Source organism: Mycobacterium rhizamassiliense (assembly GCF_900157375.1).
Taxonomy (GTDB): Bacteria; Actinomycetota; Actinomycetes; order Mycobacteriales; family Mycobacteriaceae; genus Mycobacterium; species Mycobacterium rhizamassiliense.
This window is the reverse complement of sequence record NZ_LT721901.1, coordinates 4,857,473-4,972,815: the sequence shown is the minus strand read 5'-3', so window position 1 is coordinate 4,972,815 and position 115,343 is coordinate 4,857,473. Positions and strand designations below refer to the sequence as shown.

65 protein-coding genes, 1 tRNA gene and 3 pseudogenes (2 of these 69 running past the window's edge) are annotated in these 115,343 nt (G+C 68.4%); 37 read left to right on the top strand and 32 right to left on the bottom strand.

From position 1 onward, the window contains the following. From MRAB57_RS23745 to MRAB57_RS23715, 7 genes are all read left to right on the top strand, one after another. Window positions 1-595 carry the 3' portion of a pseudouridine synthase gene (locus MRAB57_RS23745; RefSeq protein WP_077089509.1) on the top strand. 149 nt of this gene lie to the left of the window's left edge, so only the last 595 of its 744 coding nucleotides appear in the window; its start codon lies off the left edge, out of view; the stop codon is at window positions 593-595. Further along, window positions 592-1,311 (top strand): (d)CMP kinase, encoded by a 720-nt coding sequence (cmk, locus tag MRAB57_RS23740; protein ID WP_245835996.1) that lies wholly within the window; start codon window positions 592-594, stop codon window positions 1,309-1,311. Before MRAB57_RS23745 ends, cmk begins: the two co-directional genes overlap by 4 nt. Further along, window positions 1,308-2,708 (top strand): ribosome biogenesis GTPase Der, encoded by a 1,401-nt coding sequence (gene der, locus MRAB57_RS23735; protein ID WP_077089508.1) that lies wholly within the window; start codon window positions 1,308-1,310, stop codon window positions 2,706-2,708. Before cmk ends, der begins: the two co-directional genes overlap by 4 nt. 208 nt (window positions 2,709-2,916) lie before the next feature. Beyond that, window positions 2,917-3,681 carry an SDR family NAD(P)-dependent oxidoreductase gene (locus tag MRAB57_RS23730; protein WP_245835995.1) on the top strand — a complete coding sequence of 255 codons (765 nt, stop codon included), beginning with the start codon at window positions 2,917-2,919 and terminating at the stop codon, window positions 3,679-3,681. Window positions 3,682-3,697: 16 nt separating this feature from the next. After that, window positions 3,698-4,525, top strand: coding sequence for a cyclase family protein (locus MRAB57_RS23725; RefSeq protein ID WP_077089507.1), 828 nt, complete (start codon window positions 3,698-3,700; stop codon window positions 4,523-4,525). Next, complete coding sequence (locus tag MRAB57_RS23720; RefSeq protein ID WP_077089506.1) at window positions 4,525-5,298, top strand: IclR family transcriptional regulator; 774 nt, start codon at window positions 4,525-4,527, stop codon at window positions 5,296-5,298. Before MRAB57_RS23725 ends, MRAB57_RS23720 begins: the two co-directional genes overlap by 1 nt. An 87-nt stretch (window positions 5,299-5,385) precedes the next feature. After that, a tRNA-Pro gene (locus tag MRAB57_RS23715) sits at window positions 5,386-5,459 on the top strand. Window positions 5,460-5,916: 457 nt separating this feature from the next. Here the strand turns inward: MRAB57_RS23715 and MRAB57_RS29455 are convergent. Next, a complete protein-coding gene (locus MRAB57_RS29455) occupies window positions 5,917-6,051 on the bottom strand; it encodes a hypothetical protein (RefSeq protein WP_281254390.1) in 135 nt (44 codons plus the stop codon). 244 nt (window positions 6,052-6,295) lie between these two features. Between MRAB57_RS29455 and MRAB57_RS23710 the strand changes: the two genes are divergently transcribed. Continuing rightward, window positions 6,296-7,540, top strand: coding sequence for a glycosyltransferase (locus tag MRAB57_RS23710; protein WP_077089504.1), 1,245 nt, complete (start codon window positions 6,296-6,298; stop codon window positions 7,538-7,540). A 6-nt stretch (window positions 7,541-7,546) separates the two neighbouring features. Here MRAB57_RS23710 and MRAB57_RS23705 read toward each other — a convergent pair whose 3' ends face one another. Then, entirely contained in the window at window positions 7,547-8,326 is a 780-nt protein-coding gene (locus MRAB57_RS23705) for a GAP family protein (protein ID WP_077090810.1), read from the bottom strand. Between the two features lie 497 nt (window positions 8,327-8,823). Here MRAB57_RS23705 and MRAB57_RS23700 point away from each other — a divergent pair, with 497 nt between their 5' ends. From MRAB57_RS23700 to MRAB57_RS23670, 7 genes are all read left to right on the top strand, one after another. Continuing rightward, entirely contained in the window at window positions 8,824-9,033 is a 210-nt protein-coding gene (locus MRAB57_RS23700) for an MbtH family protein (protein WP_077089503.1), read from the top strand. Between the two features lie 62 nt (window positions 9,034-9,095). Continuing rightward, the gene (locus MRAB57_RS23695) at window positions 9,096-40,286 is read left to right on the top strand and encodes a non-ribosomal peptide synthetase (protein WP_077089502.1); all 31,191 of its coding nucleotides are present in this window, start codon (window positions 9,096-9,098) and stop codon (window positions 40,284-40,286) included. A 78-nt stretch (window positions 40,287-40,364) separates the two neighbouring features. Continuing rightward, the gene (locus MRAB57_RS23690) at window positions 40,365-40,838 is read left to right on the top strand and encodes a VOC family protein (RefSeq protein WP_077089501.1); all 474 of its coding nucleotides are present in this window, start codon (window positions 40,365-40,367) and stop codon (window positions 40,836-40,838) included. A gap of 38 nt (window positions 40,839-40,876) precedes the next feature. Beyond that, the gene (locus MRAB57_RS23685; RefSeq protein ID WP_245835994.1) at window positions 40,877-41,224 is read left to right on the top strand and encodes a hypothetical protein; all 348 of its coding nucleotides are present in this window, start codon (window positions 40,877-40,879) and stop codon (window positions 41,222-41,224) included. A 46-nt stretch (window positions 41,225-41,270) separates the two neighbouring features. After that, window positions 41,271-42,011 carry an SDR family NAD(P)-dependent oxidoreductase gene (locus tag MRAB57_RS23680; RefSeq protein WP_077089499.1) on the top strand — a complete coding sequence of 247 codons (741 nt, stop codon included), beginning with the start codon at window positions 41,271-41,273 and terminating at the stop codon, window positions 42,009-42,011. A gap of 72 nt (window positions 42,012-42,083) precedes the next feature. Then, window positions 42,084-44,651 carry a SpoIIE family protein phosphatase gene (locus MRAB57_RS23675; protein WP_077089498.1) on the top strand — a complete coding sequence of 856 codons (2,568 nt, stop codon included), beginning with the start codon at window positions 42,084-42,086 and terminating at the stop codon, window positions 44,649-44,651. After that, window positions 44,651-44,971 carry an STAS domain-containing protein gene (locus MRAB57_RS23670; RefSeq protein WP_077090809.1) on the top strand — a complete coding sequence of 107 codons (321 nt, stop codon included), beginning with the start codon at window positions 44,651-44,653 and terminating at the stop codon, window positions 44,969-44,971. The genes MRAB57_RS23675 and MRAB57_RS23670 overlap by 1 nt, the downstream gene beginning before the upstream one ends. Window positions 44,972-45,016: 45 nt before the next feature. Here the strand turns inward: MRAB57_RS23670 and MRAB57_RS23665 are convergent, their stop codons facing one another. After that, window positions 45,017-45,379 (bottom strand): UBP-type zinc finger domain-containing protein, encoded by a 363-nt coding sequence (locus tag MRAB57_RS23665; RefSeq protein ID WP_077089497.1) that lies wholly within the window; start codon window positions 45,377-45,379, stop codon window positions 45,017-45,019. A 64-nt stretch (window positions 45,380-45,443) separates the two neighbouring features. Next, window positions 45,444-47,060: an MFS transporter gene (locus tag MRAB57_RS23660; RefSeq protein WP_245835993.1), complete on the bottom strand. Its 1,617-nt coding sequence runs from the start codon at window positions 47,058-47,060 to the stop codon at window positions 45,444-45,446. Window positions 47,061-47,192: 132 nt separating this feature from the next. Between MRAB57_RS23660 and MRAB57_RS23655 the strand changes: the two genes are divergently transcribed. From MRAB57_RS23655 to MRAB57_RS23645, 3 genes are all read left to right on the top strand, one after another. Continuing rightward, window positions 47,193-48,146, top strand: a complete 954-nt coding sequence (locus MRAB57_RS23655) for a GGDEF domain-containing protein (protein ID WP_077089496.1) — start codon at window positions 47,193-47,195, stop codon at window positions 48,144-48,146. A gap of 200 nt (window positions 48,147-48,346) precedes the next feature. Then, a complete protein-coding gene (locus MRAB57_RS23650) occupies window positions 48,347-49,285 on the top strand; it encodes a methionyl-tRNA formyltransferase (protein ID WP_077089495.1) in 939 nt (312 codons plus the stop codon). Window positions 49,286-49,370: 85 nt separating this feature from the next. Further along, entirely contained in the window at window positions 49,371-67,724 is an 18,354-nt protein-coding gene (locus tag MRAB57_RS23645) for a non-ribosomal peptide synthetase (protein ID WP_077089494.1), read from the top strand. Between the two features lie 13 nt (window positions 67,725-67,737). Here the strand turns inward: MRAB57_RS23645 and MRAB57_RS23640 are convergent, their stop codons facing one another. The 3 genes from MRAB57_RS23640 to MRAB57_RS23630 all read right to left on the bottom strand — a co-directional run bounded on the left by MRAB57_RS23640 (window position 67,738) and on the right by MRAB57_RS23630 (window position 70,840). Then, window positions 67,738-68,751 carry a GGDEF domain-containing protein gene (locus tag MRAB57_RS23640; protein ID WP_083743511.1) on the bottom strand — a complete coding sequence of 338 codons (1,014 nt, stop codon included), beginning with the start codon at window positions 68,749-68,751 and terminating at the stop codon, window positions 67,738-67,740. 251 nt (window positions 68,752-69,002) lie between these two features. Further along, window positions 69,003-69,695, bottom strand: coding sequence for a VldE C-terminal domain-containing protein (locus MRAB57_RS23635; RefSeq protein WP_077090806.1), 693 nt, complete (start codon window positions 69,693-69,695; stop codon window positions 69,003-69,005). Between the two features lie 125 nt (window positions 69,696-69,820). Further along, entirely contained in the window at window positions 69,821-70,840 is a 1,020-nt protein-coding gene (locus tag MRAB57_RS23630; RefSeq protein ID WP_077090805.1) for a TIGR03617 family F420-dependent LLM class oxidoreductase, read from the bottom strand. Between the two features lie 80 nt (window positions 70,841-70,920). Here MRAB57_RS23630 and MRAB57_RS23625 point away from each other — a divergent pair, with 80 nt between their 5' ends. The 3 genes and pseudogenes from MRAB57_RS23625 (at window position 70,921) to MRAB57_RS23615 (ending at window position 74,341) form a co-directional block, all read left to right on the top strand. Next, complete coding sequence (locus MRAB57_RS23625) at window positions 70,921-71,862, top strand: TIGR03619 family F420-dependent LLM class oxidoreductase (RefSeq protein WP_077089493.1); 942 nt, start codon at window positions 70,921-70,923, stop codon at window positions 71,860-71,862. A 55-nt stretch (window positions 71,863-71,917) separates the two neighbouring features. Then, window positions 71,918-72,678, top strand: a pseudogene (locus MRAB57_RS23620) (class I SAM-dependent methyltransferase). 175 nt (window positions 72,679-72,853) lie between these two features. After that, entirely contained in the window at window positions 72,854-74,341 is a 1,488-nt protein-coding gene (locus MRAB57_RS23615) for an MFS transporter (RefSeq protein ID WP_077089492.1), read from the top strand. Here MRAB57_RS23615 and MRAB57_RS29540 read toward each other — a convergent pair. Together MRAB57_RS29540 and MRAB57_RS23605 are read right to left on the bottom strand one after the other, a co-directional pair. Then, window positions 74,331-74,426 (bottom strand): annotated as a pseudogene (locus MRAB57_RS29540) (3-alpha-hydroxysteroid dehydrogenase); the annotation flags it as partial. The gene MRAB57_RS23615 and the pseudogene MRAB57_RS29540 sit on opposite strands and share 11 nt — an antisense overlap. A gap of 12 nt (window positions 74,427-74,438) precedes the next feature. Further along, window positions 74,439-75,107 carry a C39 family peptidase gene (locus MRAB57_RS23605; RefSeq protein ID WP_077089491.1) on the bottom strand — a complete coding sequence of 223 codons (669 nt, stop codon included), beginning with the start codon at window positions 75,105-75,107 and terminating at the stop codon, window positions 74,439-74,441. A gap of 258 nt (window positions 75,108-75,365) precedes the next feature. Here MRAB57_RS23605 and MRAB57_RS23600 point away from each other — a divergent pair, with 258 nt between their 5' ends. Further along, window positions 75,366-76,505 carry a hypothetical protein gene (locus MRAB57_RS23600; protein ID WP_157900657.1) on the top strand — a complete coding sequence of 380 codons (1,140 nt, stop codon included), beginning with the start codon at window positions 75,366-75,368 and terminating at the stop codon, window positions 76,503-76,505. Here the strand turns inward: MRAB57_RS23600 and MRAB57_RS23595 are convergent, their stop codons facing one another. From MRAB57_RS23595 to MRAB57_RS23585, 3 genes are all read right to left on the bottom strand, one after another. Then, window positions 76,506-78,035 (bottom strand): serine/threonine-protein kinase, encoded by a 1,530-nt coding sequence (locus MRAB57_RS23595; protein ID WP_077089489.1) that lies wholly within the window; start codon window positions 78,033-78,035, stop codon window positions 76,506-76,508. Window positions 78,036-78,141: 106 nt separating this feature from the next. After that, window positions 78,142-81,372 (bottom strand): MFS transporter, encoded by a 3,231-nt coding sequence (locus tag MRAB57_RS23590; protein ID WP_083743510.1) that lies wholly within the window; start codon window positions 81,370-81,372, stop codon window positions 78,142-78,144. A 31-nt stretch (window positions 81,373-81,403) separates the two neighbouring features. Further along, the gene (locus tag MRAB57_RS23585; protein WP_245835992.1) at window positions 81,404-82,483 is read right to left on the bottom strand and encodes an adenylate/guanylate cyclase domain-containing protein; all 1,080 of its coding nucleotides are present in this window, start codon (window positions 82,481-82,483) and stop codon (window positions 81,404-81,406) included. A gap of 795 nt (window positions 82,484-83,278) precedes the next feature. On the opposite strand from MRAB57_RS23585, the pseudogene MRAB57_RS23580 reads away from it, so the two are divergent. Next, a pseudogene (locus MRAB57_RS23580) lies at window positions 83,279-83,641 on the top strand (patatin-like phospholipase family protein); the annotation flags it as partial. 12 nt (window positions 83,642-83,653) lie between these two features. On the opposite strand, the gene MRAB57_RS23575 reads toward MRAB57_RS23580, so the two are convergent. After that, window positions 83,654-85,465: a serine/threonine protein kinase PknE gene (locus MRAB57_RS23575; protein ID WP_077089486.1), complete on the bottom strand. Its 1,812-nt coding sequence runs from the start codon at window positions 85,463-85,465 to the stop codon at window positions 83,654-83,656. Window positions 85,466-85,677: 212 nt separating this feature from the next. Further along, window positions 85,678-86,019, bottom strand: a complete 342-nt coding sequence (locus MRAB57_RS23570; RefSeq protein WP_077089485.1) for a hypothetical protein — start codon at window positions 86,017-86,019, stop codon at window positions 85,678-85,680. 252 nt (window positions 86,020-86,271) lie between these two features. On the opposite strand from MRAB57_RS23570, the gene MRAB57_RS23565 reads away from it, so the two are divergent. After that, a complete protein-coding gene (locus tag MRAB57_RS23565; RefSeq protein ID WP_077089484.1) occupies window positions 86,272-86,757 on the top strand; it encodes an SRPBCC family protein in 486 nt (161 codons plus the stop codon). A 12-nt stretch (window positions 86,758-86,769) separates the two neighbouring features. Here the strand turns inward: MRAB57_RS23565 and MRAB57_RS23560 are convergent, their stop codons facing one another. The 4 genes from MRAB57_RS23560 to MRAB57_RS23545 all read right to left on the bottom strand — a co-directional run bounded on the left by MRAB57_RS23560 (window position 86,770) and on the right by MRAB57_RS23545 (window position 90,249). Then, on the bottom strand, window positions 86,770-87,489 hold the full coding sequence (locus MRAB57_RS23560; RefSeq protein WP_108637988.1) for a pyrimidine reductase family protein: 720 nt from the start codon (window positions 87,487-87,489) through the stop codon (window positions 86,770-86,772). Window positions 87,490-87,531: 42 nt separating this feature from the next. Then, window positions 87,532-87,972, bottom strand: a complete 441-nt coding sequence (locus MRAB57_RS23555; protein WP_077089482.1) for a flavin reductase family protein — start codon at window positions 87,970-87,972, stop codon at window positions 87,532-87,534. 226 nt (window positions 87,973-88,198) lie between these two features. Beyond that, window positions 88,199-89,350: an FAD-dependent oxidoreductase gene (locus MRAB57_RS23550; protein ID WP_077089481.1), complete on the bottom strand. Its 1,152-nt coding sequence runs from the start codon at window positions 89,348-89,350 to the stop codon at window positions 88,199-88,201. Then, complete coding sequence (locus MRAB57_RS23545; protein ID WP_173813966.1) at window positions 89,347-90,249, bottom strand: DUF1295 domain-containing protein; 903 nt, start codon at window positions 90,247-90,249, stop codon at window positions 89,347-89,349. Before MRAB57_RS23545 ends, MRAB57_RS23550 begins: the two co-directional genes overlap by 4 nt. Before the next feature lie 191 nt (window positions 90,250-90,440). On the opposite strand from MRAB57_RS23545, the gene MRAB57_RS23540 reads away from it, so the two are divergent. From MRAB57_RS23540 to MRAB57_RS23530, 3 genes are all read left to right on the top strand, one after another. After that, window positions 90,441-91,265, top strand: a complete 825-nt coding sequence (locus MRAB57_RS23540; RefSeq protein WP_077090803.1) for a C39 family peptidase — start codon at window positions 90,441-90,443, stop codon at window positions 91,263-91,265. A gap of 149 nt (window positions 91,266-91,414) precedes the next feature. Further along, window positions 91,415-91,882: a DUF1003 domain-containing protein gene (locus MRAB57_RS23535; RefSeq protein ID WP_083743509.1), complete on the top strand. Its 468-nt coding sequence runs from the start codon at window positions 91,415-91,417 to the stop codon at window positions 91,880-91,882. Window positions 91,883-91,914: 32 nt separating this feature from the next. Further along, window positions 91,915-92,766: a hypothetical protein gene (locus tag MRAB57_RS23530; protein ID WP_173813965.1), complete on the top strand. Its 852-nt coding sequence runs from the start codon at window positions 91,915-91,917 to the stop codon at window positions 92,764-92,766. Window positions 92,767-92,777: 11 nt separating this feature from the next. Here MRAB57_RS23530 and MRAB57_RS23525 read toward each other — a convergent pair whose 3' ends face one another. After that, the gene (locus tag MRAB57_RS23525) at window positions 92,778-93,599 is read right to left on the bottom strand and encodes a mycofactocin-coupled SDR family oxidoreductase (RefSeq protein ID WP_077089480.1); all 822 of its coding nucleotides are present in this window, start codon (window positions 93,597-93,599) and stop codon (window positions 92,778-92,780) included. Between the two features lie 2 nt (window positions 93,600-93,601). Continuing rightward, window positions 93,602-94,492, bottom strand: a complete 891-nt coding sequence (locus MRAB57_RS23520) for an SDR family NAD(P)-dependent oxidoreductase (protein ID WP_077089479.1) — start codon at window positions 94,490-94,492, stop codon at window positions 93,602-93,604. A 96-nt stretch (window positions 94,493-94,588) separates the two neighbouring features. On the opposite strand from MRAB57_RS23520, the gene MRAB57_RS23515 reads away from it, so the two are divergent. The 4 genes from MRAB57_RS23515 to MRAB57_RS23500 are packed head-to-tail and all read left to right on the top strand — an operon-like array spanning window position 94,589 to window position 98,312. Beyond that, complete coding sequence (locus MRAB57_RS23515; protein WP_077089478.1) at window positions 94,589-95,032, top strand: nuclear transport factor 2 family protein; 444 nt, start codon at window positions 94,589-94,591, stop codon at window positions 95,030-95,032. A 4-nt stretch (window positions 95,033-95,036) separates the two neighbouring features. Continuing rightward, entirely contained in the window at window positions 95,037-96,242 is a 1,206-nt protein-coding gene (locus MRAB57_RS23510) for a sulfotransferase family protein (RefSeq protein ID WP_077089477.1), read from the top strand. Beyond that, the gene (locus MRAB57_RS23505; protein WP_077089476.1) at window positions 96,235-97,479 is read left to right on the top strand and encodes a DUF1214 domain-containing protein; all 1,245 of its coding nucleotides are present in this window, start codon (window positions 96,235-96,237) and stop codon (window positions 97,477-97,479) included. Before MRAB57_RS23510 ends, MRAB57_RS23505 begins: the two co-directional genes overlap by 8 nt. A gap of 2 nt (window positions 97,480-97,481) precedes the next feature. After that, a complete protein-coding gene (locus MRAB57_RS23500) occupies window positions 97,482-98,312 on the top strand; it encodes an oxidoreductase (protein WP_077089475.1) in 831 nt (276 codons plus the stop codon). A gap of 7 nt (window positions 98,313-98,319) precedes the next feature. Here the strand turns inward: MRAB57_RS23500 and MRAB57_RS23495 are convergent, their stop codons facing one another. Continuing rightward, window positions 98,320-98,769 (bottom strand): hypothetical protein, encoded by a 450-nt coding sequence (locus MRAB57_RS23495; RefSeq protein WP_245835991.1) that lies wholly within the window; start codon window positions 98,767-98,769, stop codon window positions 98,320-98,322. A 103-nt stretch (window positions 98,770-98,872) separates the two neighbouring features. Between MRAB57_RS23495 and MRAB57_RS23490 the strand changes: the two genes are divergently transcribed. Beyond that, window positions 98,873-99,568 (top strand): PadR family transcriptional regulator, encoded by a 696-nt coding sequence (locus tag MRAB57_RS23490; RefSeq protein ID WP_077089473.1) that lies wholly within the window; start codon window positions 98,873-98,875, stop codon window positions 99,566-99,568. 111 nt (window positions 99,569-99,679) lie between these two features. Then, window positions 99,680-100,954 carry an amidohydrolase family protein gene (locus MRAB57_RS23485; RefSeq protein WP_077089472.1) on the top strand — a complete coding sequence of 425 codons (1,275 nt, stop codon included), beginning with the start codon at window positions 99,680-99,682 and terminating at the stop codon, window positions 100,952-100,954. A gap of 3 nt (window positions 100,955-100,957) precedes the next feature. Here the strand turns inward: MRAB57_RS23485 and MRAB57_RS23480 are convergent, their stop codons facing one another. After that, entirely contained in the window at window positions 100,958-102,655 is a 1,698-nt protein-coding gene (locus MRAB57_RS23480; protein ID WP_173813964.1) for a 3-ketosteroid-delta-1-dehydrogenase, read from the bottom strand. Between the two features lie 101 nt (window positions 102,656-102,756). Here MRAB57_RS23480 and MRAB57_RS23475 point away from each other — a divergent pair, with 101 nt between their 5' ends. After that, window positions 102,757-103,893 carry a 3-ketosteroid-9-alpha-monooxygenase, oxygenase component gene (locus tag MRAB57_RS23475; protein WP_077089471.1) on the top strand — a complete coding sequence of 379 codons (1,137 nt, stop codon included), beginning with the start codon at window positions 102,757-102,759 and terminating at the stop codon, window positions 103,891-103,893. Then, window positions 103,893-104,246 carry a ferredoxin gene (locus MRAB57_RS23470; protein ID WP_245836119.1) on the top strand — a complete coding sequence of 118 codons (354 nt, stop codon included), beginning with the start codon at window positions 103,893-103,895 and terminating at the stop codon, window positions 104,244-104,246. Before MRAB57_RS23475 ends, MRAB57_RS23470 begins: the two co-directional genes overlap by 1 nt. Here the strand turns inward: MRAB57_RS23470 and MRAB57_RS23465 are convergent. The 9 genes from MRAB57_RS23465 to MRAB57_RS23425 form a co-directional block, all read right to left on the bottom strand. Next, window positions 104,161-104,997 carry an SDR family NAD(P)-dependent oxidoreductase gene (locus tag MRAB57_RS23465; RefSeq protein ID WP_077089470.1) on the bottom strand — a complete coding sequence of 279 codons (837 nt, stop codon included), beginning with the start codon at window positions 104,995-104,997 and terminating at the stop codon, window positions 104,161-104,163. The two genes, MRAB57_RS23470 and MRAB57_RS23465, sit on opposite strands and share 86 nt — an antisense overlap. Then, window positions 104,994-105,815: an IclR family transcriptional regulator gene (locus MRAB57_RS23460; protein ID WP_077089469.1), complete on the bottom strand. Its 822-nt coding sequence runs from the start codon at window positions 105,813-105,815 to the stop codon at window positions 104,994-104,996. The genes MRAB57_RS23465 and MRAB57_RS23460 overlap by 4 nt, the downstream gene beginning before the upstream one ends. Before the next feature lie 144 nt (window positions 105,816-105,959). After that, entirely contained in the window at window positions 105,960-107,426 is a 1,467-nt protein-coding gene (locus tag MRAB57_RS23455; protein ID WP_077089468.1) for an FAD-dependent oxidoreductase, read from the bottom strand. Continuing rightward, entirely contained in the window at window positions 107,423-108,331 is a 909-nt protein-coding gene (gene bphC, locus MRAB57_RS23450; RefSeq protein ID WP_077089467.1) for a biphenyl-2,3-diol 1,2-dioxygenase, read from the bottom strand. The genes MRAB57_RS23455 and bphC overlap by 4 nt, the downstream gene beginning before the upstream one ends. 20 nt (window positions 108,332-108,351) lie before the next feature. Continuing rightward, a complete protein-coding gene (locus MRAB57_RS23445) occupies window positions 108,352-109,536 on the bottom strand; it encodes an acyl-CoA dehydrogenase family protein (protein ID WP_077089466.1) in 1,185 nt (394 codons plus the stop codon). A gap of 24 nt (window positions 109,537-109,560) precedes the next feature. Next, entirely contained in the window at window positions 109,561-110,436 is an 876-nt protein-coding gene (locus tag MRAB57_RS23440) for an alpha/beta fold hydrolase (RefSeq protein ID WP_077089465.1), read from the bottom strand. A 75-nt stretch (window positions 110,437-110,511) separates the two neighbouring features. Next, a complete protein-coding gene (locus MRAB57_RS23435) occupies window positions 110,512-110,943 on the bottom strand; it encodes a DoxX family membrane protein (RefSeq protein ID WP_077089464.1) in 432 nt (143 codons plus the stop codon). 44 nt (window positions 110,944-110,987) lie between these two features. Beyond that, window positions 110,988-111,446, bottom strand: a complete 459-nt coding sequence (locus tag MRAB57_RS23430; RefSeq protein ID WP_077089463.1) for a nuclear transport factor 2 family protein — start codon at window positions 111,444-111,446, stop codon at window positions 110,988-110,990. Window positions 111,447-111,480: 34 nt separating this feature from the next. Further along, complete coding sequence (locus tag MRAB57_RS23425) at window positions 111,481-111,663, bottom strand: hypothetical protein (protein ID WP_077089462.1); 183 nt, start codon at window positions 111,661-111,663, stop codon at window positions 111,481-111,483. 143 nt (window positions 111,664-111,806) lie between these two features. Between MRAB57_RS23425 and MRAB57_RS23420 the strand changes: the two genes are divergently transcribed. Together MRAB57_RS23420 and MRAB57_RS23415 are read left to right on the top strand one after the other, a co-directional pair. Continuing rightward, complete coding sequence (locus MRAB57_RS23420) at window positions 111,807-112,232, top strand: PPOX class F420-dependent oxidoreductase (RefSeq protein ID WP_077089461.1); 426 nt, start codon at window positions 111,807-111,809, stop codon at window positions 112,230-112,232. 52 nt (window positions 112,233-112,284) lie between these two features. Next, complete coding sequence (locus MRAB57_RS23415) at window positions 112,285-114,528, top strand: molybdopterin-dependent oxidoreductase (RefSeq protein WP_077089460.1); 2,244 nt, start codon at window positions 112,285-112,287, stop codon at window positions 114,526-114,528. A gap of 20 nt (window positions 114,529-114,548) precedes the next feature. Here the strand turns inward: MRAB57_RS23415 and MRAB57_RS23410 are convergent, their stop codons facing one another. Beyond that, window positions 114,549-115,343, bottom strand: partial view of an SDR family NAD(P)-dependent oxidoreductase gene (locus tag MRAB57_RS23410; RefSeq protein WP_077090799.1) — the 3' portion only. It continues 51 nt past the right edge of the window; only the last 795 of its 846 coding nucleotides appear in the window; its start codon lies beyond the right edge, outside the window — the gene reads right to left on this strand; its stop codon occupies window positions 114,549-114,551.

The window sequence follows — 115,343 nt, the reverse complement described above, 5'->3', positions numbered from 1 at the left end:
TGCTTCGGTGATCCACGTCGACGGGGCCAGGGTGGTTCTCGATGACTCGCTGGTGTACCTGGCGCTGAACAAGCCGCGCGGCATGCAATCGACGATGTCCGACGACCGCGGCCGGCCGTGCATCGGCGATCTGGTCGAGCACAAGGTTCGTGGCAACAAGAACCTGTTCCACGTCGGGCGCCTGGACGCCGACACCGAGGGCCTGATCCTGCTGACCAACGACGGCGAGCTGGCACACCGGCTGATGCATCCCTCCCATGAGGTGCCCAAGACGTATCTGGCGACGGTGACCGGAAAGGTCCCGCGCGGGCTGGGCAAGATCTTGAAGGCGGGAATCGAGTTGGAGGACGGGCCCGTTCGGGCCGACGACTTCGCGGTGGTCGATGCGATTCCGGGTAAGACGTTGGTGCGCCTGACGTTGCACGAGGGCCGCAACCGCATCGTGCGACGGATGCTTGCGGCGGCCGGGTTTCCGGTCGAGGAGCTGGTGCGCACCGACATCGGCGCGGTGTCGCTGGGCAGCCAGCGGCCGGGTAGCATCCGCCCGCTGCGCCGCGACGAAATCGGCCAGCTGTACAAAGCGGTGGGCCTGTGAGTGACGGGAGTGCAACGAACCATCCGGCACCGAGCGGCGATGCGGTGGTGGCCATCGACGGCCCGGCGGGGACCGGAAAGTCCTCGGTGTCAAAGGCATTGGCGAATATCCTGCGGGTGCGCTACCTGGACACCGGGGGGATGTACCGGATGGTGACGCTGGCGGTGCTGCGCGCCGGCGTCGACCCGGCCGACGCGGAGGCCGTCGCGCAGATCGCCGCGTCGGTGCAGATGACGGTCGAGTACCACCCCGAAGGTGACCGCTATTTGCTTGCTGGAGAAGATGTTTCGGCGGAGATCCGCGGCGACGACGTCACCCGCAACGTGTCGGCGGTGTCGTCGGTTCCGGCCGTGCGCGCCCGGCTCGTCGCCCTGCAGCAGCAGATGGCCAAGGGGGCCGGCGGCGTCGTGGTCGAGGGCCGCGACATCGGCACGGTGGTGCTGCCCGACGCGCCGGTGAAGATCTTCCTGACCGCGTCGGCCGAGACCCGCGCCCGGCGCCGCAACGACCAAAACGTGGCGGCGGGCCTGGCCGGCGACTACGAGGGCGTGCTGGCCGATGTCCGGCGTCGCGACCATCTGGATTCAACGCGGGCGGTCTCGCCGCTGCGCGCGGCCGCCGACGCCGTGGTGGTCGATACCAGTGAGATGACCGAGGCGCAGGTGATCGCTCACCTGCTGGAGCTGGTCAAGCAGCGAAGTGGGGCGGTGCGGTGACGCAGGACGGTACCTGGTCTGACGAAAGTGACTGGGAAGTCATCGATTCCGAGCTTTCCGACGATGAGGAGGCGGGCCCCGCGCCGGTCGTGGCGATCGTCGGCCGGCCCAACGTCGGCAAGTCGACGTTGGTCAACCGCATCCTGGGGCGGCGCGAAGCGGTGGTGCAGGACATTCCCGGCGTCACCCGCGACCGGGTGTCCTATGACGCGCTGTGGACCGGGCGCCGGTTCATGGTGCAGGACACCGGGGGATGGGAGCCCGACGCCAAGGGCCTGCAGCAGCTGGTGGCCGAGCAGGCATCGGTCGCGATGCGCACCGCCGACGCGGTGATCCTGGTCGTCGACGCGACCGTCGGCGCCACGTCGGCCGACGAGGCGGCCGCCCGCATCCTGCTGCGCTCGGGCAAGCCAATCTTCCTGGCCGCCAACAAGGTTGACAGCGAGAAGGTCGAATCGGACGCGGCTGCCCTATGGTCGCTGGGCCTCGGCGAGCCGCAGGCGATCAGCGCGATGCACGGGCGCGGCGTGGCCGACCTGCTGGACGCGGTGCTGGCCAAGCTGCCCGAGGTTTCCGAGGCGGCGCCGTCGCCCGGCGGTCCCCGGCGGGTGGCGCTGGTCGGCAAGCCCAACGTCGGCAAGAGCTCACTGCTGAATAAGCTTGCGGGAGACGAGCGTTCGGTGGTCCACGATGTCGCCGGAACCACAGTGGATCCGGTGGACTCGCTGATCGATCTGGGCGGCAAGCTGTGGCGGTTCGTCGATACGGCTGGGTTGCGCCGCAAGGTGGGCCAGGCCAGCGGTCACGAGTTCTACGCGTCGGTGCGCACGCATTCGGCCATCGACGCCGCCGAGGTGGTGGTCGTGCTGATCGACGCGTCGCAGCCGCTGACCGAACAGGACCAGCGGGTGCTGACCATGGTCATCGAGGCCGGCCGCGCCCTGGTGCTGGCATTCAACAAGTGGGACCTGGTCGACGAGGATCGCCGCGATCTGCTGGACCGCGAGATCGACCGCGAGCTGGCGCAGCTGCCGTGGGCGCAGCGCGTCAACATCTCCGCCAAGACGGGCCGTGCGGTGCAGAAGCTGGTGCCCGCGATGGAGACGGCGCTGGCGTCCTGGGATGCGCGGATCCCGACTGGCCCGCTGAACGCCTGGGTCAAGGAGATCATCGCGGCCACGCCGCCCCCGGTGCGCGGCGGCAAGCAACCGCGCATCCTGTTCGCCACCCAGGCGGCCTCCCGCCCGCCGACGTTTGTCCTCTTTACTACCGGCTTCCTGGAGGCGGGCTACCGCCGCTTCCTGGAGCGACGGCTGCGCGAGACGTTCGGCTTCGAGGGCAGCCCGATCCGCATCAATGTCCGCATGCGGGAGAAGCGGTCCCCCAAGCGCCGCTAAGGGCGCTCGCCCAGAGGTCGCCTTTCGCTCGAGTGTGCGTTGGCCGCGTCGAGTGTGCGTTCACGGCGCCCTGCCCGCACAATCCCCACCTTGAGCGCACACCCAGCGCCGTAGCGGCACGCCCAACGTTGACAATCGCCCCACGCCGACCTTAATCTCTCGTATAACGGGCTGATCTACCCGTATCGTGAGAATTGATGGAGGCTTCGTGAGCGCGTCGCTGTTCAGCGTGCGGGACAAGTCGATCCTGATCACCGGCGCGACCGGCTCGCTGGGCAGCACCGCGGCCCGCGCGTTGGCCGAGGCGGGGGCGCGGCTGACGCTGGCCGGCGGTAACGCCGCGGGCTTGTCGGCACTGGACATTGAGGACGCCGTCGCGGTCGCCCGCCGGCCCGACACCCCGGAGGACGCCCAGGCGATGGTCGACGCGGCCGTCTCCGCGTACGGGCGACTGGACGGGGTGCTCGTCGCGTCGGGCATGAACCACGTCCAGGCGATCACCGAGATGGCCGTCGACGACTTCGATGACGTGATGCGCGCCAACGTGCGGGGCGCGTGGCTGGTCTGCCAGGCCGCCGGGCGGGTACTGCTGCGGCAGGGCGGGGGAGGCAGCGTTGTGCTGGTGTCGTCGGTGCGGGGCAGCCTCGGCCATCCCGCCGGCTACAGCGCGTACTGCCCGTCGAAGGCCGCCACCGACCTGTTGGCCAAATCGCTTGCGGCCGAATGGGGTCCGCACGCGGTCCGGGTCAACGCGCTGGCCCCGACGGTGTTCCGCTCCGAGTTGACCGAGTGGATGTACGCCGACGATGAGAAGGGCCGCGAAACCCGCGAGGCGATGTTCGCCCGAATCCCGTTGCGCCGCTTCGCCGAGCCGCGTGACTTCGTCGGCGCGCTGATCTATCTGCTGAGTGACGCGTCGAGCTTTTACACCGGCCAAGTGATGTACCTGGACGGTGGCTACACCGCATGCTGACGCGAAAGGAATCAAAGTGAGTTTCACCTGGCCCCTGGGGGATGCCGAGTCAAAGCTGGAGTTCTACGACCTGTCGCACCCGTGGGGTCACGGCGTGCCGGCCTGGCCGTACTTCGAGGACGTCAAGATCGAACGCCTGCACAGCATGTCGCGCAGCCGGGTGCTCACCCAAAAGATCACTACCGTAATGCATTCCGGCACGCACATCGACGCGCCGGCGCACGTCGTCGAGGGCACGCCGTTCCTGGACGAGATCCCGCTGAGCGCGTTCTTCGGCACCGGAGTGGTGGTGTCGATCCCGAAGAAGAAGTGGGAGGTCGTCACCGCCGAGGATCTAGAGAGCGCCACGCCCGAGATTCGGCCCGGCGACATCGTCATCGTCAACACCGGCTGGCACCACACGTATGCCGATAGCGCCGAGTACTACGCCTACTCGCCGGGCTTCTACAAGGAGGCCGGCGAATGGTTCGCGGCCAAGGGTGTCAAGGCCGTCGGGACCGACACCCAGGCGCTCGATCACCCGCTCGCCACGTCGATCGCCCCGCATGGTCCCGCCGAGCACACCGGCGGCCTATTGCCGTGGGCGGTAAAGGAATACGAGGAACTGACCGGGCACAACGTGCTCGACGACTTCCCGGAATGGGAGCCGTGCCACCGGGCGATCCTGTCGAAGGGCATCTACGGTTTCGAGAACGTCGGGGGCGACCTGGACAAGGTCACCGGCAAGCGCGTCACGTTCGCCGCCTTCCCGTGGCGCTGGGTCGGCGGCGACGGCTGCATCGTGCGGCTGGTGGCGATCGTCGACCCCACCGGCAGCTACCGCCTGGAAACCGGGGCGGCGTGATGAGCGTCGTCTCCGACGACGCTCGCGGCGGTGGCATTCAGGTGATCGCCCGCGCCGCCGAGATGCTGCGGCTGCTACAGGCGCATCCCGACGGGCTCAATCAGGCCGAGATCGGCGAGCGGCTGGGCATGCCGCGCTCGACGGTGAGCCGGATCCTCAACGCGCTTGACGACGAGGGTCTGGTGGCCTCGCGCGCGGCGCGGGGCCGCTACCGACTGGGCCCCGAGATCGCCCGCATGTCGAGCACCGTGCGCCGCGGCGTCGTGATCGACGTTCACCCGTTCATGGAGGAGCTGTCGCGCGAGCTGGAGGAGACCGTCGACCTGTCGATCCTGGACGGGGACCGCGCGACGTTCGTCGACCAGGTCGTCTCGCCGCACCGACTGCGCGCGATCAGCGCGGTGGGCGAGTCGTTCCCGCTGCATTGCTGCGCCAACGGCAAGGCGCTGCTGGCCAGCCTGTCGGAGGCCGAGCGGGCACGGGCGGTGCCCAGCCGGCTCGCCCGGCTCACCGCGAACACGATCACGACGCCGGCCGCGTTGCGCAAGGAGCTCGAGCGGGTGCGCGCCGACGGCGTCGCGTACGACCGCGAGGAGCAGACCGAGGGCATTTGTGCGGTGGGGGCGGTCTTGAAAGGTGTGGCCGAGCAGTCGGTGGCGGTCAGCGTGCCGGTGCCCGCGCAGCGGTTCTATCGCCGCGAATCCGAACTCGCCGAGGCGCTGGTGGCATGGGTGCGCAGGGTGGACGCCTGGTTCGAGACGACGGCTGAGTAGGCGACTCGCAGGTCAGCCACGCAATGGCAAAGTGACGGCCGGGCTGCGGTAGGCTTTCGAGCTGCTGCCGGTGAGCTTTCCGGCACGCGGGCTGTGGCGCAGCTTGGTAGCGCACTTGACTGGGGGTCAAGTGGTCGCAGGTTCAAATCCTGTCAGCCCGACACTTGTACCCACGGAACGCGGGAATGCCTCGCCGCCAGGGGCGGGGAACACCGGACGATGTGCTGGCTTAGCTGGCCAGGAATGACCTTCCGAGAAACTCAGAAATCCGCATTTTCAACCGAGACCCATAGCGTCCGGGCAACAATCACGGCATGGGACCCCTACTCGCCGCCCTTGCGCTCGCAGCCTCAGCTCTCGCCCCGGCCCCGGCGGCGCCGCCGCTCTCGCCATCAAGTTGCTACCCGCTGAGCAACAAGGGCAACTGCTACGAACCCGGCCAATATTGTCGCAACAGCGACCATGGAGCATCCGGGGTGGCCGGTGACGGCGAGAACATAAAGTGCGGGAACAACGACGGCTGGCGCTGGGAGCCGGCCTGATCGGAATACGGACCTTCGCTGCGCCGTTATCCAATGCAGGATGGTTAGCCCTCTGCGGGCAGCCCGACCGATCCCGTCAGTCCTTATCGTCCGGCTCGGTGAGCTCGGGGGCGTTCTCGCGAGTCGCCATCCCACCTTCGCGACCGTGATCCGCGGGGCCCGGGGGATCGTCCTTGGCCTCGTCGTCGTCGGTGTCTGAACGCTTGGTCATCGGAAACCTCCTATGTCGACGGGGACTACCCGTCGCCTGGCCAGGCGAATCGGGAGGACACCCTCCGGCGTCATGTAAGCTTCCGACCCGTACCAGCGTCGCGCGCAATCCCCTTTACTGCGGGGCCTGCTGTGTATTTAAGCGAGAACTTGCATTCCTGCGCGTGCGGCAGACCAGGTGAGTCGTGAGCCGTCGACGAATTCGATAGCTGAGGGCCACCCCACTCAACGGTGTAGGGACCTAAATGCACGTCGCTCTTTTTACGGATCTCCATCCCGCGACCTTCGGCGGAGCGCAGATATCGGTAGTCACTCAGCGCCGCGCCCTCGAGCAACTCGGGCACAAGGTCACGGTGTTCACCCCGCCGCTGGCTAACTCGACCGACGCCGACCCGAGCCTGGTCGAGCTGAAGCCGGTGCCGGTGATCGCCCGGCTCGCCCGCCTGTTGGGCCGCTACGACGACTACGTCTTCATCTGGCCGTCCAAGGCGAACCGCGCGCTGATCGACAAGGCGTTTCTCGCGGGGGAGCCCATCGACATCGTGCACACGCAGGGCGACTTGGGTGTGGCGATCGCGGGCACGGAAGCCGCACGCCGGCACGGGATTCCGGTCGTCCAGACCAAGCACACCCGCTACGACGCGTACTTCGAGCAGGCCGCCACCGCGCCGCTGCTGCTCGCGAAAGTCGTGAGCAAAATGCAAAAGCCTTATCTCGCAGAAGAATTCTCATTCGTGCCAACGGAAGAAAGCACGATCGCGCGCCTTGCCTGGCGATTCATGGTGGCGCACGCCCAAGCCGTGGACCACACGATCGTCCCGACAAATCACTTCGCGCACACGTTGGCCGAGCGCGGCGTCAACCGCCCAATGTCTATCATTTCCAATGGTATTGACGACGAGGTTATCGATCGGGCCATCACCGCCGAAATTGTCAGGTCTCCTGATAATGAGCCGCTGCGATTGATCTGGTGTGGTCGGCTTTCCTCGGAGAAGCGAATCCTGGCGGCGATTGAGGCCGTTTCACGGGTCGAGAATTGCACTCTCGACATCTGCGGTGCGGGCGTTCTGGAGGCCTCTGTCAAAACGGCCATCGAATCCGGCGGCCTCGCAACAAGGATCCGAATGCGCGGCCGGCTCGACCACGAGGAATGCCTGAAGGCCATGCGGTCCAGCGACGCGCTGCTGTTCACCTCCTACGGCTTCGACACCCAGGGCCTGGTGTTGCTGGAGGCCGCCGCGATGTCGTTGCCCACGATCTATTGCGACCCGGCGCTGGGCGAAACGGTTCCCAAAGGCAGCGGAATTCTCACCGCCGATCCGTCGCCCGCCGCGCTTGCTGCGGCCATCGAAAAGGTCGCCAAGAATCGGGACGAACTGCGTCGCATGACCGGCATCGTCACCGCTCATCGCGATATTCCGCGCCAATCCCGGCAGACCGAAAAGATCATCGAGATCTACGGCAGCCTGGTCGACCGGGTGACCGTATAGGCCGGCTCAGCCGCCCATGCCCTGGGCGAGCTGCGAGACCCCGACGACGGTGAACATCACCATCAGGATTTGCCGACGGTAGGTGCGCACCCAGTCGTGCAACAGCCGAAGCAACGCTTGGGTGCGCGCGGGTGTGGCCAGAAAACCAATAAGGATGACTTCGACGGCGGCGTACATCACGACGATGAACGCGACGGCGGCGGTGAGCTGGGTCGCCATCGAGGCCCCCGAAGCCACGATGATCGCGACCATGAAGAGCACGCCGTCCACGGGCACCGACGCGAGGCCGATCACCCACGCGACCCACAGCGATCCGTTGTCCCATGCGTCGCGGGCACGCCGGGCCAGCCGCCGCATCGTGGATTCGTCTTCGGTCGGAGCGGCCCGCGCACGCCCGAGCAGACGCTGCATCGGGAGCGCGGAATCCAGCGTCGTGGTCGACGTGGCGGCGCCCGCCGGTTCGCGCTCTCGTTGCCGCGTCAGGAAGCGCACCGCTATCACGGCGGCGATCGTCAGCCCTATTGCACCGATGCCAATTTGAATGTGGGCAAGCGTGGAATGTGTTGTCTGCGTCGGCTTGTCGTGGCGGGCGAAGTCGAACATCGGTGTGAAGTGCAACACACTCACCGGCACCAGTAGCTCCGGGACGCACACCGTCAGTCCGCCCGCCCAGTAGGCGAGCAGATTCGGCCCCGGCCGCGGCCGGGAGATCATCAGGAGGGCAAGGCCGAGGCGCATGGGGTTGAGCCCCGCAAGCAGCGCCAACCCCAAAACCGACCCCCACACGCTTGCAACGTTACCCGCGCGGTCCGCGCGCAAACGGTGTTCGGATCGGGCCTCGACGGCCATCAATGGGACCGGCCGCCAGGGCATTTCGGACTCGAGACCGGTCGCTCCCAGACCGCAGCAATCAGCGGTAGCGTCAATTCTTCGTGTGTAGTGCGACGTGTGACCAGCCTGTGGATGTCTGCACGCCGAAATCCGCTAACGCCTATATCTTTTGGTATGGATAGCGAGACACGCGTGCAACGACGGGCCGGTTGCTGTGAATCCCTTGCGAACCAACGAAACAACGCGATTTTCAGGTTTCGCGCCCGCGCCAAGGGGGTACATCGCGATCTGGTGGATCGGGGGATCGACGTCAGCGTAGATGGTCGCATCGAAAACTGTTGTGCGCGTTAATTTGACCTTCATAGGTTTCTGAGCGGCAGCTGCCGCCTGAGAGTTCGCGCCTCTTGCCCCGAGTGCCGCCGGCCCGGTGCACAGACGTAGGGGGAAATCCGATGCAGACCAACCCGTTCGATGACGACCGCGGCGATTTCTATGTCTTGGTGAATAGTGAGGCACAACACAGTCTGTGGCCCGAATTCGCCGATGTGCCGGCCGGCTGGGATGTGATTTACGGAAAAGCCGACCGCGCAGCGTGTCTCGAGTACGTAGAACGCAATTGGCCTGATATACGTTCCAAGAGTCTGCGCGAGAAATCGGCCTAGCCGAGGTATCGAAGACGTAGGCCGTCCGGGTTCGGGGACCCGGTGAAGTTCGGGGGATTTCAATGGAGATAGACGACCGAGCGCTGCCGCTCACACGCGGACAGCTCGACATCTGGCTAGCGCAGCAAACAAGCCACTCCGGTCCGGAGTGGCATCTCGGCCAATTCGTGCGGATCGAAGGTCCCGTCGATGCGGATTTGCTCGAGCGGGCGATTAAGCAGACCGTGCAAGAGGCCGAAACGCTCCGGGCCGTGTTCTTCGAAGTCGACGGCCAGGTCTTCCAAAGGGCTCTCGACGACCCCGATGTCCCGCTGGATTTCTATGACGTAACGGGTGCCGACGACCCCGTGCGCGAAGCCCGCGAAATGGCAACGGCGCTGCAAAACGAGCCGATGCCGCTCGACAGCTTTTTGATGAAGTTCGCGTTATTTCAAACCCGCCACGATGAGTATTACTGGTTCGCCTGCACCCACCACATAATTCTCGATGGTTCCGGCTGTGCTTTGGTGGGCCGTCGCATCGCGGCCATTTACTCCGCGATGGTTTCCGGCTCGCCCAGTTCGCCGGCGTTCTTCGGCTCGCTGCGCGACCTCATTGGCATCGAGTTGGAATACGAAGCGTCCAACGAATATTCGGAGGACCGCGCCTATTGGGCCGAGAACATTCCCACGGGCAGCGGACCGGACAATTTGTTGCCGCAGACCGGTAATGAGCGGGATTCGTATTGGCCGTCCGAACCGTCGGAATTTGATCCGAAGGCCGTCGACCGGATCAAGGAGCTGGCCAAGCGGCTAGGCGTGCGGCGGCCCTCGATCATCGCCGCAGCGTGCGCGCTATTGGTGTGCGGGTACTGCGAGGACGGCTCCGACGAGATCGTCCTCGACTTCCCGGTGAGCCGCCGGGTGCGGCCCGAGTCCAAGATTCTGCCCGGCATGATCACCGGGGTCGTCCCACTGGTATTCAAGTCATCGCCGACGTCATCGGTCGCAGATTTCTGCCGGCAGGTCGATACCCGAATGCGAGAGGCCCTGCGGCATCAGCGATTTCCCGTGCGCACCCTCGAGGGTGACAATGGTGCTCGCGACCCGAGGCGTGCCGCGAATCGCGTCGTGGTCAATTTCATCCTCTCCCGGCTCACCATGGATTTCGGCGGTTCGCAGGCGACGGCGACGTTCACCACCTTCGGGCCCGTCGCCCACTTCGGGCTGTTCTTCCTGGGATTCGGCAATCAGCATTTCCTTAGCACGGTGGGCGCCGGGCAGCCATTCGCGAACTTCGATGTCGCCGATTTGGCGGGTCGGGTGGAGCGGCTCCTGGAGGCGATGTCGGCCGACTCCGATCGGTCGTTGTCGTCGATGGATGTGCTCGTCGACCCCGAGCGTTCCCGGCTGGACGAGATCGGTAACCGCGCGGCCCTGACCGCCCCCGCCGGCGCGCCCGCGTCAATCCCGGAGTTGTTTGCTGAGCACGTCGCCAGCAACCCCGAAGCGGTGGCCGTGACGTGTGCTGACCGCTCGATGACCTACCGGGAACTCGACGAGGCAGCTAACCGGTTGGCGCATCGGCTGGCCGACCGCGGAGCGGGCCCGGGTTCGTCGGTGGCGCTTATGTTTTCGCGGTCCGCCGAGGCGATCACGGCGATGATGGCCGTACTCAAGACCGGGGCGGCGTATCTGCCGATCGACCCGGCGCTGCCACCGGCTCGCCTCGAGTTCATGCTGACCGACGCCGCGCCGGTCGCCGCGGTCACCACCGCCGACCTCGCCGACCTGTTCGACGGGCACGGCGTGGCGGTCATCGACTTCCACGACCCCCGCATCGAAACCCAACCCGCGACGCCGCTGCAGGCGCCGCACCCCGACGACGTCGCCTACGTGATCTACACCTCGGGCACCACCGGTGTGCCCAAAGGCGTGGCCGTCAGTCACCGCAACGTGACGCGGCTGCTGCAGCCCCTCGATGCCGGCCTGCCGGCCGCCGGGGTCTGGTCGCAGTGCCATTCGTACTCGTTCGACGTGTCGGTGTGGGAGATCTTTGGCCCGCTGCTGCGCGGCGGGCGGCTGGTGATCGCCCCCGAGTCGGTGACCCGCTCGCCCGAAGAGCTGCATGCCTTGCTGGTCAGCGAGCAGGTCAGCGTGCTGACCCAGACGCCGTCGGCGGTGGCGATGCTTTCCCCCGAGGGCCTGGAGTCGGTGTCGCTGGTGATGGCCGGCGAGGCGTGCCCGGCCGAGGTCGTCGATCGCTGGGCGCCGGGCCGGGTGATGGTCAATGCCTACGGCCCGACCGAGACCACGATGTGCGTGGCGATCAGCGCGCCGCTTACCGCGGGATCGGGCGCACCGCCCATCGGTTCGCCGGTGCCCGGGGCGGCGCTGTTCGTGCTGGATAGCTGGCTGCGTCCGGTTCCGGCCGGCGTCGTCGGTGAGCTGTATGTGGCCGGCGACGGCGTGGCCGGCGGCTACCTGGGCCGCACGGCGTTGACGGCGTCGCGATTCGTGGCCTGCCCCTTCGGCGAGCCCGGAGCCCGCATGTACCGCACCGGGGACCTGGTGGTCTGGGGTGCCGACGGGCAGCTCACGTGCCTCGGTCGCGCCGACGACCAGGTGAAGATCCGCGGCTACCGCATCGAGGTCGGCGAGGTGCGCGCCGCGCTGGCCGCACTCGACGGCGTCGAGCAGGCGGCGGTGATCGCCCGCGAGGATCGCCCCGGCGACAAGCGCCTGGTCGGCTACGTCACCGGAACGGCGGACCCGGCCGAGGCGCGCGCCGCGCTGGCCGAACGGCTGCCCGCCTACCTGGTCCCGGCGGCGGTGGTCGCGCTCGACGCGATGCCGCTGACCTCCAACGGCAAGCTCGACACCCGCGCCCTGCCCGCGCCCGAATACAACGCCGGCGAGTACCGCGCCCCGACCAGCGCGGTCGAGGAGACCCTGGCCGGCATCTACGCCGAGGTCCTCGGCCTGGGGCGAGTCGGCGTCGACGAGTCGTTCTTCGAGCTCGGCGGCGACAGCATCCTGTCGATGCAGGTGGTGGCCCGTGCGCGCGCCGCCGGCCTGCTGTGTCGCCCGCGCGACGTATTCGTCGAGCAGACCGTCGCCGGGCTGGCCCGGGTGACCACCGTCGCCGACGGCGATGCCGGCGCGGTCGACGAGGGGATAGGACCCGTGGTGGCCACCCCGATCATGCGCTGGCTGCACAGCGTGGAAGGCCCGGTCGAGCAGTTCAACCAGACCGTGCTGGTGGAGGCGCCCGCCGGAGCCGGCGAGGACGACGTCGTCGTCGTGCTGCAAGCCCTGCTGGATCGCCACGCGATGCTGCGGCTGTGCGTCAATCCCGACGCCGGTGGCGAGTGGTCGTTGACCGCACCCGAACCGGGATCGGTCGATGCCCGCGACTGCCTGCACGCGGTGGACGCGCTGACCGACGAGGTGCTGGTGCAGGCCCGGTCGCGGCTGAATCCGGCCGACGGAAAGATGTTGTCCGCCTTGTGGATTGGCTCCACCGGACAGCTGGTGATGACCATCCACCACCTGGCCGTCGACGCGGTGTCGTGGTGGATTCTGCTCGAAGACCTCAACACGGCCTGGGCCCAACACATGGGCGGGCAGCCGGTGGTCCTGCCGGCGACCGGGACGTCGTTCACCAGCTGGGCGTCGTTGCTCGCCGAGCATGCGCGCACCGCGGCGGTGGCCGAGCACGCGCAGACCTGGCAGCAGGTGGCGCAGGCCCCGTTGGCGCTGCCTGCGGTCCGCCCGGAACTGGACACCTACGCCACGGCCGACAACCTGTCGGTGTCGCTGGACACGGACGTCACCGCGATGCTGTTGGGCGAGGTGCCCGCGGCGTTCCGCGCCGGCGTGCACGAAATCCTTTTGATCGCTTTCGGTTTGGCGTGCGCGGAATTCCTGGACAGCAGGGGCACACCGATCGGCATCGACGTCGAAGGCCACGGCCGGCACGAGGAGGTCTTCGCCGACGTCGACCTGTCGCACACCGTGGGGTGGTTCACCGCCAAGCACCCGGTATCGCTCGCGCTGGGCGGGCTGTCCTGGTCGCAGGTGGTGGCCGGCGAAACGGCGCTGGGCGCGTTGATCAAGGACGCCAAGGAACAGCTTCGCGCGCTGCCGGACCCGCTGAGCTACGGCCTGCTCCGTTACCTCAACGACGACGTCGACCTCGACAGCCCGGACCCGGCGATCGGGTTCAACTACCTGGGACGGCTGGGCGCGGCGGTCCAGGCATCCGGCGACATGTGGTGGATCGGCCCCGAGGGCATGTCCATGACGGACGCCGCCGCCGCGGTGCCCATGCCGCTGGCCCACACCCTGGAACTCAACGCCGTCACCGTCGATGCCGACACCGGCCCGGAACTGCACGCCAACTGGACGTGGGCGCCCTCGGCACTGGACGAGGCGGGCGTTAATCGGTTGAGCCAGTTGTGGTTTGACGCACTGGCCGGCATCTGCGCGCACGTGCGCCGCGGCGGGGGCGGGCTGACGCCGTCCGACATCGCACCCGCCCGCCTCACTCAGCGGCAGCTCGACGCGCTGCAGCAGCGCTACCCGATCGCCGATGTGCTGCCGTTGACCCCGCTGCAGCAGGGGCTGCTCTTCCACTCCGGCGCCGCCCGCGGCGAGGAGGACATGTACGCGGTGCAGCTGGACTTCACCGTGACCGGTCCGCTCGATCCGCACCGGATGCGCGACGCGGTGCAGACCGTCATCACCCGGCATCCGCATCTGGTCGCCCGGTTCTGCGACGAGTTCGACGAGCCGGTGCAGATCATTCCGGCCGATGCGGCGGCGGAGTGGTCCTACGTCGACCTCGGTGCCGGCGACCTCGATGCCGATGAGCGGATTGCGCGGCTCTGCGCCGACGAGCGCGCGGCGGTCTGCGATTTCGCCGACCAGCCCGCCTTCCGGGCGATGTTGATCCGCACCGCGGAGAACCAACACCAGCTCGTGTTGACCAACCACCACATCGTGCTCGACGGCTGGTCGCTGCCGATCCTGCTGCGCGAGATCTTCACCGCCTACTTCGGCGAGCGGCTGCCCGCCGCCGCGTCGTATCGCACCTTCATCACCTGGCTGGCCGAACGCGACCTGGACGTCGCCCGCGCCGCCTGGGGCGAGGTGCTGGACGGCTTCGAGACCCCCACCCTGGTCGCGCCGGAGGACGGGCTGGGCCTGGGCCGGCGCGGGTTCCATTCGGTGCGGGTGCCCGAACAGACCACCCGAGCGCTGAGCGAGGTGGCGCGCGTCTGCCACACCACCGTCAGCACCGTGCTGCAGGGCGCCTATGCCCTGCTGCTGATCTCGCTGACCGGGCAGCATGACGTCGTGTTCGGCACCGCGCGGTCGCGCGCGGGCGACCTCGACGTCGACGCGGAATCGATGGTCGGGCTGCTGATCAACACCGTGCCGGTGCGGGCGCGGATCACGACCGAGACCACCACCGCGGACCTGCTGCGCCAGCTGCAGAACGACCACAACGACACCATCGAGCACCAGCACCTGGCGCTCAGCGAGATCCACCGAATCACCGGGCACGAAAGGCTTTTCGATACCGCCTTCGTCTACGAGAACTATCCGGTCGACGCCGACGCGATGGCCGTTCACGAGCTGGCGATCACCGGCGTCGTGAACCGCGAATACAACCACTATCCGCTGACGGTGGAGGCCCTGCCGGGCCGCGAGCTCGACCTGCGCGTCGAGTACGACACCGACGTGTTCGACGAAGCCGAGATCGCGAAATTGGTCGAGCGGTTGCGCCGGGTGCTGGTCGCCATGACCGCCGACCCGAAGCGGCGGCTGTCGACCGTGGATCTGCTGGATGCCGGCGAGCGGGATCTGGTGCTGTCCAAGTGGTCTGGTGCCGGTGTCGCGGGGCCGGTGGGCTACGCGCCGCAGTTGTTCGAGCCGACGGTGGAGGCCGTCCCGGATGCGGTGGCGCTGGTCGACGGCGACCGGGAGTGGACGTATCGCGAGCTCGACGAGTGGTCGACGCGACTGGCGCGGGTCCTGATCGCCGCCGGCGTGGGTCCGGAGCGTGCGGTCGCCGTGGCGATGGAGCGCTGCGCGGAGCTGGTCGTCGCGTGGTGGGCGATCACCAAGACCGGCGGGACCTACGTGCCGGTGGATCCGTCCCAGCCCGTCGAGCGCATCTCCAGCGTGCTGGACGCGGTCGACGCCGTATGTGTATTGACTTGCGGCGCCGATACTTTGGAAGCCGCGGGCGAGCGCCCGTTGCTGCGCATCGACGGCCTGGACGTCTCCGATCGGTCCGCGGAACCGATCACCAACGCCGATCGCATCGCCGAACTCGACGGGCACGACACGGCGTATGTGATCTTCACGTCGGGGTCCACCGGTGCGCCCAAAGGTGTCGCGGTGAGCCACTCCGGCATGCTCGGGATGGCGATCGCGCAACGTGAGATGTTCGGAGTCGTTGCCGACGCACGGGTTTTGATGGTCGCCGCGCCGACGTTTGACGCGTCGCTGTTCGAGGTGATCCTGGCCGCGGTGTGTAAGGCGGCGCTGGTGGTCGCACCACCGAACGTGTACGCCGCGGAGCCGCTGACCGCGTTGGCCGAGAAGCAGCGGGTCACCGTCGCGGTGCTGACCCCGACGGTGCTGTCGTCGCTGGATCACGAGCGGCTCGGCTGCCTGGAGACGGTGATCACCGTGGGGGAGGCCCTCCCACAGGAGCTGGTGGCGGCGTGGGCGCCGGGCCGGCGGTTCCTCAACGCCTACGGACCCACCGAAACCACCATCTGGGTGACCGGCACCAAGCCCCTGTCGCCCGGGCAGCCGATCCCCATCGGCACCCCGATCCACGGCGTCTGCGCCCTGGTACTGGACGCCTGGATGAAGCCGGTCCCGGTCGGGGTGGTGGGCGAGCTGTATCTGGCCGGCCACGCGCTGGCGCACGGCTACGTCGGCCGCGTCGCACTGACCGCGGAACGGTTCGTGGCCAACCCCTTTGGCGGCGGCGGGGCGCGCATGTACCGCACCGGCGACCTCGTCCGCTGGACGCGCGACGGTGCCCTCGAGTATCTGGGCCGCGCCGACAACCAGATCAAACTGCGCGGGCAGCGCATCGAACTGGGCGAGATCGAAAACACCCTGCTGGCTTGCCCTCAGGTCGTCCAGGCCGCGGCCGCGGTGCACCACGCCGCCACCGGCGGCGCGCACCTGATCGCCTACGTCACGCTGAACCACGACGAAACCCCCGACCACGACGCCGAAATCGTCGAAGAGTGGCAGAACATCTACGACGACCTCTACGGCGGCGACAACGCGCCGGAGTTCGGCATGGACTTCCGTGGGTGGAACAGCAGCTACACCAGCAAGCCAATCCCGCTCGACGAGATGGCGGAATGGCGCGCGGCCACGGTAGACCGGATCATGTCCCTGCGGCCCGGCCGGGTGCTGGAAATCGGCGCGGGCTCCGGGTTGTTGCTGTCGCAGGTCGCCCCGCGCTCCGAACACTATGTCGCCACCGACATGTCGCCGGTGGCAATCGAGAACCTGCGCACTGCGCTGGAGCGGCTGCAACTGCCGTGGCGCGATCGCGTCGAACTCTTCGCGCAGCCCGCGCACGTCACCGAAGGGCTGCGGCGCGGCTACTTCGACACCATCGTTGTGAACTCCGTCGTCCAGTACTTCCCGAATGCGGGATACCTGGCCGACCTGATCGACACCGCCATGGAACTGCTGGCCCCCGGCGGCTCGCTGTTCCTCGGCGACATCCGTAACCACAGCATGCAGGGCCCGTTCCAAACCGGAATCGCCCTGGCGCGCACCCCCGACGCCGACGGCGCCGAGATCCGGCAACGGGTTCATCACGCGACGTTGAGCGAACCCGAATTGCTCTTGGCCCCAGAGTTTTTCACCACCTGGGTAGCCGGCAACCCGGCGGCCGCCGGGGTCGACATTCAGGTCAAGCGCGGATCGGGTGACAACGAGCTCACCCGGTACCGCTACGACGTCGTCATCCACAAGTCCGAGGCGCCGGTGCGCTCGCTGGCCGACGCGCCGAGCTGGGCGTGGGCGCAATGCACCAGCCTGCGCGGGCTGCACGCCCGCCTCGACTCGCAGCGTCCGGACGTCGTCCGCGTCACCGACATCCCGCGCGCCTCGGTGGCCGGCGACGTCCGCATCGAACAAGCCTTGGCCGCAGGGGTTTCCGTGCCCGACGCGCTGGTTCAGGCCCGCGCTGTCGAGGCGGACACCGTCGTCGCCGAAGAGTTGCACCGGCTCGGTGAGACCACCGGATACCGCGTCGCCGTCACCTGGGGCACCCAGCCCGGCACGGTCGATGCCGTCTTCATCGCCCCCGAGGGCGAGCACGCCGCGCCGGTGACCGATGTCTACCGTCCGTCGCAGCAGCGCGCCTATGCCAATGACCCCCGCACCAACACCAAGATCAGCGCGGTGCGCGACCGCCTGAGCGCGTGGCTGCCCGAATACATGGTGCCGTCGCACATCACGGTGCTCGACGAATTCCCGATGACCTCGTCGGGCAAGCTCGACCGCAGGGCCCTGCCCGCACCCGAATTCCACGACGCCGACCGTTACCGCGCTCCCGCGGGTGCGGTCGAGGAGATCCTGGCCGGCATCTACGCGCAGGTGCTGGGTCTGGAGCGGGTCGGGATCGACGACTCGTTCTTCGACCTCGGTGGCGACTCGCTGCTGGCGATGCGCCTGATGTCCGCGATCAACAGCGCCCTGGACACCGACCTGTCGGTTCGCACCGTCTTCGAGGCGCCGACGGTCGCGCAGTTGGCGCCCCGCATCGGCGGCGACGCGACCCGACTCGAGCCGCTGGTGGCCGGTGAACGCCCCGCGGTGCTGCCGTTGTCGTTCGCGCAGAACCGGTTGTGGTTCATCGATCAGCTGCAGGGCCCCTCGCCGATCTACAACATCGCGGTGTCGCTGCGCCTGCGCGGCCGGCTGGACCGCGACGCGCTGGCGCTGGCACTGGCCGATGTGGTGGGCCGTCACGAAAGCCTGCGCACGGTGTTCGTCTCGTCCGAGGGCGTGCCGCAGCAGGTCGTCATCCCGGCCGAGCAGGCCGAGTTCTCCTACCGCGTCGTCGACGCCGCCCGGTGGCCGGATAGCCGGCTGGCCGCAGCCGTCGAGGCCGAGGCGGGCTACGCGTTCGACCTGCGCACCGAAAGCCCGCTCCACGCGGCGCTTTTCACGGTCGCCGACGACGAGCATGTGCTGGTGGCCGTCGTGCACCACATCGCCGCGGACGGGTCGTCGCTGACCCCGTTCGCGCGCGACCTTGGCCTGGCCTACGCCAGCCGCAGCGCGGGCGAAGAGCCCGCGTGGGCCGAATTGCCCGTGCAATACTCCGATTTCGCGCTGTGGCAGCGGACCCAACTGGGCGACGCCAACGACAGCGAGAGCCCGATCGGCACCCAGCTGGCCTACTGGGAGAAGACGCTGGCGGGCATGCCCGAGCGCCTGCAGCTTCCCGCCGACCGGCCGTACCCGCAGGTTGCCGACCACCACGGCGGCCGGGTCGCGACGGAATGGCCCGCGGAGTTGCAGCAGCAGATCGCGCGGGTGGCCCGCGCGCACAACGCGACCAGCTTCATGGTGGTTCAGGCGGCATTCGCCACGCTGCTCTCCAAGATCGGCGCGACTTCCGATGTGGCAGTGGGCTTCCCGATCGCCGGGCGCCGCGAGGCAGTGCTCGATGACCTGGTCGGCTTTTTCGTCAACACGCTGGTGCTGCGCGTCGACCTGGCCGGGGACCCGACGTTCGTCGACCTGCTGGCCCAGGTGCGCCGGCGCAGCCTGGCCGCATTCGAGCACCAGGACGTGCCCTTCGAGTTGCTGGTGGAGCGGCTCAACCCGACGCGATCCATGGCGCATCACCCGCTGATCCAGGTGCTGCTGGGCTGGGAGAACTTCGCCGCGCGCGACGACAACCCCGCCGCCGGATTGACGCTGGGCGATCTGCACGTCACAGCCTCGCCGGTCGACACGCACACCGCCCGCATGGATCTCACGTTCTCGCTCGCCGAGCGCTGGGCCGAGGACGGACAGCACGCGGGCATCGGCGTGATGGCCGAATACCGCACCGACGTTTTCGACGCCGGCAGCATCGAGGGTCTGATCGAGCGGCTGCAGCGGGTGCTGATGGCTCTCACCGCCGAACCCGAGCGGCGGTTGTCGTCGGTGGATCTGCTGCATCCCGCCGAGCACGCGCGGCTGCAGCGCTGGGGCAACGAAGCGGTGTTGACCCGGCCGGCCACTGGCGCGTCGGTGCCGGTGCTGTTCGCCGCGCAGGCCGCCCGCACCCCCGAGGCGGTCGCGCTGGTCGGCGAGGACCGGTCGCTGACGTACCGCGAACTCGACGAGGCAGCCAACCGGTTGGCGCACCTGCTGTCCGGCCACGGCGCCCGTGCGGGTTCTTCGGTGGCCGTGATGTTTTCGCGTTCGCCCGAGGCGATCGTCGCGATCCTTGCGGTGATGAAGGCCGGGGCGGCCTACCTGCCCATCGACCCGGCGCTGCCGGCGGCCCGCATCGAGTTCATGCTCGGCGACGCGGCCCCGATCGCCGCGCTTACCACCGCCGAGTTCGCCGGGCGGTTCGACGGGTTCGGCGTGCCGGTCATCGATGCGGCCGATCCCGCGGTGGACGGCCAGCCGGCGACGGCGCCCGCGGGCCCAGCGCCCGACGACCTTGCCCACATCATCTACACGTCGGGCACCACCGGTATCCCCAAAGGTGTTGCGGTAACGCAGAACAACGTCGTGCAGCTGTTCGATGCGCTGCAGATCGGCATCGAGCTGACGCCCGAGCAGGTGTGGACGCAGTTCCATTCGTATTCGTTCGATTTCTCGGTGTGGGAAATCTGGGGTGCGCTGCTGCACGGCGGGCGGCTGGTCCTGGTTTCCGACACCGTGTCGCGCTCGCCGCAAGAGTTCCACGCGCTGCTGCTCCGTGAGCAGGTCACCGTGCTCACCCAAACGCCTTCCGCGGTCGGCATGCTCCCGACGGAGGGACTGGACTCCGCGGCGCTGGTGATCGGTGCGGAGCCCTGCCCGCCGGAGCTGGTGGACCGCTGGGCCCCGGGCCGCGTGATGGTCAATGTCTACGGCCCGACCGAAACCACGATGTGGGCCTGCAAGAGCAAGCCGCTGACGGCGGGGTCCGGGTTCCCGCCGATCGGTTCCCCGGTGACGCGGGCGGCCTTCTTCGTGCTCGACGCGTCGATGCGGCCCGTGCCCGCGGGTGTGGTGGGCGAGCTGTATCTCGCCGGCGACGGTGTCGGCGTTGGGTATTGGCGCCGGGCCGACCTGACCGCGTCGCGCTTCGTGGCGTGCCCGTTCGGTGCGCCCGGCGACCGGATGTATCGCACCGGGGACCTGGTGTCCTGGGGCCCCGACGGCCAGCTGCGCTACTTCGGGCGCGCCGACGAGCAGGTCAAGATCCGCGGTTACCGAATCGAACTCGGTGAGATCCAGGCCGCCCTGGCCGAGCTGGCCGGGGTCGAGCAGGCGGTCGTCATCGCCCGGGAGGATCGCCCCGGCGACAAGCGCCTGGTGGGTTACGTCACTGGCACGGCCGACCCGGTCCAAGCGCGCGCCGCACTGGCCGAACGGCTGCCGGCGTACATGGTACCCGCCGCGGTCGTGGCGATGGATGCCCTGCCGATGACGGTGAACGGCAAGCTCGACACCCGCGCCCTGCCGGCGCCGGAGTTCCAGGACGCCGACCACTACCGCGCCCCCGTGACGGCGGTCGAGCAGACCCTTGCCGCTGTCTACGCGCAGGTGCTCGGCCTCGAGCGCGTCGGCGTCGACGACTCGTTCTTCGACCTGGGCGGCGACTCGCTGTCGACCATGCGGCTGATCGCGGCGATCAACGCCGCACTGGACGTCGAACTTCCGGTGCGCGCCGTGTTCGAGGCGCCGACGGTCGCGCAGTTGGCGCAGCGCGTCGGAGAAGGCACCGCCCGGCTGGAGCCGTTGGTCGCCGGTGAGCGGCCGGCGGTTGTCCCGCTGTCGTTCGCCCAGAACCGGTTGTGGTTCATCGACCAGTTGCAGGGGCCGTCACCGGTTTACAACATGGCCGCCGCGCTGCGACTGCGCGGGCAGCTGGACGCCGAGGCGCTCGGCGCGGCGCTGTCCGACGTCCTGGCCCGCCACGAGAGCCTGCGCACGCTGTTCCCCAGCCACGAGGGAACACCCCAGCAGGTCGTGGTGCCCGCCGCTGGAGCCGACTTCGGGTGGAACGTCGTCGATGCCCTCGGCTGGTCGGCCGACCGGCTGGATGAGGCCATCTTCGCGGCGACCCAGCACGCATTCGACCTGGCAGCCGAGATCCCGATGCGGGCAACGCTTTTCCGGACCGATGCCGAAGAGCACGTGCTGGTCCTCATCGTCCACCACATCGCCGCCGACGGGTTGTCGTTGACCCCGTTCGCCCTCGACCTGGCGGTGGCCTACAACAGCCGGCGCGCTGGGGGCGCCCCCGGCTGGGCCGAATTGCCGGTCCAGTACGCCGATTACACGCTGTGGCAGCGTGCGCAGTTCGGCGAGCTCCACGACAGCGACAGCCGCATCGCCTCGCAGCTGGCCTACTGGGAGGACGCCCTGGCCGGCGTGCCCGAGCGGCTGCAATTGCCCACCGATCGGCCTTACCCGCGGGCCGCCGATCTTCGTGGTTCCAGTGTCGAGGTGGAGTGGCCGTCGGAGCTGCAACAGCAGATCGCGGCGATCGCCCGCGAGCACAACGCGACCAGCTTCATGGTGATGCAGGCCGCCCTGGCGGTGCTGCTGTCGAAGCTCAGCGCGAGTTCCGATGTGGCGGTGGGCTTCCCGATCGCCGGGCGGCGCGATCCCGCGCTCGACGGCCTGGTCGGGTTCTTCGTCAACACCCTGGTGCTGCGCGTCGACGTGGCGGGTGATCCGAGCTTCACCGAATTGCTGGGCCGCGTGCAGGCCCGCAGCCTGGAGGCCTTCGAGCACCAGGATGTGCCGTTCGAGCTGTTGGTCGAGCGGCTCAACCCGAGCCGCTCGCTGACGCATCATCCGCTGGTGCAGGTGATGTTGGCCTGGCAGAACTTCGCCGGGCACGACGACCCGGCCGCCGGCCTGGCGCTGGACGGCCTGGAGGTTTCGTCGGTGCCGGTCGAAAGTGAGTCGGCCCGAATGGATTTGGTGTTCTCGTTGGCCGAGCGCTGGAGCGACTCCGGTGAGGCCGCAGGCATCGGCGGGCGGGTGGAATTCCGCACCGACGTGTTCGATGCCGAAAGCATCGAGACGATGATCGCGCGGCTGCACCGGGTGCTGACGGCGCTGATCGACGACCCCACCCAGTCGGTGTCGTCGGTGGATCTGCTGGACGAGGCCGAACACGCCCGCCTCGACGAGCTCGGAAACCGGGCGGTGTTGGCCGCGTCGGCGAGCCAATTCGCGTCGGTTCCGGCATTGTTCGCCGAGCAGGTCGCGCGCGCCCCGGAGGCGGTGGCCGTCACGTGCGAGGGCCTGTCGGTGACCTACCGCGAGCTGGACGAGGTCTCCAACCGGTTGGCGCATCTGTTGGCCCAGCGCGGTGCGAGGCCGGGAACGTCTGTCGCCCTGATGTTTTCGCGGTCTGCGGAGGCCGTCGCGGCGATCCTTGCGGTGCTCAAGACCGGGGCCGCGTATCTGCCGATGGACCCGTCGCTGCCGGCGAGCCGTGTCGAATTCCTGCTTGCCGATGCCGCACCGGCGGCGGTGCTCACCAGTGCGGACCTGACCGGGCGGCTAGACGGGTCCGGCGTCGTGGTCATCGATGTCGACGACCCCATCGTGCACGCGCAGCCGAGCACGGCCCTGCCCGCGCCGCACGCCGACGATGTCGCGTACCTGATCTACACCTCGGGCACCACCGGTCTGCCGAAGGGCGTTGCCGTCACGCACGGCAACGTCACCCAGCTGATGGGCTCGCTGGACGCCGGCCTGCCGGCCGCGGGGGTGTGGACGCAGAGCCACTCGCTGGCCTTCGACGTCTCGGTGTGGGAGATCTTCGGTGCGCTGCTGCGCGGCGGCCGGCTGGTCGTGGTGCCGGACTCGGTGACCCGTTCCCCGGACGACTTCCACGACCTCATTGTCAGCCAGGGCGTCACCGTCCTCACGCAGACGCCGTCCGCGGTGGGCGTGCTGTCCCGCGAGGGGCTGGAGTCGGTGGCCGTGGTGATGGCCGGCGAAGCCTGCCCGCCCGAGGTAGTGGACCAGTGGGCTCCGGGCCGGGTGATGATCAACGCCTACGGCCCGACCGAGACGACGATGTGTGTGGCGATCAGTGCGCCCCTGGTTGCGGGCGCGGGGGTGGTGCCGATCGGCTCGCCGGTGCCGGGCGCGGCGCTGTTCGTGCTCGACGCGCGGTTGCGGCCGGTGCCGGCCGGGGTGGTCGGCGAGCTGTATGTCTCCGGCGCCGGTGTGGCCGGCGGATACCTGGGCCGGACGCCGTTGACGTCATCGCGGTTCGTGGCCTGCCCGTTCGGTGAGCCCGGCGACCGGATGTATCGCACCGGGGACCTGGTGCGCTGGGGCGCCGACGGGCAGCTGCAGTGCCTGGGCCGCGCCGACGAGCAGGTCAAGATCCGCGGCTACCGCATCGAGGTCGGCGAGGTGCAGGCCGCGTTGGCCGCGCTCGACGGCGTCGAACACGCGGTCGTGATCGCCCGCGAGGATCGCCCCGGCGACAAGCGACTGGTCGGTTACGTGACCGGCACCGCGGAGGCGGCCGACGCGCGCGCCGTGCTGGCCGAGCGGCTGCCGGCCTACCTGGTCCCGGCCGCGGTGATGGTGCTCGACGCGCTGCCGCTGACGGTCAACGGCAAGCTAGACACCCGCGCCCTGCCGGCACCGGAATACAGCGTCGGCGACTACCGTGCGCCGGGCAATGCGGTGGAGGAGATCCTGGCCGGCGTCTACGCCGAGGTCCTGGGCGTCGAACGCGTCGGCATCGACGATTCCTTCTTCGACCTCGGCGGCGACAGCATCTCCGCGATGAAACTGATCGCGGCGATCAACGCCAACCTGGATGCGAACCTGTTGGTGCGCAGCGTGTTCGAGGCGCCCACGGTCGCCGAGCTCGCGACGAGGATCGACGAGGGCGACAGCTGGCTCGAGCCGGTGGTGGCCGCTGAGCGGCCGGCGGTGATCCCGCTGTCGTTCGCGCAGAGCCGCTTGTGGTTCCTGGACCAATTGCAGGGTCCCTCACCGGTTTACAACATCGCCGCGGCACTGCGGCTGGACGGGCGCCTGGATGCCGGGGCGCTGGGCGCCGCGCTGGCCGACGTGGTGATCCGCCACGAGAGCCTGCGCACCCTGATCGTCGCGCCCGAGGGCATCCCGCAACAGGTGGTGCTGCCCGTCGAACGCGTCGAGGTGGATTGGCAGGTCGTCGACGCCGCGGGTTGGCCGGCGGAACGGCTGACCGAGGCCGTCGGCGCGGCGGCGCTGCACACGTTTGACCTGTCCTCCGACATCCCGTTGCGGGCAACACTTTTCCGCGTCACCGATGACGAGCACGTGTTGGTGGCCGCCGTGCACCACATCGCCGCCGACGGCTGGTCGATCACGCCGCTGGCGCGCGACCTGGGCGTGGCGTACACCAGCCGCTGCGCCGGGCAGGCCCCGGACTGGATCGAATTGCCGGTGCAGTACGTCGATTACACGCTGTGGCAGCGCACGCAATTCGGCGAGCTCGACGACAGCGACAGCCCGATTGCCTCCCAGCTGGCCTACTGGCAGGAGGCCCTGGCCGGGATGCCCGAGCGGCTGCAGCTTCCGACCGACCGGCCCTACCCGCAGGTCGCCGACCAACGCGGCGCCAGCGTCGAGGTGGACTGGCCCGTCGAACTGCAGCACCGGATCACCTCGATGGCCCGGCAGCACGATGCGACCGGCTTCATGGTGCTGCAAGCCGCCCTGGCGGTGCTGCTCTCGAAGCTCAGCGCGAGTCCCGATGTGGCGGTGGGCTTCCCGATCGCCGGACGGCGCGACCCCGCGCTGGACGACCTGGTCGGCTTCTTCGTCAACACCCTGGTGCTGCGCGTCGACGTCGCAGGCGACCCGACCTTCGCCGACCTGCTGGCGCAGGTGCGCCAGCGCAGCCTGGCCGCCTACGAGCACCAGGACGTGCCCTTCGAGGTGCTGGTCGAGCGGCTCAACCCGACTCGGTCGCTGCAACATCACCCGCTGGTGCAGGTGATGCTGGCCTGGCAGAACCTCCCGGGCCACACCGGCGGCGGCGCCTCGCTGGCCCTGGGCGACGTTCAGGTCACCCCGATGCCGGTGGACACCCACACCGCCCGGATGGACCTGACGATCTCGCTGGCGGAACGCTGGGACGAGACCGGCGAGCCCGCCGGCATCGGCGGCACGATCGAATACCGCACCGATGTCTTTGACGCGCAGACCATTCGGACGCTCGTCGACCGGCTGCAGCGGGTGCTGATGGCCATGACGGCCGATTCGTCGCGGATGTTGTCGTCGATGGATCTGCTCGACGACACCGAGCGAGTGCGCCTCGACGAGCTCGGCAACCGGGCCGTGTTGGCTCGGCCGGCCGCCGACGCCTCGATTCCCGCGTTGTTCGCCGAGCAGGTAGCCGCGACGCCGGACGCGGTGGCGCTGGTCTGCGGCGACCGTTCGCTGACCTACGCGGAGCTCGACGCGGCGTCGAACCGGTTGGCACACTTGCTGACCGAGCGCGGCGCGAGGCCGGGAACATCTGTCGCCCTGACGTTTTCGCGGTCGGCCGAGGCGATCGTGTCGATCCTCGCGGTGCTCAAGAGTGGGGCGGCCTATCTGCCGATCGACCCGGCCCTGCCGGAAGCGCGCATCGGCTTCGTCCTCGAGGACGCCGCGCCCGTCGCGACGATCACCACCGCCGCGCTGGCCGAACGGCTCGACGGCCTGGGCGTGCCGGTCATCGACGTCGACGACCCCGCCGTCGCGGCCCAGGACAGCACCCCGCTGCCGGCACCCACCGCGGACGACATCGCGTACTTCATCTACACCTCCGGCACCACCGGTGTCCCCAAAGGCGTTGCAGTGACACACCGCAACGCCACCCAGCTACTGGCGTCGCTCGACGCCGATCTGCCGTCGCCCGGCGTGTGGTCGCAGTGGCACTCGCTGTCCTTCGACGTGTCAGTGTTCGAGATCTTCGGCGCGCTGCTGCACGGCGGCCGGCTGGTCGTGGTCTCCGAAGAGGCCGCCCGCTCGCCGGAAGACCTGCATGCGCTGCTGGTCGCCGAGCAGGTGACCGTGTTGAACCAAACACCTTCTGCCACGGGCATGTTGTCGCCCGAGGGGCTGGACGGCATGGCATTGGTCGTCGCGGGTGAGGCCTGCCCGACCGAGCTGGTGGACCGCTGGGCGGCACCGGGCCGGGTGATGATCAACGCCTATGGCCCGACTGAGGCCACGGTGTACGCGGCGATCAGTGCGCCGCTGCGGGCGGGCTCGGGCGTGGTCCCGATCGGTTCGCCCGTCCCGGGTGCGGCGCTGTTCGTGCTCGACACGCACTTGCACCCGGTGCCCGCCGGTGTGGTCGGCGAGTTGTACGTCGCTGGCGCCGGTGTGGCCGGTGGCTATTGGAAACGATCGGCGTTGACGGGCTCCCGGTTCGTCGCGTGCCCGTTCGGCGAGCCCGGCGAGCGGATGTATCGCACCGGCGACCTGGTCTGCTGGGGTGCCGACGGGCAGCTCCAATACCTGGGCCGCGCCGATCAGCAGGTCAAGCTCCGCGGCTACCGCATCGAACTCGGCGAGGTCCAGGCCGCGCTGTCGGCCGTCGACGGCGTCGAGCAGGCCGTGGTGATCGCGCGCGAGGACCGGCCCGGTGACAAGCGCCTGGTTGGCTACGTCACGGGGGGCGCAGACCCGGCGGCGGTGCGGACCGCGGTGGCCGACCGGCTGCCGTCGTACATGGTGCCGGGCGCGGTGGTGGGCATCGAGACCCTGCCGCTGACGCCCAACGGAAAGCTCGACACCCGTGCCCTGCCGGCACCGGAGTACCAGGACGTCGATCGGTACCGGGCCCCGGCCAACGCGGTCGAGGAGATCCTGGCCGGCATCTACGCCCAGGTCCTCGGGCTGGAGCGAGTCGGTGTCGACGACTCGTTCTTCGACCTCGGCGGCGACAGCATCTCGTCGATGCAGGTCGTCACCCGCGCCCGCGCCGCGGGCCTGGTCTGCAAGACGCGCGACATCTTCGTCGAGCAGACCGTGGCCCGGCTGGCCCGGGTGGCTGGTGTGGCCGATGGCGAAGCCGCCGTCTACGACGAGGGACTGGGCCCGGTGCTGGCCACCCCAATCATCAAGTGGCTGAACAATGTTGACGGTTCGGTCGAGCAGTTCAACCAGACCGTGCTGGTGCAGGCTCCCGCCGGAGTCACCGAGGCCGACGTGGTGGTCGTGTTGCAGGCCCTGATCGATCGGCACGCCATGCTGCGGCTGCGCGTCGACGACGACGGTGCCGGGGGATGGTCGTTGAGCATCCCGGACGTGGGAACGGTGAGCGCCGGCTCGTGCCTACAGACGGTGGACGCGCTGTCCGACGAGGCGCTGGTGGCGGCGCGGTCGCGGTTGAGCCCCGCGGGCGGGGCGATGCTCAGCGCGTTGTGGGCCAGCTCCACCGGTCAGCTCGTGGTCATCGTGCACCACCTGGCCGTCGATGGCGTGTCGTGGCGAATCCTGTTGGAGGACTTGAACATCGCCTGGGCCCAGCACCGATCGGGGCAGCCGGTGGCGCTGCCGGCGGGCGGGACGTCGTTTGCCCGGTGGTCGGCGCTGCTGGCCGACTACGCGCAAAGCCCGGACGTCGCGCGGCACGCGGACGCGTGGCAGGAGATCGCGGCCACTCCCGCCGCGCTGCCCGCGGTGCAACCCGCCGTGGACACCTTCGCCGCGGCCGGGCACCTGTCGGCGGAACTGGACGCCGAGACCACCCGGATGCTGTTGGGTGAGGTTCCGGCGGCGTTCCACGCCGGCATCAACGACGTCCTGTTGATCGCCTTCGGCATGGCGGTAAGGGAATTCGTCGACGCCGGCGACGCGCCGGTCGCCATCGACGTCGAGGGTCACGGCCGGCACGAGGACGTCGCCGCCGAGGCCGACCTGGCCCGCACCGTGGGCTGGTTCACCGCCAAATACCCGGTATCGCTGGCTATTAACGACCTGGCCTGGTCGCAGGTGCAGGCCGGCGACGCCGCGCTGGGCGCCGCGATCAAGCGCGCCAAGGAGCAGCTGCGTTCACTGCCCGAGCCGTTGACGTACGGATTGCTGCGCTACCTGAACGGCGACGTGGACCTCGATGGCGCCGACCCGACCATCGGGTTCAACTACCTGGGCCGCCCGGGCGGCGGGGTCGAGCTCTCCGACGAGCTGTGGCGCGTCGGCCAGGAAGGTGCCTCGGTCACCGGCGTGGCCGCCGCGATCCCGATGCCGTTGATGCACACCCTCGAGCTCAACGCGGTCGCCATGGACACCGAGGCGGGCCCGCAGCTGCACGCCAATTGGACCTGGGCGCCGTCGGCGCTCGACCAGGAGCAGATCGGCAGGCTGAGCCGCCTGTGGTTCGAGGCCCTGGCCGGGATCTGCGCCCACGTGCGCTCCGGCGGCGGCGGTTTGACGCCGTCCGACATCGCGCCGGCGCGCCTGAGCCAACAGCAGATCGACCAGCTGCAGCGCGAACAGGGCATCGCCGATGTGCTGCCCCTGACCTCGGTGCAGCAGGGATTGTTGTTCCACGCCAACGCATCCGGGGCCACCGGCGACCTGTACGCGGGACAGCTGGACATCAGCATCGCGGGGCCGCTGGACGAACATCGCCTGTGCGAAGCGGTCCGCACCATGGTCAACCGGCACCCGAACCTGGTCGCCCGGTTCTGCCCGCAGTTCGACGAGCCGGTGCAGATCATCCCCGCCGACCCGGTGTTGGCATGGCACGTCGTCGACCTCGGCACCGAAACCGGCAGTAGCACAACGGATATCCAGGCTATCTGCGCGGCCGAGCGCGCAGCGGTCTGCGACCTCGCGGGACAGCCCGCGTTCCGGGTCGCGCTCATCCGCACCGCGCCGGAGCGGCACCGGCTGGTGCTGACGAACCACCACATCGTGCTCGACGGCTGGTCGATGCCGATCATGCTGGGCGAGATCTTCGCCGGCTACTACGGGCACGCATTGCCCGCGGTGGCGCCCTACCGCAACTTCGTCAGCTGGCTGGCCGCCCGCGACCGCAACGCGGCCCGCGCGGCCTGGGCCGAGGTGTTCGCGGGGCTGGACGCCCCCACACTGGTCAGCCCCCAGGACCGGCTGAAGCCGGGGGAGCAGAGCGTCAAGGCATTCCGGTTGCCGGCCGAAATCACCCGCGCCGTCAGCGACCTGGCCCGCTCGTGCCGCACCACCGTCAACACGGTGCTGCAGGGCGCCTTCGCGCAGCTGTTGTGCGGCCTCACCGGCCAGCACGATGTCGTGTTCGGCACCACCGTCTCGGGCCGGCCGCCGGAAGTGGTCGGCGCGGAATCGATGGTGGGCCTGATGATCAACACGGTGCCGGTGCGCGCCAACATCACCGCCGCCACCACCACCGCGGACCTGATCGAGCAGCTGCAGGGTGCCTACAACGACACCCTCGAGCATCAGCACTTGGCGCTCAACGAGATTCACCGCGTCGCGGGTCAGGACAAGCTGTTCGACACCCTGTTCGCCTTCGAGAACTACCCGATCGATTCCGAGGCGCTGGCGGGTGACCACGACCTGGCCATCACCGACGTCGCCACCCGGGAATCGACGCACTACCCGCTGACGCTGCAGGCCCAGCCCGGCGACGAGATCGCGCTGCGCGTCGAATACGACACCGACGTCTTCGATGCGGGCAGCATCGACGCGTTGATCGAACGGTTGCAGCGGGTGTTGGTGGCCATGACCACCGACCCGGCCCGGCGGCTGTCGTCGATCGACGTGCTGGACGCCGACGAGCGCACCCAGCTCGACGCGTGGGGTGCCCGGGCCGTGCTCGCGAAGCCGGCGGCCGACGCCTCGATCCCGGCGTTGTTCGCCGAGCGGGTGGCCGCGGCCCCGGATGCCGTCGCTCTGGTCTGCGACGGCCGGTCGCTGACGTACGCGGAGCTCGACGTGGCGTCGAACCGGTTGGCGCACGCGCTTACCGAACGTGGGGCGGGCCCGGGACAGTCTGTGGCGCTGCTCTTTTCGCGGTCGGCCGAGGCGATCGTGTCGATCCTGGCGGTGCTCAAGACCGGGGCGGCCTACCTGCCGATCGACCCCGCGGTCCCCGCGGCCCGGCTGGACTTCGTCCTCGGCGACGCCGCGCCGATCGCCGTCGTCACCACCGCGGAATGGGCGGAACCGCTTGACGGGCACCGGCTTTCGGTCGTCGACGTCAACGACCCGGCCGTCGCGGCCCAACCCAGCACCGCGCTGCCGGTGCCCGCGGCCGGCGACATCGCCCACATCATCTACACCTCGGGCACGACGGGCGCGCCGAAGGGCGTCGCCGTCACCCACCGCAATGTCACCCGGCTGTTCGACTCGCTCGACGTCGGCCTGGACATGGGGCCGGGCCAGGTGTGGACGCAGTGCCACTCGTACGCCTTCGACTACTCGGTGTGGGAGATCTGGGGCGCGCTGCTGCACGGCGGACGTCTGGTCGTGGTGCCCGAATCCGTGACCCGATCGCCGGAGGACTTCCACAGCCTGCTCGTCGCCGAGCGGGTCACCGTGTTGAGCCAGACCCCGTCGGCCGTCGGCGTGCTGTCGCCCGAGGGCCTGGAATCCGCCTCGCTGGTGATCGCCGCCGAGGCCTGCCCGCCCGAGGTCGTGGACCGCTGGGCGCCCGGGCGCGTGATGGTCAACGCCTACGGCCCCACCGAGACAACGGTGTACGCCACGATCAGTGCGCCGCTGGCGCCCGGATCGGGCGCACCCCCGATCGGTGCACCGGTGCCGGGGGCTGCGCTGTTCGTGCTCGACGAGTGGCTGCGGCCGCTGCCGGCCGGCATGGTCGGCGAGCTGTACGTGGCCGGCCACGGTGTGGCGTCCGGGTACCTGGGCCGCGCCGGGTTGACCTCGTCGCGCTTCGTGGCGTGCCCGTTCGGCGAGCCCGGACAGCGCATGTATCGCACCGGCGACCTGGTGCGCTGGGCCGCCGACGGCCAGCTCCAATACCTGGGCCGCGCCGACGACCAGGTCAAGGTCCGCGGCTACCGCATCGAACTCGGTGAGATCCAGGCGGCCCTGGCCACCCTGGACGGGGTGGACCGGGCGGTTGTGATCGCCCGCGAGGACCGTCCCGGCGACAAGCGACTGGTCGGCTACGTGACCGGGACCGCCGACGTGGCCGAGGCGCGTGCCGCGCTGGCCGAGCGGCTGCCGGCCTACATGGTGCCGACGGCCGTGGTGGCGCTCGACACGCTGCCGGTGACCGTCAACGGCAAGCTGGACGTCCGCGCGCTGCCGGCGCCGGAGTATCGCGACTCCGATCGGTACCGCGCGCCCGGTAACGCCGTCGAGGGCATCGTGGCAGGCATCTACGCCGAGGTGCTCGGTGTCGACCGCGTCGGCATCGACGACTCCTTCTTCGACCTTGGCGGGGACAGCATTTCGGCGATGCGCCTGGTTGCGGCCATCAACACCAGCTTCGAGTCCAACCTTGCGGTGCGCGCCGTGTTCGAGTCGCCCACGGTGGCCCAGTTGTCGCCGCGCATCGGCGAGGGCACGGGCGGCCTGCCCGCGTTGGTGGCCGGCGAGCGCCCGGCGGTGATTCCGTTGTCGTTCGCGCAGAAGCGGTTGTGGCTCCTGGATCAGCTGCAGGGCCCGTCGCCGGTCTACAACATCGCGACGGCGATGCGGCTGAGCGGACGGCTCGACGCCGACGCGCTGGGCGCGGCGCTGGGCGACGTCGTGGCGCGCCACGAGAGCCTGCGCACGCTGTTCGTCACGGTCGACGGAACGCCCCAGCAGGTGATCCTGCCCGTCAGCGCCGCCGCCTTCGGCTGGGACGTCGTCGACGCCACCGGATGGCCCGCGGGCCGGCTCGACGAGGCCATCGGCGCCGTCGCTCGCCACACGTTCGACCTGTCGGCCGAAATACCGCTGCGGGCAACACTCTTCAACACGGGCCAGGACGAGCACGTGTTGGTGGCGGTGGTACACCACATCGCCGCCGACGGGTGGTCGTTGACCCCGCTGGTGCGCGACATCGGCATGGCCTACGCCAGCCGGTGCGCGGGCCACGTCCCCGGCTGGACTCCGCTGGCGGTGCAGTACGTCGACTACACGCTGTGGCAGCGCGCGCAGCTGGGTGAGCTCGACGACAAGCAGAGCCCGGTCACCGCGCAGCTGGCGTACTGGGAAGAGGCGCTGGCCGGAATGCCCGAGCGGCTGCAGCTGCCCACCGATCGGCCCTACCCGCTGGTGGCCGACCAGCGCGGTGCCACCGTCGAGGTCAACTGGCCCGCCGCGTTGCAGCGACAGGTTGCCCTGGTGGCCCGGGAGCACAACGCGACCGGCTTCATGGTGGTGCAGGCCGCCCTGGCGGTGCTGCTGTCGAATGTCACCGCCAGTTCCGATGTGGCGGTGGGCTTCCCGATCGCCGGACGACGCGACCCCGCGCTGGACGACCTGATCGGCTTCTTCGTCAACACGCTGGTGCTGCGCGTCGAGCTCGCCGACGGCGGCAACTTCACCGACGTGCTGGAGCAGGTGCGCCAGCGCAGCCTGGCCGCCTACGAGCACCAGGACGTGCCCTTCGAGGTGCTGGTCGAGCGGCTCAACCCGAGCCGGTCGCTGACCCATCACCCGCTGGTGCAGGTGATGTTGGCCTGGCAAAACTTCCCGGGGCAGACCAATGATCCCGCCGCCGCGATGGGCCTGGGCGACCTGGAGGTCACGCCGCTGCCGATGGACACCCAGTCCGCCCGAATGGATTTGGTGTTCTCCCTCGGCGAAAACTGGACCGACTCCGGTGAACCCGCCGGAATCGGCGGGCGAGTGGAGTTCCGCACCGACGTGTTCGACGCGCTCAGCATCGAGACGTTGATCGAGCGGCTGCAGCGGGTGCTGCTGGCGGTCACCGCCGATCCCACGCGGTCGTTGTCGGCGGTGGATCTGCTGCACGACGGCGAGCGCGCCCGGCTCGACGAGTTCGGGAACCGGGCGGTGCTGGCTCAGCCGGCCGCCGAGGCGTCGATTCCCGCGTTGTTCGCCGAGCAGGTCGCGGCCACGCCGGACGCGGTGGCGCTGGTCTGCGGCGACCGTTCGCTGACCTACGCGGAGCTCGACGTGGCGTCGAACCGGTTGGCGCATCTGCTGACCGAACGCGGCGCGGGCCCGGGACAGTCTGTGGCGCTGCTGTTTTCGCGGTCGGCCGAGGCGATCGTGTCGATCCTGGCGGTGCTCAAGAGCGGGGCGGCCTATCTGCCGATCGACCCGGCCCTGCCCGAGGCGCGGATCGGCTTCATGGTCGAGGACGCCGCACCTGTCGCCGCGGTGACCACCGCCGAGTACGCCGGCCGCTTCGGCGCAACCGGTCTCGCCGTCATCGACATCAACGATTCCGTCGTGGCAACCCAGCCGAGCACGCCGTTGCCGGCACCCGCACCGGACGACATCGCCTACCTGATCTACACCTCGGGAACCACCGGTGTGCCCAAGGGCGTGGCCATCGCGCATCGCCATGCGACGCAGCTACTTTCGTCGATCGGCAGCGTTCTGCCGTCGCCGGGAGTGTGGTCGCAGTGGCATTCGTTGTCCTTTGACGTGTCGGTGTGGGAGATCTTCGGTGCGCTGTTGCACGGCGGGCGGTTGGTCGTGGTGTCCGAAGACGTCGCGCGCTCGCCCGAAGACCTGCACGCGCTGCTGGTCGCCGAGCAGGTGACCGTGTTGAACCAAACACCTTCTGCCACGGGCATGTTGTCGCCCGAGGGGCTGGACGGCATGGCATTGGTCGTCGCGGGTGAGGCCTGCCCGACCGAGCTGGTGGACCGCTGGGCGGCACCGGGCCGGGTGATGATCAACGCCTACGGCCCGACCGAGGCCACGGTGTACGCGGCGATCAGTGCGCCGCTGCGGGCGGGCTCGGGTGTGGCACCGATCGGTTCGCCCGCCCCGGGTGCTGCGCTGTTCGTGCTCGACAAGTGGCTGCGCCCGGTGCCCGCGGGTGTGGTCGGTGAGCTGTACGTCGCCGGCGCCGGAGTCGGGTACGGGTACGCGGGCCGGGCCCCGTTGACCGGAACGCGTTTCGTCGCATGCCCGTTCGGCGAGGCCGGCGATCGGATGTATCGCACCGGCGACCTGGTGCGTTGGGGCGCCGACGGGCAGCTGCAGTACCTGGGCCGCGCCGACGAGCAGGTCAAGATCCGCGGCTACCGCATCGAACTCGGCGAGGTCCAGGCGGCGCTGGCCGCGGTCGACGGCGTCGAGCAGGCGGTGGTGATCGCCCGCGAGGACCGCCCCGGGGACAAGCGACTGGTGGGTTATGTCACCGGCACCGTGGACCCGGCACAGGCGCGTGCCGAGTTGGGTCAGCGACTGCCCGGCTACATGGTCCCCGCGGCCATCGTCGCGTTGGCGGATCTGCCGTTGACCCCCAACGGAAAACTCGACCGGCGAGCCCTGCCCGCACCCGAGTACCGCGACGCCGACCACTATCGCGCGCCGGGCACCGAGGTCGAGGAGATCCTGGCCGGCATCTACGCCGAAGTCCTTGGGCTGGAACGTGTCGGCGTCGACGACTCCTTCTTCGAACTGGGCGGCGACAGCATCCTGTCGATGCAGGTCGTCGCGCGGGCCCGCGCCGCGGGCCTGACGTGCCGTCCGCGCGACGTGTTCGTCGAGCAGACCGTGGCCCGGCTGGCCTCGGTCACCGGTCTGGCCGACGACGAGGCCGGCGTGGTCGACGAGGGCGTGGGACCGCTATCGGCGACCCCGATCATCCGCTGGCTGGAGACCGTCGACGGCCCGATCGAACAGTTCAACCAGACCGTCGTAGTGCAGGCCCCGGCCGAGGCGACCGAGGCCGACGCGGCAATCGTGTTGCAGGCCTTGGTGGATCGGCACGCGATGCTGCGCCTGCGCATCGACGACGCGGCGGGCGAGTGGTCGCTGACCGTGCCCGACGCGGGCGCCGTGGACGCGGCAAACCTGGTGCACGCGGTCGACGAGTTGTCCGACGAAGCGGTGATGAGCGCCCGGTCGCGGCTGAACCCGGCCGGCGGCGTGATGCTCAGCGCGCTGTGGGTGGCATCCACCCGCCAGCTGGTCCTCATCGTCCACCACCTGGCCGTCGACGCGGTGTCCTGGTGGATCTTGTTGAAGGACCTCAACATTGCGTGGGCCCTGCACCGTGGCGGACAACCCGTCGAGCTGCCGGTGGCGGGAACGTCGTTCGCCCGCTGGGCGTCACTGCTTTCCGAACAGGCCCACAGTGCCGAGGTCGTCGCGCATGCGGACGCGTGGCGGCGGGTGGCGGAGATCCCCGCCGCATTGCCCGCCGTGCGGCCCGAGGTCGACACCTACGCCAACGCCGGACACCTGTCGGTGTCGCTGGACGACTCCGACACGGTCCGCACGCTGTTGGGTGAGGCACCCGCGGCCTTCCATGCCGGCATCCACGACATCCTGTTGATCGCCTTCGGTTTGGCGTGGTCGGAGTTCCTGGGCAACGGCGGGGCGCCGATCGGCATCGACGTCGAGGGCCACGGGCGCCAGGAGGAACTGGGCGCGAGCGTCGACCTGTCGCAGACCGTCGGGTGGTTCACCGCCAAGTACCCGGTCGCGCTGGCCGTGGGCGGCCTCGACTGGTCGCACGTGGTCACCGGTGCACCGGGGCTGGGTGCGGTGCTCAAGGACGCCAAAGAGCAGCTTCGCGCCCTGCCCGATGGGCTGACCTATGGCCTGCTGCGCTACCTGAATGCCGATGTCGATCTGGACGCGTCCGACCCACCGATCGGGTTCAACTACTTCGGGCGGATGGGTGCCCAGAGTGCCGAGGGCGCCGGCCTGGGCTGGCAGATCAGCCAGGACGGCGCATCGGTCACCGGCCTGGCGACGGCGGTCTCCATGCCGCTGATGCACACCGTGGAGCTCAACGCCGGCACCGTCGACGCCGGCGATGGGCCGCGGCTGCAGGCCGAATGGGCCTGGGCCCCTTCGGCATTCGACGAGTCACAGGCGCGCCACCTGAGCCGGCTGTGGTTCGAGGCCCTGACCGGGATCTGCGCGCACGTGCGAAGCGGCGGGGGAGGACTCACACCCTCCGACGTCGCGCCCGCCCGCCTCGACCAGCCGCAGATCGACGAGCTGCAGCGGCACTACGACATCGCCGACATCCTGCCGCTCACCCCGCTGCAGCAGGGGCTGCTGTTCCACGCCAACACCGCGCAAGGCTTCGGCGACGACCACCTGTACGCGATCCAGCTGGAATTCGGCTTCACCGGCGCCCTCGACACCGAGCGCCTGCGCGACGCGCTGCACACAGTGGTGGCCCGGCATCCGAACCTGGCGGCCCGGTTCAGCCAGCAGTTCGACGAACCCGTGCAGATCATCCCGGCGGACCCGGAAATGGTCTGGCGCACGATCGATCTGGATGCCGAAGCCGCTCTGGACGGCAACGCCGATCCCGACGAGCGGATCCAGCGGCTGTGCGCCGCGGAACGCGCAGCGGTCTACGACCTCGCCGACCAGCCGGCCACCCGCGCCGCACTGGTCCGCATCGACGCGGAGCGGTACCGGTTGGTGCTGACCGTGCACCACATCGTGCTCGACGGCTGGTCGCTGCCGATCCTGCTGGCCGAGATCTTCGCCAGCTTCAGCGGACAGCGGCTCCCCGCGGCGGTTCCCTACCGGGCGTTCGTCTCCTGGCTGGCCGGCCGCGACGTGGACGCGGCCCGCGATGCCTGGCGTAATACCTTGGCGGGCTTTGAAATTCCGACACTGGTCGGACCGCCGCAACGCACCAGGCTCGGGGCCCGGGGCGTCAAATCGTATGGCGTGCCCACCGAGACGACGCGAGCGCTCGGCGACCTCGCGCGCTCGTCGCACACCACGATGAACGTCGTGTTGCAGGCCGCCTGGGCGCAACTGCTCGGCTGGGTGACCGGCCACCAGGACGTCGCGTTCGGTACCACGGTGTCGGGCCGCCCGGCCGACGTGCCCGGGGCGGATTCGATTGTCGGCCTGATGATCAACACCGTCCCGGTGCGGGCGAACCTCACCGCGGCGACCACCACGGCCGCCCTGATCGACGGGTTGCAAAGCGCCCACAACGAGACGCTGGAGCACCAGCACCTCGCGCTGAGCGAGATGCATCGCATCACCGGCCACGAAAAGCTGTTCGACACGCTCTTCGCCTACGAGAACTACCCGGTGAACGCCGAAGCGCTGGCGGGCAATCCCGGCTTGGCCGTCACCGACGCCACGGTCCGCGAATACAACCACTATCCGCTGACGGTCCAGGCGCAGCCCGGCGCCGAGCTGGCGCTGCGCGTCGAATATGACACCGCCGTCTTCGACGAGGGCAGCATCGATGCGCTGATCGACCGGATGCAACACGTGCTGCTGGCGATGACCGACGACCCGACCCGGCGGCTCTCGTCGGTGGACCTGCTCGACGAGCCGGAGCACGCGCGGCTGGACGAGTTCGGCAACCGGGCGCTGCTGACGAAGCCGGCGGCCACGCCGGTGTCGATCCCGGCACTGTTCGCCACGCAGCTGGCCCGCAGGCCGGACGAGGTGGCGATCAGCTGGTCGGGGCAGTCCATGACCTACCGCGAGCTGGACGAGGCCGCCAACCGGTTGGCGCACCTGCTGGCCGGCCAGGGCGCCGGCCCGGGACAGTCTGTGGCGCTGCTGTTTTCGCGGTCGGCCGAGGCGGTCGTGGCGATCCTGGCCGTGCTCAAGACCGGGGCCGCATACCTGCCGATCGACCCGACGGCCCCGCTGGCCCGGATCAAGTTCATGCTCGAGGACTCGGCTCCGATCGCCGCGATCACGACAGCGGGCCTGCGATCCCGGCTGGACGGGTCCGAGCTGACGGTCATCGACATCGAGGAAGCGCAGGTCGAGGCCTACCCGTGCACGCCGCTGCCGGCGCCCGACGCCGACAGCATCGCCTACATCATCTACACGTCGGGTACCACCGGTGTGCCCAAGGGCGTGGCGATCACGCACCACAACGCCACCCAGCTGCTCGGCACGCTCGACGCCGGCCTGCCGGCCGCGGGTATCTGGACGCAGACTCACTCGTACTCGTTCGACGTGTCGGTGTGGGAGGTCTTCGGCGCGCTGCTGCGCGGCGGCCGGTTGGTCGTGGTGCCCGAGTCGGTGGCGCGGTCACCGGAAGACATGCAGGCCTTGCTGATCGGCGAACAGGTCAGCGTGTTCACCCAGACGCCGTCGGCGGTGGCGACGCTCTCGCCCGAGGGCCTGGAGTCGGTGTCGCTGGTGATCGTCGGCGAGGCCTGCCCAGCGGAGGTCGTCGATCGCTGGGCGCCGGGCCGGGTGATGGTCAATGCCTACGGCCCGACCGAGACCACGATGTGCGTGGCGATCAGCGCGCCGCTCACCGCGGGATCGGGTGCACCGCCCATCGGTTCGCCGGTGTCGGGCGCGGCGTTGTTCGTGCTCGACGGCTGGCTGCGGCCGGTGCCGGTCGGGGCGGTCGGCGAGCTGTATGTGGCCGGCGACGGGGTCGGCTGCGGATACGTGGGCCGGTCCGAGCTGACCGCGTCGCGGTTCGTGGCCTGCCCCTTCGGCGAGCCCGGAGCCCGCATGTACCGCACCGGTGACCTGGTGTCCTGGGGCGCCGACGGGCAGCTGCGCTACCTGGGCCGTGCCGATGAGCAGGTCAAGATCCGCGGCTACCGCATTGAACTCGGCGAAGTTCAGTCGGCACTGAGCAAGCTGGACGGCGTGCGCCAAGCGGTCGTGATCGCCCGCGAGGACCGCCCCGGCGACAAGCGATTGGTCGGGTACGTCACCGGCACGGCGGATCCGGTCGAGTTGCGCGGTCAGCTCGCCGACCGGTTGCCGGCCTACATGGTCCCGGCGGCGCTGGTGGCGCTCGACATCATGCCGCTGACGACTAACGGCAAGCTCGACACCCGGGCCCTGCCGGCACCGGAGTACCTCGGTGCGGGATATCGCGCGCCCACCAACGCCGTCGAAGAGATCCTGGCCGACATCTACGCGCAGGTCCTCGGGCTGGAGCTGGTCGGCATCGACGACTCCTTCTTCGATCTGGGCGGTGACTCGCTCTCGGCGATGCGGTTGATCGCGATGATCAACTCCAACCTGAACGCCGACCTCGCGGTGCGCACCCTGTTCGACCTGCCCACCGTGCGGCGGCTGGCTCGGCGGCTGGCGATACACTCCTCCGCTACCCGAGAGATCGTTCCCGTTCAGATGCTGCGGGAAGGCATTGGCGTACCGCTGTTCTGCCTCCATCCCGCCGGGGGCGTCAGCTGGCCCTACCAGGTCCTCGGCGACTACGTGGACTGCCCGATCATCGGCATTCAACAGGCCCGGCGGGGCGAAGAACCCGAGCCGCTGTCGATTCCGGAGATGGCCGCGAACTACGCCGACAGGATCCAGGAGATCTATCCCAGCGGGCCCTACAACCTGCTCGGCTGGTCCTACGGCGGTGTCGTCGCCCATGAGGTCGCCGTCGAGCTGCAGCGGCGGGGCGGGGTGGTCGCGCGCCTGATCCTGCTCGACGCGCAACCCGGCCTGGACGGCAGAATCGCTGTGCCGGAGCTGATTTCCGACGGAAATGGCGCGGAACACGAGGAGCCGCTGACCTACCAGCAGACGGACGAATTGCTACGCGAGCTCGGCGCCATCGACCTGTCCCGGTACGAGCAGTTCTTCGACACGCTTGTCGAGAACCTGAAGAGCAATGTGGCGCTGTACCGCTCGCATCAGCCGGGCGTCTTCTATGGCGACATGACGATCCTGTCCGCGGTGCAGGGTGCGGACAATCGCAGTTCGTATCTTTCGCAGAGTTGGCGCCCCTACGTTTTCGGCGACGTCAGGACGCACTCGATCGACTGCACGCACAACGAGATGCTGGCCGCCGAGTCGGTCAGGATGTACGCCAAGCACCTCGCGCAGTTGTTGCTGCATGTGGAGCTCGAACTCGAATTCGCCTCTGACGGCTGGGTTGAGGTCAGGCGTCCCGACGGCCAGCTCGGAGACGAGCGCGCCGGGTAACCGGACGGAAAGCGCACTGCGTCGGTGCGCGCGGTCGCATACTGGACACCCATCGTTGGCGAGCCAGGAGACCTCCGCATGACGCAGCACCCGATCGGAATCGTCGGCTTCTCCCATGTCTGCATCGCGGTGTCCGACGCGGAGGCCTCGCTGCGGTTCTACCGTGACGTGCTCGGGCTCGACGTCTTCTTCGACATCGAATTGGAAGGGCCGCCAATGGAAGTCGTGACGGGCGAGGCCGGTGCACGTGGCCGGATGATCGGCGGAATGCTCGGCGGGACGGTCGTGGAACTGCTCGAGTTCACACACCGCGACTTCGCGCGGCGCCCCGAAAACACGCTCGGCTACACCAACATCTCGCTGAGCGTCAGCGACATCGACGCCGCCGTGGCCGCAATCACCGCCGCCGGACTACAGCCCGAACAGCAGCCCGTGGACATCGGCGGCGTGCGCATGTTCTTCATCCGCGACCCCGACGGCACGCCGATCGAATTCGTGTCCTACCCCAACGGAGAACGGACCTCGGCCCAGATGTGGGGCTACGGCAACTAGGGCGCGCGGGCCGTTGGTGGCCGAGGTGTGTCCCGCGTGTGACCTTGTCGCGATGGCGAGCAAGGACGCTGTCCATCATGACCGTGCTGCTGCTGGCGATGTGCGCGCTCGCGGCCGCGGCCTGTTTCGGCTACTGCGCCGGCCGGCGCGCGGCCTCGACACCGCCTACCTGGAAGCGGCGAACGAGCCGGGTCGCCCTGGGCAGGCTGGCGATCGGCCTGCTCGTCGCCGTGGCCGCGCGCCAGATCCGGCGCAGGTTCGCGTTCCAGCGGGTGCTCTCCGGCGTGCTGGATAGCCCGCAGTCGAGAACCGTTGCGCCGCTGCAGCTTTTGCGCGGCGGGGCCGTCGTGGTGCGGCGGGTGCGGTTGGCCGGACGGAGCTTGTGACGCCCTGGCGGTAACCGCCACGCGACGAATTGGCACGATACGACGCATGACTGCACTGCAAGGCAAGGTCGCGTTCGTAACCGGCGCGTCGTCGGGCCTGGGCGCCGAGACGGCCAGGCTGTTTTCCCGGCAGGGTGCAACGGTTTTCGGCATAGGCCGCGACACCGGGCGCCTGGCCGAGGTATTCGCCGACGTCGAGGGCGGCGCCTATGCCTCGGTCGACGTCGCGTCGCCGCAGGCATGCCGCGACGCGGTGCAGCGGTGCGTCGACGAGTTCGGCGGGCTGGACGTCCTGGTCAACGTCGCCGGCAAGCACCAGATGCGCCGCACGGAATCGCTGACCGACGACGAGTGGGCGGAGGACCTCGCGGTCAACCTGAACGGGCCGTTCTTCCTGTGCCGGGCCGCATTGCCGCATCTGTTGGAACGCGGCGGCAACATCGTCAACGTCGGCTCGATCGCCGGCGTCGAAGGCCAGGCGTACTCGGCGGGCTACTGCGCCGCCAAGCACGGACTCGTCGGGCTTACCCGCGCCATGGCGGTCGAATACACCGCGGATCGGCTGCGGGTCAATGCGGTGTGCCCGGGCGGCATGCTGACACCGCAAATCGAACAGTTCAGCGCGCCGGAGAATCCGAACTTCGACCTCATCATGCGCACGGCCTCGCCGCGCGGAATGATGCAGCCCCTCGACGTCGCGAACGTCATCGCGTTCCTCGCCAGCGACGCCGCGGCGGTGATCCACGGCGCCGTTTATCGGGTCGACAATGGCAAAGGCGCGGGTTAGGCGGCGGTCGGGCATGCCGCAAACGCGCCCAATTGGCCACGCACCGAACGCGGACCACTACGTTGGATAACTATGGCCGACGACGATAGGTCCGCGTTCACCTCGCGGGGCCGCCAGGAGCCGGCGGGCGGAGTGCAGGAGCAACTCGACGACTCCGTGGCGGCCCGCGACGACATGGAACGGCTGGTGCGCGTCATCGTCGAGATCGGTTCCGATCTGGACCTGGACGTCACCCTGCGTCGAATCGTCAGCGGAGCGATGGAGCTGACCGGGGCCCGCTATGGGGCGCTCGGTATCCGCGCATCGGACGGCAGCCTGGTCTCTTTCATTCTCGTGGGAATCGACGACGACACCGCACGGCAGCTGGGCGATTTGCCCGTGGGTGCGGGCATCCGAATCGGCGATCTGAAGGCCCATCCCGAGGCCGGCGGGCTACACGCCCACGATCCGCCGCTGCGGGCGCTGCTTGGCATACCGATCACCGTGCGGGCGGCGGACTTCGGCAGTCTGTACCTGGCCGACGACCGGCCCGGCTGGGTATTCACCGACACCGAGGAAAGCGCCGTGCGCGCCCTGGCCACGGCGGCTGCGGCGGCCATCGACAACGCGCGGCTCTTCGAGCGGGAACGCGAGTCGACGAAATGGACGAGGGCCAGCCGCGAAATCACCACCGCGCTGTTGTCCGGCGACCCACAGACGGGGCCGCTGCAGCTCATCGTGAACCGGGCGCTGGAGTTGGCCGACGCCGAGCAGGCGATCCTGCTCGTTCCCAGCGAACCCGATCTGCCCCCCGAGCAGGTGGACGCGCTGGTCGTGGCCGCCACCGCGGGCCGGTACGCATCCGAGGTGATCGGCCGGCGGGTACCGATGGACGGCTCCACCACGGGCGGTGTCGCGCGCCGCGGCCTACCGCTGATCACCGATTCCTTCGAATATCCGATCGAGGGATTCACCGACGTCGGCGATCGACCGGCGATCGTCATGCCGCTGATCGCGCAGGACACGGTGCTGGGGGTGATTGCGGTCGCCCGTCATCCGCGGCAGCCGGCGTTCGGCGACGACTACCTCGACCTCGTGAGCGACTTCGCCCGCCACGCCGCGATCGCGCTGGCGCTGACGGCGGGCCGCGAACACGCGCTCAACCAGGAACTGGCCCAGGCGGACACCGTCGACGAGGCGGTCCGCGCCGCCGCCGAAGAATTGCGCAGGCAGTGGCGGGCGCGCCGGGTGCTGGCCGTCACCTTCCCGACGCACAGCTCCTCCACGGAGACGACGTCGAGCGCACCGGACCTGGTGGCGGTCGGCGACCCGGTGCGCTGGGCCGACATATCGGCCGAGACGCGACAGACGCTCAGCGCGATGCCCGACGGCGACCTGCTCACCCCGAACACGGGGACACAAGGGGTGGCGAGCATCGCGCTGCAGCACCCCGAGGGTGTGCTCGTCGTCTGGATCGACCTGGCGCCCGACCGGCCCTTCACGCTCGAGGACCAGACCCTGCTCACCGTGCTGGCCGGCCGCCTCGGCCAGGGGCTACAGCGGGTGCACCAGGTCGACCAGCAGCGCGAAACCGCGCTGGCCCTGCAGCACGCGATCCTCGGTCCCGCCGAGTTGCCGCACGGATTCGCCGTCCGCTATCAGGCCGCCACCCGCCCGCTGCAGGTCGGCGGGGACTGGTACGACGTCGTCGACCTCGACGACGGGCGCATCGCGATGATCGTCGGCGACTGCGTCGGTCACGGACTCGCCGCCGCCACGATCATGGGGCAGATGCGCAGTGCCTGCCGCGCGCTGTTGTTCGACAACCCCAGCCCTGCCGCCGCTTTGACGGGGATGGACCGCTTCGCCGCGCGGCTGCCCGGAGCCCAATGCACCACCGCCGTCTGCGCGGTGCTCAACCCGGAGACCGGCGAACTGGTCTATTCCAGCGCCGGGCACCCGCCGCCCATTCTCGTCCACTCCGACGGCACCACGGAGTTGCTCGACGATGGCCACACCATCGCGATGGGGATACGGCCCCTGCGGCCGCGCCCCGAGGCCCGGGTGACGATTCCGGCGCGCGCGACCCTGTTGTTCTACACCGACGGGCTGGTCGAACGCCGCCGCATTCCGCTGGACGACGGGATTTTGCGCGCCGCCGACCTCGTTCAGGAGGGCCTCGCCATCCCACTGGAAGACCTGGCCAACAGCATCATGGCCGGTCTCGCACCGAGCGACGGCTACCAGGACGACGTCGCACTTTTGCTCTATCGTCATCCCGCCCCGCTGGAGCTCACCTTCCCCGCCGACGTCGGCCAGCTCGCCCCTGCCCGCACCGCGCTGCGCAGGTGGTTGACGAGAGTCCGGATCGACCCGGACCAGTCGATGAACGTGCTTATCGCCGCAGGTGAGGCCGTGGCCAACGCGATCGAGCATGGTCACCGGCAGAGCCCGCAGGGAACGGTCAGCCTGGGCGCCACCGCACTTTTCGACGAGGTGCAGTTGACCATCACCGACACCGGCTCGTGGAAGACCCCGCAACCGGCGGAAAACCCCCACCGCGGCCGGGGCATCACGCTCATGCGGGGGCTCATGCACGAAGTCACAATCAATCCCGATACCGATGGAACTACGGTTCACCTATCCACGAGGATCACATGATGTCCACGTCGCTCACGCTCGACACCGTGCGCCGCACTGACGGGAAACTCGTTTTGATAGCGGCGGGGGAGATCGACCTCAGCAATATCGAGGCATTCGATCAGGCCCTGTCCACCGCCACGACCGAAGCCGTCACCAACAAACAGACGCTCACTGTCGACCTCAGCGGCGTGGAGTATCTCGACAGCGCGGCGATCAACGCGTTGTACACCCGCGCCGACCACATCGACCTCATCGCGCATCCCATCTTGATGCCGATTTTCGCCATCAGCGGTCTTTCCGAATTGGTCGCAGTCGAACGCGCACCGTCGTCGGACTAACCCGGTCTCGTTGTCGCCCTTAGCGTTTCGTATCCCGAAGGACGGCTAGCCGCCGGACGGACCCCGGCTCAGTAGCACGTCGCGCCAGTCGATCGGGACCCGTCCGCGCGGGCCGGGCGCGCCCTGATCGGCCGGATGACTGTCGGGCATGGCGAGTTTCGGCCCGTCGTAATACTCGTCGAGGTCGTAGTTCCAAAACCAATCCTCGCCGGGCTCGAACGACTGAATGATCGGGTGGCCGGTCGCGCGCCAATGCGCCGATGCGTGTCGAGCCAGTGAATCGTCACAGCAGCCGATGTGACCACACGCCGCGCAGCGGCGCAGATGCACCCACCACCCCTGGGCGGCCTCGCACTCGGCACAGCCCGTGCCGCTCGGCGACGCGGTGGGATCGATTCCCGATGTCATGCAACCCATCTTGCCCCGACTCCGCGCCCGTTGCCCACTCGGGCGGCGCCGTTGCCGAGTAACGCTATTTGGGCACGCGCAACGCGATGTAGTACGAGTGTGATGACGCGTGGTCGACGGTGTAGCTGCGCGCCTTCTCGACCGCTTCGTGGTCGTAGTCCAGCCAGCGCTCGGTGAGTTGCCGCTGAAACTCCGTCCAGGACAACACCGTAAACCTCTCGAGGACGACGTCGGGATCTTCGGGGCTGTGGTACAGCTCCCAGCTGTGGCCACCCGTGCGCAGGCGGGAGCGCCGCACGGCGCTCATCGCGCGGATGAAGGCATCGAGGTTCTCGGTCGGCACCCGGTAGCGGGTGGTGACCAGGACGGGTCCGTCGTGTGGGCAGGGTTCGAAAACCACGGCCGGGCTCGGCCACGCAGTGGAAATGCCCAGGCTCACCCCCTCCGGCAGCGGAAGAAACGGGAGCACGGTAACGCTGAGGGCGGCGGCACCCAATAACGCCGCGGACCAGACCAGCGCGTGGTCGAGTCCCGTTCTGGTGGCGATCAGGCCGAACATGTAGGAGCCGAGGGCGAGACTGCCGGTAAACACCAGCAGATACACGGACAACCCCCGGGCCCGGACCCATTGCGGCAGCGCGAGCTGGGCCGCCGCGTTCAGCTCCGTCAATGTGATGAGCCAGGCCATTCCCGACAACAGCAGCATCGGCAGCGCCTCGGCGAAGCTCAGCCAGGCCACGGCCAGCGCGGCGCACCCGTAGGCGACGGCGCAGGCCGCCATGAGCACGTTGATCGGGACCTTGTCGCGCACGGGTGCCGAGATCACGACCGCGATCACCGCGCCAATTCCCATCGCCCCCAACGCCACCCCGTAGCCGCTCGCTCCCAGGTGCCATCGGTGCGCGGCGGCCACCGGCAACAGGGCCAACAGGGCCGAGGCGGGAAACACGAAAAGGGTTGTGCGCAAGAGGATCCTGCGAAAGATCGGCCCGTTCTCGACGTAGGCGAGGCCGCTGATGATTGCCTGGCCCAGGCCTTCGCGTTCGATCGGCGCCATTTGTTTGGGCCGCCGCCAGCCCGCGAGGGCGACGATGATGGCCGCGTACGACACCGCGTTGATCGCGAAAACCGCTGCGGGCCCGGCCAACGCCACGGCGACGCCGCCGATCGCAGGGCCGATCACCCGGGCGATGTTGACCGACACGCTGGACAACGTCGCGGCCGCGGGTATCTGCTCGCGCGGGACGACCTCGGGCTGGATGGCCTGCCACGCCGGTCCGGCCAGCGCAGCAGCGAAGCCAATGGCCAAGGTGAACATCAACAGTGACGTCGGGCCGAGCTTGCCGAGATACGTCACCACCGCCAGGGCCAGGGCCACCGCCACGGCGTAGGTCTGCAGGAACATCAGCAGCCGGCGCCGGTCGAACAGGTCGGCCAGGACGCCGGCGAACAACCCCAACAGCAGGGTCGGCCCGAGGCTTGCCGTCTGGACCAGTGCGATGACGGTGTCGCTGCTGTGGTCTTCTACCAGAAACCATTGTGCCGCAACGCTTTGCATCCACGTTCCGACGTTGGAGACGAACTGGGCGATAAACAGGTTGCGGTATACGCGATTGCGCAACGGCGCCCCGGTGGAGGCAGCGTTGGGGTGCTCTTGCGGCTGCGGCAGTCGCTCGATCAATTCACGACGCCGCTTCGGCTAGGGCCGTTCGCCTGTCCTGTCATCGCGAGAAGATTACCGCTGGATGGGGGGAGTTTCTCGTCGAGTCAACGGCATCGCCCTAACTCTGGCCGGCGCCTCTATCCTGAGCACGTGACCGGGCACGTTGACTCTCAGCCGTCGGCGGGGCGCTGGCATGTCATCGGCCTGACCGCGTATCTGTGGCTGCTCGTCCTCTACGCGGCCAAGGCGTACGGCGCGGGCGCCCAGGTCGATTCGCGGGTCTACTGGCTGCTCGCCGGCGCCGCGATGCTGACAGTTGTCGTCGCGGTGGCCGGACGGCTGCGCGGTTGGCAGCAGAGCCGTGTCCTTCTGTTCGGGTGGCCGGCCGCGTCGCTCGTCATCACGACGCTCGTCGGGGCGGTCGCTTCCGACGCCACCCGCGAGCTTCCCGGCACCATCACGGTCACCTTCGCCTACATCGGCCTCACCTGCCGACGCTGGCGCTCACTGGCCTTCGTCCCCCTCGGCGTGCTGGCGTTCGTCGTCGGCGGCGCCAAGGTCCTGCCCGGCGACCTGACCACCGTCGTGTTGGCCGCGGCGATGTGGGTCATCGTCGCCGAGGTTCCGGCCTGGCTCATCTCCCGGCTGGAGGAGCAGAGCGCGCTGCTGCGCAAGATCGCGCAGACCGATGCCCTCACCCAGCTGCTGAACCGGAGCACGCTGGCGCCCCAGCTGTCGGCGCACGCCGGCCGGTGTTCGGTGGTGCTGATCGACCTGGATAACTTCAAGACCTACAACGACCGGCACGGTCACGAGGCCGGCGATCAACTCCTGGTCGCCTTCGCCGATGCGCTGCGATGGTCGGCGCGCAAAGAGGATGTGGTCTTCCGGATCGGCGGCGACGAGTTCCTCGTGATGCTCGTCGGCGCCGCCCACGCGGAGGCCGAGCGCACGCTCGATCGCCTCCGCCGGCGCTGGGCCGAGGCGGGGACGCCGGTGACCTACAGCGCCGGGATCGCCGCCGGCGAACGCGATCTGATGCGCCTCGCCGACGAGCAGATGTACGCCGACAAGCGCTCCCGCGGCGGCCTGCCCACCGACTGATCCGGCCGGGCGCCGGCCGGGAAGGCGCGACGCGCGGGGTCCGGGGCCGGCCGTTGCTGAGCTCGCTGCCAGCAAAGGCGCAGCAGAAACGCCCAATTATGTAACTAAGGGCAGGCTAACGTAAGCTCTGGGACTTAAGACACATGTCCAGAAAAGGACATCTGGCCGGCCCATCGTCTTCTTCAGTTAGGGGTTGCGCGATGCGCATCGTGTTCTTCGGATTTCAGACCTGGGGCTACAAGACCCTGCAGGCACTGCTCAACCTGGACCACGAAGTCGTACTCGCCGTCACCCACCCCACGAGCGAAGAGGTCTACAAGGCCATCTGGTCGGCGCCGGTCGAAGAACTCGCGCGCGACAACGGCATCCCCGTCCACGTCACGGAGCGGGTGGACGCCGAGACCATCGACCTGATCAAGCGCGTCGAACCCGACGTCATCGTCGTCAACAGTTGGTACCACCGGATGCCCGCGGAGCTCTACGAACTCCCGCCGCACGGCACGCTGAACTTCCACGACTCGCTGCTGCCCAAGTTCACCGGGTTTTCCCCCGTGCTGTGGGGGTTGATCAGCGGCGAGTCCGAGTTCGGCCTGACCGTGCACCGGATGGACGACGGCTTGGACACCGGCGACATTCTGGTGCAGCACTCGCTACCGGTCGGCCCCGCCGACACGGGCACCGAGTTGGTGCTGCGCGGGATGGATCTGATTCCGGGCGCGCTGGCCGAGGCGCTGCACGCCCTCGAATCGGGTACCGCTGTCTGGCGGCCGCAGAACAAGGCCGAACGCAGCTACTTCCACAAGCGTTCCGAGCGCGACAGTCTGGTCGATTGGAACTGGCCGGCCGAGGATCTCGCGCGGTTCGTGCGGGCGCTGTCCGACCCGTATCCCCGCGCGTTCGCGTTCTACCGGGGTGAGCGCATCGAAATTCTCGAGGCGCGGGCGTCCGACGCCTGTTACGGCGGCACGCCGGGCCGCGTGATCGTGCAAGAGGAAGGCGGGGCGGTGGTGTGCGGGCCCAACGCGATTCGCGGTCGCAACCGCGGGCTGGTCATCTCCCGGGTCCGTTGCGCGGACGGGGTCGAATGCAGTGGGGAGAAGTTCTTTCGCCGCGGGGGGTACCTGGATAGCCAGGCGTAGGCCGCAATTCGCGGTCGCGGATCTTTCCGGCTGCGATGCGCTCGGTGCCGCGACGCCTCACTGAATAGAAAGTTCGTCCGTCCCTATGCTCAATTACGGCACTCAACCGGATCTGTTGGGGTCGTTGACCGACGCGCAGCGGTTGATCTGGGCCGCCCAGGAACTCCGGCCCGAAGTCCCGTACAACTTCGCCGGCTTCATGGCTATCGATCACCACGTCGACGCCGAAAAGCTCATGGCCGCATGCGAGTCGGCGGCGACGCGGTTCGGCTCGCCGTGTGCACGGCTCGCTCTCGTCGACGGCGAACCGGTCTTCATGCTCGATCACTCGATACCGGAAACCCTCGACTGTGTCGATCTGCGCGCCGAGCCCGACCCGGTGTCCGCCGCGCGCAGCTGGATGGACGACGACTACCGCCGGCCCGTCGATCTCGACCGGGACCGGTTGACGAACTTCGCCTTGCTGCGGGTCGCCGACGACATGTCGTACTTCTATCTGCGCACGCACCACGTCCTGCTGGATGGCTACGGCACCAACAACTTCCTGCGGCACATCGCCGACGTCTACTCAGGAGCGGACCCGGACACCGGGGAGGTCGATTTCTCGGGGTTCGCCACGGTCCGTGACGCGGACGAGAAGTACCAGCAGTCCTCGCGCCATCAGGCCGACGCCGAGTACTGGAAGACCGTCGTGCGCGGGTCGCTGGAAGTCACCGACCTGGCGGGGACGCAGCGGTCGGTCGCGCCACGTCACCCGCTGGTGCGCGAGCTGGCCTGCGCACAACGGCTTTTCGAGAGCGGGCACCCGTTCGATGTTGCGCGGGTGGTCGCGACCGTGGCGCTGTTCCTGGCGAAAACAACCGGGCGGCAGACGGTCTCGCTGTCGCTTCCGGTCACGGCGCGCACCACCGCGGCGGCCAAGAAGTGCGCGGGCATGATGTCGAACCTGGTGCCGCTGGTTGTCCACGTCGAGGACGACGACACCATCGGCGCGCTGACCGACCGGGTCGCGGCCGCCGTGGTGGGCGCGTTGCGGCATCAGCAGTTCCGGCGCTTCCCGGACATCATCGGGGATGCGACCCGGCTGGACGTGAACCTCGAATTCGGTCCGATGGTCAACGTGTTCGGGTTTGTGGCCCCCATTCACTACGGACCGTCCGAGGCCGCCTGCAATGTCCTGACGACGTTCCCCGTCCAGGACGTCGCGGTGAACATCTATCCGCAACTGGGCGATGGGGCGCCGCGAATCCAGTTCGGGTGGAACCCGGAGCGCTACACCGCCGACGAAATCGACCGGCACATCACGCGTCTGGAGTCGCTCTTCGACCGCCTGCTGGCGGCGGATCCGTCGACCTCGGTGGACGAGGTGTCGTTCCTGGATCGGGCCGAGAGCGACCTGGTCCTGTCGCAATGGTCGGGTGCCGGCGCCACGGCCCCGGTGGGGGTGGCGCCGGAGTTGTTGGGCGCGGCGGTGTCGGCGGACCCCGAGGCCGTCGCGGTGATCGACGGCGCCCGCACACTGTCGTATCGCGAGCTCGATGAGTGGTCGACGCGGCTGGCCCGGGCATTGATCGAGGCCGGCGTGGGCCCCGAGCGTTCCGTGGGCGTCGCGATGGACCGCAGCGCGGAGCTGGTGGCCGCGTGGTGGGCGGTGATGAAGGCCGGCGGGGCCTACGTGCCGGTCGATCGCAGCCATCCGGTCGAGCGCATCGCCACCGTGCTGGACGCGGTGGCCGCCGAGTGCGTGTTGACGTGCGGCGCCGACACGGTGCCCGGCGCCGGGACGCGTCCGGTGCTGCGCGTCGACGCCCTCGACGTTTCGGGGCGCAGCGCGGACCCGATCACCGATGCCGACCGCCTGGCCCCGCTTGCCGCGCAGCACGCCGCGCACGTGATCTTCACGTCGGGATCCACCGGTGTCCCCAAGGGGGTCGCGGTGAGCCACGCCGGCCTGCTCGGCGTGGCCGCGCACCACCGCGAACTCGAATTAGCCGTCGACACACGGCTATTGATGGCGGCATCGCCCACCTTCGACGTGTCGGTGGGCGAGTTATTGCTGGCGGTCGGGGCGAGGGCTGCGCTGGTGGTGCCGCCGCCGGACGCCTACGCCGGTGAGGCGCTGACCACGTTCCTGTGCGACCAGCGCGTCGGCGCAGCGGTATTGACCCCGACCGTGCTGTCGTCACTCGACGCAGCCCGGCTGTCCGGGCTGCACACCCTGGTCACCACGGGGGAGGCCTGCCCCGAAGAGCTGGCCACCGCGTGGGCGCCGGATCGGCGAATGTCCAACGCCTACGGCCCGACCGAGGCCACGATCTGGGCCACCTGGAGCGCGCCGCTGGGGGCTGGACAGCCCGTCAGCATCGGTGCGCCCCTCGCGGGGGTGCGCGCGCTGGTGCTCGACGCGCGGCTGAACCCGGCGCCCGTCGGTGTGGTCGGTGAGCTGTACCTGAGCGGCCCCGCGCTGGCGCGCGGCTACGTCGGCCGGGTCGACCTCACCGCCGAACGATTTGTGGCGAACCCCCACGGCGACAACGGAACTCGGATGTATCGCACCGGGGACCTGGTGTGTTGGCAGCCCGACGGGCAGTTGCGCTACCTCGGGCGGGCCGACGGCCAGGTCAAGATCCGCGGCTACCGCATCGAACCCGGCGAGGTGCAGGCGGCGCTGGCCGCACTGGATGGCGTCCAGGCGGCGGTGGTGGTCGCCCGCGAGGATCGCCTCGGCAACACCCGCCTGGTCGGCTACATCACCGGCACCGCCGACCCCGCCGGAACCCGCACCCTGCTGGGCGACCGGCTGCCGGCCTACATGGTGCCGTCCGCCGTCGTCGCCATCGACGCGTTGCCGTTGACGGACAACGGAAAGCTCGACGTCCGTGCGCTTCCCGCGCCCGAATACCGCGACGCCGACAGCTACCGCGCTCCCGCCGGTGTCGTCGAGGAGGCGCTAGCCGGGATCTTCGCCCAAGCGCTCGGCCTGGAGCGGGTGGGGGTCGACGACTCGTTCTTCGATCTGGGCGGGGACAGCATCATGTCGATGCAGGTGGTGTCACGCGCGCGTGCGGCCGGGTTGGTGTGCCGCCCGCGCGACATCTTCGTGGAGCAGACGGTGGCGCGGCTGGCCCGGGTGGTCGCGGTGGCCGCGGGCATCGACGATGTGGTCGACGCGGGCATCGGCCCGGTGGTCGCCACGCCGATCATGCGGTGGCTGCAGGGCATTGGCGGCCGGATCGATCAGTTCAACCAGACGATGATGGTGACGGCTCCGGCCGGGGTGAGTCGGGCCGACGTCGTGGTGGTGTTGCAGGCCCTACTGGATCGGCACCCCATGTTGCGGCTGCGCGTCGAGGATGACGCGGCCGGCGGCTGGTCGTTCGAGGTGCCCGAGCCCGGCTCGGTGCACGCGGACGAGTGCGTGCAGGCCGTCGCGGCGCTGTCCGACGACGCGTTGGTCGACGCGCGGTCCCGGCTGAACCCCGCCGCGGGCGTGCTGCTCAGCGCGCTGTGGGCGGCCGGCAGCGGCCAACTGGTGCTGATCATCCATCACCTGGCCGTCGACGGCGTGTCGTGGCGAATCCTGTTGGAAGACATCAATATCGCGTGGGCCCAGCATCGCGCCGGCCAGCCGGTGGAGCTGCCGGCCGGTGGCACCTCCTTCGCCCGGTGGGCGTCACTGCTCGCCGAGCATGCGCGCACCGCCGCGACCACGGAGCACGCCGCGGCCTGGCGACCGGTGGCGGCGACGCCGCCGGTGCTGCCTGCGGTCCGCGGCGCCGCGGACACGTTTGCGAACGCCGGGACCCTGTCCGCGGTGCTGGACGCCGAGACCACCCGGATGTTGTTGCGCGAGGTGCCCGCTGCGTTTCACGCCGGCGTGCAGGACGTCCTGTTGGTCGCGTTCGGGCTGGCGGTGGCGCGGTTGCTCGGCGACACCACGGCGCCCATCGCCATCGACGTCGAAGGGCACGGGCGCCACGAAGAGCTGGGCGCCCACGTCGACCTGTCGCGCACGGTCGGCTGGTTCACCGCCAAACACCCGGTGGCGCTGCGCTTCAGCGGCCTGGACTGGGCGCAAGTGGTCAACGGCGAGGCCGTGCTGGGCGGGCTGGTCAAAGACGCCAAGGAACGCCTGCGCGCCCTGCCCGACGGGCTGACCTACGGCTTGCTGCGCTACACCGACGGCGCGGCGGAGCTGCAGGGCCCGGACCCCGAGATCGCGTTCAACTACCTGGGCAGGCTGAGCGGCGGCACCGCCCTATCCGATGATCTCTGGCGCCCCGCCCTCGACGGCTTTTCGACCACCGCGATCGCGAGCGCGGTGCCGATGGCGCTGCCGCATACCCTGGCTCTCAACGCGGGCACCCTGGACGGCGATGCCGGGCCGCAATTGCACGCCAACTGGACCTGGGCCTCGAGCGCGTTCGACGCAGACCAGATAAACCGGTTGAGCGCGTTGTGGTTTGAGGTGTTGGCCGGTATCTGCGCGCACGTGCGCCGTGGCGGCGGGGGATTGACGCCGTCGGATGTCGCTCCGGCGCGGCTCACCCAACAGCAAATCGTCGACCTCGAGCTGCGCGAGCCCGTCGCGGACGTATTGCCGTTGACACCCCTGCAGCAGGGGCTGCTGTTCCACGCCACGGCGGCCAAGACCACCGATGCCGATCTGTACGCGATTCAGCTGAGCATCAGCGTCTCGGGCCCGCTCGACCCGGAACGGCTGCGCGACGCCGTCCACGCCGTGGTTGCTCGTCATCCGAACCTGGCCGCCCGGTTTTCCGCGCAGATCGACCCGCCGGTTCAGATCCTCCCCGCCGGGCCGACGGCGCCGTGGCGCTATGTCGAGCTCGACGCGATTGACTCGGACATCGACGGACAGGTGCAGCGGCTATGTGCGGCCGAACGCGCCGCCGTCTGCGACCTCGCCAGCCCGCCGGTCTTCCGGGTGACCCTGATCCGTTGCGCGCCAAATCAATACCGGCTCGTCCTCACCAACCACCACATCGTGCTCGACGGCTCGTCGCTGCCGATCCTGCTGCAGGAGATCTTCGCCGGCTATCACGGGCAGCGCCTCCCGGCGGCGGTGCCCTACCGCAGATTTGTGAGCTGGCTTGCCGACCGAGACCTCGATGCGGCCCAGGCGGCCTGGCGCGAGGTGCTGGCGGGCTTCGGTGCGCCGACGCTGGTGGGTTCCCCGCACAAGCTGGAGCTGACGCAACGGGCCGTCGAATCGCGGCGCCTTTCCGAACAGACCACCCTGGCCCTCGACCGGCTGGCCCGCACCCAGCACACCACCGTCAACACCGTCCTGCGCGCCGCGTGGGCGCAGCTGTTGATGTGGCTGACCGGCCAACAGGACGTGGTGTTCGGCGCCGCGGTGTCGGGCCGCTCGGCCGACGTCGTCGGAATCGAATCGATGGTGGGCCTGTTGATCAACACGGTGCCGGTGCGCGCGCACGTCACCGCGCAGACCACCGTCGCCGACCTGCTCGGACAGCTGCACAACGCCTACCAGCACACCCTGGAACACGAGCACCTGGCGCTGACCGAGATCCACCGCAGCACGGGCCACGATCAGCTGTTCGACACCCTGTTTGTCTACGAGAATTACCCGATCGACGCCGCGGCCTCGATGGAGCTGGGCGAGCTGGCCATCACCGACTTCACCACGCACGAATCCACCCACTACCCGCTGACTTTGCAGGCCGTGCCCGGGCCGGAATTGGGCCTGCGCGTCGAATACGACGCCGCGCTATTCGACACCGAAAGCGTTGGCCCGCTGCTGGATCGGTTGGAGCGGGTGTTGGTGGGGATGGTGGCTGATCCTGGTCGGCGGTTGTCGTCGGTGGATGTGGTGGATGCCGCTGAATTGCTGCGGCTTGATGGGTTGGGGAATCGGGGGGTGTTGGATCGGCCGGTGGCCGGTTCCTCGATTCCGGGATTGTTTGCCGCGCAGGTGTTTCGGTCGCCGGGGGCGGTGGCGGTCAGTTGTGGTGCGACGTCGCTGACGTATCGGGAGTTGGATGAGGCGTCGAATCGGTTGGCGCATTGGTTGGTTGAGCGGGGTGCGGGGCCGGGTCGGTGTGTGGCGGTGCTGTTTTCCCGCTCGGCGCAGGCGATCGTGGCGATCTTGGGTGTGCTCAAGAGTGGGGCCGGGTATTTGCCGATCGATCCGGGAAGCCCGGATTCACGTATTGAGTTCATGCTCGGCGATGCCGTGCCGGTGGCCGCGGTCGCCGCCGCAGGGTTGGCCGACCGGTTGGCCGGACGCGGGCTCAACGTGATCGGGGTGGACGACCCGGCCGTTGCGGCCCAACCGGATTCCGGGCTGCCGGTGCCGGCCGGTGGCGATGTGGCCCACATCGTCTACACGTCGGGGACTACCGGGGTGCCTAAGGGTGTGGCGACCACGCACGCGAATGTGACCCAGCTGCTGGAGCCGCTGCATGTGGGGTTGCCGTCGGGGCCGGGCCAGGTGTGGTCGCAGTGGTACTCCTATGCCTTCGACGCGTCGGTGGAGGAGATCTGGGGTGCGCTGCTGCATGGCTCGCGGCTGGTGGTGGTGCCCGAATCGGTGGCGGCGATGCCCGAGGAGTTTGAGGCGCTGCTGGTCGACGAACAGGTGACGGTGTTGCATCAGACGCCGTCGGCGGTGGCCGCGCTGTCCGTGGGGGCCCTGGACGAGGTGGCGCTGGTGGTCGCCGCTGAGGCGTGCGCTTTGGAGTTGGTGGAGCGCTGGGCACCTAACCGGGTGATGACCAACGCCTACGGGCCCACCGAGACCACGCTGTGTGTGACGGTCAGCGTGCCGCTGCAGCCGGGTGCCGAGGTGGTGCCGATCGGGGTGCCGATACCGGGTGCGGCGTTGTTTGTTTTGGATGCGTGGTTGCGGCCGGTGCCGGCCGGGGTGGTCGGCGAGTTGTATGTGGCCGGGCGCGGGGTCGGGATCGGGTATGTGAACCGGGCGTCGTTGACGGCGTCGCGGTTTGTGGCGTGCCCGTATGCGCCCGGGCAGCGGATGTATCGGACCGGGGACTTGGTGCGCTGGGGGCCCGACGGGCAGCTGCAGTATTTCGGGCGGGCCGATGAGCAGGTCAAGATCCGCGGGTATCGTATCGAGCTCGGTGAAATACGTTCGGCGCTGGCCGCTTTGGAGGGTGTGCACGCGGCGGCGGTGATCGTGCGTGAGGACCGCCCCGGCGACAAACGCCTCGTCGGCTACCTGACCGGGACCGCCGACCCCGCGACCGCGCGCGCGCAACTGGCCCACCGCCTCCCGCCCTATATGGTGCCGGCCGCGGTCATGGCCATCGAGGTGTTGCCGCTGACCCAAAACGGCAAACTCGACACCAAGGCCCTACCCGAACCCGAATACACCACCACCGCATACGAACCCCCCCGCAACGCGATAGAAGAAACCCTCACCGGCATCTACGCCCACATCCTCGACCACCAACGCGTCGGCATCAACGACTCCTTCTTCGACCTCGGCGGCGATTCACTGTCGGCCATGCGACTCGTCGCGGCGATCAACGCGGCGCTCGACGCCGATCTGCGGGTGCACGCCGTGTTCGAGGCGCCCGCGATCGCGCAGTTGGTTTCGCGGATCGGACGGGCGGGGGACCGGCTGCGGCCATTGGTGGCGGGCCCGCGGCCCGCGGTGGTGCCGCTGTCGTTCGCCCAGAATCGGTTGTGGTTCTTGGGCCAATTGCAGGGGCCGTCGGCGGTTTACAACATGACCGTGGCGTTGCGGCTGGGCGGGCAACTGGATCCCGGTGCACTGGCCGCCGCCTTGGTCGATGTCGTGGACCGCCACGAATCGCTGCGCACCGTATTTCCGCACCGGGACGGCGCGCCTTACCAGGACGTGGTGGCGGTCGAGGACGTCGACCTTGGCTGGGATGTCGTCGATGCCGGCGGGTGGTCGCGGGATCGGCTGTCCGTGGCGATCGATGCGGTCGCGCGGCACACGTTCGACCTGACCGCCGAGACACCGTTGCGGGCAATGCTTTTCCGCGTCGCGGAGGATGAGCATGTGCTGGTGGCCACGGTGCACCACATCGCGGCCGACGGGTGGTCGATCACCCCGCTGGTGCGTGATCTTGGCGTGGCCTACGCCAGTCGATGCGCGGGGCGGGTTCCCGGTTGGGACGCGCTGGCGGTGCAGTACGCCGATTACACGCTGTGGCAACGCGCCCAGCTCGGCGACCTCGACGACCATGACGGTCCGATCGCCGGTCAGCTGACGTACTGGGAGCAGGCCCTCGCGGGGATGCCCGAACGGTTGCAGCTGCCCACGGACCGGCCGTATCCGGCGGTGGCCGATCACCGGGGTGCCAACGCGGTGGTCGAGTGGCCGGCCGAGGTGCAGCGGCGGTTGCGCGCGGTGGCGCGTGAGCACGACGCGACCAGCTTCATGGTCATGCAGGCGGCATTGGCGGTGCTGCTGGGCAAGCTGTGCGCGACCGACGATGTGGCCGTGGGCTTCCCGGTCGCGGGGCGGCGTGACCCCGGGCTCGACGAACTCGTGGGCTTCTTCGTCAATCGGTTGGTGCTGCGGGTCGAGACGGCCGGTGACCCCACCGTCGCCGAGGTGCTGGCCCAGGTGCGCAAGCGCAGCCTGGCGGCCTACGAGCATCAGGATGTGCCCTTCGACGCCCTGGTTGACCGTCTCAATCCGGCCCGGACCATGGCGCATCACCCCTTGGTCCAGGTCGCCCTGGCCTGGCAGAACCTGCCGGGCCAGCACGACGACCCGGCCGCCGGGCTGGCCCTGGGTGATCTCACGATCACGCCCATGCCGCTGGACACCCACACCGCACGAATGGATTTGACGTTCTCGTTGGCCGAGCGGTGGAGCCAGGACGGCGAACCCGCCGGGATCTCCGGGGCGGTGGAATTCCGCACCGATGTCTTCGACTCGGAAAGCATTGCGGCGCTGATCAATCGGCTGGAGCGCGTGGTAATGGCCATGACGGCCGATCCCACGCGGCGGTTGTCGTCGATCGACCTGCTCGACGCCGACGAGCGCCGGCGCCTGGATCGGATCGGCAACCGGGCGGCGTTGACGCAGACCGTTGCCGGGTCCTCGATACCGGAACTGTTTGCCGCACAGGTGGTTCGCACGCCCGATGCCGTGGCGATCAGCTATGCCGGCCGTTCGACGACCTACCGCGAATTGGACGTGGCCGCCAACCGGTTGGCACACCTGCTCGCGGGGCGGGGCGTGGGCCCGGGGCAGTCCGTGGCGCTGCTGTTTTCGCGCTCGGCCGAGGCGATCGTAGCGATGCTGGCGGTGCTCAAGAGCGGCGCGGCGTATCTCCCGATCGACCCCGCAAGCTCCGACGCGCGAATTCAGTTCCTGGTAGGCGACGCCGCGCCCGCGGCGGCGCTCACGACCGCTGACCTCGCCAACAGGCTGGACGGCCATGGGCTGCCGGTCATCGACGTCAACGACGCGGCCATCGGCGCTCAGGCCGGCAACCCGCCGCGATTACCGGCCCCCGGCGACATCGCCCACATCATCTACACCTCGGGCACGACCGGTATGCCCAAGGGCGTGGCCGTCACGCATCACAACGTCACCCAGCTGATGCGGGGACTCGACGCCGCGCTCACCACGCCAGGCCCAGTCAAGGTGTCCACGCAGTGGCATTCCTACGCGTTCGACGCGTCGGTACGGGAGATCTGGGGCGCGCTGCTGCACGGCGGCCGGCTGGTGGTGGTGCCCGAGGCAGTGACCGGCTCACCGGACGACCTGCGCGCCTTGCTGATTGCCGAGCGCGTCAGCGTGCTGAGCCAGACGCCCACCGCGCTGGCGGCGCTGTCCCTGGACGGGCTGGAGTCCGCGGCGTTGATCGTGGGCGGCGAGGCGTGCCCGGCCGAGCTGGTGGATCGCTGGGCACCCGGTCGGGCGATGACCAACGCCTACGGCCCCACCGAAACCACGGTGGACGCGACGATCAGCGCCCCGCTGCAGGCCGGCTCCCCGGTGGTGCCCATCGGAGCGCCGGTGGCGGGTGCGGCGTTGTTTGTGCTCGACGGCTGGCTGCGCCCCGTAGCGCCGGGGGTGGTCGGTGAGCTGTACGTCGCCGGGCACGGTGTGGGTATCGGGTATCTGCGCCGGGCGTCGTTGACGGCGTCGCGGTTTGTGGCGTGCCCGTTCGCGCCCGGGCAGCGGATGTATCGCACCGGGGACTTGGTGCGCTGGGGCGCCGACGGGCAGCTGCAGTACATCGGGCGCGCCGACGAGCAGGTCAAGATCCGCGGGTATCGCATCGAACTCGGCGAAATCCGTTCAGCCCTAGCAGGTTTGGACGGTGTGGACGCCGCGGCGGTGATCGCGCGCGAAGACAGCCCCGGCGATAAGCGGCTGGTGGGGTACATCACCGGGGCTGCGGATCCCGCGACCGTGCGGGCGAGCCTGGCCGAGCGGCTGCCGGCCTACCTGGTTCCGGCCGCGGTCGTGGCCATCGACACGCTACCGCTAACACCCAACGGCAAGCTCGACACCAAAGCCCTACCGGCGCCCGAATACCGGGGCACCGAATACGCGGCGCCCGGCAGCGCGGTCGAAGAGATCCTGGCCGGCATCTACGCCGAAATCCTCGGGCTCGACCGCGTCGGCATCAACGACTCCTTCTTCGACCTCGGTGGCGATTCACTGTCGGCCATGCGCCTGATCGCGGCCATCAAGGCGGGCCTGAACACCGACCTTCCGGTACGCGCGGTGTTCGAGGCGCCGACGGTGGCGCGGTTGGCGCCCCGGATCGGTGGCGGCGAGGGTGGCCTGGAGCCATTGGTGGCGGGCCCACGGCCCACGGTGGTGCCGTTGTCGTTCGCCCAGAATCGGTTGTGGTTCCTCGACCAATTCCAGGGCCCCTCACCCATCTACAACATGGCCGTCGCATTGCGGCTGAGCGGGCCCCTCGACACCGACGCCCTCGGCAGCGCGCTCACCGATCTGGTCGGCCGCCACGAGAGCCTCCGCACGCGATTCGCCGCACCAGACGGCGTTCCCCAGCAATTGGTGGTCGCGCCGGAAAACGTCGACCTCGGCTGGGACGTTGTCGATGCCGGCGGGTGGTCGCGGGATCGGCTGGCCGAGGCGATCGATGCGGTCGCGCGGCACACGTTCGATCTGACCGCCGAGACGCCGTTGCGGGCAATGCTTTTCCGGGTCGCCGACGACGAGCACGTGCTGGTAACCACGGTGCATCACATCGCGGCCGACGGGTGGTCGATCACCCCGTTGGTGCGCGATCTTGGCGTGGCCTACGCCAGCCGGTGTGGCGGAGACGCGCCGGCTTGGGACGCGCTATCCGTGCAGTACGCGGATTACACGCTGTGGCAGCGCGCCCAATTCGGCGACCTCGACGACGCCGACAGCCCGATCGGGCGCCAGCTCGCGTATTGGCAGCGGGCCCTGGCCGCGATGCCCGAGCGGTTGCAGCTGCCCACGGATCGCCCGTATCCGCCGGTGGCCGACTACCGCGGCGCGAACGTCGTCGTGGAGTGGCCCGCCGAAGTGCAGCGGGGGGTGCGCGCGGTGGCCCGTGAGCACGACGCGACCAGCTTCATGGTGATGCAGGCGGCCCTTGCGGTGCTGCTGTCGAAGATCAGCGCCAGTCGTGATGTGGCGGTGGGCTTCCCGATCGCCGGGCGGCGCGACCGTGCGCTCGACGACCTGGTGGGCTTTTTCGTCAACACGCTCGTGTTGCGCGTGGAGGTCGAGGGCGACCCCACCGTCGCCGAGGTGCTGGCCCAGGTGCGCCAGCGCAGCATCGCCGCCTATGAGCACCAGGACGTGCCCTTCGAGGTGCTCGTCGAGCGGCTCAACCCGGCCCGATCCCTGAGCCATCACCCCCTGATCCAGGTGCTGCTGGCCTGGCAGAACCTGCCCGGGCAGCACAACCAGCCCGCCGTCGAGATGGACGTGACCGATCTCCGGATCACCCAGCTGCCGCTCGATGCGCACACGGCGCGAATGGATTTGACGTTCTCGTTGGCGGAGCGCTGGGACGAAGACGGCGAGCCGGCGGGCATCTCCGGCGGCGTCGAATTCCGCACCGATGTCTTCGACGCGGAAAGTGTTGCGGCGCTGATCGATCGGCTAGAACGCGTGGTGCTGGCCATGACGGTCGATCCCACCCGCCGGTTGTCGTCGATCGACCTGCTCGACGACGGCGAGCACCTGCGGCTGAACGAGATCGGCAACCGGGCGGCGTTGACGCAACCCGCAGGCGGGGGAGAGTCGATCCCGGACCTGTTCGCGGCGCAGTCCGCCCGCACGCCCGATGCCGTGGCAGTCACCTGCGGCGCGCGTTCGACGACCTACCGCGAACTCGACGCGGCGGCGACTCGACTGGCGCACCTGCTCGCCGCACAAGGAGTGGGCCCGGGCCACTATGTGGCACTGCTGTTTTCGCGCTCGGCCGAGGCGATCACGGCGATGTTGGCGGTGCTCAAGACCGGGGCCGCATACCTGCCGATCGATCCGGCGGTGCCCGATGCCCGGATCGAGTTCCTGCTCGGCGACGCCGCGCCCGCCGCGGCGCTCACGACCGCTGGCCTCGCCGACAGGCTGCACGGGCACGGGCTGCCGGTCATCGACGTCAACGCGCCAATCACCGACGAACCGGCCGGGTCGCTGCCGGGCCCGGTCGTCGACGACATCGCGTACCTCATCTACACCTCGGGCACTACTGGTGTGCCCAAGGGCGTGGCCATCACGCACCGCAACGCCACCCACATGCTGGAATCGCTCGACGCGAGCCTGGATCGCACCGGTGTCTGGTCGCAATGGCATTCGCTGGCCTTCGACGTGTCCGTGTCGGAAATCTTCGGCGCGCTGCTGCGAGGCGGGCGCCTGGTGGTGGTGCCCGAGGCGGTAGCGAGCTCGCCGGAAGACCTGCACTCGCTGTTGACGACCGAGCGCGTGACCGTGCTCAGCCAAACCCCCTCGGCGACGGCCACACTGGCGCCCGGGGGCCTGGACTCGATGGCATTGGTGGTCGCCGGCGAGGCGTGCCCGGTCGAGCTGGTGGATCGCTGGGCCCCGAACCGGGTGATGATCAACGCGTATGGCCCCACGGAAACCACCGTCTACGCGGCGATCAGCGCCCCGCTGCAGGCCGGCTCCCCGGTGGTGCCGATCGGAGCACCGGTGGCGGGTGCGGCGTTGTTTGTGCTCGACGGCTGGCTGCGCCCCGTAGCGCCCGGGGTGGTCGGTGAGCTGTACGTCACGGGAACCGGTGTGGGCGTGGGGTATCTGCGCCGGGCGTCGTTGACGGCGTCGCGGTTTGTGGCGTGCCCGTTCGCGCCCGGGCAGCGGATGTATCGGACCGGGGACTTGGTGCGCTGGGGCGCCGACGGGCAGTTGCAGTACATCGGGCGCGCCGACGAGCAGGTCAAGATCCGCGGGTATCGCATCGAGCTCGGTGAGATCCGTTCGGCGCTGGCAGGTTTGGACGGTGTGGGTGCCGCGGCGGTGATCGCGCGCGAGGACAGCCCCGGCGATAAGCGGCTGGTGGGGTACATCACCGGGGCTGCGGATCCCGCGACCGTGCGGGCGAGCCTGGCCGAGCGGCTGCCGGCCTACCTGGTTCCGGCCGCGGTCGTGGCCATCGACACGCTACCGCTAACACCCAACGGCAAGCTCGACACCAAAGCCCTACCGGCGCCCGAATACCGGGGCAGCGAATACCAGGCGCCCGGCAGCGCGGTCGAAGAGATCCTGGCCGGCATCTACGCCGAAATCCTCGGGCTCGACCGCGTCGGCGTCAACGACTCCTTCTTCGACCTCGGTGGCGATTCACTGTCGGCCATGCGCCTCATCGCGGCCATCAACAAATCAATGGACACGGGCGCGACGGTGCGCGCCCTTTTCGACGCCCCCACCGTTGCCCAATTGGCGCCACGCCTGCATCGCGACGGGGTTGCGCTGGAACCGTTGATCGCGGGCCCGCGGCCCACGCCGATTCCGTTGTCGTTCGCCCAGAGCCGGTTGTGGTTCCTCGACCAATTCCAGGGCCCCTCAGCGGTATACAACATGTCGGTCGCCCTGAGGTTGAGCGGACCCCTCGACACCGACGCACTGGGCGCCGCGCTGGCCGATGTGGTGGGTCGTCACGAATCGCTGCGCACCGTCTTCCCGCACAGCGACGGGGTGCCGTATCAGGAAGTGCTGGCGCCCGATCGGGCCTCGTTCGGCTGGCAGACCCACGATGCGTCGGCGTGGACCCGGGATCGGCTGGACCAGGCGACCGCGGCCGTCGCACGCCACACCTTCGACCTGGCCAACGAAATCCCTTTGCGCGCAGAGCTATTCGCCGTCGCCGAGGACGAGCACCTGCTGGTGGCGGCCGTGCACCATATCGCCGCCGACGGGTGGTCGATCACCCCGTTGATGAACGATCTGGGCGCGGCCTACGTCAGCCGGATCGGCGGCGCGGCCCCGGGCTGGAATGCGTTGCCGGTGCAGTATGCCGATTACACGCTGTGGCAGCGCGCCCAATTCGGCGACCTCGACGACGTCGACAGCCCCATCGGGCGCCAGCTCGCCTATTGGCAGCAGGCCCTGGCCGCGATGCCCGAACGGTTGCAGCTGCCCACCGACCGGCCCTACCCGCGGGGCGTCGACTACCGCGGCGACCGGGTGGCCGTGGAGTGGCCGGTCGAACTGCAGCTGCGGGTGCGCGCGCTGGCCAAAGAACACGGCGTGACGAGCTTCATGGTGATCCAGGCCGCCCTCGCGGTGCTGCTGTCGAAGATCAGCGCAAGCTCGGACGTCGCAATGGGATTCGCGGTCGCCGGACGTGGCGACACCGCGGTCGACGACTTGGTGGGCTTCTTCGTCAACACCCTGATCCTGCGCGTCCAGGTCGGCGGTGAGGCGACGGTCACCGACCTGCTGGCCCAGGTCCGCGCCCGCAGCCTCGAGGCCTTCGACCACCAGGACGTTCCCTTCGAGGTGCTCGTCGAGCGCCTCAACCCCATCCGATCCGTCAGCCATCACCCGCTGGTCCAGGTGGGGATGGCTTGGCAGAACCTGCCCGGCCAGCACAACCGCCCGTCCGTCGAGCTCGACCTGGGTGACCTTCGCATCGCCGAGATTCCGTTGGACACGAACACCGCGCGGATGGACCTGAGCTTCTCGCTCGCCGAACGCTGGGAGGACGACGGCGCACCCGCCGGAATCGCCGGAGCGGTGGAATTCCGCACCGCCCTGTTCGATGCGGCCAGCGTCGAGGTGTTGATCGGTCGGTTGGAGCGGGTGTTGGTGGGGATGGTGGCTGATCCTGGTCGGCGGGTGTCGTCGGTGGATGTGGTGGATGCCGCTGAATTGCTGCGGCTTGATGGGTTGGGGAATCGGGGGGTGTTGGATCGGCCGGTGGCCGGTTCCTCGATTCCGGGATTGTTTGCCGCGCAGGTGTTTCGGTCGCCGGGGGCGGTGGCGGTCAGTTGTGGTGCGACGTCGCTGACGTATCGGGAGTTGGATGAGGCGTCGAATCGGTTGGCGCATTGGTTGGTTGAGCGGGGTGCGGGGCCGGGTCGGTGTGTGGCGGTGCTGTTTTCCCGCTCGGCGCAGGCGATCGTGGCGATCTTGGGTGTGCTCAAGAGTGGGGCCGGGTATTTGCCGATCGATCCGGGAAGCCCGGATTCACGTATTGAGTTCATGCTCGGCGATGCCGTGCCGGTGGCCGCGGTCGCCGCCGCAGGGTTGGCCGACCGGTTGGCCGGACGCGGGCTCAACGTGATCGGGGTGGACGACCCGGCCGTTGCGGCCCAACCGGATTCCGGGCTGCCGGTGCCGGCCGGTGGCGATGTGGCCCACATCGTCTACACGTCGGGGACTACCGGGGTGCCTAAGGGTGTGGCGACCACGCACGCGAATGTGACCCAGCTGCTGGAGCCGCTGCATGTGGGGTTGCCGTCGGGGCCGGGCCAGGTGTGGTCGCAGTGGTACTCCTATGCCTTCGACGCGTCGGTGGAGGAGATCTGGGGTGCGCTGCTGCATGGTTCGCGGCTGGTGGTGGTGCCCGAATCGGTGGCGGCGATGCCCGAGGAGTTTGAGGCGCTGCTGGTCGACGAACAGGTGACGGTGTTGCATCAGACGCCGTCGGCGGTGGCCGCGCTGTCCGTGGGGGCCCTGGACGAGGTGGCGCTGGTGGTCGCCGCTGAGGCGTGCGCTTTGGAGTTGGTGGAGCGCTGGGCACCTAACCGGGTGATGACCAACGCCTACGGGCCCACCGAGACCACGCTGTGTGTGACGGTCAGCGTGCCGCTGCAGCCGGGTGCCGAGGTGGTGCCGATCGGGGTGCCGATACCGGGTGCGGCGTTGTTTGTTTTGGATGCGTGGTTGCGGCCGGTGCCGGCCGGGGTGGTCGGCGAGTTGTATGTGGCCGGGCGCGGGGGCGGGGTCGGGTATGTGAACCGGGCGTCGTTGACGGCGTCGCGGTTTGTGGCGTGCCCGTATGCGCCCGGGCAGCGGATGTATCGGACCGGGGACTTGGTGCGCTGGGGGCCCGACGGGCAGCTGCAGTATTTCGGGCGGGCCGATGAGCAGGTCAAGATCCGCGGGTATCGTATCGAGCTCGGTGAAATACGTTCGGCGCTGGCCGCTTTGGAGGGTGTGCACGCGGCGGCGGTGATCGTGCGTGAGGACCGCCCCGGCGACAAACGCCTCGTCGGCTACCTGACCGGGACCGCCGACCCCGCGACCGCGCGCGCGCAACTGGCCCACCGCCTCCCGCCCTATATGGTGCCGGCCGCGGTCATGGCCATCGAGGTGTTGCCGCTGACCCAAAACGGCAAACTCGACACCAAAGCCCTACCCGAACCCGAATACACCACCACCGCATACGAACCCCCCCGCAACGCGATAGAAGAAACCCTCACCGGCATCTACGCCCACATCCTCGACCACCAACGCGTCGGCATCAACGACTCCTTCTTCGACCTCGGCGGAAATTCGCTATCCGCGATGCGGCTGATCGCCACGATCAACAAATCACTGAATACCCAACTCTCGGTGCGCATTCTGTTCGAGGCGCCCACGGTCGCCGGCCTGAGCGAGCAGGTCGACAAGCACGCCATCGACCCGCGCTTCGTGGCCGTACACGGGCATGACGCCGCCGAGCTGCGCGCCGGCGATCTCACCCTGGACAAGTTCCTCGACGACGCCACGCTGACGACGGCACCGTCGCTGCCCGGACCCAGCGCCGAGGTCCGCACCGTCCTGCTGACCGGCGCTACCGGATTCCTCGGGCGCTACCTGGTCCTGGAATGGCTACGCCGCATGGAGCTCACCAACGGAACGGTGATCTGCTTGGTGCGGGCCGACTCCGACGAACAGGCGCGCGCTCGCTTGGACAAGACTTTCGACAGCGGCGACCCAGAACTGTTGCGGCTCTACGAGGAGCTGGCCGAGGATCACCTGCGGGTCGTCGCAGGCGACAAGGCCGAGCCCAACCTCGGCCTCGACGAACAGAGCTGGCAGGCACTGGCCGACACGGTCGACCTGATCGTCGATTCGGCGGCCCTGGTCAACGGCGTGCTGCCCTATAGCGAGCTGTTCGTGCCGAACGTCGTCGGCACCGCCGAGCTGATCCGGATCGCGCTGACCACCAAGCTGAAGTCCTTCGTGTACGTGTCGACCGCCAACGTCGGTGATCGCGTCGAGCCGTCGGCGTTCACGGAGGACGCCGACGTCCGCGACATCAGCCCGACCCGTGTCAACGACGGCAGCTACGTCAATGGCTACGGCAACAGCAAGTGGGCGGGCGAAGTCCTGCTGCGCGAGGCCAACGACTTGTGCGGGCTGCCGGTCGGGGTCTTCCGCTGCGACATGATCTTGGCCGACACCAGCTTTGCGGGTCAGCTGAACATGTCCGACATGTTCACGCGGATGGTGCTGAGCCTGCTGGCCACCGGCGTCGCGCCCGCCTCGTTCTACCTGCGCGACGACGAGGGCAACCGGCAGCGCGCGCACTTCGACGGGCTGCCGGTCGAGTTCGTGGCCGAGGCGATTGCCACGCTGGGTGTCGAGGCGGTCGGTGGGTTCGAGACGTACCACGTGATGAACCCGCACGACGACGGCATCGGATTCGACGAGTTCGTCGACTGGGTGATGGGCGCCGGCTACCCGGTCGAGCGCATCGACGACTTCGGAGAGTGGTTGGAGCAGTTCGAAACTCGGCTGCGCGCCTTGCCGGATCGACTGCGCCGGCAATCGGTGCTCCAGGTGCTGGAATTGCGGCTGCACAACCTCACGCACGTCGATGCCTTCACGCCGACCAACGGCTCCTTCGCCTCGACCGATCGGTTCCGCGCCGCGGTGCAAGACGCCAAAATTGGTGCCGATCATGATATTCCGCATGTCACGGCGCCGGTCATCCTGAAATACGTGACCGACTTGCAGCTGCTCGGATTGCTCTGACGATCGAATTCGCCTAACGCGAACTGCCGTTGGCCTTCTTTTCCTCGTACATCAATGCGTCGGCATCGGCCAACAGTTGATCGAGGCTGGGAGCCCCGCCCGACGCGGACGCCCGCACGATCCCGATGCTGGCGGAAACGCGGTAGGGCCGGATGCGCGTGGCGTTGAACGAACAGAACGCCTCGTCGAGGCGTTCCTTGAGTGTGCTTGTCTCGCCGTCGATCTCGGTGACCATGACGCAGAATTCGTCACCGCCGATGCGGGCGAGAATGTCGGAGTCGCGCTCGATGCTGCGCAGCACCTCGGCGACGTCTTTGATCAGCGCATCGCCGGCATCGTGTCCCTGTTCGTCGTTGACCCGTTTGAGCCCGTTGACGTCGAGGAAGGCCAGCACGCAGCTGCGGCCGAGGTGGTGCGTCCCGCGGAGCTTCTGCTCGGCCAGCAGGTAGAAGCCACGACGATTGTTGAGTCCGGTCAGTTCGTCGGTGACGGACAGCCTGCGGATCTCCTCGTTGGCATCCTCGAGCGCGGCGGTGCGATCGCGCACCCGCTGCTCCAACTCCGAATAGACTCCGACGTTCTCCATGGCGATCGAGGTCGAATCGGCCAGCGCCTGCAGCAGGCGCACCTCCTGCTCGGACGGCGCGTGCTGGTATGCCCAGTAATTGCCGATCGCGCCGATCGGGTTCAGCTTTCGGATGGGAACCATCACCAGGCTCTTGACGAACGTGGGGCGATACAGCGTCTGCGGGATGCGCGGGTCGCGGAAGACGTCCGGGATGATCGCGGCATCGCGGTTCAGCATCGCCCAGCCGCTGATGCAGATGTTGATCGGGAAGCGGTTGCCCTTCCACAGCGGGGCGATCGCGTCCTCGTCGGCGTAGTAGCAGTTGTCGTTGTCGCGCAGCACGAACGTGGCGCCATCGCAACCGGTGAGCTCACGCGCCCTGGTCCGCACGATGCGCTGAATTTCGGGCAGGCTGCGGGCCAACGACAATTCCTGGACGGCATGCACCAGACGCTCCATGCCGTCGACATAGTCCGCCTCACCGAATTCGCGGATGGGGGAGCAGGAGGCCGTCGATTCAGACGAAAGGGGGGCGTTCACGCGCACCCCCTCCGGCGGAATTGGCCGCGTCCGGATGGGCGGCCGATTTGGCAGGAAAGCAGATTACCGCGATAAGTGCGGGGCTTGAGTCACTTCTTGCGGCGCGACGTTTGCTGCTCTGATTGCACCCGGGCGCCGGTCAGGCAAAACGCCAGGTCAAGGCGCTTCGATCATTCCGGCGGCGCGGGATTCATCGACCCGATGTAGTACGTTTCGTGCCCGGTCGGGTAGCCGCCGCCACCGGTGGCGATGTGGACGTGGTCATAGTGGTTCGCGGTCTCGTTGCCCAGGTCGGCCGTCCAGGCTCCCGAGTTTGGGCCCGGATAGATCTTCTGCCGCCAGATCACGTGGTTGATACCCCACCGCTTCGCGTTCGCCAGGGCGTAGCCGGCGATTTGGTTGCCGAGTTCGATGCCCTCCGGGCTGCCATGATCCGGAATCATCACGTCGATCGCCAGACCGTTGGGGTGCCACGGCAGCGGGTCCTGCCGGTACCCGTAGATGGTCTTGATCTGCGGAAACAGCAGGCTGACGGCGCGGGCGGCCCAGATGGTCTTGATCTGGAGCCGGTCCTCGTTGGCGACGCCGCGGGGTAGCGCGATCTGGAAGGGTTGGCCGGCCGAGGGTGCCAGGTTGGGCGCGTTGGCCGTCAGCGACTCGATCTCCGCGGGGCTCGCGATGTGCGGCGGTGCGGGTGGCACGAACGGTGGGATCGCCGGACCCGCCTGGGCCGCCGCCGGGGGCTCCACGGGACCCGGATGAGGCTCGGTGCTCTGCGCGTAGATCATGGCCGCAGAGACGACGAGCGAGGCCGGGATCGCCAACCAGCGGCCGCGCGCCTTGGCTAACACATCTCTGGCCATGAACTGCACTTTAATGTCGGCTGCAATGCCTGGGGCCAGGTTTCGCCATCTCGGGTGCGCCGACTTTACGACGAACTCGCCGGGGCGCGCGACGCGAACTGTCCGTTGCTGAACGCCAGCTGTGGTCAGCGGTCCGAAATGCGTTGGGCCACTTCACCGTATCGTTCGAAGCGCTCGGGGTTGGCGAGCGCGTTGTACAAGACGATGCGGGTCGCGACGCCTGCGTACTTTTCGACGAGCGCGTCTTCGAGGCTGTCCCACGTCGATTCCGTGGCGAAGACGGCGAGGTGCTCGTCGGTGATCACCGACGCCATGCCGGGTAGGTCGCCGAGCTTCTGCTTCTCGCGAAGCCGCGCCGTCGTCCCTTCGAATCCTGCCTCGTCCAAGATGAACGAGTAGTTGGGTGTGCTGGCGTAGAAGCTGATCGCCGTTCGGGCGAGTTCGCGTTCCTGGCGCCGCTCTTCCTCGGTGTCGCCGACGATCGTCATGACCGGCACGATCACCGCGACGTCCGACGGTGAGCGGTCCGCCTTCGCCGCGCCGCGGGCGACGTTCGGCACCACGTGGCGCGCAAGGTATCCGGGCTCACCCAGTGGATGGACGTGGACCCCGTCCGCGACTTCGCCAGCCATCCGCAGCATCCACGGATTCACGGCGGCGACGTCGACCTTGGGATCCGGCGCATCGATGGGGCCCGCGCTCCACTGCGGGGTGATGAAGTCGAGGTCGTAGAACTCGCCGTGGTAATCGAGCTTCCCGGTGCGGAAGGCGGAGAAGCACGCCTTGACGGCGAGCGTGTAGTCGCGCAGGCGCGGGCCGGGCCGCTCGAAGGTGCCCATGCCGTATCGCCGCACGATGTGGGTGCGCACCTGGGTGCCCAGGCCGAGCCGGAACTTTCCGTTGGACGCTTCCTGCAACTCCCACGCGTTGGCGGCGGTGACGAACGGGCTCCGGGGGAACGCGACCGCGACGCCGGTGGACAGCTCCAGGCCCGGTGCGGCCTGCGACGCCACGGCGGCGTTGAGAAAGGCGGTCCGTCCGGTCTCGGTGAACAGCAGGCCGGAAAACCCGGACGCCTGGGTGCGCTGGGCCGTCTGGCCCACCTTTGCCAGCGGCTGCGGAGCGGTCATGACGTCGACATGCACCGTCGAACCGTACATCCCCGCGGGCCGGCCGGGATCACGCGGCCAGAACGCCGCCGCGACCCGGGTGACATCATGACGGGATGAAATTCGCATTCGGCCTGCCGCACACCATCGAGTTGCCGGCGATCACGTCGAAATGGGAATTGGCAGTGACGGGGCCGCAACAAGCCGAGATGGTCAGGCGTGCCGACGAGTTGGGCTACGACATGGTCTCGGTGCCCGAGCATTTCGTCGTCCCGCATTCGCATCTGGAGCTCTCGGGTCCGCACTATCTGCATTCGACGGTGGCCCAGGCGTTCGTCGCGGGGGCGACGCGGCGCATCCGGGTCAACTCGAGCGTGACGATCCTGCCGCTGCACCACCCGATCGTGCTGGCGAAAGGTTTGGCGACCGCCGACTGGATGAGCGGTGGACGCATCTTCGCGACATTCGGAGTCGGTTGGGACGCAGAGGAATTCGCCGCGCTCGGGATACCGTTTCACGAACGGGGCCGCATGGCCGACGAGTACCTGGCGGCGATGGTGGAGCTGTGGACCAGCGAATCACCCAGTTTCGCGGGCAAATACGTGTCATTCGATGCGATCGCGTTCGAGCCGAAGCCGGTGCAGCGCCCGCACCTACCGATCTGGATCGCCGGCGACGCGGACGCCGCGCTGAGGCGCGCGGCGCGGTTCGCCTCGGGCTGGTGGCCGTTCCTGTCGAGCGTCGACGAGCTTCCCGCCAAGATCGACTTCATCAAGTCGCAGCCGACGTACGACGGCAGGCCGTTCGACGTCATGTACCCGTTGGGGATGGGCAGGGTCGGCGAGGGACACGTCACCAGCGACGACCCGAACTTCCGCCCGGGGATGGGCAAGCAGGAGATCGTCGACCAGCTGTGCCGATTCGCCGAACTCGGGGTGACCTACACGTCGGTGCCGCCACCGCGACTCAGCGGACCGGAGGCGTACCTCGAGCACGCGCAGTGGGTGATCGAGGAGATCAAGCCGCACCTTCCCACCCTGGACAAAGGCCGCTCTTAGGCAGGACACATTGTGTCCCAAGCATTCCCGGGCATGCTCGGTTACCGTGGCTAATGTGACGGATCGGCAGGAACGGGCGATGTCCTTCGGGGCGATCGCCGAGGACTACGACGTGCTGCGGCCGCAGGCGCCGCCCGAAGCCGTGGACTGGCTGGTGCCGCCCGGCTGCCAGGTGGCCGTCGACGTTGCCGCGGGCACCGGGCTGTTCACCCGCACGCTGGTCGGCAGAGTCACGCGGGTCATCGCCGTGGAGCCCGACGCGCGCATGCGCAAGGTGTTGGCCGCGCGGTCTCCGTCGGTCACCGCGCTGGAGGGCCGGGGGGAGTCGATTCCGCTCCCGGACGCCGCCGCGGACGCCGTCTTCATTTCGTCGGCGTGGCACTGGATGGAGCCGGATCGCGCGGTCCCCGAAATCGGTCGAGTGCTGCGCGACGGCGGCCGGTTCGGCCTGATCTGGACGAGCCGGGACCGAGAGGTGGACTGGGTGCGCGACCTCGACCGGTTGCCCGGCGACGAGCCGTCCGAGGCGGATGCACCCGACCGGTTCCAACGGCGCCACGAGAGGTCACGCTCCCGGACCCGCAGATCTTCCACGACGTCGCGCGGGAGACCTTCAAGTTCGTCCGCACGATGGTGTTCGACGATGCCGTCGCAATGGTGGGCACCTACAGCAGGGTCATCGTCGCTTCGCCGGAGGACCGGGAGCGGCGCCTGGCTCATGCCCGGGCGTCGCTGGAGGCGCGCTTCCCGGGCGCCGAGGCGGTTGACGTCCCGATGCGGGCCTTCTGCTGGCGCGCCGACAGGATGGCCCGCTAGCGGCTCCCGCCGCACCGTTTCGCCCGGGGCCGATGCCCCGATATCCCGCTCGCGGCCGCCTACCCTCGGCCGATGCCCGCTCGACGTGGCTGCTGCCCGGCCGTCTCCGGCCGCCCCGGTAATCTCGCTTTCACCGCTAGGTCGGGGGCAGGCACTCCATCGAGAACGGAGCGAGATGAGCACCAGCGCACAGACGGGGACCATCACCACCCGTGTCCCGGCACGACTGGACCGGCTGCCGTGGTCGCGGTTTCACTGGCGCGTGGTGTTGGGGCTCGGCGGCGTGTGGGTCCTGGACGGGCTCGAGGTCACGATGGTCGGCAACGTGTCGGCGCGGCTGACCGAAAAGGGCAGCGGCATCGAGCTGGACCCGGCCCAGATCGGCGTCGCGGCCGCGATCTACATCACCGGCGCCTGCGTGGGGGCATTGTTCTTCGGTCACCTGACCGACCGCTTCGGGCGGCGCAACCTGTTCATGCTGACCCTGGCCGTGTACCTGGTTGCCACCGTCGCGACCGCATTCGCGTTCGCGCCTTGGTATTTCTTCGTCGCCCGCTTCTTCACCGGCGCCGGCATCGGCGGCGAATATGCGGCCATCAATTCGGCGATCGACGAGCTGATCCCGGCGCGGGTGCGCGGCCGGGTCGATCTGATCATCAACGGGACGTACTGGCTGGGCTCGGCGGCCGGCGCGGCCGGCGCGCTGGTCCTGCTGAACACCTCGAACTTCCCGGCCAACGTCGGCTGGCGGTTCGCCTTCGGCATCGGGGCCATCTTGGGCATCTTCGTTCTCCTGGTGCGACGCAACGTGCCGGAGAGCCCGCGGTGGTTATTCATTCACGGCCGGGACGAGGAGGCCGAGCGCATCGTCCGCGAGATCGAAGACGACGTGGAATCCTCGACCGGGCAACCGCTTCCCGAGCCGCAAGGAGAGCCGCTGAAAATCCGTCAGCGCCAGAGCATTTCGTTGCTGGAGATCGCCAAAGTCGCATTCGTGCTGTATCCGCGGCGCGCGGTCCTCGGGCTGGCCCTGTTCATCGGCCAGGCGTTCCTCTACAACGGTGTGACGTTCAACCTGGGCACGCTGCTCAGCGGGTTCTACGCGGTCCCGTCGGGGAAGGTCCCGCTGTTCTTCATCCTGTGGGCGCTGAGCAACTTTGCGGGCCCGCTGCTGTTGGGCAAGCTGTTCGACACGGTCGGGCGCAAACCGATGATCACCGCGACCTACATCGGTTCGGCCGTGGCGGTCGTCGCCCTCGCGGTGGTGTTCGGCACCAACACCGGCGGCCCCTGGACATTCATCGCGGTGCTCGCGGTGGCGTTCTTCGTGGCTTCGGCGGGCGCGAGCGCGGCCTATCTGACGGTCAGCGAGATCTTCCCGATGGAGACCAGGGCGCTGGCGATCGCATTCTTCTACGCGGTGGGTACGGCCATCGGTGGGATCTCCGGGCCGCTGCTGTTCGGCCAGCTGATCAGTTCCGGGCAGCGCGACCTGGTGGTCTGGTCGTTCGTGATCGGGGCGATCGTGATGGCGATCGCGGGGCTGGTGGAACTGTGGCTGGGTGTTGCCGCCGAGCAACGCCCGCTGGAGGAACTGGCGCTGCCGCTGACGGTGGCCGACGCCGAGGAGCCCGGCGAACCGGGCGGCGGCGCTACATCTTGACCGGGGCGTAACTGGTCAAGCCGCCGTCGACGACGAGTTCCGCTCCCGTCGCGTACGTGCACTCGTCGCTGGCGAGGAACACCACGCCGTAGCCGGGCTACGCCTCCGCCGTTTGAGTCACGATCGCGGAGTTGTGGTTGGGCGCCCAGGCCTGCTCGAAAGTCGCGAGCGGAACCCGCTCGTCGCGGCCCGTCTTGATGCCGCTGTCATTCAGGTGCACCACACCGTCTTTCGTGTCGATGCCGGTGACGACCACGAAATGATTTGCGGTGTCGCGGTTGCCGGGCCGGTGCCAGATGGTCTCGGCGTTGAGGATCACGATGACCTTGCGCTTCTCGGCCAGCGCCTGTTCCAGCGCCCCGGTCGTGGTCTGGACATTGTCGGCGGTGATCCAGTAGTGCCACAGCAACATTGGCAGGTCCCTGATGTCTGTGTTGCGCGACCGGCTCCACATCGGCCCGGAGACCACTGTGCTGGGTGTGCGTTCGGCCACGGCGGTGATCTGCTGCTCGGTTGGCTCGCGGCCGGTGAGCTCACCGACCACGTCGGCAACCGCCATCTCCCCGCAATCCGACCACCGCTGCTGGTGCCAATAGCGTGCGGCGCCGGCGGGATCGCCGTAGACGCCCAGCTCGTGGTCGGCGTCGGGTGCGGGCGGGCCGGGGGCCGCGTGCACGACGGTGGCCATCGCCACCGTCGCCGCAATGACGCAGGCCCACAAGGGAGCTGCGGCCGCGGCGAAGCCGGTCCGGACAATGCTGGCCATGGGCGTCCTTGGTCTCGAGCCGCCGTCGCGGCTTGCCCCTGTATTGAAGAAAAGGCACTCGAGTCGCCCTACGCGGATCATTAAACGGGACGGGCGCCGAAAATCTGGGAAAACGCGCCGACGCGTTATCGCGAAGAAACGTGGCCGCACGTCGGCGTTTAGCGAGGGCCGCCACGCCCCGGCGACGTGCGGAAACTGCCCATTTGGGCGCCGGCGCGATAAATTCTCAAGATCGACTTCGCCCGTCCAGGGGAGAACATGGGGCCATCCGACCGCGGTAGACGGCGTGCCGCCTTGGAGTTGGAGGCATACCACCTGCTGTGGAACCTCTGGCGCATGTCGCGGCGGGCGGCGCTCGACACCAGCAACTGGGATTCGGCCTGCGAGCTGCTGCAGACCTACTACACCGTCAACCAGGCGCGGCAGAACTCCGAGGTGTGCGCGATGCGGATCCGCTACCTGGAGGTGGCCGAGCCCGCGCCCCGGCTCGCCGATTTCGTCGGCGCACCTCCCTACACCGGCGTGCCCGATGCGCCACGGCTGCTGGCACAGGCCCGTTACGAGTATCAGCTGGCGCGCGTGCGGCACCCGCAGCGTGAACAGCAGCGCCTCAGGGAACTGGAGACGACCAAGGCGCTATACGCGGCGGTGCGGGCCACCGAAGCCAGGGCCAGGGCGGCCGAGCTGGCTCGCCATCGGGAGTGGCAGCAGAGCAGGTGGCCGGCTGGCGTCGTCCTGGACACCGACATCTACAGCCTCGACACCCTGTCGGACCAAGTGGATGCGCAGAACATCCGGATCGAATCCCGGGTTCGCACGCTGTCCGGCCTGCTGCGCGACGGCCTGGGAAACCTCCCGCAGGCGACACCGGCCGAAGGCGATGCGACTTCGCTTGCCGCTCAAGTCGACTCGTTACTGACATCCCTGCCGCTGCCGGGTTGGATCGATGTCGAGGCGACCGCGACCTTTGCGGCGGGGTCACGCGAATTGATCGTCGAGTGCCGGCTGCCCACGGTTGACGTCGTCCCGAAGGCTCAGTCGTACCGGTACGTCAAGGGTCAAGACGGGGTGCTCGAGACGGTGCGGCCGCCGGAGGAAGTAAACACGTTGTACGCCAACATCATTGAGCAGCTCACGTTGCTGTCGCTGGCGGCCATCCTGACGACGGGTATCGCGCCGCACATCGACGCGGTGGTTTTCAACGGCGTTGTCGCGGCGAAGGATCCGCGCAGCGGCAAGCCAATTCGGCCATGCCTGGTTTCGGTGCGGGTGAGCCCGGACGCCTTCGCCGAACTCGACCTCGCCAACGCCGATCCGAGGACCTGCCTGGAGCGGCTGTCCGCCACCGTGTCGCAGAACCCGGCGGAATTGCTGCCGGTGCGACCGTTGCCGACGTGATCAGCTGTAGGCGTCCCACCATTTGTGCAGGTCGTCGACGGATTGGCCCCCACTGACCTCGGAGAGCATCAGCTTTTTGTCAAAGGTCCAGACCAGGTTCGGTTGGCTGTTCTTGATTCCACACGCGATCTGGCCTTCGGTTTCATTCGATCGGTTGGACTGCCAGGGAGCGGGTGACTTCCCTTCGCTGGGGCAGTCCACCAGGCTGCTGCTCGACAAGCCGTCGTAGAAGGCCTTTCTCAGGCTCTCGACGTTCGGAAACAGCCCGTAAGTGGCGCGAGTCGGGCCCCCCGGCTGGGTGTTCTGCCCGCACGACACCATCGTCGACGCGCCCACCCAAACGCTGCCCGGGTCGGGAGTGGCCGGCGTGCAAGTGCCACTGCCGTAGCCGGACGGGAGCAGACTCAGCAGTTTCGCTTGGTCATCGCTGGTCGGCTGGACGGAGGGCGGTGCGGTTTTCGCCGCGCTCGGCGTCGAACGGTCGCTGGATGGCGATACGAGAAGCCAGGTGCCAACGCCGCCGACGACGGCGACGACCGCGACGACGGCGGCGATGATCGGCCAGCGTTTGCGCTGCCGCGGTGCCGTTGCCGCGGCGGCCGGGTTGAAAGCCGGGGTGGGCACCTGGGTATCGGCGCTTTGCCGGATCGCGGTGTCCGTGCGCCGCAGGATGGTGCTGGCCGCGTTCCGATCCGGGGTGCTCAGTGCCTCGTGGGCGGCGGCCGCCAACGCGCCGGCACTCTCGTAGCGGTCGTCGGGGTTCTTGGCCATACCGCGTTCGATGACGGCGTCGAAGGCTTGGGGAACGCCCAGGCCCGCCGCGCTGGGCTGCGGCGCGGGCTCCATCATGTGCGACGTGATCAGCACGCCCGTGTTGTCTGCCCGATAGGGTGCCGCTCCGGTCAGGCATTCGTAGAGTACACAGGCCAGCGCGTAGACATCCGCGCGTGGAGTCACCTCGCCGTTCGAAAAACGTTCGGGCGCCATGTATTTCCAGGTGCCCACCGCTGTTCCGAGCTGGGTCAGCTTCTCGTCGGTTTTCGCGCTGGCGATCCCGAAGTCGACCAGGTAGGCGAAGTCGCTGCCGGTGATCAGGATGTTCTGCGGCTTCACGTCGCGGTGGGTGACTCCGGCGGCGTGCGCGGCGTCCAGCGCCAAGGCGACCTGATGGATGATGGCCACCGACCGCGGCGCGAGGAACGCCCCCTCCTTCTCGAGCAGGCTGCCCAGATCCACACCCTCGATGAGACGCATCTCCAGGAACAGTTGCCCGTCGATCTCGCCGTAGTCGTGGATGGGGACGACGTGGGGTTCCAGCAAGCGGCCGGTGATGCGGGCCTCGCGCTCCATCCGCTTGCGGAACACCGGATCCTGGCTGAACGCCCGCGACATCAGCTTGATCGCGACCGTCCACTCTTTGACGGTGTGCTCGGCTTCGTAGACCTCGCCCATCCCGCCGCGACCCAGCAGCCGTTTGAGGCGATAGGGACCAAAAGTCGTCCCTGTTCGCGAGCCCTCCGCGCCGCTCATCGCTGACTCCTTAGTTCAACCCGCACGAGAAGTACAACATTCCAGCGAGCGGACGGAAGCCTGCTGGTACACAGCGAATCACCAGGATCCTCAACATGTTTCATGGTCAACGCTGCAGCACCGCCAGTATCTCGGGTAACGCATCCCGAGTCGCGATCCGGCCGGCCTCGCGGGCCTGGTCGATCTGATGGAACTCCAGCAGGCCCACGCCGCGGGTGCTGGGGCGGATCACGGCGTCGGCCTGCGACAGCGTTGTCGCCGCCGCCAAGCCGCTGCCCATCATCATCGTCCGCATCAACGTCTCGGCGATCCCGGGAACGCGTGGGGGACCGCCGGATTGGGTCGGGGACGCCGGACTCGCGTCACCGCCGAAACCGACGGCCACCGCGATGCGCGGGCCCTCCTCGCCCGACAGCGCCGAGACGGGAAGGTTGTCGAGCACGCCACCGTCGACATGCAGAGTGCCGTCGTAGACATACGGCGGGAAGATGCCGGGCAGCCGAAGCGAGCATCCCACCGCGTCGGCCAGCGGCCCGCGTCGATGCACGACGGCCCGGCGGGCCAGCAAATCGACACTGACACAACGGAATTCCTTTGGTAGTTCCTCTATCACCTGCCCGCCGTAGGCCCTGCGCAGCAGGGCGGGGATGCGCCGCCCGCGGGTCAGCCCCTTCACCGGCACGGTGAAGTCGGTCATCGGGTTGGTACGGATGAAGTATTCGTACACATAGGCGTCCACGCTGGCGGGGTCCAGGCCGCTGGCGGCCAGCGCGCCGACGATCGCCCCCATGCTGGTACCGGCGATGCGGTCCACGACCACCCCCGCGGCGTGCAGTTCCTCGAGCACCCCCAGATGGGCGAACGCCCGGGCACCCCCACCGCCGAGGACCAGCCCGACGGATCGCCCCACGATGCGCGCGGCGAGCGGGCGCAGCTCCTCGGGCGACCCGTCCGGGCGAACGGTGTGTACGGACCGCGGCGTCAGCAACTCTTCCCATGCGCACCGATCCGCCTGGCGCGCGGTGGGCCCGGCCAGCACCAGGTCCGCGCCGGCCGCGCGCTCCGGCAGTGGGCTTGACGGTGGTGCGGGGTCACCGGCAACCAGCACGATCCGGTCGGCGACGCGCAGGCAGAAGTCCCGCCAGGCCGCGTCGTCCACACCCGCATGCAGGACCACCTTGTCCGCGGATCGCTCCGCGCGGTCCAGTCCGTCGCGGTCGACGCGGCCCGGATCGACCGCGCGGACGTACGAGCACAGCATGCTCAGTAATCCGTTGGCCACCTTGGGAACCGGGGCGGCGGCATCGACGCCGACGACCGAGACGACCACGTGGGAGGACATCGAGTGCGACGTTGTGGGCGGCGGCAACTGGTGCAACCGGGTGGCGAGCTCCTGGACAAGCGCGCCGAGCACCCGCGCGTCGGCGATCCTGTCGAACTGGGCCTTGGTCAGCCGCACCAGGGTCGAGTCGCGGACGGCTTTGATCGAGGCGGACCGCAGGCCGCCGGTGAGCAGGGCGAGTTCGCCGATCACCTCGCCGCGGCCCAATTCCCTGAGCACGACGTCGCCCTGCAGCACCTGCAGCCGGCCGTTGCGCACGACGTAGAGCGAGTCGGCGACGTCGCCCTCGTGGAACAGATAGGAGCTGGCCTCGAGAACGAGTTCCTCTGTGGTACTGCGTAATTCGACCAGTGTACCGGGGGAGAGGCCGGCGAACAGCGGCAGGCTCTCCAGCAGGTCCGCGTCCGCGGTGCCCGCGGACACGGGTTCGGTGGTTGCCGCCCCAGGCGCGGGCGGTCGGGGTTCCAGCCGCGGCACCGGCGGCGGTTCGTCGTCCGCGGCCGCGACGTGATTGGTGCGGCCCAGCAACAGCGCGCCGACGGCGACCGCCACGAAACAGATCGCTGCCATGCCCCAGCCCCGTCGCAGCGCCTCGACGGCCTCGCCACGAGCGGGTGTCCCGATGAGCACCACCAGCACCGCGACCCCGATGACGGCGCCGAGCTGGCGGCTGCTGCTGACCACCGCCGACGCCGTCGCATAACTGCCGCCCTTGGCTATGCGGGCCAGGGCGGCGCTGCCGAGCAAGGGCAGGGTGGCGCCGACGCCGATGCCCTGCAGTACCTGTCCGGGCAGCCAGTCGGCGAGGAAGTTTGGGTGCGTCCCGACGCGCTGCAGGTACCACACCAGGCTCCCGGCCCAGATCAGCGCGCCGACGACGATGATCATGCGGTGCCCGTGGCGGTCGGCGACCTTGCCGAGCACCGCGGCGACGACGGCCGCGATCAGCGCGGCGGGCGCGACGGCGAGGCCGGTCTCGAGCAGGTTGTAGCGCCACACGTTGTTGAGGTACAGCACGTGCGTCAGCAGGTAGCCGTAGAAACCGGCACCCGCGACGATGGTCAGCGCGTTGCCGACGAAGAACGATTGCACGCGCAGGTAGGCGGGCTCGATCAGCGGGGCGGGATGGTGGCGGGAGCTCAACACGAACCCGACCAGGGCGACCGCGGCCGCCACGAACGACCCGACGGTCCCCGCGCCGGTCCAGCCCCAGTCCGGCCCCTTGATCAACCCGAGGGTCAAGAGCCCAAGCGACGCCGCCAGCAGGACGGCCCCCCGCAGATCGGGCACGCGCCGCACGCCCGGGGCCCGGCTCTCCACCAGGTGGCGCCGGGCCACCAGCACCGCGAGGATGCCCAGCGGCAGGTTGACCAGGAAAGCCCAGCGCCAGTTCGACACCTGCACGATCGCCCCGCCGATCGGTGGGCCCAGGCCCGACGCGATGGCGGCCGCCGCGCCCCACAGCCCCACGCCGTGTGCGCGCCGCGCGACATCGAATCCCTCGACGACCAGCGCGAGGGACGCCGGGACCAGCAGCGCGGCGCCGATGCCCTGCAGCACCCGGAATGCGACCAGTTGTTCGACCGTGCCGGCAACGGCGCACAGCCAGGAGGCGACCGTGAACAGCACCACGCCCCAGACGAACATCCGCTTGCGGCCGAGCAGGTCGGCGAGCTTGCCCGCCGCGACGAGGAACGCCGCGAAGACGATGTTGTAGGCGTTCAGGACCCAGGACAGGCTGCTGATGCCGTAGGTCGGAAACGACTTCTGGATGTTGGGGAACGCGATGTTGACGATCGTGGAGTCCAGGAAGGCGAGGAAGGCGCCGAACGCCGCGACCAACAGCACCGCCATCGACGACGGTTGCCGGCGCACGGTGAGGGGCACGACGAGGCGCCGGTGCCGTGGCCGATCGCCATTCGTCGGTAGCGCCCCGGCCGCGGAAGCGTCCTCCTCGGTAGGGCGGGGTTCTGCCTGAGAGATTTCGAGATCCATCGTTGATCTCCTGAGGGAGAGGGGAGCCGACTCAGTCGGGTTTGTGGAGTGGCATGTTCGCGGTCGGCTCGGCGTCACCCTCCTGCCGCAGGGCGTCTTGGGTGACGACATCGGTTCTGCCGGGCGAAGTGTCGGCGGCGGCCGCCATGCGGCCCAGGGCGGGAAAGACCGTCTCCTTGCCGCGCCGGCCCTTGAGTTCGACTTCCTCGCCCTCCCCCCACCGGAAGTGTGGTTCGACGGTGCGGTGCACGCCGGTGGTCACCATGACGGAGGCGCGGCCCTGACGTCCGGCCAGGCCGGCCAACCGGAATGCCACGTTGGTCGAGTCGCCGATGACGGCCTCGACCGATCTCGTCATGGCTGCCAGCGCCACGGTGCCGACCACCACGCCCCAACCCATCCGGATCGGCGACCCGTCGGGGCTGCGCAGCGGGAGTTGCGGACCGAGCTCGTCGACGAGCTGGTTGGCCTCGAGCGCGAAATCGATCGCCCGCTGACCGGCGTCGGGGAACCGGTTCGCCTCCCAGATGGCGAAAATCGCGTCGCCCGCATAGTGATTGAGCGTGCCGCGATGCGCCTGCAACACCCCGCCGACTTCGTGCCATAGCGTGTGCAGGCTCTGCGCGATGACCTGCTCGTCGGTGACTTCGGAAATCGTTGAGTAATTGACGATGTCGCCGACCACCATCACCATCGCGGTTTGGCTGATCCGGGTTCGCGTGACGCCCGGCATCCCGGCCTGCTCCACCGCGGTGAAGCGCTGCGAGCGAAAGGTCATTGCCACATCACCGATTCGGATCTCGTCGCCGGGCCGGATCGGTCGTGGCACGGCACGCTCGAGCCGCATCCCGTTGAGCAACGTGCCGTTCGTGCTCGTGTCGATGACGAAAGCCTGGTCGGCTATGGGGTCCAACCGGATCTCGAGGTGATTGCGGGATATCTCGGGATCGCGGATCACCAGCCTTCGTGACTCGTTGATCCCCGCGCATTCGCGGCCGACGAACATCTGGTCGAAGATCGGCACGCGGCGCTCGGAGCCGCCCTCGTCCACGATGAGCACGCCCAGCGGCTCGTCGGAGTGCCCGCCCGGCGTCTGAGTAGAAGAAGTCATCGTTGCCCCGTTGCTAGCCGTCGTCGCGATGATCGAGTTGATGGGGTAGCCCTATTGGCTCCGAGGCGGTTAATGCCAATGCCCCGCCGCGGTCACCATGTCGCTGCGGTCTCATGCCCCACCGTCATCAGCTGGATCTTGGCGCTGGTTCGCCGCTCGTTAGACGTCTGCTGGCCTTCCCGTTGAATAGACCCACCGTGGCCCCGTCGATCGGCTGATCCTTCGAGTTCACGGCTGTCCTTCGTGCCGGCGATTGCGGATGTTTCGGACATTACCTGAAAGCCCAGGACGAGTTCGCGAATTTTCCATATGGCCGGTGTCGGCGGACGCACGAGTGACTTTCCGGTTAACTGCCGACGACATCTGCGCTGTCGAATTCGAGATCTGCCGCTACTGACCGGAAATTTGGGTTTCATTCCGCCCCAATGACATTCGATCATCGAATTGTCTGTAATGTTGACCGAAGAATTGCCCTGCAGCCTGCTGCGGTACCGGTAGCAAACGTGTAGCAGTTCGAGGCAGAGCTGCCAAAAGTTTTTGAACGGCTATCCGGTGCCGGCCGAGGCTCCTGACCGACACCCCCGACTCTTTTGAACCGCCGGGAGGAAAACGAGTGCGTTCAGTAAGCCAATTCACGGACCGGGGGGCGGCGTCATGAGTTCGGACCGCAAATGGAATGCGGCGGATGCCCGAGCCGCGCTCCGGAATGTTCCGATACTGGCCGAGATTGACGACGAACAACTCGACCAGCTCGCGGCACCGTTGACCGCCAGCACATCACGGCCGACGAATTGCAGTCGGCTGATGTCCGCGGACCAGGACGGCCAGGTCATCTGTGTGGATTTGCGCCGAACGTTTGTGCCGTCGAAGGGATTTGGGGTGCTGCCCGCGATCGTTCAGCCGCCGGGGCTGGTGCGTCGCCTGGTGACCGGCACCGACATGGCCCTGCCGCCGCTGCGGGAGACCTTGCTTCGCACGGTCGACCTTGCGGCCTCCAACGTCAACCTGCGCGAGCTTCCACGCATCGCGGCGATCATCGAACCCGACATCTCCGCGATCGGCCCGTTGGATTTCAAGAAGCTCGAGGCCGCCCTGGAAGTCGGGCGCAAGGCAACCCGCGCGGTCCTGGACGCCCAGCCGAATCTCGCACGGGCGTAACGCTTTTGGCGGCTACCCGATCAGCTTGGTGAGCCAGGTCGGATCCTGGTAGTTCAGCGCCTTGGTGCCGTCCCACACGAACGGTGTGCTGTTGGCGTTCAACCCGGACAGCGTCGCATCGCCCGCGTCGGCTTTGGCCTTGCCGGTGCTGACGTCATCGCCGGATTTGATGCAGTTGATCACGTTGGCGCCGCTGCCGACGGTCTTGGCCAGATTCGCCAACTCGCCGTCGGTGCGATCCTCCGGCGCGCCCTCCTGCGGCTGGAAGTCGCTGGCGAACATGCCTGCGTAGAACGCCATGTAGAGCTTCGGGTCGTTTTGCCCGGCGACGCAATAGGTGGCCGCCACCGCCCGGGCCGAGTAGTTCTTGCTGCGCGACTTGTCGTCGAGGAAATCGAGCAGGTGATAGCGCACCGCGAGTTTCTGGTTGTTCACCGCGGTTTCGATGTCGCTCGCGTTCGACCTGATGAAGCTGCCACACGGCGGGCAGATCGGTTCGTTGAAGATGTCGATGCTGGTCGGCGCGGCCGAACTCCCGACGAATACGCCGTCGTCGAGCACCTTGAGGGCGACCGCGTCCGGCGGTGGCGGCGGTGGGGTCGGCGTGGATGTGTGCGTCGACGACCGCCACGGGTGGGCGACCACGAGCCCCACGCCCACGATGGCCGCTACCAGGGTGGCGGCCACGACGACCCACGGCCAGGGGTTGCGGCGCCGCGGCGGTGGTCCCCACGCCGGTGCTCCCGCGGTGCCCGGATCGCCCGGACCCCAGCCGGGAACGGCGGGCCATCCCGTCGGCTGCGGCATCAGTCCGCCTGGACCGGCCGGTGATCCGGTGGGCCAGGGCCAGCTGGGGCCCTGCGGCGGGGCGTGGCCGGCCATCGCCGGCGGTGCGGGCACAAACCCGCCGGGCGGCTGGGGGGCGTATCCGCTCGGCGGAGCGGCCGCCTGGCTGCGCTGCAGAATGTCGGTGGCGCGATCCTGATCGCGGCTGGCCAGCGCCGCATAGGCGGCCGCCGACAGGTCGCTGCAGCTGGCGTACCGGTCCTCGGGGTCTTTCGCCATGCCGCGGGCGATCACCGCGTCGAACGCGGGCGAAATGGCCGGCCGCCTTGCGCTGGGCCGCGGCACCGCCTGGTTCAGGTGCATGCCGATCACCGAAACCTGTTCTCCCTGATACGGGGGAACGCCGGTCAGGCACTCGTACAGGACGCAGGCCAGCGCATAGATGTCGGCCCGATAGGTGACCTCCGCCTCGCTGAAGCGCTCCGGGGCCATGTACTTGAACGTGCCCACCGTGGTCCCGATCTGCGTCAACTTTTCGTCGGAGGCGGCACTGGCGATCCCGAAGTCGACCAGGTAGGCGAAATCATCGCCGCTGACCAGAATGTTCTCCGGCTTGACGTCGCGGTGCAGCACGCCGGCGGCGTGGGCGGCGTCGAGTGCCGAGCCGACCTGCCGGACGACCGCCACCGCCCGCGGCGGCGTCAGCGGCCCGGAGCGGCTCAGCAGGGTCGCCACGTCCGATCCCTCGATGAGGCGCATGTCCACGTAGAGCTGGCCGTCGATCTCGCCGAAATCGTGAATCGGCACGACATGCGGTTCCTGCAGGCGTCCCGCGGTGCGCGCCTCGCGCTGCATGCGGGCGCGGAAGACCGGATCGTTGGACAGGGTTTGCGACATCAACTTCAGCGCCACGACGCGCTCGCGCACGGTGTCCTCGGCCTCGTAGACGTCGCCCATGCCGCCGCGACCGACCAGCCGCCGCAGCAGGTACGGCCCGAATTGCGAGCCCTCCCGCGAATCCGCGTCCGACTCACCCATCGCCGCTCCTCACCCGCCAACCGCGCGCCGCAAACCGACTAGAGGCACCTTCGCACCCCCGGCCATCGCCTGCGCCGGACACGAATACGCCGTGGCGTGCCAGGGATAAGGCTAATGGTTCGCGCAATCGCGGAACATGGTGAATAGGGAGAATGCAGCAAATCGATACCGGGGAGGAAAGTCCGGCGCGTGGGGTGTTCGGCGGGGCCGGTCTAGCGGTGCTCCTCGTCGCCCGCTTTGCGTTCGGTGAGCCCCTCGCGGGACAGAGCCCGGACGAAGCCGTACGCGTGCAGCCCAGCAGGGCCGGGGTTTTCGGCGACCCAGTCGTTGATTTTCTTCAACGCCGCGGCCAAGTCGTCGCGCCGGACCCGGATCAGGTAGGTGTTCCGCTCGTCGCCGGGATCCGCACCGGACTTGACGACGGCGACCGGGTTCTTGAACGCATAGGCGATCCCATGCACGGCGTCGTGGTTCAGCGCCCAGCCAACTTCGTTGGGCCGCAGTTCCTTAACCGCCAAGTTGCGGTACTCGTCCTCGTCGTCTGACTTGCTCACCTGGTCGATGGTCCTCCTATGTCGCTGCGAGAGACCGGATGTCGATGGCTATTGACGACGTCGTGCACGCATGTCGATGAAAGTTTGAAGTTGTGTCGTCGCGCCGAAACCGGGCCGCTAGCCCCGGCCCGCGAGACGCGGTGAATCTACGGTGGCACAGCAACGCCGACTCCGCGATTCGAGCGCCCCGGCACCGGGCATGGCGAGCGCCGTAGAGTGGGCGACACCCATCAACGTTGGCTGCGAGGACGCATGACCGAACGCATTGAAATTCAGCGCCTGATCGCGGCCCCGGCGGCCGATATTTTCGCGGTGCTGTGCGACCCGCACGGCCATGTCGCGATCGATTCGACGGGCATGCTGCAAGACGCCGACGGCGGTCCGGTGCGGGCGGCCGGCGACAGCTTCGTCGTCCACATGGACCGCGAGGCGCTGAACGACTATCCGCAACTCGGCAAGTACGACGTCACCGTCGATATCAAGGAATTCGAAGAAAATCGCCTGATCGCGTGGACCATCCTGGGGCAGCTCCGCCCGCAGATCGGTCACGTCTACGGCTACCGCCTGCAGCCGACCGACGATCCGGCGGTCACCGATGTCACCACGTTCTACGACTGGTCGGACATCGATCCGAAGTGGCGGGAAGCGGGGATCTTCCCGGTGATCTCCGAGGGCGCGCTGCGGGCGACCCTGGGCATCCTCGACCGCACGGCCCGGCGGGGTTATCCGCGGGGCTGACGCGGTCCGCCGTCAGCGGCGATACTTCGTGAACAGGTAGTCGTCGTAGACCAGCGCGTGCTCGAGTCGCAACGCGGTCGGCACCGGCAACCGGGACGGCTCCGGTCGCCGTCCGGTCGGCTGGTTCGCGGCCAGCTTGGGGGCCAGCGTCACACAGATCTCGTCGACGGCGTCGCTGTGTACCAGCTCGTCGAGCAGCGTCGGGCCGCCCTCGCACAAGACGCGGCTCAGGCCGTGGTCGCCCAGCAGCTCCACCGCGCGAGCCACATCCACCGACTCCTCGCCGGCCACCAACACACCACACGGTTGCTCACCCGCGCGGTTGTGTCGCGCCGCGGCCTTCGCGCTGGTCACCAGCAGCGCGGGTTGGTCGGGGCTGCTGACCAGCCGGTCCGGCAGTTCACCGGTCCGGCTGATCACCGCGATCGGCGGCGGCTTGACGCGCCCCTCACGGTGCCGCATCGCCCGCTGCGTGTCGGTGAGCTGCACGGGGCCGTAGTTCTCGGCGCGCGCGGTTCCCGCACCCACCAGCACCACATCGGCGAAGCCGCGCAGGATCTGCAGTAGCTCCTGGTCGATCTGGCTCGACAGCGGTCCCGCGCGGCCACCGAATGCCGCGGCGCCATCGGCACTGAAGATCATGTTGACCCGCACGCCATTCGGCGGCTCGGCGTAGAACTGGGCGAGTTCATCGACGTCACGAACGACGCCGACCCGTGGCGCACCGTGCACCGTGCCCGTCTGTCGACGGGACCGAGGGGATTCCGTCATCGATTAGGCCTCGTGGCCCGGTTCCAGGTCGCGGACGTCGCCAAAAGACACCCAGTGCTCCAATTCTTGTGGAGGGCTGCCGCCCACGGGTTCCAGCAGATGCCCGACATGGTCTCCCATCTCGAAACGTTCAAGGATTTCGCCGACGAACCAGGCTGCTGCGTCGTCGAGGATCGGCGTTTGGGCGGGGCCCGAATGCCAGCTGCAGCGGTCGAACTTGTTGATCGTGTCGCCGGTTTGGCTGCCGAACATCCGCACGACCTCAAGGTGTCGGGTGTCGAACACGTGCACGCCCAGATGCGTAGCACCGGCCGCCACCCGGAACGTGTGGTTCTTCGTGGACAGGCCGACCAGGAAGCGGGGCGGATTGATGCTGGCTTGACTGGCGAAGCCCACCAGGCAGCCTGCCGCGATTTCGTCGGCTTGGGCGGTGACGACGAACATCGGATAATCCAGTAACGCAACAAGTTTTTCGAATGCGACCGCCCGAGGCACGCGCTAAGTCTTCCCATTTGACGCCGATTGGAATCATGTCGACGGGAATCGCTGCAAGTTCGTGACCTTCGTCGCGGTTGAGCTGGCTGTTCAACACAATTCGATACGGCCACGCCATCCGCCACCCGCTAACGCGCTTGCGCCGAGCCAGAATTCGATCCGCGCCCGGCGGTGGTCAGGCGGCGTCGCTGGGGGAGTCCGCCGCTCGAAGCGGCGGGTTCTCGCGCACACCGCGGTACATGCCCCACCGCACGATCAACGGCATCACGACCCGCTGCACCGACCACGCCGGCAGGCGGAAGGCCTGTCCGGTGGGCAGGAAGACCTCCAGCCCGTCGGCTTGGATGCCCACCAGGGAGCCCCAGCGCCGTCCCGGCGTCTTGAAGGGGCGCAACGGGCGGCCGCTGAATTCGGCGCGGACGTTGTGGGCGACCAGCGCGTCGCCCCGATTGCGGGCGGAGCTACGTTGCGGATCGGTCGCCGCGACGTCTCCGACGGCGAACACGCCGCGATGCCCGGGTACCGCCAGATCTCTTGTCACGCAGACGAATCCATGCTCATCGAGCAGTTCGGGCGGCAGCCAGTCGGTATTGGGTCGCACGCGCCCGATGGCCCAGAGCACCGCGTCCGCCGAAGCCGGTGGTTGGCCGGTGGTCCACCGGACCGGTTCGCTGGTGATCTCTTCGCCCCCAGCACTATTCGTAAGCTCGGCGCGATGGCCGGGGTGCAGGCCGACGCCCAGCTCGTTCAGCCGTGCCCGGATCCGTTTCCAGGTGCGGGGGTGATACCCGACCAATGCGCTTTCCCCGGGGTAGTACAGGTCAATTCGCTTGCCGGGCCAGGTGGTTGCCAGGTTGACCGCGCTGCTGACCGCGGCAGCGCCGCCGCCCACCACGATCACCGAGTCGGCGGCGGCCAGCCGATCGTGTGCCGCGCGCAGGCCGGCGCCGATGTCGGCGGCCGATTCCAGCGTCGGTTGACGCCAGAAGCCATTCCTGACCCCCGTCGAGATCACCAGCGCATCGAACTTTTCGGCGACGGTCGCGCCGTCGGCGCCCCGGCCGAACACCGTTCGGGTGGCCAGGTCCACGCCGGTCAGCTCCGCCTGCACCGTCCGCACCCCGTCCAGTCGGCGGAATCTCTCGAACGGAATCCAGTAGTCACGCGCCCAGTCGTCCGGGCGGGCGAGCCGCACACCGAGCTCCTGACCGCTCACGAGGGCGGGTTTGACGGAGATGCCGACGACGTCGGCATGCTGCGACAAGCGGATCGCGGCGAGCAGACCTACATCGCCCAGCCCCGCGACGACGACACGCTTACGGCTCATGGTCCTCCTGCCGATATCCTCCGCCGCGGCATGGGAACAAAGCGCGGCACTTGGTCAATGACGTCCTGATAGCTCGGTCGGCGCTGCAGGCTGCGCGTCTCCATCATCGGGATGCTGGCACCGAGGAACATGCCCAACATCGCCAACGCGCCGGCGAACAACCACCACGCATCCGCCGGGGCCGCCGCCACGCCGAACAACGCCAGGGAAAGCCAGAAAGTGAACTCGCCGAAGTAGTTCGGATGCCGAGACCAGCTCCACAGGCCACGGTTCATCGCCTCGCCGGGTTGCCGGTCGCGGACGAACCGGTGTAGCTGCACATCGGCAACCAACTCGATGGCCACCGCCGCCATCCCGACGATGAAGGCGGCCACCGAAAGCCACCGGATGCCCGGGCCGGCGTGTGTCACGCAGACGTACACCGGAAGCATTGCCGCGAAAACCTGCAGCGTTGGAATGAGGTGGATCGCTACCAGGTCGACGACGAATTCCCAGCGTCCCGCCCGTTGGCGAAACATCCCGTAGCGCCAATCCTCGTGCTGCAGCCCCGGAAATCCGTACACCCAGTTCGCGGTGAGACGCACCGCCCACGACGTGATCAGCACGGTGAGAAGCCAGGCGCGCAGTCGGTCCGTGCCGGGATCGCCGCTGGCCCACCAGTAAACGGTCAGCAGCGGCGGGATCACGCTCCAGTACGCGTCGTAGAAGCTCGAATTTCGATAGGCGCGGCTGAACGTGAAGATGACCAGGGTCGCCAGCACGTCGGCGACCAAGGTGTCCAGCCATAGCCTTCCGGTGGCCGGAGCCCATGCGAGCCAAGCCGCGCCCACTCCGATGGCAATCACATAGGCCACCGTCACGAGCGCCAGCGAGCGCGCCCGGCTGATCGTCGGGCTCATCGCCGGTAAGGGCGGGCCGCAGGCAGACGGGGCATCACGCGGATATCGACGATGAAATCCATGCGGTCTCCTCACGCCCGATGCCCGGGGCGGCAAAACTGTAACACGTTCTAGCAGCGGCTTAAGCACCCGACGAGATGCGCGGATTTGTTGGATAATGCCGTGCGGGGGCCGGCAGAACGGTGGTTCGCATGCGTATCGAAACCAGACACAATGCCCGGGTCCTCATCACGACGCGCGGTGCAGCCCTTGTCGTTTGCCTCGGCATTGCCCTCGCCCCCGCTCTGGCCGGGTGCGGCTCGGACACGTCCCCGACGGCGTCGTCCACCAGCGCCGCACCGGGCCCCGCGACCAGCAACGCGGCGTCCCCGGCCGCCGAGGGGCCGCCCAGCGCCGCGCCGTCTACTTCTCAGCCGGCGCCGCCGACCGTCGGCCCTGGCGTCTTCGGCGACCCGGGTCAGGGGATGAAGTTCTGGCGCGCACAGTCAAAAGAAGACAACTGCGGGCTGATGGCGGTGTCCTTCATCGTGGGCGAGCGCACCGGTAATCAGCCGTCCGAACAAGAGATGATCACGCTGGCGCAGAACACCCCGTCGGGCGTCAACCCGGGGACGATGATCTATGCGGCCTCGAACGATCCAAGCCACGCGGGCGCCAATGGCGGGGTCTCCGTCGAGGATCTGTCCGTGCTGCTCGACCACTTCGGCATCAAATCGGCGATGACCTGGGGTGACCAAACCTCGATGCAGGTGCTGCAGCAGTACCTCGGCGACGGCCGCAAGGTGATCGCCTGGGTGAATTCCACGATCATCGGCGACCAGACCGGCAACGCCACCGACCAGCGCACCAAGGCCGATCACTTCGTCGAAATCACCGCGATCGACACGAACAAGCAGATCGTTCACCTCAACGACTCCGGCGCCGACCACGCCGACGAACAGATCCCCGTCGCCACGTTCACGAGTTCGTGGCAGACCGGGCAGGACACGATCATCGCCACCGCGCCGACCGCCTGAGCGGCCCACCGGCGCAACCACTTCGCCTTGAGCCTGCCCAAACCGGGGCACTCGGCGCACTACCATGAGCCAGCGGCCCATCCGACCGCCGAGATGTGCCGGCAAGCGCGCGGGCGCGGCCGGCATGGCATCGAGAGGACTGGCTCCGCATGACAACGACACCGGCCGACAACCACCGGCACAATCCGCAGCTGATTCCGGGCCGGTTATTGCGGGGCGGGCAGCTGCACCACCCCGCGGTACTGGAAGAGGCCAGAAGGCGAAGCCAAAAGCTGCAGCTGCGACTGGCCGACCGGATCACGGCATTCGCGGGCTCGATGAACTTCGTCTGGATACATGCCGCGCTGTTCGGAGTCTGGATGCTGTTCCTGGAACCGAATCCCTGGCCGACATTGACTTTGGTGGTGTCGCTCGAAGCGATCTTCCTTTCGACGTTCGTCATGATCGGCCAGAATCGCCAGGCGGCTTTCCAACAGGCCAGGGCCGATCATGATTTCGAGACTCAGGAGCTGGAACTGAAGACCAACACCGAGCTGACCCGCGAGATCCATGTGCTGACAGAGGAATTGCACCGGCGCCTGCTCAGCCCGACGGGCGACTCCGCCTCGCCGAGCTGAGCAACGCACAGCCAAAGGTATTGGGGGAGCGTGTGGTAGATCGACCGGCGACGACGCGACCGCGCCTGCACGCCGCGCTGATCACGGCGGCGCGCGCGTCGGCCCCGCGGCCCGCCGCGGCACAACGGGCCGCCAAGGACTTCCAACGAGGACTGTGGCCGGCGGTGTGGGCCGAGATCCGCTGGGCGTTCACCCCGCCGCGCACCTGGCTGATGGGCGTGGTGGCCAACCTGGTATTCGCCATCGGATGGCTGGTGGTGCAGCCGCTAGCCGCTGGCCGCCACCAGGATTGGGTGATCCTGGTCGGCACGTACTTCTCGTCGTGGATCCTCGCCGACGTCACCACCACCAACATTCTGGGGGCCGATCACTACCGCGTCCTGACGGCTCTCCGGCAGGGCACACCGATGTGGCGGATCCTGCTGATCAAGAATCTGGCCCTGCTGGTGATCGTCGGGCTGCCCACACTGGCGACCGCGGTGTTCGTGACGCTATGGCTGGAAACCCCGGAGCGCCTGGCCATCACGATCCCCACCGTCGCGGTGCCCATCGTGTCGTGGCTGGGCGTCGGCAACCTGTTCTCGGTGGTGCATCCGGTGGGCGTGGAGCCGCTGCTGCGGCGCTGGCGGCAGCGGCACAACCGTCGCCGCACCCGCGGCTGGATCCTGGCCCTCGCGCTGCCCTATGCGCTGTATTACATCGCCGACCCGATGAACGGGGTGGAGCATCGCGTGCTGTGGACCCAGCTGCCCGCGCTGATCTGGCCCGTGTTCGGCCGGGACACAAAGAGCTTGGTGCACCTGGTCATCGCCATGGCCGTCTGGATCGCCGGCAGCGTCGCCGCGCTGCTGTGGGTACGCAGGCGCGGATTGCGCCTCGGCTGATCGGCCGCCCGTTACATGACGACGTGGCCGGCGTCGACCGGAATCGACACACCGGTCACGTACCTCGCCTTGGGGCTGACGAGCCACAGCACCGCCTCCGTGACGTCCTGCGGCTCCACCAGGGGCACGTCCGGCAACAGCATCTGGGAGACCGCCGGATTCGGATTCTCCAGCATCCGGTTCACCACGAAGTCGTTGAGAATCATCGGGGTCATCACACCGGCGGGATGGATCGAGTTGACCCGAATCTTATGTGGCGCATAGGCATTGGCGGCCGAACGCATCAGCCCCACCACGCCGTGCTTGGACGCCGCGTAGGCGAACATCGCGGAACTGCCGTCACCGCCGCGGCCGGTCAAACCCTGCGACGAGCTGATCATCACGACGGAGCCGCCCCGGCCCTTGCGGATGATCGAGGGCACCGTCGCGAGCAGCGTGTGCCAGACGCCCTTCAGATTGGTGTCCACGATCGAGTTGAACACCGGCTCGGAATGGTCGTCGGTGTCACCGATGGCGACCACCCCCGCGTTGGCGACGACGATGTCCACCTCACCGACCTCGCCGATCGCGGCCTGCACCGCGGTCTCCAGCTGCGCGAGGTCGCGGACATCGGCGACCACTGCCGCCGCCCGCCGGCCCGTGGCCTCGACCAGCCGGACGGTCTCGTCGAGATCGGCCTTGGTTCCCAGCGGGTAGGGGATCGCGTCGACATCGGCGCAGATGTCGACGGCGATGATGTCGGCGCCCTGCTCGGCCAGGGCCACCGCGTGGCTGCGGCCCTGGCCGCGCGCCGCGCCCGTGATGACGGCAACGGCGTTGTCGAGTTCACCCATGGCTATACCTCCAGCCGTGTGCCGGTTTGCTCTTCGGCGAAGGCCACCAGCCTGGCGGCCGTGTCGTAGTTCGACGCCAGCGGTGTGCGGCCGATCAGCGCAGGCTCGCCGCGCAGGCCGAGCCTGCCGCTGACACCGATAAAGCTACCCGGCGGCACCGGTTCGCTGATGCAGTACAACGTGGTCGCTGCGCCTTCGTCGATATCGTTCGCCAACCGGTCGGCCACGACTGTGACGCCCTTCTGCACCAACGACATCAGCGGCGCGTCCGAGATGTTCGACAGGTTCGACGCGACCCACCCCGGGTGCGTGAGTTGGGTGACGATGGCCGATCCGCCGGCGCGCAGCCTGCGGTCCAGCTCGAGCCCCCACAACATCACCGCCAGCTTCGACACGGCATAGCTGCCCAGCCGCGTCCACTTGCTATGCCGCAGGTGCATGTCGTCGAGCCGCAGCGTGGCCGACTTGTGCGCGTCGGACCCGACGTTGATGATCTGCGAGCGCACCCGCGGCAGCAGCAGGTTGGTCAACGCGAACGGGCCGAGGAAGTTGGTGCCCAGCGTCGTCTCGAAGCCGTCGACGGTCTCGGTCCGCCGATCGGTGAGCGTGCCGGCGTTGTTGATCAGGATGTCGATGTCCCCGTCGACCCGATCGGCGAACGCCCGCACCGACGACAGGTCGGACAGGTCGAGCTTGACCACCGAAGTCGTGCCGCCCATCTCGGCGGCGCGTTGCTCACCCAGCTCGGTGTTGCGCACGGCCAGGATCACGTGGGCACCGGCTTTGGCCAGCGCGTGGGCGGTGCCAAGCCCGACCCCGTTGGTTGCCCCCGTCACGATGACTCGTTTGCCGGTCAAGTTGCCGAGCCTGCTCGGCGTCCAAGGTAACGTCACGGCGACTAAGAGTAATGGGCGGTTCTATGTAAGTTGGGTCAGTTCTGCCAACATAGTCTGCAAAACGGCAGAGGAGTTCATTCGGGATGGCTTGGCATGAGTGACAGCGCACTGGAAATCACCAACCTGCTCTACACCTACGCCGAGCTGCTGGACGGCGGCGATATGGACGGGGTGGCCCGGCTCTTCGAGCATGGGCGCATCTGCGGCATGGAGGACGGCCCGCCAGAAACCGTGTTCAGCGGATCGGCCGGGGTCCGCAAGATGTACGACATGGCCACCCGCCTCTACGAGGACGGCACCCCGAAGACCAAGCACATGACGAGCAACGTGCAGCTGTACATCGACGAGGCCGCGGGTACCGCGCGCAGCACGTCGTACTACTGCGTCACCCAGGCCACCCCGGACCTGCCGCTACAGGTGATCGTCACCGGGCACTACAAGGACACGTTCCATCGCGTGGACGGCGTGTGGTGGTTCGACAGCCGCATCATGTTCGTCGACCAGACCGGCGACCTCAGCCAGCACCTCAAGTTCTGATCGCGTGGAGCCTTCGAGCGCATTCGACGTCGACGCGTTGCTCGGCGACGCCCAACGCAAGGAGGGCCTAACCGACTGGGGCCCGGGCGAATTCGAGGGACCGCTGCGGGTCCTGCTGGATGACTACCCCCGAGCCGGCCTGAACGCCATCGGCGAGCACATCCTGCGCTCTGGCATCGTGCACAGCCTGCGGATGCGGCTGCGCGCACAGGAATGGATCCGCCGCCACCCGGAGATCCTCGAGGAGCAGGTGGCCGCACCGATCGTCGTGGTCGGCATGATGCGCAGCGGGACCACCCTGCTGCAGCGCCTGCTGGCCGCGGACCCGCGCTTCATCTGCGCCTACGGCTGGGAGGTGGTCGAGGTCGCGCCGCGCCTCGACTATCGATTCGGCGATGCTCCCGACCCGCGCATCGCCATCAGCGAAATGCGCGAAGCGAAATCGCGTGAACTCGCGCCGGAGCTGTTCGCCATTCACCCGATGTACGCGCGGGAGGCCGAGGAAGAAATCGTCTTCCTGGCCGACGCGTTCCTGTCCCATGTCCCCGAATCCGGCGCCCACCTCCCGCGGTACCGGTCCTGGCTGGACGGGCAGGACTTCGGCCCGGCCTACGAATACCTGCACCGCATGCTGCAGTTCGTCCAGTGGCAGAAGCGGCAGCGGGGCCAGGTTGCGCAGCGCTGGGTGCTGAAATCGCCCGCACATCTGGGTTATCTGGACGCGTTGCGGGCGCGGTTCGGTGACCTGCACCTAGTACATATGCACCGCGACCCGCGCACCACGATCGCCTCGGGTGCGAGCCTGAACGCCACCCTGCACGCGATGCACGCCGACACCGTGGACCTGCCGCGGGTGGGCGCGCAATGGCTGCAGCGGATGGGCTGGACCAACGACCGCGCGATAGCGGTCCGCGACGGATGGGCTTGCGAAGCGGGGGGAGAGGCGGGCCGGGTCACCGACATCGGGTTCGTCGACGCGGTCGCCGACCCCATCGGACAGGTGTCCCGGGTCTACGACGCCATCGGCTTGCGGCTCACCGGTGACGCCGAGGACGCGATGCGGCGCTGGCTGCGCGAACGTCCCCGCGAGACCGCCCGGCCGCCCTACGGCCTGGAGAAATACGGCCTGCGTCCCGAGCAGGTCGACGAGCGATTCACGTTGTACAACAAGCGTTTTGGACAGCAAATCGGAGGAACAACACATGCCTGAAGACCCGGTCGCGACGGCGTCGCAGCACGAACAGGAATTGGCCGCCCTCGACCTGATCGAGCACCCCACCGTCAAGGCGGCCTATCGCAGCGTCGCCGAGAACTGGCTGGGCCGGGCCAAGCCGTCCGACGCGATGCGCGAGCGATTCGACGACTCGTTCGCCGAGGTGATGTTCTCGGCGGCGGTCTGGTCGTCCAATCAGGACAAGCTGCGGCCCAAGGTCAGCTGCATCACCCGGCTCGCACACCCGGTGCAGGGCCGTAACATCCCCGGATCGCGGTGGGGCATCGACAATCCCGACAGCGTGTACCGGGTGATCCCGATCTCGGGCGACGAACGCTACGAGATCCACGGCCGGGTCGGCCGCAACCGCATGACCGAGAACTACTTCACGCTATGGGACCCGAACATGGGCACCGTCGCCGTGCTCAACGGCCGCACCATGGCGGTCGACTCCGACGGAAGCTTTACCATCACCGTCGACGCCGATCCGGCCAACGGGCGGGAAAACCATGTGCAGACGACAGCAGAGGCTCACGAGTTCTACATCCGGGACGTGTTGCTGGACTGGGGCCGCGACGATCCCAATCACTTTGAGGTGCAACGACTTGGCGGGTCGCCCGCAACGCCCGCGCGCACGCTCGACGAGCAGGCCGAGGCCACCGCGGCGATGATGGACTACTTCGCGAACTTCACCGGCAAGCTCAGCCACGGCGTGTACAAGATGCCGGCCAACCATTTCAACCTGGCCTGGTCGGCCGACAAGGTCGGCGCGATGCGCAACCAGGTCTACGTGATGGGCCGCTTCGAACTCGCTCCCGACGAGGCGTTCGTCGTCGACCTCAGCGACGGCGGCGCCGAATACTTCACGGTCCCGCTGAGCAATATCTGGGGCACCACTTTGGATCTCGTCGACCGCACCGGCAGCCTCAACAAGGCGCAGTCCGTGCCCAACGAAGACGGCAGCTACACCTACGTGATCGCGCCGGCCGATCCCGGCGTGGCCAACTGGATCGACTCCGACGGTCTGCGGGAAGCGATCCTGACGCTGCGCATGGCTGAGTTCGGCGAAGCGGGCCCGCGCGAAGACCTCGGGGCACGCGGGCGGGTCATCAAGCTGGACCAGCTCGACGCCGAGGTTCCGCACCTGCCCCGGGTGGACGAGCAGCAGCGGGCCACCGAGTTGGCCGAGCGGCGCAAGGCCTATCTGCGCCGCCTACCGGAAGGGACGATCTAGAGATGGCACGCTGGCTTGTCACCGGCTGTTCCACGGGCTTCGGCCGCGAAATCGCCCTGGCCGCACTGCATGCCGGCCACAGCGTGGTCGTGACCGCGCGACGGGCCGAGGCGGTGGCCGACATCGCCGACGAGTTCGGCGATCGGGCCGTGGCCGTCGCGCTCGACGTGACCGATGCCGCCCAGATCGCGGGGGGGGTGTCGGCGGCCGACGAGGCGTTCGGCGGGATCGACGTCCTGGTCAACAACGCCGGCCACGGTTACCTGTCGTCGGTGGAAGAGGGCGAGGACGCCGAGGTCCGAAAGTTGTTCGACGTCAACTACTTCGGTGCGGTCGACATGATCAAGGCCGTGCTGCCGGCCATGCGGGTGCGCGGATCGGGGCACATCATCAACATCTCGTCGATGACCGGCCTGGTGGCCAACCCGCCCAACGCCTACTACTCGTCGACCAAATTCGCGCTGGAGGCGGTCACCGAAGCGCTGGCCGCCGAGGTACAGCCGCTGGGCATCAAGGTGACCGCCATCGAGCCGGGCGCGTTCCGCACCGACTGGGCGACACGGTCGATGAAGGAATCGGGCAGCCCGATCTCCGACTACGCCGATGTCGCGGCGCGTAAGGACCTCATCAAGCAGTTCGCCGATCACCTGCCGGGCGACCCGAAGAGGGTGGCCGACGCGGTGCTGATGGTGACCACGCTCGAGCAACCGCCGCTGCGGCTGCTGCTGGGCCGTGACGTTCTGAAGGCCATGCGGGACAAGATCTCCGCGATGTCGGCGTCGATCGAAGAGTGGAAGGCCGTCACCAAGGACGTGAATTTCGAAAGCGGCTAGCCGCCGGCTACTGCTTGCTTACCTTCGTGATCGCGGTGCCGGAGATCTTGAATCCGCAGCCCGAGGGGACCCGGCAGGTCATCCCGTCGACCTCAGACCGGCAGGTGAACGGGCCGATGCCGGCGGATTGACCGTATTCCAGGGTGGGCTGGCCCAAACCCGGGTTGCCCAAGCAACTTTCGCCCGAACAGACCGAGTACGTCCCGACGCCATCCATGTGTGCCGACTGCGGCGCTGGAGCGGGTGGGCTCGCTTGGCAATACACCGAGTCCGGCAGGCCCGGACCGCGCTCGTAGTCGATCTCGCAGCTGATCATGTGTGTCGGGGAGTAGAACGAACACACGTGCTCCGAGCAGATCGGGTTATCCGCGGCCGCCGACGGCATACCCACGCCAAGGCCGACAACGACAACACTGCATGCCACAATCCTGCGCCCGGCCCGGGCAATGCCGCTCACGTAGGACTTTGTCGCGGACCGATCGCAAAGCGTTACACAGCGGATGTCCCGGCCAGCGGTCAGCCCGGCCCGGGGTGGCGGCGGGTGTTGTTAACCTGGCCAGATGGACGCCCAACCGGACCCTGCCAGCGAAAAGTCGGCTGCAAAGCCGGCGTCACTCGCGGCGACCAGCTGGGCGCTGCTGGGCATGATGTCCTACGAAGAGGAGGTCTCCGGCTACGACCTCAAAAAGTGGATCGACTGGAGCGTCGACCTCTACTACTGGAGTCCGTCGTACAGCCAGATCTACACCGAGCTGAAGAAGCTGGAGGCGCTGGGGCTGGCGACGTCTCGCGTCGAGCGCGACGAGGGCACCCGCAGCCGCCGGCTGTACAAGATCACCGACGCCGGGATGGCCGCCGTCACCGAGTGGGCCACCGATGCGCCGGTCGACCCGCCCGTGCTCAAACACAGCGTGCTGATGCGGATGACGTTGGGCCACCTGAGCAACCCGGCCCGGCTCAAGGAGATATTGCAGGAGTACGTGGCCTATGCGGAGGCCTGCCATCGCAAGGCCGTCGAGGACGCCGAGGGTGCCGAGGCGGAGCCCGCGTGGGCGTACTCGGTGCTCGCGTTGCGATGGGCCGGCAAGTATTACGCCGCCGAGCGCGAGTTCGCCCTGGAAATGCTCAAGGAGATCGACGAGGCGGACGCCGTTCTGCAGCGGGCCCCCAAGGGTGGATACGGCAAACCGCGTACCACGCCGGGCTATTGGCGCGAGGTCGAAAAGCAGGTCGCGGCCAGGCGCGATCCCGAGTAGCCGAGCCGATGCGCGCGCCCATTGGTGTCCCGCTCATTGAGATGAGCTATCGCCACATGTTCGGCCAACGCGGAACCTAGCGGATACATACGCGATAACGCTGGAGGACACATGGCCGCAACCTCGGACACGCTCGATCGGTATGTCGTCATCTCGACGGACACGCACGCCGGGGCGGACGTCGGAGACTACAAGCAGTACCTGCCGGCCCGCCTGCATGACGAGTTCGATTCCTGGGCCACGGCATACGTCAGCCCCTTCGACGACCTGATCATCGCGACCGCCGACCGAAACTGGGATCACGATCTGCGGATCGCCGAGATGGACGCCGACGGGGTGGCCGCGGAGGTGCTACTGCCCAACACGGTCCCGCCGTTCTTTCCGACCAGTCCCAACATCACCATCAGCCTGCCCCGGACCCGCGACGAGCTCGAGCAGCGGTGGGCTGGAGTGCAGGCCCACAACCGCTGGCAGATCGACTTCTGTTCGCTGGCCCCGGACCGTCGCCGCGGGTTGATTCAGATTTTCCCCAACGACATCGAGCTGGCGTTGGAAGAGATCCGCTGGGGTGCCGAACACAGCTGCTTCGGTGGCGTGCTCATCCCTCCGGTTTCTCCCGGCGACCCTCAGGTCGCCCCTCTCTTCCATACCCGCTACGAGCCGATCTGGGCGCTCTGCACGGAGCTGGACCTGACCGTGGTGCAGCATGCGGGGGCCGGTAGCCCCGAGATGCCGATGGACCAGCCCGCGTCCAACGCGGTCTTGGTCACCGAGATGGCGCTGTGGGCCCAACGCACGCTGGGCCACCTGATCCTGGCCGGGGTGTTCGAGCGCTACCCGACGCTGCGGTTCGTCCCGACCGAGCAGGGCACGCTGTGGGTGCCCCCGCAGCTGGCGATGCTCGACGCCATGGTGCCCACCATGAAATCCGAGGCGCACAACCGCACCTACGGGATGTTCGGCGGGTCGTCGGTCGACGCACTGACGATGACCCCGAGCGAATACGCTCAGCGGAACTGCTATCTGGCCAGCGAGCTGGCGCCGTTCGACTCCACGATGATCGACTTCATGGGCGCCGACCACATCATGTGGGGCAGCGACTATCCCCATGAGGAGGGCTTCGCACCGGAGTCCAAGCTGGCGATCCGCTGGGCGCTGCACGACAGGTCCGAGGACGATTGCCGAATGATCCTGAGCGACAACGCCGCCCGTTTGTACCGGTTCGACCTCGAGGCGCTCGCACCCGTCGCCGCTGAGATCGGCCCGACGGTCGCCGAGGTGCACACGCCGCTGGAGGACACCGGCTATCACGCGCCCGCCGCATTCGGGTACCGGCCGTTCGAAGGCGGGCTGGCCCTGCAGCGTCGGGCCCCGGAACGTAGTTGACGGCTAGCCCGCCGCGTCCCGGGCCGCGATGTAGCCGTACACCAGTCCCTGCGCGATCGTCGCGCCCGCACCGGGATACGTTGTGCCGAAAGCGTTTGCCGCGGTGTTGCCCACCGCATATAGGCCGTCGATCGCGCCGCCGTCTTCGCGCAGCACGCGTGCCCGCTCGTCGGTCTTGAGCCCACCGCAGGTGCCCAAGTCGCTCAACACCATCTTGACGGCGTAGAACGGACCCTTGGTCAACGGCCGCAGGTTCGGATTCGGCTTGATCGTCGGGTCGCCGTAGTAGCGGTCGTACGCGCTGCGGCCGCGGCCGAAGTCGGGATCCGTACCGGCCGAGGCATTTTGGTTGAAGCGGGTCATCGTCGCGAGGAACTCCGAGACCGGGACTCCCATCCGTGCCCCGAGCTCGGTGAGGTCGTCGGCGCGCACCGCGATGCCCGCGTCGTACCAGGCCTGGGGGAGGCGCATTCGCGGAAACAGCACGGCGCCAAAGACATAGCTGTTGCGGTACTGCTGGTCGAAGACGATCCACATCGTCACGGGCCGGCCCTCCGCGCGTTCCAGCTCGAGCAGCCGCTGGCCGAACGACATGTAGTCCATCGATTCGTTGGCGAAGCGCCGGCCGTCCTGGTTGACGATCGCGGAGCCCGGCAGCGACCGCTCGGCCAGCATCACCACCGGTGGCTTGCCCGGCAGGGGAGCGACCGCGGGGAACCACCACGCCTGGTCCATCAGATCGATGCCGGCCCCGAGTTCCTGCCCCGCGCGGATGCCGTCGCCGGCGTTGGAGTCCGCGCCGAGGCTGAGGTTGGCGCCCAGCGCCTCCGACTGGAACTTCCAGCGCATGTCCATGGAGTGGTCGAAACCTCCCGTGGCCAGCACCACGCCGCGGCGGGCGGTGATCGTCACCTCGCGCCCCCCGTGATCCACGACAGCGCCGGTCACCCGCTCACCGTCGCCCTCGAGGCGCACCAGCGCGGTGTTGGTCCACACCGGAATGCCGGCGCGCAGCACCCCCGCGAACAGCCCGGCCATCAGGCCCTGGCCGCCCGCGACGTAGCGGCGGCCCAGCAGCAGCCCGCCGACGCCCTGCGCCAGCCGCTTGGCGAACGTCGGGATGCCCTTGCGCGGCACCCGGGTCACCAGGTTCATCCAGCGGTAGTCGGCGCCCGTCGTCGGCATCGGGACGTTGACGTCCAGCACGCCGGGCCGCAGCCGGGTGCGGTATTCGCCGAGGATCGATGTGTCCACCGGGTGGCACTCGCAGGTGCGGCCGACGGCGCTGCCGCCGGGCTCCTCGGGGTGGTAGTCCGAATAGTCGCGGGCCCAGAACAGGCGCAGCGGGGTCGTCCGGCGCAGCAGGTCGACCGTCGCGGGCACATGCTTCAGGAAGCCGGCGGACAACTCCCGCGGCGCCGACCCCGCGACCACGGCATCCAGGTAGGTGGCGGCGTCCGCCGCGGTGTCGTCGCCGCCCACCTCGCTCAGCACCGGGCTGGCGGGCAGCCACAGCACGCCGCCGGAGCGGGCGGTCGAGCCGCCCACGTGCGACGACTTTTCCACGATGAGCACCGACAGCCCGAGTTCGTGGGCGGTCAGCGCGGCGGCCATGCCGGTACCCGACCCGATGACCAGCAGGTCGACGCAGGTATCGGACACGGGCAGGCCGGCCGGGATCGTCATGCTGTGCTGCGCCACGTCAGCACCGTATGCGGTTGGGCCGCGCGAAAAAACGAATCGTCCTGATCAGTGGAACACCTCGGTGTCCCGCGGCGGTGACCAGGAGTTGAATCAGTTCCATGACGTCGCAGCCCGAGGCCGACGAGATTCGGCTGATTGAGGCCCAAACCGTCCCGACGCGATTCGCCCGCGGCTGGCATTGCCTGGGTCTGCTCAGGGATTTCGCGGACGGAAAACCACACTCCATCAACGCTTTCGGGCAGAAGCTGGTGGTCTTCCGTAGCGGGAACGGCGAGCTCAATGTGCTCGACGGGTACTGCAGGCACATGGGCGGGGACCTGTCCCAGGGCGAGGTCAAGGGCGACGAGATCGCCTGCCCGTTCCACGACTGGCGCTGGGGCGGCGACGGGCGATGCAAGCAGGTGCCCTACAGCAGGCGCACTCCGAAGACCGCCCGCACCCAGGCCTGGACGACGCTGCAACAGGACGGAATGTTGTTCGTGTGGAACGACCCCGAGCGCAAGCCGCCGCCTGCGGATGTCACGATCCCGCGCATCGAGGGTGCGACCAGTGACGAGTGGACCGACTGGCACTGGTACACCACCGTCGTCAACAGCAACTGCCGCGAAATCATCGACAACGTCGTGGATATGGCGCACTTCTACTACATCCATGGCGCGCTGCCGACGTACTTCAAGAACATCTTCGAAGGCCCCGTCGCGACGCAGTACATGAACGGCGAGGGCCGTCCGGACATGGCCGGCACCGAGGGCTCGCGGATGCTGGGCAACACATCGGTGGCGTCCTATTACGGGCCGTCCTTCATGATCGACGACCTGACCTACCACTACCAGCAGGGCGACGCGCAATCGATTCTCATCAATTGCCACTATCCGATCGATGCGAATTCCTTTGTGCTGCAATACGGCATCATCGTCAAGAAATCCGAGGCGCTACCCGGCGATCAGGCCATGCAGACCGCGATCACGCTCGGCGACTACATCAAGCTGGGGTTCGAACAGGACGTGCAGATCTGGCGGCACAAGGCACGCATCGACAACCCGCTGCTGGTCGAGGAGGACGGCCCCGTCTACCAGCTGCGCCGCTGGTACCAGCAGTTCTACGTCGACGCCGCTGACGTGGAGCCGGATATGGTGGACCGCTTCGAATTCGAGCTCGACACCACCCGCCCGTATGCGGCGTGGATGAAAGAGGTCGAGGCGAACATGGCTATCCAGGCGGCGGGCCCGGTGTGATGGAGGCCGAATCGTCGGTCCGGACGGACAACCGATTCGACGCGATGCCGATGATGCCCGTGGCGTGCCGCAGCTGCGGGGCCCGGGTGCTGGTCCGCAAGAGCACCTGGAACCAGACCAGCGTGCAGTGGAACGCCGATGCGACCGAGCGGTGCACCGAGCGCGCCGAAGCCGAAAAGGTATCGGCGCACGCCAGCCGCGGCGTGTTCCTGGCGTGTTCGGCGCTGCGGGAGTCGATCCTTCGCGCCGTCCGCGACGGCGAGCTGACTATCGTCGACGAGACGGAGGACGCTGTGCGGCAAGCACATTCGCCCGCGCCGCCATTGCCGAGCCGACGTACTCCGGCTCGGTGAGCAGATAGAACCGGCCGTCGGCGGCCTGGTCGAAGATCCTGGCCGCGGCCGTCCGCGCGTCCATGGCCGAGGCCTTGATCTCCAGCATGGCGGCGCGGTGTGCCTCGACGACGGCGACGTCGCCGCCCTCGGCGGGGTCCACACCGCCCGCCGACTCGAAGATGTTGGATTTCACCGCGCCCGGCAGCACCGCCTGCACGTGAATGTGATGGCCGTGTCCGGCCGACTCGACGTCGAGATACAGGCACTCGGTCATCGCGAGCACCGCGTGCTTGCTCACGATGTAGGGCCCCTGCAACGCAATTGACGACACCCCGCCGACCGACGACAGGTTCCACACCCACGCTCGATCGTCGGTGGCCATCATCTTCGGCAGGAAGGCCCGCACGCCGTAGAACACTCCGCTGATGTTGACGTCGAGTACGCGCTGCCAATTGGCCACCGGCGTGTCCCACAGGTAGCCGAACTGTTCGATGCCGGCGTTGTTCACCAACAGCCGCACCGGACCGACGTCGCGGTAGGTGCGGTCCGCGAGCTCCTGCATCGCGACGGGGTTGCGGACATCGCACGCCACGGCGACGGCCGAGCCTCCAGACGCGTGGATGTCCTCACGCAGCGCCGCGATGGCGTCGCCGTCGGCATCGGCCAGCACGACCGTCATGCCCGATTCCGCGGCGTGCCAAGCCAATCCCGCACCGATGCCCGAACCGGCTCCGGTGATGACGGCGACGCCACCGGAGAAAGAATTCACGCGTACTGTACGGCCCGCCGCGGCTCGGGACGCGCGGGCCGCAGGGGCCGCAGCGGCTGGAGTGTGGGCGCGACGGATTGCGGTCCACCCTCGATGTTGCGCCAGATCGCCATCGCGGTCATCCGCACCGGGGCGGTGAGCCGCTGATCGAACATCATGCGATTCATCCGGCCGCACACCGACACTGCCGCGACAGCCTCGCCCGGGCCCCCGATAGGTGCTGCGACACAACCGAATCCGGCCAGCGACTCCTCCCGTTCGAACGCCACGCCGTGGGCACGGACCTTCGCCAGCTCGGCCGCCAGTTGCGAGCTGGTGGCGATGGAGTATTTGGTCTTGCGGGTGCTCAGGTCCACCGCCGTGTGCTGATCGGAGTAGGCCAGGATCGCTTTGCCCACGGCGGTGCAGTGGGCTGGCTGACGCGATCCGACGCGGGTCGGAATCACCGCGTCGCCGATCTTCTCCAGGTACACGACGTCGGGTGCGTCCAGCACGGCGAGGTGGACGACAAGCCCCGTCGCGCGGTGCAGTTCGCCCAGCAGCGGTGCGGCGGCCCGCACCAGCCGGTCCTGCTGGACGGCCAGCGAGCCCAGCTCGACCAGCCGCATCCCCAGCTCGTAATCGCGGCCGTTGCGGCGCAGCCAGCGCAGCTGTACCAGGCGCTCGAGCATCCGATGGGCCGATGACCGGGGCAGCCCGGTGCGCCGGACGATCTGGGCCAGGGTGAGCCGGCCCGGCCCGTCGAACGCGTCAAGGACCAGCGCGATGCGGTCGATCACGGCGCTGGGAGTTTCGGCGGGCGCGCTGGTCTGTGGCATCGATCCTCCAACCCTGTGGTATGTCGGGCTGACATATTCCTATTAGGAATACTCTGTTTACCACCTATGGCGGCCGTCACACAACAGGCGAAGTCGCTCGAGGGTGGCGTGGCGCAATCCGGTGAGCGCCGGCGGCGGGAAAACTCAGCCCTTGGCGGCCGAACGACCCGCGCGGCGGCCGTAGAAACTGCCATCGCCGAGCGAGACGCCGCTGGCGTAGCCCCAGGCGGCCAGCCCGGCGGTCGAACGGCCGGCGGCGTATAGGCCCGGGATGGGATCCCCGCTGACGTGCAGCACCTCGGCGTTCAGCGTGGTGTTCAGGCCGCCGAGGGTGAAGCCGCCGGTGTTCTCGCGCAGGTCGATGGCGCCGACGGGGGAGCCGATGGGCTTGAGCCACTCGCGCTTCTTGTGCAGCAGCGGGTCCTCGCCGCGCGCGGCGCCCTCGTTGTAGGCGGCGACCGTCGCCTGCAGCGAACCCGGCGGCAGCCGCATGTCGCGTTCCAGATCCGCGACGGAATCGGCCACCCAGGTCGCCTGCCGCAGCATGAACTTCGGCGACCACGATGCGTTCGCCTCTTCGTTGGCGTCGCTGTCGATGATCAGGTAGGCGGTGTTGTCCTGGTGGTAGAGCGTGAGCTGGCCGACGCGGCCCGGGTAGGTGTCCTCGGCGACGTAGCGCTGGCCCCGGCCGTTGACCAGGATGCCGCGCACCAGTTGCTGCGGGTCGATGAAGATCGCGACCTCGGTGGCGTCCATATGGCAGAGGTCGGCGCCGAGCGCCTGCGCCATCCTGATGGCCTGCCCGTCGTGCTGCTCGATCGATGCCGCCGGCCGCCCGGCGATGCGGGGCGCGAAGCGCGCCACCATCGAGTCGTTGTAGGCGAAGCTACCGGTCGCCAGCACCACGCCGGTGCGCGCGCGGATCGTCATCTCTTCGCCGTACTGGCGGGCGCGGATACCGACCACCCTGCCGTCGGATTCCACGACAAGGCTCTGCACCCGCACGTCGTACAGCGCCCGTGCGCCTGCCGCCGTGGCCGTCTCGACGAGCGGCTTCATCAGCATGTAGCCGGCGCTGGCCTCACCCTGCTTCTTGTTCTGCATCTGGGGCACGTGGCCGCGCGGCGCGGGCGTGGCAATGGTGTTGAACGGGTAGGAGTTTTCGCCCCCGCTGTACATCAGGCCCTGGTCGCCCATCGGCTCCCAACCCGGCTCGGAGAAGAACTCCGCCTTGAACGGGACGCCGCAGCCGACCAGCCACTCGAAGTGGGCGACGCTGCCGGCGCAGTAGTCGGCGATCCGGTTCTCGTCGGCGCCGGGCCCCATCGCCACATTGAGGAAGGCCGCCATGTTCTCGACGGAATCGTCGAAGCCACAGGCCTTTTGCAGCGGAGTGCCACCGCCGAGGTAGATGAACCCGCCCGCCATCGAGGCGGCCCCACCCCAGGATCCGGTGCGCTCGAGCACCAGGACGTCCGCCCCCGCACGCGCCGCTTCGACTGCCGCAGCGGCACCGGCCACCCCGTAGCCGGCGATGACGACGTCGGCCTCGTGGTCCCACGAGGCGATCGAACTCGCGGGGATCGGTGTTACGTCGGTGTCTGGCGTCATAGCCGCATGGCCGCGGGCATCTCGCCGACCCACTGGTGACCCCAGTAGCTGTCGGCGGTGATTTCCTCTGCGGTGTAATAACTTTCGTCGACTCGCATGCCCTCGGTGCCGAATTCGATGTCCCAGTCGCCGGGCGCGCGGACGTAGAAGGAGATCATCTTGTCGTTGGTGTGGCGGCCCAGCGTCGACGACAGCTGGAAGCCCTCGGCGTTGACCCGGTCCAGCGCGCGGCCCACGGCGTCGAGGTCGTCGACCTCGACCATGATGTGCACCAGCCGCGGGTCGCGCATGTGTCCGGCCGGGACGATCGCCAGGCTGTGGTGGCGCTCGTTGATGCCGAGGAACCGAACCCGAATGGGGCCAAACTCTTTCGGCAGCGGCACCCGGAACGCCCCGCGGGATTTGAAACCGAGGACCTCGGTGTAGAAGTCGAACAGCCCGTTGGGGTCCATGGCGGGCACCACGACGTGGCCCAGGCCCTGATCGCCGGTGACGAATTTCGCGCCGAACGGGGTGACGACCGGGCTGTGGTCCAGGACCGCGCCGTGGAACACCTCGAGCGTGGTGCCGGCGGGATCCTCAAACGTGATCACCTCTTCGACGCGGCGGGCCTCCGCCTCTTCGACGGAGAGCTGTTTGAACGCGATGCCCGCGCCGTCCAGGGTGGCCTTGACCCGTTGCAGCGCGGGGCGATCGCGCACCTCCCAGCCGATGGTGAGCACCCGGTCGCTGTCCCCGGGAACCACGATGAGCCGCGCCGCCCGCTCGTCCATGCGCAGGTACAGCGCCGACTCATCCGGGCCCTTGCCCTCCGCGAAACCCAGGGTGCCGAAGGCGAATTGCCGCCAGCGGTCGATGTCGTTGGTCGAAATCGTGATGTAGCCAAGGCTTTTCAGGTCGCTCACCGGTGCGCCTCCTGCGTAGGTCAGATCAGGGCCCGCAGCGGACCCTCGGGCGGATCGATGCCGATCGAACTCAGCGCCGATGCGTGATAGGTGGTGCCGGGGACGTGGATGGCGTGCATCTGACCGACGTGCACGTCGCGCCAATACCGTTGCAGCGGCTTGTCCATCCGGGCCGCGTTGCCACCCGAGCGGGCGAAGATCTCGTCGACGGCGGCCACCGCGCGCCACACCGCGCGAACCTGGGTGCGGCGACCGGCCGCGCGGTCGGCGAACGATACCTCCTTCCCGGCCGCGACCATGTCGTAGACGCGGTCGGCGTTGGCCAGCAGCTCCTGGCGCGCGGCGTTGATGTCGGCCGCCGCCTCACCGATGGCGTGCATGACGTAGGGGTCGTCCTTGATCGCGGTGCCGGTGGCCCCGACCCGCTCCCGCTGGTAGTCCAGGTGCGCGGCCAGCGCGCCCTCGGCGATGCCGATGGTCGCCGAGGAGATACCCAGCGGGAACATCGTCGACCACGGCATCAGGTACAGCGGCTCGGTCATGCCGGCCTCGCGCTGGGCGGTGCCGTCCATCACCTTCGTCGCATCCATGGTCCGATACGTCGGGACGAACGCGTCGGAGACGATCACGTCCTTGCTGCCGGTTCCCCGCAGCCCCACCACATTCCACGAGTCCTCGACGATCTCGTAGTCCTTGCGCGGCAGGATCATGTGCAGCATCCGCGGCGGCATGATCGGGATGCCCTTTTCGTCGCCGAGCATGGCGCCCAGGATGATCCAGTCGCAATGGTCGGTGCCCGAGCTGAACTGCCAGCGGCCGTTGAAGATGTAGCCGCCGTCGACCGGCTTGGCCACGCCCTGCGGCGCGTACGGGGAGGCCATCCAGGTGTCGACGTCGTCGGCCCAGATCTCGGCGGCGACTTTCGGGTCCGCGTAAGCCAATTGGTAGGGGTGCACGCCCACCACGCCGACGATCCAGCCGGCCGCCGGGTCCAGCGCCGCGGTGGCCATCGTCGTCTCGGCGAACTCGCGGGGGTGCACCTCGAAGCCCTGATACTGCTTGGTCTGCAGCAGCCGGATCAGGCCGGCTTCCTTCATCCGCTTGACCGTGTCGTCGGTGAGCCGGCCGATGCTTTCGGCCTCGGCGGCTTGGTCGCGCAACTGGTCGGCCATGGCCACTACCCGGTCGAGTACGGAAGCGCTCATGTCGATGTCCTTACGTGAGTTGGGCTAGCTGCGGGACAGGAATCCGAGCACCGTGCTTTCGAAGGCCTGCTTGGCCTCGATCATCGCCCAGTGCCCCGAGTTGGGGAATATGTGAAGTTCGGCGTTCGGGATCGTCCGCATGGGAATCAGCGCCATGTCGGGCGGGCTGACCCGGTCGTCGCGGCCCCACGTCAGCAGGGTCGGTGCCGTCAGCTTGTGCATGGCGGCCCAGGGCAGCGGCCGGTCGGACGCGGCCATCATGGCGTTCATCCCGGCGAACGCCTCCTTGCCGTACATGCGGCGCGCGGCGGCCAGCGTCACGGGGTCGGAGGCCAGCTGCCAGCGTTCCTCGACGAGTTCGTCGGTCACCAGCGCCTGGTCGTAGACCATCGATTTCAGCCAGTCGACGAGCCGCTGCCGAGTCGGGTCCTCGACGAATTCCTGCAGCAGCCGGATGCCCTCGCTGGGGCTGGGGCTGAAGATGTTGGTGCCGATGCCGCCGATGGTCACCAGTCGGTCGACGCGGTCCGGGTTGCCGGTGGCGAAGTTGATCCCGACACCGCCACCCATCGAGTTGCCGACGATGTGTGCCTTGTCGACGCCGAGCGCGTCGAGGAAGGGCCCGACGCTGCCGAACGCGGTGACCATCGGGTGACCGCCCAAGTCGTCGGTGACGCCGAAGCCGGGGAATTCCAGGATCAGGCAGCGGAAGTGCTCGGCGAACGTGGGCAAGACACCGCGGAAGTTGCGCCAGCCGGTGACACCGGGGCCGGAGCCGTGCAGGAACAGCAGCGCCGGAGCGGAGTCGGGCCCGCAGTCGTAGTAGCGCAAAGCGCCCTTCGGGGTGTCGATTTCACGCAGGTCCTGCTCGACGGCGGTCGCTGGAGAGGTGTTGGCCACGCTGACACCCTGCCATGTTGTCGAGGCGTGGGGGAATGGTGTTCCGCTGATCGGGATCCCGGCCCCGGCGCGGGTTCAGCGCCGGGCGGCAAGCAGGCCGTCGACGGAGTACTTGTTGTACCTCCGGAAGGCCACCACGCCGGCGAGCAGGCTGGCGTGGACCAGCTGATCGCCGATCACGTTGAAGTGCTCGATGGACGTCGCGCCCAACACCAACACGATCATCACCGCGCCCGCGGCGACGGCGGCCACGCGGGTCAGCGCGCCGGCCAACAGCAGCAGCCCGGTGCCGAGCTCGGCGAAGGGAAGTGCCCAGCTGCACACCGAGACCAGTGCCGTCGGCAGCATCGAGGTCTTGAACTCGCCCACCAGCTGCGCGTGGAAGGTGTCCAGCTTGGGCATCCGGACCAAACCGTGCCCGAACAGGCTGGCCCCGATGGTCAATCGCATCATCAGATACCCGATGGCGCGGTCGGCTTCGCCGGCAACGACTGATGTAGCACGCATGATCGGCCCCTCCCCGCGAAAGATGCTGTATTGCAACGATTTAACTACTGGACGGCGCCCCGCGCCATGGCCGAGTCCGGGGCCGCCCAGTCGGTCGACACCTTGCGATGCTTGATCAGCCAGGTGCCGCCGTCGGGCACCAGCGTGTCGCGATAGCGCCCGAAATGATCGAGCCCGATGTGGGTGACCACGGTGAAATAGCACGAGACCTGCGCCTGCTCCGGGGTGAGCGCGTTGAATATCAGGTTGGTGACGTTGTGCCGGACCACCGGCTTGACCGGGACATCGGCGGGGACGTTGTCGGCGATGTTCGCGGTGACACCGCCGAGAAAGGCGACGATCTCGGACCGGCCGTGCAGCGGAGTCGCGCCGCGTATCTCGAGAACACCGTCAACGCAGAAGGTTTCGGCAAGCCCGTCGACCTTCCCGGCGTCGCCCGACCAGTTGTACCGCGCCAGCGTGTCCCGAATCTGCTCGCGCGCGACGAGTTCCCACATCTCCATCGGCGTGACTCTAGTCGCCGAGGGCGAACGCGAGTTACTTGACGATTTGTGGCCGGAAGGAGTGCCGCGACACCGGAATGACCCCGCTGAGATCGAATACGGCGATCAGTGCCCGCAGGAGATCGACGGACCAGTCCTCCCACGGCTCGGCCTCGACCCGGTCGAGTAGTTCCCGGCGCAGGCGTTCGATGTTCTCGGGCTGCTGTTGGTCGGTCATGGCCGCATGCTTTCGGGGAGGATTTGTCGGGCGTTCGACTTGAACGCTAGGGGCGCGGCGTCGCGGTTGCCTAGCTAACTTGTCAAATTCAAATGTGTCTGGGCGGCGGGAATGAATTGGCACGCCAGACCGTAGAACAACGCATGAAGCTCAACGAAGCCGCACGAAATCTGATTGGCAAGGGTGTCGACGCCACCCTCGTCACGATCAATCCCGACGGCAGCCCCCAGGTGAGCGTGGTCTGGGTCGCGCTGCGATCGACGCCCGACGGAGACGAACTCGTCAGCGCCCACCTCTCCGAACACAGGAAGGTCCGCAACGTGCGCCGGGACCCGCGCGTCGCGGTGACGATCGTGGCCCTCGACGAGCCGGGCAAGGGGATGCGGCCCTACCTGTCGCTCACCGGCACCGCCCAGATCACCGAGGGCGGAGCGCCCGAACTGCTGACCGAGCTCAACCCCATCCTGGGCGACCCGAGTGCGAAGTTCCCGCCGGACGGTGCGCCCCCTGGCTATCTGACGCACGTCCACATCGACAAGGTCGGTGGCATCGGGCCCTGGGTAGCCTGACCTCGAACTTTTGACACTTCCGCTACCGGAAGTAGCGCAATACAGTGGGTGGATGAAACCCGGCGATGACGGCATTCACCTGCGGACCTGCCCGCTGTGTGAAGCCATGTGCGGCTTGGAGATTCACGTAGAAAGCGGCGCCGTGGCCGGCATTCGCGGCAACCGCGACGACGTGTGGAGCCGGGGACACCTGTGCCCCAAGGGCGTATCGCTGGGCTCGGTGCACCACGACCCCGACCGCATCCGGCAGCCGATGATCAAGGTCGACGGGCAATGGCAGGAAGTCAGCTGGGACGCCGCATTTCGGCGCTGCACCGAGTTGCTGACGCCGGTGATCGAGAAGTATGGCATCGGCGCGGTCACCGCTTACACGGGTAACCCGCTGGCGCACTCCTTCTCGCTGGCCCGGTACGCCGGTGTGCTGATGGGCATGTCCGGGATGCCGGTCACCTATTCGCCCGGCACGGTCGACCAGTGGCCGAAAAACCTGTCGTCGCACCTGATGTATGGCCTGTGGTGGAACTTCCCGGTGCCGGACATCGAGCGCACCGACCTGCTGGTCATCATGGGCGCCAACCCCGCCGCGTCCCAGGGCTCGCTGCTGGCCGCGCCCGACGTGATGGGCCTGATCGACGGGATTCGCAAGCGCGGCAAGGTGATCGTGATCGACCCGGTGCGCACGCAGACCGCCGCGCGCGCCGACGAGTGGCTGCCGATCGTGCCGGGCACCGACGCGGCGCTGCTACTGGCCGTCGCGCACACCCTCTTCGACGAGACCCTGGTCGATGCGGGACCGCACGTCGACGGCGTCGACACCATGCGCCGGGTCGCCGCGGACTGGCCGCCCGAGCGGGTCAGCGTGGTCACCGGCATCGACGAAGACCGCATTCGCCGACTCGCCCGTGAACTCGCCGGCACCGAGAGATCGGTGGTGTACGGCCGAATCGGGTTGTGCAATCAGGAGTTTGGCAGCCTTGCCAGCTGGATGGTCGACGTCATCAACATCCTGACGGGACATTTCGACACCCCGGGGGGCGCCATGTTCCCCCAGCCGGCGGCCTGGTCGATCACCACCCAGCCGCTGCCCGGCCTGGAGGGTGGCCTGCCGGAGTTCGGCCGCTGGCATACCCGCGTGCGCGGCGCCAAGGAGGTGCTGGGCCAGGCCCCGGTCTCGTGCATGACCGAGGAGATCGCCACCCCGGGCGACGGACAGCTCAAGGCGCTGATCACCGTCGCGGGCAACCCGGTGCTGTCCACGCCCGGCGGCGACAAGCTCGACGAGGTGCTGCCGATGCTGGAGGCGATGATCTCGATCGACCTCTGGCTCAACGAGACAACGCGGCACGCCGACGTCATCCTGCCCGGCCTTTCGCCACTTGAGCAGCCACACCACGACGACCTGATCCTGCTCTTCGCGATCCACAGCATCTCGAACTACTCGGCGCCGGTGTTCGATCCGGGCGACCGCCCGTACGAATGGGAGATCCTGATCCGGCTGACGGGCCTGTGCACCGGCACGCCCGCCGAAGACGTCGACGTCGCGGCCATCGACGACGGCTTCTTCGACTACCTGGCCTTCACCCGGGGCGTCGACGGGGCCGAGATCCGCAAGCTCTACGACCACGGCGGCCCGGAGCGGATGCTCGACCTCACGCTGCGCACCGGGCCGTTCGGAGATCAGTACGGCACGAACCCCGGCGGGCTCACGCTCGATCTGCTCAAGGCGAACCCCAACGGCATCGATTTCGGGCCGATGGTGCCGCAGCTGCCCGACATCCTGGACATGCCCGACAAGAAGATCCGCCTCGCCCCGCAATACCTGCTCGACGACCTGCCCCGGCTGGCCGCGCGGCTGGAGCGGCCCGCCGAGCCACTGGTCTTGGTGAGCCGCAGGCACCTGCGGTCGAACAACACGTGGATGCACAACGTGCCCGCGCTGATGAAGGGCAAGGACCGCTGCACGTTGCTGATCCACCCCGACGACGCGGCGCGGTGCGGCGTGTCCGACGACGACGTCGTCACGGTGAAATCGGAGGCCGGCGAGATCAAGGTGCCGGTCGAAATCACCGACGCGATCAAACCCGGGGTGGTGTCGATGCCGCACGGCTGGGGCCACGGCAAATCCGGCACCCGCATGTCGGTGGCCAATGGCTCACCCGGCGCCAACACCAACGCGCTTTCGCTGCCGACGTTCCTCGACGAGCCCTCGGGAAACGGTGCCCTCAACGGGATTCCGGTCACGGTCCTGCAAGACCAAGCGCGCTTCGAGGGCGCGCAACCCATTGCGGCGCAATGACATCAGCGTCGCCACCGGGTTTAGGGCGCGATCGGCCGGTTCGTCCACTCCCGGTCGGCTCGGCGCGACGATCGGAACCAGCCGCCCGCGGCGCCGGTGCCGCCGTCGGTGGGGATGGTGTGGCCGGTGACGAACGCGGACAGGTCCGAGGCCAGGAACAGGGCCACGCTCGCTTGATCTTCCGGCACACCCATTCGTCCCACCGGGACCCACTGCGGCCACTGTGACTGTTCGTCGGCGGAAAGCCACTGCGAATAGGGAACCTGCAGGGATTCGGTGACGTCGGGACCGATCGCATTCACCCGCACGCCGTCGCGGCCCACCTGAACGGCGAGGCTGCGGGTGAAATGGATGACGGCCGCCTTGAAAGCGGCGTAGACCGGATCCTCCGGGTAGCCGCGCAGGCCTTCGACCGACGAGACGTTGACGATGGCGCCGCGACGCTGGTCGAGCATCGCCGGCAGGAACGCGTGCGTGACCGCAAAGACATGGTGCAGGTTGATGCGGTAGAGGTCATCCCACAATTGCGGGTCCGTGTCGACGAAATTGCCGGGGTGGCGCAGCCAGTGGCCGACATTGTTCACCAGGACGTCGACCCGGCCGAACCGATCCAGCGCCGCTTCAGCCAGGTCGGTCACCTGATCCGGTTCCCGGACATCGACGATTACCGGCAGCGCCGAGCCACCCGCCGCGGTGATCTGGTCGGCGGTCCGGTGTGCCAGCTCACGGTCGATGTCGGCGACGATCACGTGGGCGCCATGCTGCGCGAACAGTTTCGACGTGGCCGCTCCGATGCCCCCGCCGCCGCCGGTCAC

Coding starts and splice junctions, on each gene's coding strand:
- MRAB57_RS23720 (WP_077089506.1), top strand. CDS start 4,525: ATGAGCGTCGTCTCCGACGACGCTCGCGGCGGTGGCATTCAGGTGATC.
- MRAB57_RS29455 (WP_281254390.1), bottom strand. CDS start 6,051: ATGACCAAGCGTTCAGACACCGACGACGACGAGGCCAAGGACGATCCC.
- MRAB57_RS23710 (WP_077089504.1), top strand. CDS start 6,296: ATGCACGTCGCTCTTTTTACGGATCTCCATCCCGCGACCTTCGGCGGA.
- MRAB57_RS23700 (WP_077089503.1), top strand. CDS start 8,824: ATGCAGACCAACCCGTTCGATGACGACCGCGGCGATTTCTATGTCTTG.
- MRAB57_RS23695 (WP_077089502.1), top strand. CDS start 9,096: ATGGAGATAGACGACCGAGCGCTGCCGCTCACACGCGGACAGCTCGAC.
- MRAB57_RS23690 (WP_077089501.1), top strand. CDS start 40,365: ATGACGCAGCACCCGATCGGAATCGTCGGCTTCTCCCATGTCTGCATC.
- MRAB57_RS23680 (WP_077089499.1), top strand. CDS start 41,271: ATGACTGCACTGCAAGGCAAGGTCGCGTTCGTAACCGGCGCGTCGTCG.
- MRAB57_RS23675 (WP_077089498.1), top strand. CDS start 42,084: ATGGCCGACGACGATAGGTCCGCGTTCACCTCGCGGGGCCGCCAGGAG.
- MRAB57_RS23670 (WP_077090809.1), top strand. CDS start 44,651: ATGTCCACGTCGCTCACGCTCGACACCGTGCGCCGCACTGACGGGAAA.
- MRAB57_RS23665 (WP_077089497.1), bottom strand. CDS start 45,379: ATGACATCGGGAATCGATCCCACCGCGTCGCCGAGCGGCACGGGCTGT.
- MRAB57_RS23650 (WP_077089495.1), top strand. CDS start 48,347: ATGCGCATCGTGTTCTTCGGATTTCAGACCTGGGGCTACAAGACCCTG.
- MRAB57_RS23645 (WP_077089494.1), top strand. CDS start 49,371: ATGCTCAATTACGGCACTCAACCGGATCTGTTGGGGTCGTTGACCGAC.
- MRAB57_RS23640 (WP_083743511.1), bottom strand. CDS start 68,751: ATGGAGCGTCTGGTGCATGCCGTCCAGGAATTGTCGTTGGCCCGCAGC.
- MRAB57_RS23635 (WP_077090806.1), bottom strand. CDS start 69,695: ATGGCCAGAGATGTGTTAGCCAAGGCGCGCGGCCGCTGGTTGGCGATC.
- MRAB57_RS23625 (WP_077089493.1), top strand. CDS start 70,921: ATGAAATTCGCATTCGGCCTGCCGCACACCATCGAGTTGCCGGCGATC.
- MRAB57_RS23615 (WP_077089492.1), top strand. CDS start 72,854: ATGAGCACCAGCGCACAGACGGGGACCATCACCACCCGTGTCCCGGCA.
- MRAB57_RS23605 (WP_077089491.1), bottom strand. CDS start 75,107: ATGGCCAGCATTGTCCGGACCGGCTTCGCCGCGGCCGCAGCTCCCTTG.
- MRAB57_RS23600 (WP_157900657.1), top strand. CDS start 75,366: ATGGGGCCATCCGACCGCGGTAGACGGCGTGCCGCCTTGGAGTTGGAG.
- MRAB57_RS23595 (WP_077089489.1), bottom strand. CDS start 78,035: ATGAGCGGCGCGGAGGGCTCGCGAACAGGGACGACTTTTGGTCCCTAT.
- MRAB57_RS23590 (WP_083743510.1), bottom strand. CDS start 81,372: ATGGATCTCGAAATCTCTCAGGCAGAACCCCGCCCTACCGAGGAGGAC.
- MRAB57_RS23585 (WP_245835992.1), bottom strand. CDS start 82,483: ATGACTTCTTCTACTCAGACGCCGGGCGGGCACTCCGACGAGCCGCTG.
- MRAB57_RS23575 (WP_077089486.1), bottom strand. CDS start 85,465: ATGGGTGAGTCGGACGCGGATTCGCGGGAGGGCTCGCAATTCGGGCCG.
- MRAB57_RS23565 (WP_077089484.1), top strand. CDS start 86,272: ATGACCGAACGCATTGAAATTCAGCGCCTGATCGCGGCCCCGGCGGCC.
- MRAB57_RS23555 (WP_077089482.1), bottom strand. CDS start 87,972: ATGTTCGTCGTCACCGCCCAAGCCGACGAAATCGCGGCAGGCTGCCTG.
- MRAB57_RS23550 (WP_077089481.1), bottom strand. CDS start 89,350: ATGAGCCGTAAGCGTGTCGTCGTCGCGGGGCTGGGCGATGTAGGTCTG.
- MRAB57_RS23545 (WP_173813966.1), bottom strand. CDS start 90,249: ATGAGCCCGACGATCAGCCGGGCGCGCTCGCTGGCGCTCGTGACGGTG.
- MRAB57_RS23540 (WP_077090803.1), top strand. CDS start 90,441: ATGCGTATCGAAACCAGACACAATGCCCGGGTCCTCATCACGACGCGC.
- MRAB57_RS23535 (WP_083743509.1), top strand. CDS start 91,415: ATGACAACGACACCGGCCGACAACCACCGGCACAATCCGCAGCTGATT.
- MRAB57_RS23525 (WP_077089480.1), bottom strand. CDS start 93,599: ATGGGTGAACTCGACAACGCCGTTGCCGTCATCACGGGCGCGGCGCGC.
- MRAB57_RS23515 (WP_077089478.1), top strand. CDS start 94,589: ATGAGTGACAGCGCACTGGAAATCACCAACCTGCTCTACACCTACGCC.
- MRAB57_RS23505 (WP_077089476.1), top strand. CDS start 96,235: ATGCCTGAAGACCCGGTCGCGACGGCGTCGCAGCACGAACAGGAATTG.
- MRAB57_RS23500 (WP_077089475.1), top strand. CDS start 97,482: ATGGCACGCTGGCTTGTCACCGGCTGTTCCACGGGCTTCGGCCGCGAA.
- MRAB57_RS23490 (WP_077089473.1), top strand. CDS start 98,873: ATGGACGCCCAACCGGACCCTGCCAGCGAAAAGTCGGCTGCAAAGCCG.
- MRAB57_RS23485 (WP_077089472.1), top strand. CDS start 99,680: ATGGCCGCAACCTCGGACACGCTCGATCGGTATGTCGTCATCTCGACG.
- MRAB57_RS23475 (WP_077089471.1), top strand. CDS start 102,757: ATGACGTCGCAGCCCGAGGCCGACGAGATTCGGCTGATTGAGGCCCAA.
- MRAB57_RS23470 (WP_245836119.1), top strand. CDS start 103,893: ATGGAGGCCGAATCGTCGGTCCGGACGGACAACCGATTCGACGCGATG.
- MRAB57_RS23460 (WP_077089469.1), bottom strand. CDS start 105,815: ATGCCACAGACCAGCGCGCCCGCCGAAACTCCCAGCGCCGTGATCGAC.
- MRAB57_RS23455 (WP_077089468.1), bottom strand. CDS start 107,426: ATGACGCCAGACACCGACGTAACACCGATCCCCGCGAGTTCGATCGCC.
- MRAB57_RS23445 (WP_077089466.1), bottom strand. CDS start 109,536: ATGAGCGCTTCCGTACTCGACCGGGTAGTGGCCATGGCCGACCAGTTG.
- MRAB57_RS23435 (WP_077089464.1), bottom strand. CDS start 110,943: ATGCGTGCTACATCAGTCGTTGCCGGCGAAGCCGACCGCGCCATCGGG.
- MRAB57_RS23430 (WP_077089463.1), bottom strand. CDS start 111,446: ATGGAGATGTGGGAACTCGTCGCGCGCGAGCAGATTCGGGACACGCTG.
- MRAB57_RS23425 (WP_077089462.1), bottom strand. CDS start 111,663: ATGACCGACCAACAGCAGCCCGAGAACATCGAACGCCTGCGCCGGGAA.
- MRAB57_RS23420 (WP_077089461.1), top strand. CDS start 111,807: ATGAAGCTCAACGAAGCCGCACGAAATCTGATTGGCAAGGGTGTCGAC.
- MRAB57_RS23415 (WP_077089460.1), top strand. CDS start 112,285: ATGAAACCCGGCGATGACGGCATTCACCTGCGGACCTGCCCGCTGTGT.